Source organism: Streptococcus suis, from assembly GCF_019856455.1.
Lineage (GTDB): Bacteria > Bacillota > Bacilli > Lactobacillales > Streptococcaceae > Streptococcus > Streptococcus suis_AE.
The window spans coordinates 576,717-690,625 of sequence record NZ_CP082205.1; the positions used below are offsets into that span (position 1 = coordinate 576,717).

The 113,909-nt window shown below is 41.3% G+C and carries 116 protein-coding genes, 1 tRNA gene, 5 pseudogenes and 1 riboswitch (2 of these 123 cut by a window edge); of the genes and pseudogenes, 81 read left to right on the forward strand and 41 right to left on the reverse strand.

The genetic code is table 11. From position 1 onward, the window contains the following. Together K6969_RS02910 and K6969_RS02915 are read right to left on the reverse strand one after the other, a co-directional pair. Nucleotides 1–412, reverse strand: the 5' portion of a protein-coding gene (locus K6969_RS02910) for a low molecular weight protein-tyrosine-phosphatase (protein ID WP_029173419.1). The gene continues 23 nt to the left of window position 1, outside the view; 412 of the gene's 435 nt are visible here — the first part of the coding sequence; it begins with the start codon at nt 410–412; its stop codon lies off the left edge, out of view. Nucleotides 413–581: 169 nt separating this feature from the next. Continuing rightward, nucleotides 582–794 carry a CsbD family protein gene (locus K6969_RS02915; RefSeq protein ID WP_002942806.1) on the reverse strand — a complete coding sequence of 71 codons (213 nt, stop codon included), beginning with the start codon at nt 792–794 and terminating at the stop codon, nt 582–584. A gap of 201 nt (nt 795–995) precedes the next feature. Here K6969_RS02915 and K6969_RS02920 point away from each other — a divergent pair, with 201 nt between their 5' ends. The 15 genes from K6969_RS02920 to trpB all read left to right on the forward strand — a co-directional run bounded on the left by K6969_RS02920 (nt 996) and on the right by trpB (nt 13,253). Beyond that, nucleotides 996–1,514, forward strand: coding sequence for a Dps family protein (locus K6969_RS02920; protein ID WP_171942834.1), 519 nt, complete (start codon nt 996–998; stop codon nt 1,512–1,514). 252 nt (nt 1,515–1,766) lie between these two features. After that, entirely contained in the window at nt 1,767–2,645 is an 879-nt protein-coding gene (locus K6969_RS02925; protein WP_171942833.1) for an ABC transporter ATP-binding protein, read from the forward strand. Further along, the gene (locus K6969_RS02930; protein WP_029173422.1) at nt 2,642–3,373 is read left to right on the forward strand and encodes an ABC transporter permease; all 732 of its coding nucleotides are present in this window, start codon (nt 2,642–2,644) and stop codon (nt 3,371–3,373) included. Before K6969_RS02925 ends, K6969_RS02930 begins: the two co-directional genes overlap by 4 nt. 8 nt (nt 3,374–3,381) lie before the next feature. Continuing rightward, complete coding sequence (locus tag K6969_RS02935; protein ID WP_171942832.1) at nt 3,382–4,476, forward strand: sensor histidine kinase; 1,095 nt, start codon at nt 3,382–3,384, stop codon at nt 4,474–4,476. Then, on the forward strand, nt 4,473–5,075 hold the full coding sequence (locus K6969_RS02940; RefSeq protein ID WP_171942831.1) for a response regulator transcription factor: 603 nt from the start codon (nt 4,473–4,475) through the stop codon (nt 5,073–5,075). Before K6969_RS02935 ends, K6969_RS02940 begins: the two co-directional genes overlap by 4 nt. A gap of 104 nt (nt 5,076–5,179) precedes the next feature. After that, nucleotides 5,180–5,398 carry a YqgQ family protein gene (locus K6969_RS02945; protein ID WP_024380322.1) on the forward strand — a complete coding sequence of 73 codons (219 nt, stop codon included), beginning with the start codon at nt 5,180–5,182 and terminating at the stop codon, nt 5,396–5,398. Beyond that, nucleotides 5,398–5,784, forward strand: coding sequence for a rhodanese-like domain-containing protein (locus K6969_RS02950; RefSeq protein ID WP_029173425.1), 387 nt, complete (start codon nt 5,398–5,400; stop codon nt 5,782–5,784). The genes K6969_RS02945 and K6969_RS02950 overlap by 1 nt, the downstream gene beginning before the upstream one ends. A 56-nt stretch (nt 5,785–5,840) precedes the next feature. Further along, nucleotides 5,841–6,563 (forward strand): hypothetical protein, encoded by a 723-nt coding sequence (locus K6969_RS02955; RefSeq protein WP_024385934.1) that lies wholly within the window; start codon nt 5,841–5,843, stop codon nt 6,561–6,563. A 298-nt stretch (nt 6,564–6,861) separates the two neighbouring features. Beyond that, a complete protein-coding gene (rsmD, locus tag K6969_RS02960) occupies nt 6,862–7,401 on the forward strand; it encodes a 16S rRNA (guanine(966)-N(2))-methyltransferase RsmD (RefSeq protein WP_171942830.1) in 540 nt (179 codons plus the stop codon). Next, a complete protein-coding gene (coaD, locus tag K6969_RS02965) occupies nt 7,391–7,879 on the forward strand; it encodes a pantetheine-phosphate adenylyltransferase (RefSeq protein WP_002939048.1) in 489 nt (162 codons plus the stop codon). The genes rsmD and coaD overlap by 11 nt, the downstream gene beginning before the upstream one ends. Then, a complete protein-coding gene (locus K6969_RS02970; protein WP_044674235.1) occupies nt 7,866–8,915 on the forward strand; it encodes a SepM family pheromone-processing serine protease in 1,050 nt (349 codons plus the stop codon). Before coaD ends, K6969_RS02970 begins: the two co-directional genes overlap by 14 nt. Before the next feature lie 187 nt (nt 8,916–9,102). Continuing rightward, nucleotides 9,103–9,744, forward strand: a complete 642-nt coding sequence (locus K6969_RS02975) for a YutD family protein (RefSeq protein WP_014638483.1) — start codon at nt 9,103–9,105, stop codon at nt 9,742–9,744. 8 nt (nt 9,745–9,752) lie between these two features. Beyond that, the gene (rlmN, locus tag K6969_RS02980) at nt 9,753–10,865 is read left to right on the forward strand and encodes a 23S rRNA (adenine(2503)-C(2))-methyltransferase RlmN (protein ID WP_002942845.1); all 1,113 of its coding nucleotides are present in this window, start codon (nt 9,753–9,755) and stop codon (nt 10,863–10,865) included. Then, entirely contained in the window at nt 10,862–11,386 is a 525-nt protein-coding gene (locus K6969_RS02985; protein ID WP_029173428.1) for a VanZ family protein, read from the forward strand. The genes rlmN and K6969_RS02985 overlap by 4 nt, the downstream gene beginning before the upstream one ends. 691 nt (nt 11,387–12,077) lie before the next feature. Continuing rightward, entirely contained in the window at nt 12,078–13,253 is a 1,176-nt protein-coding gene (gene trpB / locus K6969_RS02990; RefSeq protein WP_171942829.1) for a tryptophan synthase subunit beta, read from the forward strand. A gap of 41 nt (nt 13,254–13,294) precedes the next feature. Here trpB and nadE read toward each other — a convergent pair whose 3' ends face one another. From nadE to K6969_RS03005, 3 genes are all read right to left on the reverse strand, one after another. Further along, entirely contained in the window at nt 13,295–14,119 is an 825-nt protein-coding gene (gene nadE / locus K6969_RS02995; protein ID WP_044773306.1) for an ammonia-dependent NAD(+) synthetase, read from the reverse strand. 12 nt (nt 14,120–14,131) lie between these two features. After that, a complete protein-coding gene (locus K6969_RS03000; RefSeq protein WP_171942828.1) occupies nt 14,132–15,592 on the reverse strand; it encodes a nicotinate phosphoribosyltransferase in 1,461 nt (486 codons plus the stop codon). 107 nt (nt 15,593–15,699) lie between these two features. Continuing rightward, entirely contained in the window at nt 15,700–16,344 is a 645-nt protein-coding gene (locus K6969_RS03005; RefSeq protein ID WP_029173432.1) for a prepilin peptidase, read from the reverse strand. Between the two features lie 129 nt (nt 16,345–16,473). Here K6969_RS03005 and K6969_RS03010 point away from each other — a divergent pair, with 129 nt between their 5' ends. After that, nucleotides 16,474–17,028 (forward strand): tRNA (mnm(5)s(2)U34)-methyltransferase, encoded by a 555-nt coding sequence (locus tag K6969_RS03010; RefSeq protein WP_029173433.1) that lies wholly within the window; start codon nt 16,474–16,476, stop codon nt 17,026–17,028. Nucleotides 17,029–17,086: 58 nt separating this feature from the next. Here the strand turns inward: K6969_RS03010 and K6969_RS03015 are convergent. Next, nucleotides 17,087–17,945, reverse strand: a pseudogene (locus K6969_RS03015) (IS630 family transposase); the annotation flags it as partial. 184 nt (nt 17,946–18,129) lie between these two features. Then, nucleotides 18,130–18,927: an ABC transporter ATP-binding protein gene (locus tag K6969_RS03020; protein ID WP_029172973.1), complete on the reverse strand. Its 798-nt coding sequence runs from the start codon at nt 18,925–18,927 to the stop codon at nt 18,130–18,132. A gap of 132 nt (nt 18,928–19,059) precedes the next feature. On the opposite strand from K6969_RS03020, the gene K6969_RS03025 reads away from it, so the two are divergent. Together K6969_RS03025 and pflA are read left to right on the forward strand one after the other, a co-directional pair. Continuing rightward, the gene (locus K6969_RS03025) at nt 19,060–20,397 is read left to right on the forward strand and encodes a hemolysin family protein (protein ID WP_171942670.1); all 1,338 of its coding nucleotides are present in this window, start codon (nt 19,060–19,062) and stop codon (nt 20,395–20,397) included. Between the two features lie 116 nt (nt 20,398–20,513). Then, on the forward strand, nt 20,514–21,305 hold the full coding sequence (pflA, locus tag K6969_RS03030) for a pyruvate formate-lyase-activating protein (protein ID WP_029172975.1): 792 nt from the start codon (nt 20,514–20,516) through the stop codon (nt 21,303–21,305). A gap of 53 nt (nt 21,306–21,358) precedes the next feature. Here pflA and K6969_RS03035 read toward each other — a convergent pair whose 3' ends face one another. The 5 genes from K6969_RS03035 to K6969_RS03055 all read right to left on the reverse strand — a co-directional run bounded on the left by K6969_RS03035 (nt 21,359) and on the right by K6969_RS03055 (nt 24,872). Further along, on the reverse strand, nt 21,359–22,204 hold the full coding sequence (locus K6969_RS03035; protein WP_171942669.1) for a VOC family protein: 846 nt from the start codon (nt 22,202–22,204) through the stop codon (nt 21,359–21,361). A gap of 101 nt (nt 22,205–22,305) precedes the next feature. Next, nucleotides 22,306–22,707 (reverse strand): nuclear transport factor 2 family protein, encoded by a 402-nt coding sequence (locus tag K6969_RS03040; RefSeq protein ID WP_015647222.1) that lies wholly within the window; start codon nt 22,705–22,707, stop codon nt 22,306–22,308. A gap of 3 nt (nt 22,708–22,710) precedes the next feature. Then, nucleotides 22,711–23,529 carry a hypothetical protein gene (locus tag K6969_RS03045; protein ID WP_029172976.1) on the reverse strand — a complete coding sequence of 273 codons (819 nt, stop codon included), beginning with the start codon at nt 23,527–23,529 and terminating at the stop codon, nt 22,711–22,713. A 15-nt stretch (nt 23,530–23,544) separates the two neighbouring features. Beyond that, complete coding sequence (locus K6969_RS03050; protein ID WP_171942668.1) at nt 23,545–24,165, reverse strand: thioredoxin; 621 nt, start codon at nt 24,163–24,165, stop codon at nt 23,545–23,547. Between the two features lie 167 nt (nt 24,166–24,332). Continuing rightward, a complete protein-coding gene (locus K6969_RS03055) occupies nt 24,333–24,872 on the reverse strand; it encodes an NADPH-dependent FMN reductase (protein ID WP_044667582.1) in 540 nt (179 codons plus the stop codon). Nucleotides 24,873–25,119: 247 nt separating this feature from the next. On the opposite strand from K6969_RS03055, the gene K6969_RS03060 reads away from it, so the two are divergent. Beyond that, a complete protein-coding gene (locus K6969_RS03060) occupies nt 25,120–25,464 on the forward strand; it encodes a winged helix-turn-helix transcriptional regulator (protein ID WP_029172979.1) in 345 nt (114 codons plus the stop codon). Between the two features lie 32 nt (nt 25,465–25,496). On the opposite strand, the gene K6969_RS03065 is transcribed toward K6969_RS03060, so the two are convergent. Then, on the reverse strand, nt 25,497–27,194 hold the full coding sequence (locus tag K6969_RS03065) for a M3 family oligoendopeptidase (RefSeq protein ID WP_171942667.1): 1,698 nt from the start codon (nt 27,192–27,194) through the stop codon (nt 25,497–25,499). 138 nt (nt 27,195–27,332) lie between these two features. On the opposite strand from K6969_RS03065, the gene K6969_RS03070 reads away from it, so the two are divergent. From K6969_RS03070 to nmlR, 3 genes are all read left to right on the forward strand, one after another. After that, complete coding sequence (locus tag K6969_RS03070) at nt 27,333–28,268, forward strand: manganese-dependent inorganic pyrophosphatase (RefSeq protein WP_029172981.1); 936 nt, start codon at nt 27,333–27,335, stop codon at nt 28,266–28,268. 43 nt (nt 28,269–28,311) lie between these two features. Beyond that, nucleotides 28,312–28,776, forward strand: coding sequence for a hypothetical protein (locus K6969_RS03075; RefSeq protein ID WP_029172982.1), 465 nt, complete (start codon nt 28,312–28,314; stop codon nt 28,774–28,776). Nucleotides 28,777–28,875: 99 nt separating this feature from the next. Beyond that, entirely contained in the window at nt 28,876–29,286 is a 411-nt protein-coding gene (gene nmlR, locus K6969_RS03080; protein WP_029172983.1) for a stress response transcriptional regulator NmlR, read from the forward strand. 21 nt (nt 29,287–29,307) lie between these two features. Here the strand turns inward: nmlR and K6969_RS03085 are convergent, their stop codons facing one another. Next, complete coding sequence (locus K6969_RS03085) at nt 29,308–29,622, reverse strand: DUF3270 domain-containing protein (protein WP_171942666.1); 315 nt, start codon at nt 29,620–29,622, stop codon at nt 29,308–29,310. 160 nt (nt 29,623–29,782) lie between these two features. Here K6969_RS03085 and K6969_RS03090 point away from each other — a divergent pair, with 160 nt between their 5' ends. Continuing rightward, nucleotides 29,783–30,712 carry a peptidase U32 family protein gene (locus K6969_RS03090; RefSeq protein ID WP_029172985.1) on the forward strand — a complete coding sequence of 310 codons (930 nt, stop codon included), beginning with the start codon at nt 29,783–29,785 and terminating at the stop codon, nt 30,710–30,712. Between the two features lie 297 nt (nt 30,713–31,009). Beyond that, nucleotides 31,010–32,296: a peptidase U32 family protein gene (locus K6969_RS03095; RefSeq protein WP_029172986.1), complete on the forward strand. Its 1,287-nt coding sequence runs from the start codon at nt 31,010–31,012 to the stop codon at nt 32,294–32,296. 213 nt (nt 32,297–32,509) lie between these two features. Here K6969_RS03095 and K6969_RS03100 read toward each other — a convergent pair whose 3' ends face one another. Continuing rightward, on the reverse strand, nt 32,510–32,833 hold the full coding sequence (locus K6969_RS03100) for a hypothetical protein (protein ID WP_029172987.1): 324 nt from the start codon (nt 32,831–32,833) through the stop codon (nt 32,510–32,512). Nucleotides 32,834–32,924: 91 nt separating this feature from the next. Here K6969_RS03100 and K6969_RS03105 point away from each other — a divergent pair, with 91 nt between their 5' ends. Next, nucleotides 32,925–33,140 carry a YdbC family protein gene (locus K6969_RS03105; RefSeq protein WP_004194749.1) on the forward strand — a complete coding sequence of 72 codons (216 nt, stop codon included), beginning with the start codon at nt 32,925–32,927 and terminating at the stop codon, nt 33,138–33,140. An 11-nt stretch (nt 33,141–33,151) separates the two neighbouring features. On the opposite strand, the gene K6969_RS03110 is transcribed toward K6969_RS03105, so the two are convergent. Further along, nucleotides 33,152–33,691 carry a biotin transporter BioY gene (locus tag K6969_RS03110; RefSeq protein WP_029172988.1) on the reverse strand — a complete coding sequence of 180 codons (540 nt, stop codon included), beginning with the start codon at nt 33,689–33,691 and terminating at the stop codon, nt 33,152–33,154. A gap of 205 nt (nt 33,692–33,896) precedes the next feature. Here K6969_RS03110 and K6969_RS03115 point away from each other — a divergent pair. Further along, nucleotides 33,897–34,635 (forward strand): annotated as a pseudogene (locus K6969_RS03115) (cyclase family protein). A 50-nt stretch (nt 34,636–34,685) separates the two neighbouring features. Here the strand turns inward: K6969_RS03115 and gorA are convergent. Continuing rightward, a complete protein-coding gene (gene gorA / locus K6969_RS03120) occupies nt 34,686–36,035 on the reverse strand; it encodes a glutathione-disulfide reductase (protein ID WP_029172989.1) in 1,350 nt (449 codons plus the stop codon). Between the two features lie 213 nt (nt 36,036–36,248). Between gorA and K6969_RS03125 the strand changes: the two genes are divergently transcribed. The 4 genes from K6969_RS03125 to K6969_RS03140 all read left to right on the forward strand — a co-directional run bounded on the left by K6969_RS03125 (nt 36,249) and on the right by K6969_RS03140 (nt 40,532). After that, nucleotides 36,249–37,421, forward strand: coding sequence for an efflux RND transporter periplasmic adaptor subunit (locus K6969_RS03125; protein ID WP_171942665.1), 1,173 nt, complete (start codon nt 36,249–36,251; stop codon nt 37,419–37,421). Further along, entirely contained in the window at nt 37,402–38,097 is a 696-nt protein-coding gene (locus K6969_RS03130; protein ID WP_321537464.1) for an ABC transporter ATP-binding protein, read from the forward strand. The genes K6969_RS03125 and K6969_RS03130 overlap by 20 nt, the downstream gene beginning before the upstream one ends. Next, nucleotides 38,098–39,345, forward strand: coding sequence for an ABC transporter permease (locus K6969_RS03135; protein ID WP_029172992.1), 1,248 nt, complete (start codon nt 38,098–38,100; stop codon nt 39,343–39,345). A 122-nt stretch (nt 39,346–39,467) separates the two neighbouring features. Further along, nucleotides 39,468–40,532, forward strand: coding sequence for an LLM class flavin-dependent oxidoreductase (locus K6969_RS03140; protein WP_029172993.1), 1,065 nt, complete (start codon nt 39,468–39,470; stop codon nt 40,530–40,532). 272 nt (nt 40,533–40,804) lie between these two features. Here the strand turns inward: K6969_RS03140 and lysS are convergent, their stop codons facing one another. From lysS to K6969_RS03170, 6 genes and pseudogenes are all read right to left on the reverse strand, one after another. After that, nucleotides 40,805–42,295, reverse strand: a complete 1,491-nt coding sequence (lysS, locus tag K6969_RS03145; protein ID WP_171942664.1) for a lysine--tRNA ligase — start codon at nt 42,293–42,295, stop codon at nt 40,805–40,807. 102 nt (nt 42,296–42,397) lie between these two features. After that, nucleotides 42,398–43,023, reverse strand: a pseudogene (locus tag K6969_RS03150) (histidine phosphatase family protein). 2 nt (nt 43,024–43,025) lie between these two features. Continuing rightward, nucleotides 43,026–43,507 (reverse strand): annotated as a pseudogene (locus K6969_RS03155) (aminoacyl-tRNA deacylase). Next, nucleotides 43,507–44,349 carry a DUF368 domain-containing protein gene (locus tag K6969_RS03160; protein WP_171942663.1) on the reverse strand — a complete coding sequence of 281 codons (843 nt, stop codon included), beginning with the start codon at nt 44,347–44,349 and terminating at the stop codon, nt 43,507–43,509. Before K6969_RS03160 ends, K6969_RS03155 begins: the two are co-directional and overlap by 1 nt. A 102-nt stretch (nt 44,350–44,451) precedes the next feature. After that, nucleotides 44,452–45,000 carry an energy-coupled thiamine transporter ThiT gene (thiT, locus tag K6969_RS03165; protein ID WP_171942662.1) on the reverse strand — a complete coding sequence of 183 codons (549 nt, stop codon included), beginning with the start codon at nt 44,998–45,000 and terminating at the stop codon, nt 44,452–44,454. A gap of 58 nt (nt 45,001–45,058) precedes the next feature. Further along, nucleotides 45,059–45,154: riboswitch (TPP riboswitch) on the reverse strand. A gap of 23 nt (nt 45,155–45,177) precedes the next feature. After that, on the reverse strand, nt 45,178–46,032 hold the full coding sequence (locus tag K6969_RS03170; protein ID WP_053863550.1) for a glycoside hydrolase family 25 protein: 855 nt from the start codon (nt 46,030–46,032) through the stop codon (nt 45,178–45,180). A gap of 112 nt (nt 46,033–46,144) precedes the next feature. On the opposite strand from K6969_RS03170, the gene K6969_RS03175 reads away from it, so the two are divergent. The 8 genes from K6969_RS03175 to tpiA all read left to right on the forward strand — a co-directional run bounded on the left by K6969_RS03175 (nt 46,145) and on the right by tpiA (nt 55,138). Further along, entirely contained in the window at nt 46,145–46,648 is a 504-nt protein-coding gene (locus K6969_RS03175; protein WP_029174828.1) for a hypothetical protein, read from the forward strand. After that, nucleotides 46,645–47,010 carry a DUF4430 domain-containing protein gene (locus K6969_RS03180; RefSeq protein WP_029180342.1) on the forward strand — a complete coding sequence of 122 codons (366 nt, stop codon included), beginning with the start codon at nt 46,645–46,647 and terminating at the stop codon, nt 47,008–47,010. The genes K6969_RS03175 and K6969_RS03180 overlap by 4 nt, the downstream gene beginning before the upstream one ends. A gap of 136 nt (nt 47,011–47,146) precedes the next feature. Beyond that, the gene (gene ftsW, locus K6969_RS03185; protein WP_029173001.1) at nt 47,147–48,361 is read left to right on the forward strand and encodes a cell division peptidoglycan polymerase FtsW; all 1,215 of its coding nucleotides are present in this window, start codon (nt 47,147–47,149) and stop codon (nt 48,359–48,361) included. Nucleotides 48,362–48,381: 20 nt separating this feature from the next. Next, nucleotides 48,382–51,078 (forward strand): phosphoenolpyruvate carboxylase, encoded by a 2,697-nt coding sequence (gene ppc, locus K6969_RS03190; RefSeq protein ID WP_011922076.1) that lies wholly within the window; start codon nt 48,382–48,384, stop codon nt 51,076–51,078. Between the two features lie 114 nt (nt 51,079–51,192). Then, nucleotides 51,193–51,696, forward strand: a complete 504-nt coding sequence (locus K6969_RS03195) for an RNA polymerase sigma factor (RefSeq protein ID WP_029173002.1) — start codon at nt 51,193–51,195, stop codon at nt 51,694–51,696. Beyond that, nucleotides 51,677–52,660, forward strand: coding sequence for an anti sigma factor C-terminal domain-containing protein (locus K6969_RS03200; protein ID WP_050572160.1), 984 nt, complete (start codon nt 51,677–51,679; stop codon nt 52,658–52,660). The genes K6969_RS03195 and K6969_RS03200 overlap by 20 nt, the downstream gene beginning before the upstream one ends. A gap of 354 nt (nt 52,661–53,014) precedes the next feature. Then, the gene (tuf, locus tag K6969_RS03205; protein WP_171942661.1) at nt 53,015–54,211 is read left to right on the forward strand and encodes an elongation factor Tu; all 1,197 of its coding nucleotides are present in this window, start codon (nt 53,015–53,017) and stop codon (nt 54,209–54,211) included. A 174-nt stretch (nt 54,212–54,385) separates the two neighbouring features. After that, the gene (gene tpiA, locus K6969_RS03210) at nt 54,386–55,138 is read left to right on the forward strand and encodes a triose-phosphate isomerase (RefSeq protein ID WP_004298713.1); all 753 of its coding nucleotides are present in this window, start codon (nt 54,386–54,388) and stop codon (nt 55,136–55,138) included. A gap of 53 nt (nt 55,139–55,191) precedes the next feature. On the opposite strand, the gene yidA is transcribed toward tpiA, so the two are convergent. Next, a complete protein-coding gene (yidA, locus tag K6969_RS03215) occupies nt 55,192–56,001 on the reverse strand; it encodes a sugar-phosphatase (protein ID WP_029173004.1) in 810 nt (269 codons plus the stop codon). Beyond that, nucleotides 55,991–57,304: an HD domain-containing protein gene (locus K6969_RS03220; protein WP_024380376.1), complete on the reverse strand. Its 1,314-nt coding sequence runs from the start codon at nt 57,302–57,304 to the stop codon at nt 55,991–55,993. The genes yidA and K6969_RS03220 overlap by 11 nt, the downstream gene beginning before the upstream one ends. Before the next feature lie 98 nt (nt 57,305–57,402). On the opposite strand from K6969_RS03220, the gene K6969_RS03225 reads away from it, so the two are divergent. Both K6969_RS03225 and K6969_RS03230 read left to right on the forward strand, forming a co-directional pair. After that, nucleotides 57,403–58,290: a sulfite exporter TauE/SafE family protein gene (locus tag K6969_RS03225; protein WP_099776143.1), complete on the forward strand. Its 888-nt coding sequence runs from the start codon at nt 57,403–57,405 to the stop codon at nt 58,288–58,290. A gap of 11 nt (nt 58,291–58,301) precedes the next feature. Next, nucleotides 58,302–58,688, forward strand: a complete 387-nt coding sequence (locus tag K6969_RS03230; protein WP_029173006.1) for a DUF1934 domain-containing protein — start codon at nt 58,302–58,304, stop codon at nt 58,686–58,688. A gap of 272 nt (nt 58,689–58,960) precedes the next feature. Here the strand turns inward: K6969_RS03230 and K6969_RS03235 are convergent, their stop codons facing one another. Further along, nucleotides 58,961–60,124, reverse strand: coding sequence for an IS30 family transposase (locus tag K6969_RS03235; RefSeq protein ID WP_321537465.1), 1,164 nt, complete (start codon nt 60,122–60,124; stop codon nt 58,961–58,963). Between the two features lie 590 nt (nt 60,125–60,714). Between K6969_RS03235 and K6969_RS03240 the strand changes: the two genes are divergently transcribed. After that, the gene (locus K6969_RS03240) at nt 60,715–63,399 is read left to right on the forward strand and encodes a cation-translocating P-type ATPase (protein WP_171943195.1); all 2,685 of its coding nucleotides are present in this window, start codon (nt 60,715–60,717) and stop codon (nt 63,397–63,399) included. Nucleotides 63,400–63,420: 21 nt separating this feature from the next. On the opposite strand, the gene K6969_RS03245 is transcribed toward K6969_RS03240, so the two are convergent. Beyond that, on the reverse strand, nt 63,421–63,807 hold the full coding sequence (locus K6969_RS03245; RefSeq protein ID WP_105100480.1) for a hypothetical protein: 387 nt from the start codon (nt 63,805–63,807) through the stop codon (nt 63,421–63,423). Nucleotides 63,808–63,940: 133 nt separating this feature from the next. Between K6969_RS03245 and K6969_RS03250 the strand changes: the two genes are divergently transcribed. Further along, entirely contained in the window at nt 63,941–64,579 is a 639-nt protein-coding gene (locus tag K6969_RS03250) for a TM2 domain-containing protein (protein WP_171943194.1), read from the forward strand. Between the two features lie 25 nt (nt 64,580–64,604). Continuing rightward, nucleotides 64,605–64,961 carry a TM2 domain-containing protein gene (locus tag K6969_RS03255; protein ID WP_105100478.1) on the forward strand — a complete coding sequence of 119 codons (357 nt, stop codon included), beginning with the start codon at nt 64,605–64,607 and terminating at the stop codon, nt 64,959–64,961. A 19-nt stretch (nt 64,962–64,980) separates the two neighbouring features. Here the strand turns inward: K6969_RS03255 and K6969_RS03260 are convergent, their stop codons facing one another. Next, the gene (locus K6969_RS03260; protein ID WP_171943193.1) at nt 64,981–65,370 is read right to left on the reverse strand and encodes a hypothetical protein; all 390 of its coding nucleotides are present in this window, start codon (nt 65,368–65,370) and stop codon (nt 64,981–64,983) included. A gap of 133 nt (nt 65,371–65,503) precedes the next feature. Between K6969_RS03260 and K6969_RS03265 the strand changes: the two genes are divergently transcribed. Further along, entirely contained in the window at nt 65,504–65,920 is a 417-nt protein-coding gene (locus tag K6969_RS03265; protein ID WP_004298733.1) for a TM2 domain-containing protein, read from the forward strand. 166 nt (nt 65,921–66,086) lie between these two features. Here K6969_RS03265 and K6969_RS03270 read toward each other — a convergent pair whose 3' ends face one another. Beyond that, on the reverse strand, nt 66,087–67,376 hold the full coding sequence (locus tag K6969_RS03270) for an IS4 family transposase (protein WP_104931122.1): 1,290 nt from the start codon (nt 67,374–67,376) through the stop codon (nt 66,087–66,089). A gap of 225 nt (nt 67,377–67,601) precedes the next feature. On the opposite strand from K6969_RS03270, the gene K6969_RS03275 reads away from it, so the two are divergent. The 9 genes and pseudogenes from K6969_RS03275 (at nt 67,602) to K6969_RS03315 (ending at nt 74,420) form a co-directional block, all read left to right on the forward strand. Next, complete coding sequence (locus K6969_RS03275; RefSeq protein WP_029173954.1) at nt 67,602–68,090, forward strand: VanZ family protein; 489 nt, start codon at nt 67,602–67,604, stop codon at nt 68,088–68,090. Nucleotides 68,091–68,130: 40 nt separating this feature from the next. Continuing rightward, nucleotides 68,131–69,258: a tRNA epoxyqueuosine(34) reductase QueG gene (queG, locus tag K6969_RS03280; RefSeq protein ID WP_044765712.1), complete on the forward strand. Its 1,128-nt coding sequence runs from the start codon at nt 68,131–68,133 to the stop codon at nt 69,256–69,258. A 34-nt stretch (nt 69,259–69,292) separates the two neighbouring features. Further along, nucleotides 69,293–70,388, forward strand: a protein-coding gene (gene prfB / locus K6969_RS03285; protein ID WP_171943216.1) for a peptide chain release factor 2 whose coding sequence is annotated in 2 segments (ribosomal slippage) — nt 69,293–69,364 and nt 69,366–70,388 — 1,095 coding nt in all. Because the reading frame shifts where the segments join, the coding sequence is not laid out codon by codon here. A gap of 142 nt (nt 70,389–70,530) precedes the next feature. After that, nucleotides 70,531–71,223 (forward strand): cell division ATP-binding protein FtsE, encoded by a 693-nt coding sequence (gene ftsE / locus K6969_RS03290; RefSeq protein ID WP_002936190.1) that lies wholly within the window; start codon nt 70,531–70,533, stop codon nt 71,221–71,223. Beyond that, nucleotides 71,216–72,145 (forward strand): permease-like cell division protein FtsX, encoded by a 930-nt coding sequence (gene ftsX / locus K6969_RS03295; protein ID WP_029173956.1) that lies wholly within the window; start codon nt 71,216–71,218, stop codon nt 72,143–72,145. The genes ftsE and ftsX overlap by 8 nt, the downstream gene beginning before the upstream one ends. Before the next feature lie 195 nt (nt 72,146–72,340). Then, a complete protein-coding gene (locus tag K6969_RS03300) occupies nt 72,341–72,526 on the forward strand; it encodes a hypothetical protein (RefSeq protein ID WP_029188188.1) in 186 nt (61 codons plus the stop codon). Next, nucleotides 72,507–72,857 (forward strand): IS66 family insertion sequence element accessory protein TnpB, encoded by a 351-nt coding sequence (tnpB, locus tag K6969_RS03305; protein ID WP_029188189.1) that lies wholly within the window; start codon nt 72,507–72,509, stop codon nt 72,855–72,857. The genes K6969_RS03300 and tnpB overlap by 20 nt, the downstream gene beginning before the upstream one ends. 50 nt (nt 72,858–72,907) lie before the next feature. After that, complete coding sequence (locus K6969_RS03310; protein WP_029178852.1) at nt 72,908–73,114, forward strand: transposase; 207 nt, start codon at nt 72,908–72,910, stop codon at nt 73,112–73,114. Next, nucleotides 73,068–74,420 (forward strand): annotated as a pseudogene (locus K6969_RS03315) (IS66-like element short variant transposase). Before K6969_RS03310 ends, K6969_RS03315 begins: the two are co-directional and overlap by 47 nt. A gap of 50 nt (nt 74,421–74,470) precedes the next feature. On the opposite strand, the gene K6969_RS03320 reads toward K6969_RS03315, so the two are convergent. The 3 genes from K6969_RS03320 to K6969_RS03330 are packed head-to-tail and all read right to left on the reverse strand — an operon-like array spanning nt 74,471 to nt 77,195. Beyond that, entirely contained in the window at nt 74,471–74,584 is a 114-nt protein-coding gene (locus K6969_RS03320) for a FeoB-associated Cys-rich membrane protein (RefSeq protein ID WP_171943004.1), read from the reverse strand. Then, complete coding sequence (gene feoB / locus K6969_RS03325) at nt 74,584–76,728, reverse strand: ferrous iron transport protein B (RefSeq protein ID WP_171943003.1); 2,145 nt, start codon at nt 76,726–76,728, stop codon at nt 74,584–74,586. Before feoB ends, K6969_RS03320 begins: the two co-directional genes overlap by 1 nt. Next, entirely contained in the window at nt 76,725–77,195 is a 471-nt protein-coding gene (locus tag K6969_RS03330; RefSeq protein ID WP_171943002.1) for a FeoA family protein, read from the reverse strand. The genes feoB and K6969_RS03330 overlap by 4 nt, the downstream gene beginning before the upstream one ends. 156 nt (nt 77,196–77,351) lie before the next feature. On the opposite strand from K6969_RS03330, the gene K6969_RS03335 reads away from it, so the two are divergent. The 8 genes from K6969_RS03335 to K6969_RS03370 all read left to right on the forward strand — a co-directional run bounded on the left by K6969_RS03335 (nt 77,352) and on the right by K6969_RS03370 (nt 85,911). Continuing rightward, nucleotides 77,352–77,424 (forward strand) — tRNA-Thr (locus K6969_RS03335). 691 nt (nt 77,425–78,115) lie between these two features. Then, nucleotides 78,116–78,376 (forward strand): hypothetical protein, encoded by a 261-nt coding sequence (locus K6969_RS03340; RefSeq protein ID WP_024378611.1) that lies wholly within the window; start codon nt 78,116–78,118, stop codon nt 78,374–78,376. A gap of 110 nt (nt 78,377–78,486) precedes the next feature. Continuing rightward, complete coding sequence (locus tag K6969_RS03345; protein WP_029174195.1) at nt 78,487–80,214, forward strand: ABC transporter ATP-binding protein; 1,728 nt, start codon at nt 78,487–78,489, stop codon at nt 80,212–80,214. Continuing rightward, nucleotides 80,214–81,953: an ABC transporter ATP-binding protein gene (locus K6969_RS03350; protein WP_029174196.1), complete on the forward strand. Its 1,740-nt coding sequence runs from the start codon at nt 80,214–80,216 to the stop codon at nt 81,951–81,953. The genes K6969_RS03345 and K6969_RS03350 overlap by 1 nt, the downstream gene beginning before the upstream one ends. Before the next feature lie 53 nt (nt 81,954–82,006). Continuing rightward, entirely contained in the window at nt 82,007–82,702 is a 696-nt protein-coding gene (locus tag K6969_RS03355) for an HAD family hydrolase (RefSeq protein ID WP_171943001.1), read from the forward strand. A 165-nt stretch (nt 82,703–82,867) separates the two neighbouring features. Further along, entirely contained in the window at nt 82,868–83,431 is a 564-nt protein-coding gene (locus K6969_RS03360; protein WP_153309473.1) for a carboxymuconolactone decarboxylase family protein, read from the forward strand. 242 nt (nt 83,432–83,673) lie between these two features. Then, nucleotides 83,674–84,375, forward strand: a complete 702-nt coding sequence (locus tag K6969_RS03365) for an N-acetylmannosamine-6-phosphate 2-epimerase (RefSeq protein WP_029174199.1) — start codon at nt 83,674–83,676, stop codon at nt 84,373–84,375. Nucleotides 84,376–84,402: 27 nt separating this feature from the next. Continuing rightward, nucleotides 84,403–85,911 carry a PTS transporter subunit EIIC gene (locus K6969_RS03370; RefSeq protein ID WP_029174200.1) on the forward strand — a complete coding sequence of 503 codons (1,509 nt, stop codon included), beginning with the start codon at nt 84,403–84,405 and terminating at the stop codon, nt 85,909–85,911. A gap of 103 nt (nt 85,912–86,014) precedes the next feature. On the opposite strand, the gene K6969_RS03375 is transcribed toward K6969_RS03370, so the two are convergent. Then, nucleotides 86,015–86,827 (reverse strand): MurR/RpiR family transcriptional regulator, encoded by an 813-nt coding sequence (locus K6969_RS03375; protein WP_024380556.1) that lies wholly within the window; start codon nt 86,825–86,827, stop codon nt 86,015–86,017. Nucleotides 86,828–86,926: 99 nt separating this feature from the next. Between K6969_RS03375 and ybeY the strand changes: the two genes are divergently transcribed. From ybeY to smpB, 11 genes are all read left to right on the forward strand, one after another. Beyond that, a complete protein-coding gene (gene ybeY / locus K6969_RS03380) occupies nt 86,927–87,424 on the forward strand; it encodes an rRNA maturation RNase YbeY (RefSeq protein WP_024394438.1) in 498 nt (165 codons plus the stop codon). Then, entirely contained in the window at nt 87,405–87,806 is a 402-nt protein-coding gene (locus tag K6969_RS03385; RefSeq protein ID WP_024394437.1) for a diacylglycerol kinase family protein, read from the forward strand. Before ybeY ends, K6969_RS03385 begins: the two co-directional genes overlap by 20 nt. A 16-nt stretch (nt 87,807–87,822) precedes the next feature. Continuing rightward, entirely contained in the window at nt 87,823–88,722 is a 900-nt protein-coding gene (gene era / locus K6969_RS03390) for a GTPase Era (RefSeq protein WP_002935752.1), read from the forward strand. A gap of 295 nt (nt 88,723–89,017) precedes the next feature. Continuing rightward, nucleotides 89,018–89,455 carry a GNAT family N-acetyltransferase gene (locus K6969_RS03395; RefSeq protein WP_029174201.1) on the forward strand — a complete coding sequence of 146 codons (438 nt, stop codon included), beginning with the start codon at nt 89,018–89,020 and terminating at the stop codon, nt 89,453–89,455. A 400-nt stretch (nt 89,456–89,855) separates the two neighbouring features. Beyond that, entirely contained in the window at nt 89,856–90,683 is an 828-nt protein-coding gene (mutM, locus tag K6969_RS03400; RefSeq protein ID WP_171943000.1) for a DNA-formamidopyrimidine glycosylase, read from the forward strand. After that, nucleotides 90,676–91,278, forward strand: coding sequence for a dephospho-CoA kinase (gene coaE / locus K6969_RS03405; protein ID WP_171942999.1), 603 nt, complete (start codon nt 90,676–90,678; stop codon nt 91,276–91,278). Before mutM ends, coaE begins: the two co-directional genes overlap by 8 nt. After that, on the forward strand, nt 91,265–92,470 hold the full coding sequence (locus K6969_RS03410; protein WP_099809126.1) for a multidrug efflux MFS transporter: 1,206 nt from the start codon (nt 91,265–91,267) through the stop codon (nt 92,468–92,470). The genes coaE and K6969_RS03410 overlap by 14 nt, the downstream gene beginning before the upstream one ends. Continuing rightward, nucleotides 92,470–92,619 (forward strand): 50S ribosomal protein L33, encoded by a 150-nt coding sequence (gene rpmG / locus K6969_RS03415; protein ID WP_012775228.1) that lies wholly within the window; start codon nt 92,470–92,472, stop codon nt 92,617–92,619. Before K6969_RS03410 ends, rpmG begins: the two co-directional genes overlap by 1 nt. 46 nt (nt 92,620–92,665) lie before the next feature. Further along, a complete protein-coding gene (gene secG, locus K6969_RS03420) occupies nt 92,666–92,899 on the forward strand; it encodes a preprotein translocase subunit SecG (protein ID WP_321537466.1) in 234 nt (77 codons plus the stop codon). A gap of 487 nt (nt 92,900–93,386) precedes the next feature. Then, on the forward strand, nt 93,387–95,756 hold the full coding sequence (gene rnr / locus K6969_RS03425) for a ribonuclease R (protein WP_029174205.1): 2,370 nt from the start codon (nt 93,387–93,389) through the stop codon (nt 95,754–95,756). A 2-nt stretch (nt 95,757–95,758) separates the two neighbouring features. Then, nucleotides 95,759–96,226, forward strand: a complete 468-nt coding sequence (gene smpB / locus K6969_RS03430; RefSeq protein WP_171942998.1) for an SsrA-binding protein SmpB — start codon at nt 95,759–95,761, stop codon at nt 96,224–96,226. A gap of 78 nt (nt 96,227–96,304) precedes the next feature. Here smpB and K6969_RS03435 read toward each other — a convergent pair whose 3' ends face one another. The 6 genes from K6969_RS03435 to K6969_RS03460 form a co-directional block, all read right to left on the reverse strand. Next, complete coding sequence (locus tag K6969_RS03435; RefSeq protein WP_029174206.1) at nt 96,305–96,577, reverse strand: hypothetical protein; 273 nt, start codon at nt 96,575–96,577, stop codon at nt 96,305–96,307. A gap of 475 nt (nt 96,578–97,052) precedes the next feature. Then, a complete protein-coding gene (locus K6969_RS03440) occupies nt 97,053–98,216 on the reverse strand; it encodes an IS30 family transposase (RefSeq protein ID WP_321537467.1) in 1,164 nt (387 codons plus the stop codon). A gap of 229 nt (nt 98,217–98,445) precedes the next feature. Continuing rightward, nucleotides 98,446–98,733, reverse strand: coding sequence for a hypothetical protein (locus K6969_RS03445; RefSeq protein WP_153603315.1), 288 nt, complete (start codon nt 98,731–98,733; stop codon nt 98,446–98,448). Nucleotides 98,734–98,839: 106 nt separating this feature from the next. Continuing rightward, nucleotides 98,840–100,216, reverse strand: a complete 1,377-nt coding sequence (locus tag K6969_RS03450; protein WP_414820584.1) for an IS1182 family transposase — start codon at nt 100,214–100,216, stop codon at nt 98,840–98,842. A gap of 58 nt (nt 100,217–100,274) precedes the next feature. Then, on the reverse strand, nt 100,275–100,871 hold the full coding sequence (locus K6969_RS03455) for a hypothetical protein (RefSeq protein ID WP_029173925.1): 597 nt from the start codon (nt 100,869–100,871) through the stop codon (nt 100,275–100,277). 229 nt (nt 100,872–101,100) lie between these two features. After that, nucleotides 101,101–102,144 carry a zinc-binding dehydrogenase gene (locus tag K6969_RS03460; RefSeq protein ID WP_029173926.1) on the reverse strand — a complete coding sequence of 348 codons (1,044 nt, stop codon included), beginning with the start codon at nt 102,142–102,144 and terminating at the stop codon, nt 101,101–101,103. Nucleotides 102,145–102,296: 152 nt separating this feature from the next. Here K6969_RS03460 and tehB point away from each other — a divergent pair, with 152 nt between their 5' ends. The 3 genes from tehB (at nt 102,297) to K6969_RS03475 (ending at nt 107,670) form a co-directional block, all read left to right on the forward strand. Further along, nucleotides 102,297–103,157, forward strand: a complete 861-nt coding sequence (gene tehB, locus K6969_RS03465) for an SAM-dependent methyltransferase TehB (protein WP_029173927.1) — start codon at nt 102,297–102,299, stop codon at nt 103,155–103,157. Nucleotides 103,158–103,245: 88 nt separating this feature from the next. After that, nucleotides 103,246–105,099, forward strand: a complete 1,854-nt coding sequence (locus K6969_RS03470) for a C69 family dipeptidase (RefSeq protein ID WP_029173928.1) — start codon at nt 103,246–103,248, stop codon at nt 105,097–105,099. Nucleotides 105,100–105,219: 120 nt separating this feature from the next. After that, nucleotides 105,220–107,670, forward strand: a complete 2,451-nt coding sequence (locus tag K6969_RS03475) for a heavy metal translocating P-type ATPase (protein WP_029173929.1) — start codon at nt 105,220–105,222, stop codon at nt 107,668–107,670. Nucleotides 107,671–107,726: 56 nt separating this feature from the next. Here the strand turns inward: K6969_RS03475 and K6969_RS03480 are convergent, their stop codons facing one another. Then, nucleotides 107,727–108,047, reverse strand: a complete 321-nt coding sequence (locus K6969_RS03480; protein ID WP_024398975.1) for a winged helix-turn-helix transcriptional regulator — start codon at nt 108,045–108,047, stop codon at nt 107,727–107,729. Between the two features lie 110 nt (nt 108,048–108,157). On the opposite strand from K6969_RS03480, the gene K6969_RS03485 reads away from it, so the two are divergent. From K6969_RS03485 to K6969_RS03510, 6 genes are all read left to right on the forward strand, one after another. Beyond that, nucleotides 108,158–109,336, forward strand: coding sequence for a dipeptidyl aminopeptidase (locus tag K6969_RS03485; RefSeq protein WP_171942854.1), 1,179 nt, complete (start codon nt 108,158–108,160; stop codon nt 109,334–109,336). 79 nt (nt 109,337–109,415) lie between these two features. Next, nucleotides 109,416–109,901, forward strand: coding sequence for a thiol peroxidase (tpx, locus tag K6969_RS03490; protein ID WP_024389963.1), 486 nt, complete (start codon nt 109,416–109,418; stop codon nt 109,899–109,901). 232 nt (nt 109,902–110,133) lie between these two features. Next, nucleotides 110,134–111,000, forward strand: coding sequence for a helix-turn-helix domain-containing protein (locus tag K6969_RS03495; protein ID WP_044759407.1), 867 nt, complete (start codon nt 110,134–110,136; stop codon nt 110,998–111,000). A gap of 460 nt (nt 111,001–111,460) precedes the next feature. Next, on the forward strand, nt 111,461–112,360 hold the full coding sequence (locus K6969_RS03500; protein WP_171942853.1) for an ATP-binding cassette domain-containing protein: 900 nt from the start codon (nt 111,461–111,463) through the stop codon (nt 112,358–112,360). Beyond that, complete coding sequence (locus K6969_RS03505; protein ID WP_171942852.1) at nt 112,350–113,057, forward strand: hypothetical protein; 708 nt, start codon at nt 112,350–112,352, stop codon at nt 113,055–113,057. The genes K6969_RS03500 and K6969_RS03505 overlap by 11 nt, the downstream gene beginning before the upstream one ends. Nucleotides 113,058–113,076: 19 nt before the next feature. Continuing rightward, nucleotides 113,077–113,643 (forward strand): hypothetical protein, encoded by a 567-nt coding sequence (locus K6969_RS03510; protein ID WP_171942851.1) that lies wholly within the window; start codon nt 113,077–113,079, stop codon nt 113,641–113,643. Between the two features lie 121 nt (nt 113,644–113,764). Here K6969_RS03510 and K6969_RS03515 read toward each other — a convergent pair whose 3' ends face one another. After that, nucleotides 113,765–113,909: the end of a hypothetical protein gene (locus K6969_RS03515; RefSeq protein ID WP_171942850.1), read on the reverse strand. Its footprint extends 737 nt past the window's final position; only the last 145 of its 882 coding nucleotides appear in the window; its start codon lies beyond the right edge, outside the window — the gene reads right to left on this strand; the stop codon is at nt 113,765–113,767.

The window sequence follows — 113,909 nt, forward strand, 5'->3', positions numbered from 1 at the left end:
ACCTGTCCAACCAGTCTTGGCAACCTTTCTTTACCATTTCGTAGGTTTCGTCAAAATCTCCAGTATACCAAGGGTCTGGTACGGATTTTTCTGCGAATTGAAAAATCTTATTTTGGGCATGTGCTGGTGCCATTTTCTGTAAATCTCGGACATTATTGCTGTCCATACCAATGATGACATCAAATTCCTCAAAGTCTGCTTGAGAGATTTGTTGAGAGGTTTTGGTCTTATCATAGGGAATCTTGTGCTTTTGGAAAATTTTCTGTGTTCCAGGGTAGATAGGATTACCATGTTCCCAGTTTGAAGTAGCACGGCTTTCAATGTGAAATTGACTTGTCATGTCTTTCATGACAAATTCAGCCATAGGGCTACGACAAATATTTCCAAGACAGACAAAAACGATTTTTTTCATAGATTCTCCTTTCGTGGCATAAGAAAAGAGAAGGTAGACTCGACAGGTAAATATCTGAGTTCCCCTCTCTTGCATATTTTTGTTCGGGCTATAGGTAAAAGACCAAATTAAGTGTACTGTTCATTATCAAACAGTGTACGACCAATCCTACCTATATTGAACTCTTTGTTTATTTCTCTTCTTTGTCGAAAGCATTTTTGATGCCGTTAATGGCACCTTCAAGCCCATCTTTTGCATCTTCGACTAGCTCTTTTGCTTTGCCAATTCCTTTCTCAACAAGTCCTTCAACTTCGATTTCCTTGTCGCCGGTCAGCTTACCAATTACCTCTTTTGCAGAGCCAGATAGCTGTTCTAGTTTTGCGTCAAATTTTTCTTCTGACATAAAATTCCTCCTTGATATACACATATGGGGGCGATGATTTTCTAAAAAGAAAATCACATACTATTCTTACTTACTAGTCTAACGTATATAAGTTAATATAGCAAGGAATTTGTCTGTCAATAGGTCAGAGGAGGAGGGATAATTCTTGCAATTTTTTCTTCTTTTATTTATAATAATTATAAATAAAAGAAAGGATGATATATGATGAAACAAAAATATTATCAATCTCCAGCAGAAATTGCGTCTTTCAGTCCGCGTCCATCACTGGCTAATTCTAAGGCTGTTTTGAATCAAGCGGTGGCCGATTTATCAGTAGCCCATTCAATCCTCCATCAAGTTCACTGGTATATGCGTGGTCGTGGCTTTATGATTTGGCATCCCAAAATGGATGACTATATGGAAGAAATTGATGGCTATTTGGATGATATGAGTGAGCGTTTGATCACCTTAGGTGGGGCACCGTTTTCTACTCTTCAAGAATTTAGTGAAAATAGTCAGCTTAAGGAAGTTCCTGGTGACTACAATATAACGATGGAAGAGCAATTGGCACGTGTGGTAGAGGTGTTCCGCTATTTAGCAGCTCTTTTCCAAAAGGGATTTGATGTCAGTGATGAAGAAGGTGACAGCGTAACCAACGACATTTTCAATGTGGCTAAGGCTAGTATTGAAAAACATATTTGGATGTTGCAGGCAGAACTTGGTCAAGCACCTAAGTTGTAAACAGATGAAGGGTCCATAAGGACTCTTTTTTTGATGCAGATACGATATGACATTTGTCACATGAGTCCATGACAAAGTCTTCTAGTGGGGTCTCCTTTTTCGAGATATACTGTCTATGTATCGTCATTTAGTTTTTCTTTTATTACTTCGTTAACTCGCCTTGCCTAACTCCAGTTATGCCTGCGGCTCGTTGCCTAGTACTAAAAGTAAACTAAAAGACTATAAGATGTTCAAGAAGTAGGAGGTAGAAAAATGATAGAAGTACGAGCACTAGACAAAGTTATCAAAGGACGGACAATCTTGTCCAATATTTCCTTTGAAATCCAGTCTGGAGAATGTGTAGCTTTAATCGGTCCAAACGGGGCTGGGAAAACGACGCTTATGTCTTGTTTGTTGGGAGATAGGAAGGCGACGAAAGGCCAAGTTTTGTTGGACGGTCTGGCTCCACAGGCTCAGTCTAATAAGGAAAAGGTGGCAGTCTTACCACAAGAAAATGCCATTCCGACAGACCTGAAGGTCAAGGAATTGCTCCGCTTTTTCCAAGCCATATACAAGGATAGTCTGACAGATGTGGAAATCGACAGCCTGCTCTGCTTTTCCCCAGAGCAAAAAAATCAACTGGCCGGCAAGCTATCGGGTGGTCAGAAGCGGCTCTTGGCTTTCGTCATCTGTCTGATTGGCAAGCCCAAGTTGCTCTTCTTGGACGAGCCGACGGCGGGCATGGATACGTCGACCCGTCAGCGTTTTTGGGAGATTGTCCATGAACTCAAGGATCAGGGTGTGACTATTTTTTATACCAGCCACTATATCGAGGAAGTGGAGCATACGGCGGAGCGGATTTTGGTCTTGCATCAGGGGCGGTTACTAAGAGATACCACGCCATTTGCCATGCGGAGTGAGGAGCAGGAGAAGGAAGTAACCCTGCCGATTGCCTTTGCGGCGGTGGTGGAGAGCTTGGCTGAAATCAATGAAATCAGCTACAAACAAGACACGGTTAGCTTTAAGACCCGAGCTATTGAGCAGGTTTGGGCTAGCTTGCAGGAGGCAGGTTGTCGGATTTCAGATTTAGAGGTACAGAACAAAACCCTGCTCAACAGCCTATTTGACAAGACGAGGGAGGAAGAATCATGAAAGCATTAGTTCAAGTAGAGGCGGTAAAATTATCCAGAAGTTTGGGAGTATTTCTCCTATCTATCGGCATGCCTGTCATCTTTTTCCTGATTTTCTCATCAACGATCCAGTTTGACGATGCGGCCATGCAAAAGGCCTTCATCCAGTCCTACATGCTGACCATGACAGGCTTTTCCATGTCGGGCTTTGCCCTTTTCACCTTTCCCATGATGCTGGCAGAGGACAGAAAGAATAGCTGGTTGACCTTTATCCAGCATTCGCCCTTGCCAATCTGGCAATACTATCTTTCCAAACTGGTGCGGGTCTTGCTCTGCTTTGTGTCTTCTATTGCCATTGTCTTTGCGGTGGGTGGCTTAGTTAAGGGTGTAGAGATGACAGCTCAAGAATGGGTAATTTCGGCTCTCTTACTTTTAGTAACCTCTATCGTATTTCTAGCCATTGGCTTGCTTTTGGTGCAAATTCAGTCGGAACAAACCATGTCGGTGGTGGCAAACTTGCTCTACTTTGTTCTGGCCATCATGGGTGGCTCTTGGATGCCTGTTTCCCTCTTTCCAGACTGGGTGCAGCGGATTTGCAAACTTATGCCTAGCTACCATGTCAATCAGCTGGTGACCACCTATGCCCAAGAGGGAGATTTTCTCTGGAAATCCTTGCTAATTGTCCTAGGCTATGCGATAATTTTCTTAGGAATTGCTCTAGTTCTAAATAGAAAATCGGAGCAACAGTGAGGTAAGCCATGATATTTGAAAAAAGAAAGGTACCACTCATGTTCTTCGTGGGCATGGTCTTTCTCTATTTTCCCTTTTACTATGCCCAGTATAGTCCCAATCCGACGGCAGTTGTCCTAGCGACTATTCTCTTTGCCTTGGTCTATTGCTCCCTCTTTTACACTGACCATAAGCTCTATTCCATGCTGGCTTGGTTTTACCTGATTGGCTATATCGCCGTCATGAGCTTTTGGGGCAATCTGCAATTTTCACTCTTTATCTACAACCTGTCCAATATGCTGGGCTGGTATTATAAAGAGAATCGACCAACCTATCGTACGGTGTCCTACGGGCTTTTGTTGCTGGTCATTATCCTATGGGCTTTGTTTGGTCCAGTTTCTTTTGAGATGAGAGCCTTTGCCCTCATCATTCACTTTTTCGGCTTGGCCTTGCTGATTTTCAGTTGGATTGAGACCAAGCGGGAAGCCCTTCAGCAACGCCTACAGGAACAGAATGCGTCCATCAATCTCCTGCTAGCTGAGAATGAACGTAACCGTATCGGTCAGGACTTGCATGACACACTTGGTCATGTCTTTGCCATGCTGTCTGTCAAGGCCGAGCTGGTCCAGACTTTGTTAGACCACGACCAGATTGACCAGGCCAAGAAGGAGGTGGCAGACCTTCAGACCTTGGCCAAGGACTCCATGCAGGAGGTCCGCCAGATTGTCCAGTCCCTCAAGCAGCACACCGTGGCAGAGGAACTCCAGATTTTGCAGCAGATGTTGGACTTGGCAGGAGTGGACTTAGTCGTCTTAGGCGGGGAAATAGCAGAGCAGCTCAGCTTGCCCGTTCAGAACAAGCTGGCTATGGTGCTGAGAGAGTTGGCCAACAACCTGCTCAAGCACAGTCAGGCTAGCAAGTGCCGTTTGGTTTTTGAAAAAGACCAGCAAGAATTGGTTTTGCACTACGAAGACAACGGTGTGGGCTTTGCCCAGTTGACTGGTCAGGAATTGCATACCATAAAGGACAGGTTGGTAACGGTGAAAGGGAGCTTGGAATTTATCTCTCTAGCCAAGCCCACCCTCCTGTCCATCCGAATTCCGTTTGAGGAGGTGGTAGAATGAGAATCTTAGTCGCAGAAGATCAAGCAATGCTGCGGGACGCCCTCTGTCAACTCTTGGGTTTTCAAGATGCGGTTGAGGCTGTTTTACAGGCAGAAAACGGCAGTCAGGCCATTGCTCTTTTGAAAAAAGAGCTCGTAGATGTGGTGCTCTTAGATATAGAAATGCCTGAAAAGACGGGCCTGGATGTTTTGGAATGGGTGCGGGGGCAAGCCTTGCCTGTCAAGGTTGTCATCATGACCACCTTCAAGCGACCGGGCTATTTCGAGCGGGCAGTCAAGGCTGATGTGGATGCCTATGTGCTCAAGGAACGCTCCATCGCAGACCTCATGCGGACCATTGAAACGGTCTTGGCGGGGCGGAAGGAATATTCACCAGAGTTGATGGACATTCTCCTGACCCAACGCAGTCCTTTGACCAACTTAGAAAACCAGCTACTTAAGCTGGTGGCAGATGGCTTGTCCAATAAGGAAATCGCCAGCCATCTCTACCTGTCTGACGGGACAGTCCGCAACTACATGACCTCTATCCTGTCCAAGCTAGGTGCCGAAAACCGAACCGCCGCTGTTAAGATTGCACAGGAAAAGGGTTGGTTAGTATAAACGAATGAGATTGGGGAGAACCCAATCTTTTTTGATGAATGCAGGGAAACAGCGCTTGAGTTTTTATATTGAAAAACTTTGGATATTTTGCTAAAATTTACTATATGAAACGACTATACGATGTGCAACAGTTGCTAAAACGCTTTGGGATTATCATCTATATGGGCAATCGTCTCTATGACATCGAGATGATGCAGATAGAGCTCAATCGCGTTTATCAGGCTGGTCTTCTGGATAGGTTGGACTACATGGAGGCCGAATTGGTCTTGCGACGTGAACATCGTTTGGAATTAGAGTATCAGAAATCAAGGGAGAATGAGTGATGGAAACATTTTGGGTATTTTTAGTATTTTTGGCAGTATTGGGAGCCTGGATGGGTTTTAATTACTGGAGATTGCGCCGTGCGGCGACGGTGATTGATAATGCAGAATTTGCAGAAAAGATACACGGAGGTCAGTTGATTGACCTGCGAGACCCGAGTGAGTTTAATCGTAAGCATATCTTAGGTGCTAGAAATATTCCTTACCAGCAATTGCGCCAGTCTACAGCTGCTTTGCGTAAGGACAGACCTGTCTTAATCTATGAGAATGATTGTGGTCAGTTGGTAACGCCTGCAGCCTTTCATCTGAAGAAACAGGGCTTTAACGAAATCTATATTTTAAGCTATGGTCTAAACGGATGGAATGGTAAGGTAAAAACGACTAAGTAGCATTGTCAGTAGGCTAGAGTATTTTCTTATGCAATAAGACGGATAAGGGCAAAAATATGGAAAAGAAATTTGAAAAGTTGTCATTGGCAGAAATTGGCATTATTTCTTTTATGGGACTTATTTTATTGATTAGCTTAGGCGCTAGTTGGTATAAAAATGCTCAAAGCGAAACAAGCGATACAAAGACAGTACAGCAAGTGCCCAATCAGAAAAAAACGGTTGATACATTATTTCAGGATGCTGAGAATGCTGTCATTGTATTAGAAGGAACACATACTGAAGAGAAACTTGCAGAGGCACAATCTGCAGTAAACAAGGTTACGGATGCGACTAAAAAAGCAGCATTACAGAAACGGATTGACCAAGTAAAAGAGCTAGTGGGACAGCAGACAGATGCTCAAACACAGGCTAAGCTAAAAGCGGAGTTGGTCAGGGCGGAAGCAGCCCAAAAAGTAGCTGATGAGAAAAAAGTATCTGAAACAGGGACTAGTCAGTCAACGGACCTTGCTGAAGCTAGTGAGACCTCACAAGAATCCTATGTAGTGCCTAATCAAAATATATATGGAAATCAAAGTGTGAGTTCAACAAGCCAGTATACAAGCAGCGTGGCGTCAACTAGTACAAGTACTTCAGTCCCTCCGACTAGTGAAGGAGCACCTGTGGTAGAAACTCCAACAGTTTCTGAAACCCCGGCGGAAACGACGGATTCAACAACTAGCCTGGTTGAGTCAGTGGAAACAGTTCCAACAGCTGACGAGAGTTCACCAGATAATCCGTAGGTTTTTTAGCTACTGGGTGTATTAGCATACTGGAAAAAATAGCTATTTGTATTTCAACACCAATTTTTTCTTGTAACGATCTAGTTTAAATACATACGATAAGAGTGAGGAATTTCGCGTAAAACAGAATTTTCTTGCTTTTTATTTTTAGTATTTTATTGAATAGTGCGAGAATGATTTCCTGCTATAGCGGTTGAGAGCATATTTGATAGGAGGATGAAAAAGTTGGTGCAAAAAGGAAAGTAGGAAGTGCACTTGGTTTCAGCAACGAGCTTCATTTTTTGCTATAATATACCTTATGAGAATTGTATCGGGAAGCTATGGTGGAAGACCACTGAAAACGTTAGATGGAAAAACAACCAGACCGACATCGGATAAGGTCCGTGGAGCCATGTTCAATATGATTGGTCCCTATTTTGAGGGTGGTAGAGTTCTTGACTTGTACGCCGGCAGTGGTGGTTTATCTATCGAGGCTATATCTCGTGGCATGGAGTCAGCAGTTCTGGTTGAGCGAGATCGACGAGCACAAGCCATTATCCGTGAAAATATTGCAATGACTAAGGAAGCAGATAAATTTCAGCTTCTAGCAATGGAAGCTAGACAGGCTTTGAACAGTGTGGAAGGGCCTTTCGACCTGGTATTCTTGGACCCTCCTTATGCAGAGCAGGAAATTGAAGATGTGATAACAGAACTTTGTCGCCGTGACTTACTAGCAGATGATGTTATGGTAGTCTGCGAAACGGATAAGGCGGTCTCTCTTCCGGAGGAAATAGCAGAGCTGGGGATATGGAAAGAGAAATTCTACGGAATTAGTAAGGTAACAGTATATGTCAGATAAGATTGGATTGTTTACGGGCTCATTTGACCCCATTACCAATGGACACTTGGACTTAATTGAACGAGCGAGTGGACTATTTGATAAATTATATGTGGGAGTTTTTACCAATCCTAAAAAGGCAGGACTCTTGACAGGTTTGGAGAGAAAAGCCATTTTGGAGAAGCTTTTTGTAGGAATGGAGAATATCGAGGTCGTTCTGTCTGAAAATGAATTGGTAGTCGATGTAGCTAAGCGCTATGGAGTAACACATTTGGTCCGAGGATTGCGTAATGCGACCGATTTGGAATACGAGTCAAGTTTTGATTTTTACAATCGTCAGTTGGCGCCAGATTTGGAAACTATTTATTTAATCGCCAAGCCAGAGCTTAAGTTCGTATCATCCAGCCAGGTTCGAGAATTGCTGTATTTCAAACAGGACATAGGTCCTTATGTTCCAGAAATTGTTAGTGAGGAGATTAGAAAGAATGAAGAAAAATAGGAAGTTAACCTTAATTGCATCTATTGTTTTAGGAACTCTTTTGATTTGGTTTGCCGTTTTTGTTCGTCTGCCTTATTATTTGGAAAGTCCAGGTGGAGCTGCCGATATTCGTCAGGTACTAACGGTGAACAATCAAATAGACCAAGAGGATGGCTCTTACAACTTCACCTATGTATCAGTCCAACAAGCCACAGCTTTACAACTATTCGCTGCTCAGTTTGATCCCTATACGACAATTCGTTCCTCTGAAGAGATGACAGGAGGGGCCGACAATGAAGAGTATTTTCGTATAGCACAGTTTTACATGGAGACATCGCAAAATATGGCGAAGTACCAAGGTTTGACCTTGGCAGGAAAAGAAGTCAATCTTGATTTCTTTGGTGTCTATGTACTTGCCTTGGCGGATGATTCGACCTTTAAAAAAGTTCTTAATATTGCTGACACTGTTGTGAGTATCAATGGAAAAACATTTGAGTCTTCTCCTGATTTGATAAAATATGTGAGTGGCTTGGAACTTGGAAGTGATGTGACAGTTGGTTATATTAGCGCCGGTCAGGAAAAATCTGCGGACGGTAAGATTATCAAATTGTCTAATGGCAAAAACGGAATAGGCATTACTCTCGTAGATCATACAGAGGTTCAAAGTTCGATTCCGATTGATTTCCAAACGGGAGATATTGGTGGTCCAAGTGCTGGTCTGATGTTTACACTTGCCATCTATACTCAACTCGCAGAGCCTGACTTACGTGATGGTCGAATTATTGCTGGTACGGGGACTATCGAGCAGGATGGAAAAGTAGGTGACATTGGTGGGGCTGATAAGAAGGTTATTTCGGCAGCTAAGTCAGGTGCAAGTATCTTTTTTGTACCAAATAATCCAGTTGATGTGGAAGTTTTGAAGGAAGATCCAAAGGCTAAAACCAACTATGAGGAAGCTAAAGAAGCTGCGGAGAAAGCAGGGTTGGATATTGAGGTAGTTCCTGTAAAAACTGTTCAAGAGGCTATTGATTATTTGAAGAAAACGAAGGGCGAGTAAATCGTCCTTTTTTGCTAGAGAATAATATTATAATTGTCAGAAATTTCTCCTAAATGGTAAAGTAGAAGAATTTCCAGATAAATCGTGTTATAATAATAAGGTTAAGTGTGAGAATTTAGATTCTGACCAGATAGATTATTAATCAAATGATTTTTACGTATGAAGATTTTATAAGATAGGAGGACAAATGAAAAAAGAAATTTCACCTGAAATGTATAACTATAATAAATACCCTGGTCCGAGTTTTGCTCGTGTCGGAGATAAGGTTGTATCTGAAAATATTGAATTGGACCTTTTGGAAGATTACAAGAATGCTTTTGACCAGACGATTTTTGGTCAACGTTTTTCACAACTCATGCTCAAATTTGATTATATTGTGGGAGATTGGGGCAATGAGCAGCTGAGATTAAGGGGATTCTATACAGACGATAAAAATGTTAAATCAGACTTAAAAATCAGCCGCTTGGACGACTATTTGACGGAGTATTGTAATTTTGGTTGTGCTTATTTCGTCTTAGCCAATCCGAATCCACAAGACTTGCCTGCTGAGGAGGAGGATAGACCGCGTCGGAAGCGGAGTCGTTCTCGCAATCGGAACAGAAATCAGCAACGGACGGAGCCTATTGCGCCAAAAGAAAACAAAAGTAATCGCAATGACCGTCAGAAAAAAGGGAAGCAGCAAAACAAACAGTCGGAACAGCGTCATTTTACTATGAAGAATGCTGGTGTTAAGGCGAGTCAAACAGAGCGTTCTCAAAAACGTGAGCGTAAGCAGAGCAAGCGTGAGATGAATGAAGTGAAGCGTAACTTTGTTATCCGCCAGAAATAGGGAGAAATATGAAACCATCAATTTATGCATTTAGTCAAGCCAATCTGGTTGATTGGATTTTAGAAAACGGAGAGAAGAAGTTCCGTGCCACTCAAATTTGGGAATGGCTTTACCGTTCTCGTGTCCAATCTTTTGCGGAAATGACCAACTTGCCAAAATCTTTGATTGAAAAGTTGGAAGAACATTTTGTAGTTAATCCGCTCAAACAACGGATTGTACAGGAGTCTAAGGACGGTACTATCAAATACCTTTTTGAACTGCCAGATGGCATGTTGATTGAGACAGTTCTCATGCACCAGCACTATGGCCTTTCAGTCTGTGTAACGACACAAGTTGGCTGTAATATCGGCTGTACATTCTGTGCATCTGGATTGATTCCTAAGCAACGTGACTTGACTAGCGGTGAGATTGTGGCTCAGATTATGTTGGTACAAAAGTACTTGGATGAGCGCAATCAGAATGAGCGTGTTAGCCATATCGTTGTGATGGGGATTGGTGAACCGCTTGATAACTACGATAATGTTATGACCTTCTTGCGAGTGGTTAATGACGACAAGGGCTTGGCAATTGGTGCCCGTCACATCACGGTATCCACTTCTGGTTTGGCACCAAAAATCCGTGACTTTGCACGTGAAGGTGTCCAAGTAAACTTGGCAGTATCTCTACATGCGCCAAATAATGACCTTCGTTCGAGCATTATGCGGATCAACCGCCGTTATCCAATCGAGGTCTTGTTCGAGGCAATCGAAGACTATATCAAAGTGACCAACCGCCGTGTGACCTTTGAGTATATTATGCTCAATGAGGTCAACGATGGGGTTGAACAGGCGCAAGAGTTAGCTGATTTGACCAAGAACATCCGTAAATTGTCTTATATCAACTTGATTCCTTATAACCCAGTTAGTGAACATGACCAGTACAGTCGTTCAACCAAGGAACGTACTCTTGCTTTCTTTGATGTTTTGAAGAAAAATGGTGTTAATTGTGTCGTTCGTCAGGAACATGGTACTGATATTGATGCGGCATGTGGTCAGTTGCGCTCCAATACGCTCAAAAAAGACCGTGAAAAGGCACGTGCTCGCATCGCTGCAGCAAAAGCAAAGGCAGGTATTCGAGCATGAGAAAATTCTTCCAAGCAGATGGAAACTTGACCAAGCTAGGAAGACAGATTTGTAAGACCTTAGCTGGAGCCTATGCTCTGGCTATTGTCTTACTTTGTTTCCTACCACAGACTTGGTACCCACAGTATAAGGATTTCTCGACCCCAGGAATTATTCAAATTGGCCGTCTCTATCTTTTACCAACTCCTTTCAACAGCATCGTCAACGGGGACAAGGTAGATAGTTTGGCGGACCTAGGGTGGATTTTCTTGCAAAACATCACTAATATTTTTCTACTTTTTCCTCTGATTTTTCTTCTTTTGTTTCTTAGGGAAGAATGGCGGAGCCTTCGATCGGTGATTCGTTATAGTTTTTGTATCAGTCTTTTTATTGAATGCACACAGCTTCTGTTGGACCTCCTGATCGATGCTGGTCGGGTCTTTGAAGTTGATGATCTCTGGACTAATACATTAGGCGGTGTGTTGGCTTATACAACCTATAAAGTGTGGTGTAGATTCTGTCAAGGAAGAACGAAACAGTAGTTTTCAGCGTTTTCAGAGTTTTTAGAAAATTTTAAAAAACCTATTGACAATCTTGAGCAGATACCGTATAATCTCTTTAAATCAGAAGAAGTAATAAAGCAGAAGTCTTCAGGGAGCCTGTGGTACTGGGAACAGGTGGCGGAGTTTTATGAAATGGGCTGATGTGCATTTATGTCTATTTTATGACGTCGTTAGTCGGTCTTGCCGTACCATCAGTACTGCCTTCACCCGACTGCCTAGTCCTAAAATGCCCTAAATTCACAATGATTGTTTGCTGTAGCTTCTTTTGAGTAATCAGCCAAAACAGTCACACAAATGAACTTAAAACAATGATAGTTCGGTTGGCACACCTTACAGTGCAACTCCTTGTTAGAGGAGATGAGATATGGGAGGATTCTAGACAATTCCCATAAGTGAGGTGGCACCGTGTCATTGACGCCCTCGCAGGATGTTTTTTCCTGCGTGGGCTTTTTCATTGTCTTTGTAGATTGCTTTTATATTTTGTCACGTTCAGCTTGTCTAACTTGACTTATGTCTGGTCTTGGTCTCTTATCAAAAAAGTAATCTATTTCGATGATGATAGATATTACGAGGTAAGCAATATGAAACGATGGCGTAGCAATTTTTAATAAATGATGGATGTTGTTAGTAGAAAAATTTCAGAATAAAGGAAATAGAAAGAGGGAATTATATGACAGAAAAAGGTTATTTTGGGCAATTTGGTGGTAGTTTTGTACCAGAGCAAATTCAGGTTTTGCTGGATCAGTTGGAGGAAACGTTTGAACAGTACCGCAATGATCCAGAATTTTTGGCGGAATACCAAGCTTATCTGAAAGATTATGCTGGTCGTGAAACGCCATTGTATTTTGCGGAATCATTGACCAAGGAGCTTGGTGGAGCGAAAATCTATCTCAAACGGGAAGATTTGAATCACTTAGGCTCTCATAAGTTAAACAATGTGCTGGGGCAAATTTTGTTGGCGAAAAGAATGGGGAAAACTCGAGTGATTGCAGAAACTGGTGCTGGTCAACATGGGGTTGCGACTGCTGCTGTTGCGGCACGATTTGGTTTGGGCTGTGATGTTTATATGGGGGCAGAAGATGTCAAACGTCAACGGCTAAATGTTTTCCGAATGGAGATGATGGGGGCGCGTGTTCATGCTGTAACGGATGGAACGCAAACCTTGAAAGAGGCAGTAGATGCGGCATTCGGTGCATGGATGGTAGATTTAGATGCCTTCTATGTTTTGGGATCAGCAGTCGGTCCTCATCCCTATCCGACGATTGTCCATGAGTTTCAAAAGATTATTAGTCTAGAATCTTGCCGTCAGATTTTAGAAAAAGAAGGTCGTTTGCCAGACTACGTTATTGCCTGTGTGGGTGGCGGTTCCAATGCCATCGGTGCATTTTCTCAATATTTACCAGATGAGTCAGTCAAGCTTATCGGTGTAGAAGCTGCTGGTAAAGGAGTTGATACAGAACTGCATGCGGCGACCATGACGAAAGGAACAGTCGGTGTGGTTGATGGTATGAAGACTATCTCCCTTTTTGATGAGAATGGTGGAGTAGCGCCTGTATATTCCATTTCAGCAGGTTTGGATTATCCAGGTGTTGGCCCAGAACATGCCCACTATAAGGAAACTGGTCGTGTTAATTATGTCGCAGCAACAGATGATGAGGCTGTTAATGCCCTTTTGACCTTAAGTCGTACAGAAGGAATTCTTCCAGCCATTGAATCTTCTCATGCGATTGCAGAAGCTATTCGATTAGCACCACAACTAGATAAAGATAAAATCATTATTATCAATGTTTCCGGTCGAGGAGACAAGGATGTGGCGGCTATTGCGGATTATTTGGAGAGTAGATAAAAGAAATCCCCTGACGGTTGCTTATCGTCAGGGGTTATTTGTTATTTCCAAAAGTCATCAAAAATCGTGATTGGCAGGTGGCGTTTATGAGCAGTTTTGTTCCACCATCCTTCGATAATGGTTTGGGCTTGAGGATCGATGGTTTTACCTTCGAGATAGTCGTCGATTTGGTTATAGGTAACACCGAGAGCGACTTCATCAGCCAGACCTGGCTTGTCTTCTTCCAAGTCCGCAGTAGGGACTTTGAGGTAGAGTTTTTCATCTGCCCCCAGTTCAGCTAGAAGCTGTTTTCCTTGGCGTTTGTTGAGGCGGAAGAGGGGCAGGATATCTGCACCGCCGTCGCCGTGCTTGGTAAAGAAACCAGTGATATTTTCAGCTGCATGGTCGGTTCCGATAACCGCCCCCTTGCGTTCCCCAGCGATAGCGTATTGGGCAATCATGCGCATGCGGGCTTTAGCATTTCCCTTATTAAAATCAGACATAGCAAGCCCATTTGCATTGACTGCAGCCACCATGGCATCTGTTGATTCCTTGATGTTGATGGTTAAGCTGACATCTGGTTGAATAAAGGCTAGGGCTGCTTGGGCGTCGGACTCGTCAGCTTGCACGCCGTAAGGTAGGCGGATAGCGATAAATTGATAAGAATCGTCACCCGTTTCCGCCCGCATTTCTTCCATAGTCAGCTGGGCCAAACGACCAGCCAAGGTCGAGTCTTGTCCACCCGAAATTCCCAAGACATAGGTTTTCAAAAATGGGTGTTTTTTCAGGTAATCTTTGAGAAAGTCGATGGAGCGACGGATTTCTTCTTCGGGGTCAATGCTTGGCTTGACACCTAATTCTTTGATGATTGTTTCCTGTAGGGTCATAACATACCTTTCTTAGATGGATTTGGTCTGAGTTTGTTTGCGAATACGATTGATGAGGTTCATCTTATTATCCCAAACATCTTGTGCCAAGTCGACTGGATAGAGCTGTGGGTTGAGCACACGTTTGTATTCATCCCACAGCTTATCAAATTCTTGATTGGCATAGGTTTGAATTTCCGCTAGGCTTGGAAGTTCATAGACCTGTTTTCCTTTTTCGAAAATAGGAACTAGGAGAGGACGTGCATCAAAGTTCTCGATGGTTTTATTGATGTAGGTGTAGGTTGGATGGAACATATAGATGTTATCCATCTGTGTGACGTCAGTGTCCGCAAAGGTGATGTAGTCCCCCTCTGATTTCCCTTTTTCTTTGGAGGTGATGCGCCAAACCTGTTTCTTACCAGGAGTGGAGACTTTTTCCGCATTAGAAGACAGCTTGATGGTGTCACGCATATTTCCATCTTCATCTTCGATGGATACAATTTTGTAGACAGCCCCCAAGGCAGGTTGGTCATAAGCTGTAATTAGCTTAGTGCCCACTCCCCAGACATCAATTTTTGCCTTTTGCATTTTGAGGTTGAGGATGGTATTTTCATCCAGGTCATTAGATGCGTAAATCTTCGCATCTGTAAAACCTGCATCATCTAATTGTTGACGAACTTTCTTGGAAATATAGGCCATATCGCCTGAATCAATCCGAACCCCTTTGAAGTTAATCTTATCTCCCATTTCTTTGGCAACCTTGATGGCTGCTGGAACACCAATACGAAGCGTGTCATAGGTATCAACGAGGAAGACACAGTCATGATGGGTTTCAGCGTAGGCTTTGAAAGCCTTGTAATCATCTCCGTATGTTTGAACCAAGGCGTGGGCATGGGTACCAGCGACAGGGATGCCGAAGATTTTGCCAGCTCGAACATTGGAAGTCGCAGATGCTCCACCAATAAATGCTGCCCGTGTACCCCAGATAGCAGCATCCATTTCTTGGGCACGGCGAGTGCCAAATTCCATCAAGGGCTCATCTTCAATGACAGCCTTGATACGGCGAGCTTTTGTAGCAATTAGGGTTTGGTAGTTGACGATGTTTAAGAGGGCAGTTTCGATTAGTTGGCATTGTGCCAATGGTCCTTCGATTTGAAGAATGGGTTCGTTAGCGTAGACCAGATCGCCCTCCTTAGCCGAACGGACAGTGAGAGTCATTTCCAATTGGGACAAGTAATCAAGGAAATCCTGCGGATAACCTAGTTCTGTCAGATAGTCAATGTCTGTCTGGCTAAAGCTGAGATTGTTGAGGTAGTTTACAACGCGTTCCAAACCAGCAAATACAGCGTAGCCATTTTTAAAAGGTTGTGAACGGAAATAGACTTCGAATACAGCGTGTTTATTGTGGATGTTTTGGTCAAAATAGATCTGCATCATGTTGATTTGATAAAGGTCGGTATGCAGGGTTAAACTGTCATCCTTAAATAGTGTCATAACGTTTCTCCTTTTGCCTTCCGATCAAGGAGGCACTCCAATTATTTTGATGGAGTTGAACTCTAATATGCCTTCTATTATAACAAAAAAATCGAGAAAAACTCGATTTAGAGAGTGATATTGATGACTAGACTGGCTAAAAATAGAAAAGGAACATAAGGGAGGGATTTTGGTTTAAAGATAAAAAAGATTGCCAGTCCAATGATGGAACTAAGCTGAATAATCCAGAGAATTTCTGTAAAGCCAAACAAAAGAGACAGACTTGCCAGATAGAGAAAGTCACCAGAACCGATATTGAGTTGCCATTTTTCAGTCAGATAGGCTAGGACCAAAAAGCCACAGAAAAGCCAGTTGAGCTGGGAGAGTACCAGAGCTATAAAAGTAAAAATGAGCCAAACAGCAAAAGGATATTCCTGATGTTTGATGTCGTAAATGGTCAAAACTAGTCCTGCCAAGATGAGAATGGTTTCGGTTAGGTTTAGGACTTGAAAATGGCAGAGCAGGACAACTAGACCAGCTAAGAATTCTAGTCCCAGATACCAATAAGGTATCTTCGCCTTGCAGTAACGGCATTTGGATTTTGTCGAAAGCTGGGATAGGACTGGAATTAAGTCCCAGGCCTTGAGCAGTCGCTTGCAGGCATTGCAGTGACTAGAGGGGGCGATAATGGACTGTTCAGGGAAACGGTCGATGACCAATCCCAAGAAGGAGCCGATAGAAGCTCCAAGGAAAAATAGGATAATTGTCTTCATACCTATTTATTCGTAAATGGAAGAAGAAAATGAGTAGATTTTAAAAAATTTTTTGAAGATGGAAAGTATGCTATACTAGGTGTGATAAATTTTACAAAATAGTAGAAAGTACAGTAATTAGGAGAAAGTATGCTTAGACCTTTACACATGGCCCATGCCTTTTTAGATGAAATATTAACAGACCAGGACCTAGCGGTCGATGCGACTATGGGAAATGGCCATGACACGCTATTTTTAGCCCAACGAGCAGGAAAAGTTGTGGCCTTTGATATTCAGGAACAAGCCCTGACCACAACGGCTGAAAAACTAGAAAAAGCTGGCTTGACCAATGCCCAATTGGTTTTGACAGGACACGAAAATCTAGACCAGTATGTAGAGGAATGCAAGGCAGCGATTTTCAATCTGGGCTATCTACCTTCGGCGGACAAGTCAGTCATTACCCTGCCTACAACTACCCTTCAGGCCATTGAGAAAGTCCTAGAGCGACTGGTGGTTGGAGGTCGCTTGGCTATCATGATTTACTATGGTCACGAGGGCGGAGCTCTTGAGAAGGATGCAGTCTTAGACTTTGTCAGCCAGCTAGACCAGACCGTCTTTACCGCCATGCTCTACAAACCGCTCAACCAAGTTAATACCCCACCGTTTTTGGTGATGGTGGAACGATTAAAATCCAGCTCAAACTAGGGCTGGATTTATTTTTATAATATCGGTTTATACTCAACAAAAATCAAAATCAAACCAATCAAGTGTTTTTTAACCATCGTCTACTAACAATTGGTTTTAAAATAGACCAATCTAACTCTCGTATCACTTCTTGAAGCTTGTTTATCACATCATCTAGTGTTTTAAAAGCTTTATTCTTAAACCCTCTCTTTCGAATCTCAGCCCAAACTTGTTCAATTGGATTCATTTCAGGAGTATAGGGAGGAATAAACTCAAAACCAATATTATGTGGTTTCTCTAAGGTACTTGATTTATGCCAAACGGCATTGTCCATCACTAATAAAATATAATCGTCAGGATAAGCTTCAGATAGTTGTTTGAGAAAAACATTCATCCAATCTGTATTGCAACCCCCAGCGATAATGAAGAAGGACTCTCCTGTATGGGCATCAATAGCACCATAGCAATAGCGATACTCACGAATATAGTGGCTATGTACATGCGGTCTCACCCCTTTTGGTGCCCAGGCCTTTCCAATTTTACTAATCCGACCGAAACCCGCCTCATCTTGATACATTAGTCTGACTTTATGATAGCGACGACTATTCTTGAAGCGCTTTCCTATTTTCGTGAATGAAGATTTTATTTTTAGACGCTAGAATCGTTTCGGCGTCTGCTTTTTTAGGGTGTTCTGGTCTTGGCGTCACTTTGCGCCAACCATGGCGTTTCAGAAGGGCATAGAATCCTTCCTTGGTCGTAGGGTGTCCAACCCGTTTCTGATAAGTTTCGTAGAGAGAGTTTATGGTCACAAATTCGCCATTTAGTGAAGCTGTTAACTGTTCTTTTAGAAATGCTTCCTCTTCTTGAAGGGTTAAATATTGACGGTTCCGTCCACCTCGCGTTTCTCTTACTAGAGCTGAAATCCCACCAAGCTCATACTTGCCTTGTAAGGACCAGATTGTATACTTTGAATAGCCGATAAGGTTAGTGATTTCTCTATAACTGAGACCTTCGGCTCTGAACAGGATTACTTGAAGTCGTCTATGAAATGGGGAATAGGTTTTATCTTTCAAATAAGTTTTTAATTCGTTTGTTTGTTCGATAGTAAGTTTCATAAATCTATTATACGTTAGTTTTTGTTTTTTGAACAGTATTAATGAACAATCTTCCCTCGCCCAAGTCAATCAATTCTACCTGATTGCCATAAAAATCGCTGAGGAGTTCAGGGGTCAGGATATCTTCTTTGAGTCCCTGTGCCAGGACCTTTCCATCCTTGAGCAGGAGGACATGAGTGAAATTATCAGTGATTTCCTCTGCGTGGTGGGTGACGTAGATAATTGCAGGAGCCGTTGGGAGTTGGCAAATGTAGTCAATGTGGTGGAGCAGGCGTTCGCGGGCTAGAAGGTCTAAGCCCACAGTAGCCTCGTCTAAAATCAAAATAGCCGGCTCTTCCATCAAACTTCGGGCAATCAGCAGGAGTTGGCGTTCGCCCTGTGACAAACTAGCATAGGTCCGACCGATCAAGTGCTCAGCCTTAATGGTTTTGAGCCTGTCTATGGCTTCATCCAATTCAGCTTGACCGTATTCACGATAGAGGATGGAGGATTTGTACTTTCCAGTCAAGACAATCTGCTCAGCTGTCAAATCAATGGGAAAGCGTTCGGCAAGGAAAGAACCAACGACCCCAATCTTAGTGCGTAGGCTAGGAATATCTCCCTTACCAAACTCCACTCCAAGAACCGTCAAGTCACCAGAGGTCTTCCAAAATTCAGCCATTAAAATACGAAGGAGGGTTGACTTTCCAGCTCCATTTAGCCCTAAAATAGCCCAACGCTCTCCTTGTTTAAATTCCCAGTTGATGTCTTCTAAAATAGTTTTACCTTGTCGTTTATAGTGGACATTCTTCATCGAAATAATCATAGTTGCTCTCCTATTCCTTTTGATTATTGTAACATAAACAGACATGAGGGACTAGTTATAACAAGAAATATGTTAAATTTTAGAATTTGTGGTATAATGGGAATGTTATAAATTTTATTATAGGAGAACATCATGGAAGACCCTGGTAGTCAGACCATCTATTTACAACTGTTAATTTTATTCTTATTGACTCTGTTCAATGCCTTCTTTTCAGCCTCTGAAATGGCGCTTGTTTCTCTAAATCGTTCAAGAGTAGAACAAAAGGCCGCAGACGGTGAGAAGAAATACATTCGCTTGCTTCAAGTTTTAGAGAATCCTAACAATTTTCTATCAACCATTCAGGTCGGTATTACCTTCATCTCCATCCTTTCAGGTGCCAGCTTGGCTAATGATTTGGGAGCTGTATTTTCCAAATGGATGGGGAATTCAACAACAGCGCAAACCGCAGGATACTGGCTTGCACTGGCTATGTTGACCTTTGTTTCAATCGTTCTTGGCGAATTGTACCCTAAGCGGATTGCCATGAATATGAAGGAAAATCTGGCAGTAGTCACTGCACCAGTGATTATTTTCCTTGGAAAAATTGTTAGTCCGTTCGTGTGGTTATTATCAGCTGCAACGAATCTTATCAGCCGTATTACTCCTATGAATTTTGATGATGCGGATGAGCAAATGACACGGGATGAAATTGAATATATTTTGACAAAGAGTGAGAAAACCTTAGATGCCGAAGAAATCGAAATGCTTCAAGGTGTGTTCTCTTTAGATGAGCTGATGGCACGTGAAGTAATGGTTCCTCGTACGGATGCTTTCATGGTGGATATTGAGGATGATACAGCAACCATCATGGCAGCTATCCTCAAGCAGAATTTTTCACGTATCCCTGTTTATGATGGTGATAAGGACAATATCATTGGTCTGATTCATACCAAGAAAATCTTGTCAGAAGCTTTCAGTAATGGCTTTGATAATCTCAACATCCGCCGCATTATGCAGGAGCCTCTCTTCGTTCCTGAAACGATTTTCGTGGATGATTTGTTGACATCGTTGAGAAATACCCAAAATCAAATGGCCATCTTGTTAGATGAGTATGGTGGAGTTGCAGGTCTCGTTACCTTGGAAGATTTGCTGGAAGAAATTGTCGGGGAAATCGATGATGAAACGGATAAAACAGAAATTTTTGTCCGTGAAATCGCTGAGAATGCCTATATTGTTCAAGGAAACATGACCCTAAATGACTTCAATGAGCATTTTGAGATGGAGTTGGAAAGTGATAACGTTGATACGATTGCTGGTTATTATCTGACAGGAGTCGGTACCATTCCAAGCCAAGACGAGAAAGTTTCCTTTGAAGTGGATAGTAAAGATCACCATCTGGTTCTTATTAACGATAAGGTAAAAAATGGTCGCGTAACAAAATTAAAACTCTTGATTACACCACTGGAGAAAGAAGAAACCGATAAGGACTAGGGCAACCTAGTCTTTTAGCTTTTTTCTTGCGGAAGATGATGGTTATGAAAGAAAGTAAATGATAGAAGCGTTTTCATTTTTGTGGTATACTATTCATATTAAGTGATGAGGTTGAGATGATGACAGAAATTGATTATCGTAAGGTTGCTGGATTGGTTCATTCAACAGAGAGTTTTGGTTCTGTTGATGGACCTGGTGTACGTTTTGTGATTTTTATGCAAGGCTGCCACATGCGGTGTCAGTATTGCCATAACCCAGATACTTGGGATTTGGTCAATCCTGCTGCAACAGAGAGGACTGCAGAAGATGTGCTCAATGAAGCCCTGCGTTTTCGTATGTTTTGGGGAAAAGAAGGTGGTATTACTGTTTCTGGTGGCGAGGCGACCATTCAGATAGATTTTTTGATTGCTCTCTTTACCTTGGCCAAAGAAAAAGGTATCCATACCACTTTGGATACCTGTGCGTTGACTTTCCGTAAGACAGAGCGTTACTTGGAAAAATATAGTCGGCTTATGGAAGTAACAGATTTGGTGATCCTTGATATTAAGGAAATGAATCCTGAGCAACACCGCATTGTGACAGGTCATAGTAACAAGACTATTTTAGAATGTGCTCAATATCTATCAGACATTGGTAAGCCTGTTTGGATTCGTCATGTCCTGGTACCGAATTTGACTGACCGAGATGAGGACTTGATTGAACTTGGTAAGTTTGTCAAGACTCTCAAGAATGTAGAGCGTTTTGAGGTGCTACCTTATCACAATCTTGGTGAATTTAAGTGGCGTGAATTGGGCAGACCCTATCCACTAGAGGGGACTAAGCCCCCAACGAAGGCTCGAGTGGAAAATGCAAAAAATTTAATGGAAACTGAGTCCTATCAAGACTACTTAAATAGGATTAAAGGATAGGCATAAAAAGACTTACCAAGATAGCTGAGTTGGTAAGTCTTTTTCTATGTTTTCTATTCAATAATGCAGAGTTTAGTTTTTATACCATCCACATCAACAAAGGCTGCGCTATTGTCTAGTCTTTGAAGGTTTAGGTTTGCAGCAATGGCACGATTCAAGGTTGCTTCAAAAGCTTCTTGATTGGAATAGATGACAGTATAGTAAGCAAGGCCTGGCATGCCTTCTTGTCTGGTTTCTAGATTTTTTCCTCCCCATTCGTTGACAGCTAGGTGGTGATGATAGTCGCCTGAGGCTAGCCAAGCTGCAGATGGGACAGAGAATTTATCCTCGACAGCTAGGATGTCTTGGTAGAATTGACTAGAAGCGGAGCTGTCCCGGACGGATAGGTGGATATGGCCCATGCGACTGCCAGCTGGCATCTGATAGGCTGCGTCAGCTTTTTTCCCTAAAGCATAAATTGTCTCTGCATCCATAGGATCGGTCTTGCCAATGATACGACCATCAGAACGGACATCCCAAGTGTCTTGCGGGAGGTCGCGGTAAATCTCAATGCCGTTGCCTTCGGTGTCGGCTAGGTAAATGGCTTCGCTGTAACCGTGGTCGCTGGCACCTTGTAGGGGAATTTTATTGTCAATTAGGTGACGGAAAATGGTGCCTAAGTCCTCACGGCTAGGTAGGACAATGGCCAAGTGATAGAGTCCGTAGCTGTGGCTGACATCTCCGTCTTGTGCTGTTTGGATGAGGCGAACTAAGAGGGTCTGACCGACGCCGAGGTCGATTTGGTTTTGACTTTCCGTCAAAATTTGCAGGCCTAGTACCTGTTGGTAAAATAGGCTTTGAAGTTCGAGATTGCGAACATTGAGGGCAACATAACCCAGTTCAAATTGGGAATTGTACATGGAAATACCTGACTTTCTGATACAATTTATAGGAATTTTCGAGTTACTTAGTATCTTTTGGTGAAGTAATGTGTGACGAATAGACTTTTGAAAATTGATTTTTATCTCATAGCTTTCTCAACAAGTGCGCTATCTACGATTTGGATAAAGTGTGTAATTCTATTTTCAGCATTAAAATCGTAAATATGGACAAAGTCTGCTTGAAAGGATTTCTGAGTAAGGTTGTAGGTTCCCTTGTAGTAGCCATAAACCATGACACGGTTTCCTGAAAAGGCGTAATCAACAGGTGTGGCACTATAATTGGTCCATTCAGAACCTAGTCTTGCATGGACGTTTTCAATCACTGCATCTGGACCGATATAGGTACCAGCATAGGGAAAGCCTGCAGCTTCTGTCCAAGAGATATCAGCAGCTAAATGGCTCTTGAAATCTTCTATCCGACCTTGAGCAGTAGCTAGATAAGTTTCTTCTAAAATATTTTTATATAATTGATTTTTTGACATACATTACCCCCATGGTATTTCACCTGTTAAGACTTTAGCACTCAATTCTAAGACTGCCTCGTTACGAAGATTAGGGAATTTTTCTTTCATCTTAGCGATAAAAGTAGCTGAGTCCTTGATTTCTTTTTTTAATTTGATTGCTACTTCAATATAGGCGATTGAAAAATCAAGTGCTTGAGAATCAAATGAACCTTCACTATCTGCATGACCTGGAATAATGAGAGATGCATCCAGTGCCTTCATATCTTTTAATCGATCTTGCCAGGCTTTCAATTGCTCGGTAGTTTGTGAATCTGCTAAGAAGAGATGAATTTGATTAAATGTATTGATACCGCCAATAATGGTTTTGGTTTCTGCATTCCAAAGATTGATTTGACTTGGTTCACTGCCGAAAAATTCCCATTTATCACCTTCAAATTCTAATGTAGATTCTTGAATGAGCGCTGGTAAAATAATATTTTTAGGAGCTTGGTCACCTAAAGAGTCTCCCCATACCTGTAATTTTTTTGATACTGTTTTTAAAATATGGTCGATAACATAAGACGTTGCATAGACAATGGCTTCTGGGAATGATTTTTTGATAGGCTCAAGAGCAAAATAATAGTCTGGATCCCCTTGAATGATAAAGATTTTTTCTAATGTCAGTTGCGCGTCTTGTAGATAGCGAACAATTCGCTCTCCTTCTGATTGTTTAAACCCTGAACCTACAAGGAGAGCCTTGCCATTTTTAATGATTAAGGTCGCCGTAACCATAAAACTTGATTCGTCATTTGTAAAGATGTGTAATTCTGTTCCATTTTGTAGCTTATAATGTTTTTCCATAAATAGTTGCCCTTTCTATTGCGTAATAGCTGCTTGGAAATTTTTTTCCAAATCGTCTACTGTGCGTACTTGGTTAATAAGATTAAAGAAGTTCCCGTCTTTTTCAAGTAACAAGGTTGGGAAAGAGGTTACCCCCATTTCATAAGCCTTGATAAAGTCTGGGTGTAGATTTTCTGGTTGATTCAAGATACTTGATAGTTCTTCCATAGCCTTTGTAGGTAACTGATAGGTACCGATTAGGCTGGTGTAACTGTCTGCTTGATTGAGGTCTAATCCATCTTCAAAAAATAAGGCTTGAATGTCTAATGTTAGTTGAGCATGGTTAGATGTCTCAACATAGTTTTTCAAGACTGAGTAGGCTCTAGCAGGACCAAGGGAGTCCATGGTAAAGTCCTTATCCTTAAACAATTGATTGTAGTTATCGCCAAAAGACATTTGGTAATAGCTTTCGATTTGTTTGTTGATGGTCTGTGCCTGCTGGAAATCAGCCATTTTCTTTTTATTATCCCCGACAAACAAACCTCCGTTAATGACCTCTATTTCTATGTCAGGATGGTCTTGCATGAATTTTGTGAAAATGTGGTTAAAGCCGTAGGTCCAACCACAATAAGCATCGATGATGTAATATAGTTTCATATTAAATTTCTTTCATTTTATTTTCTTGGTTTTTGATTAGAATTTACCATTGCTATTGGCAGTTTTGGAATCTTCCTCGATTGGTACAACAACATCCCAGAGTTTTGCAATTTTATCATCTTCAACTCGATAAAGGTCATAGAAGGATGTGTATTGACCTGTAGAGTCTAAGCTTCTAACAAAGCTTGAGCTTGAGCTTGCAGACCAGCGATGGCTTCCTCTGACAATACCAACTGTCCAGTTCCCCATGCTTCTGGATTGACAGTTGTACCTGTAAACTCACCAACGACTTGCATGCGAACAAATGGTAGGAGTGCATGGTAGCTAGCGAACATTGGCTCGTGTCCAGCATTGGCAACAGATGATACAGTAACAATTTTGTCTTGTAGGGCAGATGGGCCACGTGTTTCTGACAAGTCTAGGGCACGGCTGAGCCAGTCAATCAAGTTTTTCACAGTACCTGGAATGGCAAAGTTGTAAACTGGTGAGAAAATCCAGATAGCATCTGCAGCCATAATCGCATCGCGTGCAGCTTGGACAGCTGGCAAGACTGGTGTTTCAAAATCTTGGTTCATAAGTGGGATTTCTTTATAGTTAAGATAAGATACAGTTGCTTGACCTTCTAAGATGCTTTCAGCTTGCTTTGCCATTTGGTGGTTGAATGAACCTTCACGTAGTGAACCGACAATAAATAGAATGTTTTTCATATTCTTTTCTTCCTTTTTTGTAAAAATATTTTTGAAAACTGAAATTAGTGATATAGGTACTCCTTTGTATTATATAGTGCAATTGATATTCATTGTATCGCTCCTTTTGAGAAAATACTTTCCTGCTTTCGCAGTTTATGGTATTATTGTATCAGGTACTAAAAATATTACAAGTACGATTTTTTTGAATAGTCACTATCTTTTAATGAAGTAATGTGTAATATCAAGGGAAAATAAAGGAGAAATTATGGCAACTTTCACACAACATACGGTTCCGGAGTGTCCTTTTGTGACCACTCAGAGTGTCTTATCTGGGAAATGGAGTATCTTATTACTACATCATATCGAAGAAGGTCCCATTCGGTTTAATGAAATGCACCGTCGATTGACAGGGATTTCCCAAGCAACCCTTACCAAGCAGTTGCGTCAGCTAGAGGATGATGGATTAATCACTCGGAAGGTTTATGCACAGGTTCCGCCAAAAGTGGAATATGAATTGAGCGAGATTGGTCAGGAATTTAAGTTGGTTTTGGAGCAAATTGAAGTTTTTGGGGATAAGTACATCGAATTTGTCAAAGCAAAAAAAATCTGAATGAGTTCATATCTCATTCAGATTTTTGTCTTTTATAGTTCGTCATCCTTAACGGCATTTAACCAATCGGCAGCAGCCTTGGCTGTGCTTTCAAGGGCACCTTCTTTGAACGGTGATTGGAGGTTTGCAGCTTCAACCACTTGCAAGAAGGACTTGGTGCCGCCCAAATCACAGATGCGGATGTAGTCTTCCCAAGCATTTTCATCGTGATCTACCTGCGTGCGTTTCCAGAATTGGAGGGCACAAACTTGGGCCAAGGTATAGTCGATGTAGTAGAATGGACTAGCAAAAATATGCCCCTGACGATACCAGAAGATACCGCGGTTGAGGGCTTCTGACTCGGAATAGTCACGGTCTGGCAAGTAGAGGTCTTGGAGTTTTTTCCAAGTTGCCTTGCGTTCTGCTGGTGTCATCTCTGGATGTTCATAGACTTCATGCTGGAAATGATCCACCAAGACACCGTAAGGCAAGAAGAGAAGGGCACTTGCCAAGTGGGTGAATTTATACTTATCCACCTGTTCCTTGAAGAAACGGTCCATCCAAGGCCAGGTCATAAATTCCATAGACATGGAATGGATTTCACAGGTTTCGTAGGTTGGCCAAACAACTTCTGGACTTTGAATCCAACGCGAACGATAGACTTGGAAGGCGTGACCTGCTTCGTGGGTCAAGACATCAATATCACCGCTGGTTCCGTTGAAGTTAGAGAAGATGAATGGGCTCTTGAAGTCAGGAATATAGGTGCAGTAGCCACCGCTGTTTTTTCCTGGTTTTGCCACCAAGTCCAAGAGCTCATGCTCAATCATGAAGTCGAAGAACTCGCCTGTTTCTCCTGACAATTCGCGGTACATGTCTTGGGCCTGGCTGACGATAAAATCTGGGTCACCTTGTGGCACCGCATTGCCGTCCAAGAACTCAAGATTGAGGTCGTAGTGTTTCAGGCTTGGTACCTGCAAGCGTTTGGCTTGGCGTTCACGAAGATTTTGCACAATCGGTACGATATGCTTGAGGATTTCTTCACGGTAAACCTTGACCATGTCACGGTTGTAATCGAAACGGTTCATCTTGAGATAGCCGTATTCCACATAATCCTTGAAGCCGAGTTTGTGGGCGATTTCCGTGCGGACCTTGACCAACTCATCGTAAACACGGTCAAAGTCGGCTTCCTTGCTTTCAAAGAATGCAGTTGTGGCAGCAGAAGCAGCCTTGCGGACTTCACGGTCGGTTGATTGACCGAATGGCCCCATTTGTGCTAAGTTGTAAGTCTGTCCTTGGAAATCAATCTCTGCACCCGCAATCAGTTTGCTGTATTCATCGGTCAATTCATTTTCCTTTTGGAACAAGGGAATGACAGCTGATGAGAAGGTCTTGAGCTTGTTCTCAGCCTGCATGAAGAAAGTTTCTGGTAAAATGTCTGAAAGCTCAGCCTTGTAAGGTGTCTGGACAATGACACGGTAGTAGTTGGTGGTCAATTCTTCAAAAAGTGGCGAATATTCATTCCAAAACTTGGTTTCTTCATTGTAAAACTCATCGTTCATGTCGATGGTGTGACGGATCATCCAGAGATTGTACTGGGTATCAACCAAGTTGAGCAATTTTGTAATGGCAGCAACTAGTGTGCGAGTTGTTTCCAAGTCACTTGCCTGAGCCAATTGGTCGGTCAGGTCAGTAAATTGAGCCTTGATGGCTTCATAATCGGGACGGACATAGGTATAGTCTGAAAATTTCATATTGGTCTCCTTTTGTTTTTGTATGTTACTATCTTACTCTTTTTATACAGGTTTGGCAAATCCTGACCCGTCCATGTTCACAAGTCCTTTTATTTATGGTAAAATGTAGAAGATTATTAGAAAAATGAGGTTTTAGAAATGTCAAAATTCTTAGTTTTTGGTCACCAAAATCCTGACACAGATGCCATTGCATCATCATACGGCTGGGCTTACTTGGAGCGTGAAGTGTTTGGTCGTGATGCGGAAGCAGTTGCACTTGGAACGCCAAATGAAGAAACAGCGTTTGCGCTTGACTATTTTGGTGTTACTGCACCGCGCGTGGTTGAGTCTGCTAAGGCAGAAGGCGTTGGCCAAGTCATCTTGACAGACCACAATGAATTCCAACAATCAATCGCAGACATCAAGGAGGTGGAAGTGGTGGCGGTTATCGACCACCACCGTGTTGCCAACTTTGAAACTGCAAACCCACTTTATATGCGTTTGGAGCCAGTTGGTTCAGCTTCTTCTATCGTTTACCGTGCTGCTAAGGAAAATGGTATCACCCTTCCAAAAGAAGTGGCAGGTCTGCTCTTGTCTGGCTTGATTTCAGATACCCTCTTGCTCAAATCACCAACCACTCATGCTTCTGACCCACAGGTAGCCGCAGAATTGGCAGAATTAGCTGGGGTTAACTTAGAAGAATACGGTTTGGCACTCTTGAAAGCAGGAACCAACCTTGCCAGCAAGTCAGCAGAAGAATTGATTGACATCGATGCAAAAACCTTTGGTTTGAACGGAAATGACGTGCGTGTAGCCCAAGTCAACACCGTTGACATTGCAGAAGTCTTGGAACGCCAAGCAGAGATTGAAGCCACTATGACAGCCGCTTCCGCAGCAAATGGCTACTCTGACTTTGTCCTCATGATTACGGACATCGTTAACTCAAACTCTGAAATCCTTGCCCTTGGAAGCAACATGGACAAGGTGGAAGCAGCCTTCAACTTCAAGTTGGAAAACAACCACGCTTTCCTTGCGGGTGCCGTTTCACGTAAGAAACAAGTGGTACCACAATTAACTGAAGCGTTTAACGCATAAATACCTAGCACCTTCGGGTGCTTTCTTTATTGAAAGGAAAATCATGTCTTATACAGTAAATTTCAAAGAAGTCGAAACAACAGGCTTAGAAACTAGTCCAGTCGCAGAAGTCTTGGCAGGCCTGCGTGCCAATGAAGCCCGCTATTTCTGGAACAAATACAAGCAGGAGTATGTGGTTTACACACCAGAAGAGAAGCCTGAAATCCTGCCCTTCATCGAGAAAGTATTAGCAGAGCGGGACATGGTTTTTCCTTATATTCCACTCAATGTAGCTCAGCTTGAGGTAGATGGCATTCTCTGGTCTTTTGTCTTTTATGACAATGGCCTGGCTGTCAATGTCCTCTATACGCTTGAAGAAGGAGGCAAACGAGCTGTCGGATTCAAATTGTCAGACGGCATTGACATTCCCAAAGAATTTGAAGGTAAATTTAAGTTTGCTCGCCAACGCTCCAAACTAGCTGGCGAAATTCGTGGCACCTTCTTTGTTGTCAAGGGCGAGTATTTATAGGATGGCAAATCTGGGGAAACCCAGATTTTTTATATAATGACTTGACCTGGAGTGGACTTCAAGGTGTATAATAAGCGAAAACAAAGAAAGGAGCCTGGAATGAATATTAAAGAAGTTAGTGATGTAACAGGTCTATCAGCAGATACCATTCGCTACTATGAGCGGATAGGGCTTATTCCCAAAATTGCAAGAAAATCTTCTGGAGTAAGGAATTTTTCGGAAAGTGATGTAGCCATTTTGGAATTTATCCGCTGTTTTAGGAGTGCTGGTATGTCTATTGAGCGCTTGATTGAGTATATGGGCTTGGTGCAGGCAGGAGATAGCACAGTGGAAGCTCGGATTGATTTACTAAAAGAAGAGCAGGAAGAACTGCGGTCACGCTTGTCGGAAATTCAGCAAGCTCTAGATCGTTTAGATTATAAAATAGAAAATTACCAGACTATATTAAGAGGTGCAGAGAATCAATTGTTCACAGACGGCAGTAGTTCATTCAAAAAAGGCAGAGGATAACTTCTCTGCCTTTATACTTCATTATTCATTTTTTCTTATAACTTGTTTGGGTTTAAATTTCTTTTTTAGCCCAATTTGAACCAAACGTAGTCCAAGAAAGCCCGTCGCACTTGCCAATATGACGGCAACAAAAACAGGAATGCCTACGGATAGATAGACATAACTAGCGATGACTGTTATCAAACTAAAAAATGCGATATTAACAAAAAACAACAATTCCTTTAGACGTTCTTTATTGGGATTTTTTGCCTGATAGGTTTGAAAATTAGCCTTTTTCTCTTTCGGGATATACTCTTCGTACTGGTACTCATGGGACTGATAGTGTCTTAATGCCATATCGTCTCCTTTTCTGCTTCCTAAAGTATACCATAACATTGCTGAATTTTTATGTCATTTATATTACAATAATGTTACAAGAGAAAGATTAGAAAAGTCTGAACATTAAAATACAGGTAGTCACTTATCAGATATTTCTCTTTTTGATATAATTATCTTTATGGAAAAAATTATCATTACAGCAACAGCTGAAAGTATTGAGCAGGTCAAAGAACTGCTTACAGCAGGAGTTGACCGTATTTATGTTGGGGAAGAGGACCATGCCCTTCGCATCCCAACAAATTTTACCTATGATGAACTCAGGGAAATAGCAGAGCTAGTTCATAGTGCTGGGAAGGAATTGACGATCGCTGCCAATGCCCTCATGCACCAAGATATGATGGACAATATCAAACCGTTTATGGAGCTAATGATGGAAATCAAGGTTGATTATCTGGTTGTCGGAGATACTGGAATTTTCTACATCAATAAACGTGATGGCTACAATTTCAAGCTAATCTATGATACATCTGTCTTTGTGACTTCCAGCCGTCAGATTAACTTTTGGAAAGATCATGGAGCAGTAGAGGCTGTTTTGGCAAGAGAGATTCCATCAGAAGAACTCTTTGATATTGCTAAGAACTTGGAAATGCCAGCGGAAATCTTGGTCTACGGCGCCTCTGTTATTCACCATTCTAAACGAACCTTGTTACAGAATTACTACAATTTTACAAAGGCTGATGAGACAGATTTGTCACGTGGACGCGGACTTTTCTTAGCTGAGCCGAGCGACCCAGATAGCCACTATTCTATCTTTGAGGACAAGCACGGTACCCATATCTTTATCAACAATGACATTGATATGATGACCAAGCTGTCAGAAATAGATGAACATGGTTATCATAATTGGAAACTTGATGGTATCTATTGCCCTGGTCAGAACTTTGTGGAAATTGTTAAGCTTTTTGTTCAAGCAAGAGATTTGATTGAAAAAGGCGACTTCACTTATGATCAGGCCTTCCTTTTGGATGAACAGGTACGCAAGCTCCATCCAGCTGAACGTGGCTTGGATACAGGCTTCTACGAATTTGACCGCAATAAGGTTAAATAACAATAGTTTTATCACAATTTATTTACTTTAACCTGGCAGAGTTAGCTCTGTCGCGTACTATGTAAGGTCAGAGCACGAAAACGTCTTTGGGCGATTTTCTAATCTCTGCCCTAGGTTTCCGAGTGAAACAACATCGTTTACAGTATTCTATCCTGGCAGAGTTAGCTCTGTCACTTACAATGTAAGGTCAGAGCACGAAAACGCCTTTGAGCGATTTTCTAAACTCTGCACTAGGTTTCCACATGGAAAAGTATCGTTTCATGTGGAAACCGTCGCAAATAGAGGAGATTTTACATGATGTCAAAAACATTAAAGCGTCCCGAGGTCTTGTCACCTGCTGGGACTTTGGAAAAATTAAAGGTTGCCATTGATTATGGTGCTGATGCGGTCTTTGTTGGCGGCCAGGCCTACGGTCTGCGTAGCCGAGCTGGTAACTTTACCATGGACGAGATGCGGGAAGGGATTGAATATGCCCATGCCCGAGGTGCCAAGGTCTATGTAGCTGCCAACATGGTCACTCACGAAGGCAATGAAGAAGGAGCAGGAGCCTGGTTCCGTGAATTGCGTGACATGGGCTTGGATGCCGTTATCGTATCTGACCCAGCCCTCATCGTTATCTGTGCAACCGAAGCACCAGGCCTTGAAATCCACCTGTCTACCCAGGCTTCATCAACCAACTATGAGACCTTCGAGTTCTGGAAGGAATTGGGCTTGACTCGTGTCGTCCTGGCCCGCGAAGTGACCATGGAAGAAGTAGCTGAAATCCGCAAACGGACAGACGTTGAGATTGAAGCCTTTGTTCACGGAGCCATGTGTATCTCCTACTCAGGCCGCTGCGTTCTCTCCAACCACATGAGCAAACGCGATGCCAACCGCGGCGGCTGCTCCCAGTCTTGCCGTTGGAAGTACAACCTCTACGACCTACCTTTTGGCGAAGAACGCCGTTCGATTAAGGGGGAAATACCAGAGGAGTTCTCCATGTCTGCAGTGGATATGTGTATGATCGACCATATCCCAGACATGATTGAAAACGGGGTCGATAGCCTGAAAATCGAAGGCCGTATGAAATCTGTCCACTACGTATCAACAGTGACCAACTGCTACAAGGCTGCAGTAGATGCTTATCTTGAAAGCCCAGAAAAGTTTGAAGCGATCAAGCAAGACCTGATTGATGAGATGTGGAAGGTTGCCCAACGGGAATTGGCGACAGGTTTCTACTATAGCCCGCCGAGTGAAAATGAGCAACTCTTTGGAGCCCGCCGTAAGATTCCAGAATACAAATTCATCGCTGAAGTAGTGGCTTTTGACAAGGAAACCATGACCGCAACCATTCGTCAGCGTAATGTTATCAACGAAGGTGACCAAGTAGAGTTTTACGGACCAGGTTTCCGTCATTTTGAAACCACTATTCAGGAACTTTGCGATTCAAATGGAGAAAAGATTGAACGTGCCAACAAGCCGATGGAACTCTTAACTATTAAGCTGGACCGTGAAATCTATCCTGGTGACATGATTCGTGCCTGCAAATCAGGCCTCATCAACCTCTACCAAGAAGATGGGCAATCTCTAACTATTCGTGCATAAACATAAAAAGGCTGAAATTTCAGCTTCAGAACGTAGATAAACTCTTAAAAATATAAAAAATTGAAGAAGTTTGCGAAAGATAGCAAGTCATTAAACTCTTAGAAACATTGATATTTCGGTGTTTCTGAGAGTTTTTAATTTTCAACATAAAGAAAAAAGATTGAAGAAAATTGTCCAAAATGGACTTTTTCTTCAATCTGCAAGGCTGAAATTTCAGCATTTTGTTTGTTGTTGAGAAGTCTTGATGCTATCTGGAACCAAGGTGACTTTTTTGATGTCCTCGATTTTTATAATGCTGGTAACCTGACGTTTGAAATTTTTCATGATAATCCGTTGGCGATCGGTATCATATTTTACAATGTCACCTGTGAAACTACGATCACCATAGATGACATGGACTGCAGCTTTTTTATATAAAGCCAGCTCCAAGTTATTCTTGATATCTTCCTTGCTATCTGGCTCAATAGACTTAGGAGCTTTGCCGTGTTCTAAAAAGACGGTGATCTGCTCGAAAATAACTGCTAAAAACCTCTTCATGGCATAATCCTTTCAAACTTGATATAATTATATTATCTAATTTTTATAAAAATGACAAGCTTTTTCGAATAGATAAGTGAGGAGGTAACAAATGGCAGAATTTACATTTGAAATTGAAGAAAAATTATTGGTCTTATCTGAAAATGATAAAGGATGGACCAAGGAGCTTAATCGAGTATCTTTTAATGGAGCACCAGCAAAGTATGACATCCGTACCTGGAGTCCTGACCATACCAAGATGGGGAAAGGAATCACTCTTAGCAATGAGGAATTTCAAGTTCTACTCGACGCGTTTGCTAATAAATAAATGAAGGAAGCCTAAGAAAAATAGGCTTCTTTTTTGATAACAGGTTGCAATAAACGATGACAAATCATGACTAGTGTAATTTTAGCTAAATCAGGAAGAATGAAAGGCAGAACAGTCCATCCGATAGTGTCAGTCCAACTGGCACCTGAAACTAGCTTAAATACAAAACAGCCGAGAAGGAAACAGATACTTGTTCCAAGTAGGCAGGCTAGAAAAATTGTAACTGGTGAGGAGTCTGATTTAGTGAGGGCAGAAGTGACGATAGTGTAGAGTAGAAACCCCCATAGAAAGCCAGATGTCGGTCCTATGAGTGCAGCAAAGCCACCAGAAAAACCAGCAAAAACAGGTAAACCGATAGCGCCAAGAACTAGATATAAGCTGACACTTGTAATTGCCTCCTTGGGTTTGTATAGACAAGCTACTAAGCCGATAGCTAGGGTTTGTAATGTAAATGGTATAGGTCCGATAGACAGACTGATTTGTGAAAGGGTGGAAATTAAGGCTGTTCCAATAGCGATATAAACAAGTGATTTGATAGAAGTTGTTTTCATTTGTTATCCTCTTAAAATTTTATGGTTAACAACAATTATAGTGAGATTGGATAAGAAAGTCAATGCTCTTTCATCGGCTGTAACAACTCTATAGGTGATTTTTATAACAGTTAAATAAGAAATTTATATAGCAAAAAATAATAAATTATATGTAAAACAACCTATACCTATGCTAGAATAATAAAAAAAGAAAGTGAGAATTTCTATGACAGAATTACTTGATATTTACCGTACTCTTAAATCTAAAACTTGGGTAGACTTGACTCACCAAATCAATGAAAAGAGCCCGCATTTCCCTGCGCTACCAGCTCTCGAAAAGAAAGCCCTATTTTACTCATAAGGATGGCTTCTATGTCGAACAATTTACGGTTGTGGGGCAGTATGGAACCCATATTGATCCTCCGATTCATTTTGTAGAAGGAGCTCGTTATCTTGATGAGATTGATTTGAAAGATTTACTCCTGCCACTCTACGTTATTGATAAATCAGCTGCTGTTATAGAAAATAATGACTATGAGATAACTAAGCAGGATATTTTAGACTTTGAGGCTGAATATGGTCCAATAGCGCCAGAATCTTTTGTTGCCTTTCGTTCGGATTGGTCAAAGCGCTGGCCTAGTCAAGATGTCATTCGTAATCTAGACGAAGATGGAGTTCAACGTACACCAGGATGGAGTCATGAAGCTCTAGAATATTTGATTGAAGAACGTCAGGTGAAAGCAGTTGGTCATGAAACATTGGATACCGATTCAGGAGTATCTGCAGCCAAACACGGAGGAAGTTTACCAGAAGAATACTATCTCCTATCAAAAGATATTTATCAGTTGGAAGTATTGGCAAAATTGGATCAGGTACCACCAACAGGCGCATTGATTTCAATCACTTTTCCTCATTGGGAGAAGGCTTCGGGTTCACCAGTGCGAGCAATTGCTATATTACCATAAGAAAAAGTCCAGACAGTGCTGACCTTCATGTCTGGACTTTTTCAATTGAGTTAACGCATAGTAACAAATTCTTCAGAACCTGTCGGATGGATGGCGACAACGGCATCAAATTCTTCTTTTGTAGCCCCCATTTTGATAGCAACTGAGAATCCTTGAATCATTTCATCGACACCATAGCCAATGCCGTGCAGTCCAACGACTTTTTCATTTTCTCCCACAGTTACTAATTTAAACTTAGCCATTTGGCGATTGTTTGCTAGGGCTGTGTACATGGAAGTAAAGGCTGAAGTATAGACTTTTACCTGTTCTTGACCGTATTGAGCGATAGCTTCGTCCTCAGTTAGACCAACGGTTCCGATAGCGGGGTGAGAAAAGACGACAGTTGGGATGGTTGTGTAATCCATTTTTGCGGTTGGTTTATTGTTAAATAAACGTTCTGCCAAAAGGCGACCTGCCTTGATTGCAACGGGTGTTAATTCTTTTTCACCAGTTACATCACCGAGGGCATAGATGCCTGGTACAGCTGTTTCTTGGTATTCATTGACAGAAATATGTCCTGAAGAAGTAAGTTGAACACTAGTTGCTTCTAGGTTGAGTTTGTCAATATTTGGTTTACGTCCAATTGCCCAAAGGACCTTCTGAGCAATATGGTTACTACCGTCAGCAAAGTTAATCTGGATTTGTCCATCATCAGTTTTTTCAAGACTGATAGGAGTTTTCCCAGTATGGAGTGGAAGGTTGGTTCGTTGCATTTCTTCCATCAAGGAATCAACAATGTAGATATCAAAGCTACGAAGAGGGCGATTTCCACGAACAAATAGGTCAGTTTGGACACCGAGTCCATGTAGGAGACCGGCCATTTCCACAGCGATATAGCCAGCCCCGATGACTGCAACAGATGTAGGCAATTCTTCCCAAGCAAAGACATCATCAGATACAATACCAAGTTCACTTCCAGGAATAGTTGGCACAGCAGGCTGAGCACCGGTTGCAATGACAATGTGTTTTGCACGAATCAGTTCACCATTGACTTCAACTGTTTGATTATCCACAAAACGTGCGAAACCATGGATAACTTCTACTCCGTTATTGTTAAAAGTATTACCGTAGGATGCGCGTGAACGCTCAATATAGGCTTCGCGATTTTTACGCAAGGTGGCAAAATCAAATGTTACATCCTGGCTGGTAAAACCATACTCAGGTCCATAGTGGTGAATGGCTTCAGCCACTTGAGAACCGTACCACATGATTTTTTTAGGAACACAGCCAAGGTTAACACAGGTTCCTCCTAGATAGCTTCCCTCAATAACTGCTGCCTTAGCACCGTATATAGCAGCTCGGTTCATGGTAGCGCTGCCTCCGCTGCCTCCACCAATGGTAATAATATCAAATTCTTTCATGAGTTTTTCTCCTCTAAATGATAATTATCTTCATTCTATCGTTTTTTTACTTATCAATCAAAAATCCGCTACGTTCTCTTACAAAATTGTAAGTAGGAAAAATACCGAACTTTTTGTAAAATGATTAAGAAAACACTTGCAAAAAAACGTGTATTTGTGTATTATAAAGACAATACAAAATAAATATGTTTTGAATTAGAAAAGGAGTATCATATGTTAAAGACAAAGAAAGCGAAAATTGCTTTGTTCAGTGGTCTCAGTGTTGCGGCTGTCGCCTTAATTGGTGGTGCCTTGGTATTTGGAGGCGTATTAGGTGGTTCCTCACCAACTTCTACAGAGCAAGTTGCGACCAGTTTGACCTATACAGTAGCTAAAGAGGGATCGATTGCTTCATCGACCTTATTGACAGGAACGATTTCTGCAGCAGATGAACAATACGTTTACTATGATCCTTCAAAAGGAGATTTGAGCGAGGTCTTAGTTGAGCCAGGAACTCAGGTTGAAGTAGGAACACCATTGATTCGCTATGATGCAACAGAATTGCAGGCTGCTTTAGATACTGCTGTTCGTGGGCGTGATAAGATTGGACGTCAGATTTATGATTTGAGAAACAATGGTCAGACTGTTCAAACAACGGGTGATGCTGCAACAGATGAAGCGGCAACAGCTGCAGCTCAACGTTCAGTAGATATGCAGTTGGCAGACTTGAATGATTCGTACGCAGATGCACAAGCTGCTGTGGATAAAGCGTATACAGCCTTGCAAGAAGCTACAGTTACAAGTACAGTAGCTGGTACGGTTGTTGAAGTGAATAAATCAGTTTCGAAGAGTTCAACTTCTAGTCAGACCGTTGTTCATATCGTCAACCAAGGTAGCCTACAAGTGACAGGAAATTTGACAGAATATGATTTGGCAAATATTGCAGTTGATCAAGAAGTGAAATTAACCAGCAAGGTATACCCAGATAAGTCATGGACTGGTAAGATTACCTATATTTCAAATTATCCAGCAACAGATCAAACCGCAAGTGCAGTAGCAGGTGCAGGTGCAGGTGGTGGTTCAGGTGCCAAGTATCCTTTCAAGGCTGCCTTAACCAGTGAATTGGGTGAATTGAAGCAAGGTTTTACAGTTAATATTGAAGTTGTTAATACTACCAATCATATTTTAATTCCTGTAACAGCAGTTGTTCCAGAAGAAGATAAAAACTATGTGTGGACCTTGGTTGATGGGAAAGCTAAGAAAGTAGAAGTAACGTTGGGAAATGCTGATGCTCTCAACCAAGAGGTGACAGGAGGTATTGCAGCAGGAGATCAGGTCATCACCATTCCAACTCCAGACCTTGAAGAAGGAAAAGAGGTTGAAGCCAATGAAGAACCAACTTATTAGATTAACCAATATAAACAAATCCTATAAAAACGGTGACCAAGAACTTCGTGTCCTTAAAGATATCGATTTAGAGGTGGAAGAGGGAGAATTTTTGGCTATTATGGGACCGTCTGGTTCAGGGAAATCAACCTTGATGAACATTATCGGGCTTTTAGATCGTTCCAGTTCAGGGAACTATTGGTTAGAAGGTGAAGAAGTCAGTCAACTGTCTGAGAAGAAATTAGCCTCCGTCCGCAATGACCAAATCGGGTTTGTCTTTCAACAATTTTTCCTGCTATCAAAACTCAATGCCCTTCAAAATGTCGAGCTACCTTTGATTTATGCAGGAGTTCCAGCCAATCAACGGAAAAAATTAGCCAAACGTTATTTGGAAAAAGTGGAGTTGGCTGATCGGATGACTCACCTGCCATCTGAGCTATCAGGTGGACAGAAACAAAGGGTGGCCATTGCGCGTGCCTTGGTCAATACACCAGCTATTATCTTGGCGGATGAGCCAACAGGTGCCTTGGATACCAAGACAGGTGAGCAAATCATGGAACTCTTGACAGAGTTGAATAATGAAGGAAAGACCATTATCATGGTTACACACGAACCTGAAATTGCTGCCTATGCCAAACGTAAAATCGTTTTGCGTGACGGTGTCATTACAGAAGATAGTAGAAGGGAGGAGGTATAGATGGAAAATTGGAAATTTGCCCTCAAGTCTATCCTAGCCCATAAGATGCGTTCTCTTTTGACTATGTTAGGTATTATCATCGGTGTGGCCTCTGTTGTGATCATTGTAGCAATGGGAACAGGTATGTCTAAGAGTATTGAAAAGTCTCTGGCTGGTGATCAGAATAATGTTCAGGTCTACTTTACTCCCTTTGTTGGAATTGAAGAACGAACTCAGGGTGCATTTACGTACACAGTTCCTGGCGAGGCTTCTGAAGAACAGGAGCCAGATGTAACGGACACAATGTTAAAGGGGCTTTTGGAAATCGATGGGCTCAGTGGCTACTACATTAGTGCTTCAAGTACCTCTACTGTAGCAGCGGGCAATGCGCAAGCTGATAATGTCTTTATTACTGGTGTTAGTCAATCCTATTTTGACATAAAGGCATTAGAAATTTTGGCTGGCCGTCGTTTCACAGCTAACGATTACAGCCGATTTTCCCGTATTATCATGTTGGATGTTGCCTTGGCTGAGAAGCTTTTTGGTTCAACCGATGCAGCCCTCAACCAAATCGTCAGTGTCAATGCCAATTCTTACCTTGTAGTTGGTGTTTACAAAGATCCCAAAGCAGGTACTTCCCTCTATGGTTTCAACTCAGGCGGAAATGCCATTATGACCAATACGCAACTAGCTGCTGAAATGGGTACCAAGGAAAATAGTGGGCTCTATGTCCATGTAGAAGATGTGAGTAGAGCTGCTGAGGTTGGTCAGGCTGCCGCAGCATACTTGACCAACATTACAGGTCTAAAGGAAGCCCGTTATGATATCTATGATATGTCAGCTATGTTAGATGATTTTAAGAACCAAATGTCAGGTGTCACTACGTTTATCGGTGCTGTTGCAGGAATTTCACTTCTTGTAGGTGGTATCGGTGTTATGAACATCATGTTGGTATCTGTGACTGAGCGGACACGTGAAATCGGTCTTCGTAAAGCTCTGGGGGCAACCCGAGGAAATATCCTTATGCAGTTCTTGATTGAAGCCATGGTATTGACCACTTTAGGTGGAGCAATCGGCTTAGCTATCGCTCAAGCCATTGTGTTTATTCTCAACGCCACAAAGGTTATGGGAGAGATGACAGCTGAAATATCAATACCGGTTGTATTAGGAAGTTTAGCATTTTCAGCAGCAGTCGGAATTGTCTTCGGCGTTCTTCCTGCTAATAAGGCTTCTAAGCTTGATCCAATTGAGGCATTACGTTACGAATAATATGATGAAACGATTAGGTTTTCCTAGTCGTTTTATTTTGTGAGCAAAGTTCTTGACATTATCACCAGTTAGTGATAAAATGATACCATCAAATAAGTAAAATATGTAAAGGAGAACACATCATGGTAGAATTAGGTATTTCAACATTTGGCGAAACAACTCCACTAGAAAAAACAGGGGAAACTTACAGCCACGACGAGCGGATTCGTCAACTGGTCAAAGAGATCGAACTAGCAGATGCGGTGGGACTTGATGTTTATGGGATTGGGGAGCATCACCGAGAAGATTTTGCGGTTTCTGCACCTGAGATTGTGCTGGCAGCTGGTGCCGTCAATACCAAGCATATCAAGTTAACATCAGCAGTTTCAATCCTTTCCTCCATGGACCCTGTAAGGCTCTATCAGCAGTACACCACCATTGATGCTTTGTCAAATGGCAGAGCGGAAATCATGGCGGGTCGTGGTTCCTTTACGGAGTCATTTCCCTTGTTTGGCTATGATCTCCACGACTATGAAGAACTCTTCGATGAAAAGCTAGATATGCTTCTGGAAATCGATAAGGAAACCAATCTCAAGTGGGATGGGCATTTTACCCAGTCAGTCGATAATAAGCCAGTCTATCCACGTCCTGTTCAGGAAGATTTTCCCATTTGGGTCGCAACAGGTGGTCATGTAGAGTCCACCATCAAGATTGCTAAGAAAGGCCTGCCAATCGTTTATGCTGTCATTGGTGCAGGTGCCCATCGCTTTAAACCATTAGTCGATGCTTATCGCAAGGTTGCTCGCAACTCAGGTCATGATCCAAAGAAAACGAAAGTTGCGGCCCATTCTTGGGGTTGGATTGCAGACGACCATGACAAGGCTGTGGAAGAATACTATCATCCAACCAAAGTAATTACGGACAATATTGCCAAAGACCGCCCACATTGGAGCGAGATGACCAAGGCGCAATATCTCTACTCTCTGACAGACGAAGGAGCAACCATCGTCGGAGATCCAAAACGAGTCGCTGAAAAAATTATCAAGACTATTGAAACACTTGACTTGGACCGTTTCTTCCTCCATCTCCCAATCGGCTCAATGCCACATGAAGATGTCCTCCGTGCTATCGAACTCTACGGAACGGAAGTCGCACCAATTGTCCGAGATTACTTTGCAAAAAAAGAAAAGAATCAGTCCCAAGTCTGATGAGATAGTTGATAGGAATAGTTATACTATATTCAATCCTAATTATTTTTCATAATCTCCTGAAAATCCTGACCATGTGGTCGGGATTTTTTGCATGCAAAAACACTCTTGGAATTTCCAAGAGTGTTTTAAGTAACGGTGTTAAACAGTTTGTAATTTTTATTTCATCGTAGGGAGTGAAAAGGTCTAGTAGACCTTTTCAGCCAATCGCCAAGAAACTGGAGAGCGATTGGTACATTCTAGTTAAAACACTCCTAGCAAGCTACTCTTGCTTACTTCATAGTCGGAAATAGGAGTACATCCCGAATAGTAGTGGTATCTGTCAAGAGCATGCAGAGGCGGTCGATACCGATTCCAAGTCCACCTGTTGGTGGCATACCGTATTCGAGGGCTTCGATGTAGTCGTAGTCCACGCCTGTCGCTTCGTCGTCACCGAGTTCTTTAGCTTTGGCTTGGGCTTCGAAGCGTTCCAATTGGTCGATTGGGTCGTTCAATTCGGTAAAGGCATTTCCGTATTCCTTGGTCATGATGAAGAGCTCAAAGCGGTCTGTGAAGCGAGGGTCTTCATCGTTTTTCTTAGCCAGTGGAGATACGGCTACTGGGTGACCATAGACAAAGGTTGGTTGGATAAGGGTTACTTCAACGTATTCTTCAAAGAAGCTGTTGATGATTTGACCAACTTCTGTATGGTGTTTTTCCACAGGGACCTTGTGCTCAGCTGCAAGGGCTTTTGCTTCCTCGAAGCTCATCTCTTGCCAGAAGTCCACGCCAGTTTGTTCCTTAATGGCATCAACCATGTGGATCCGTTTGAATGGCTCATGGATAGCAATTTCAGTGCCCTGATAAGTCACAGGACCATCGCCGACAACCGCCTTGGCAGTATGCTGGATAATGCCTTCTGTCAAGTCCATGATGTCCAAGTAATCCGCATAAGCTTGGTAGACCTCGATTGACGTGAACTCAGGGTTGTGAGTCGCATCCATACCTTCGTTACGGAAGATACGTCCGATTTCATAAACGCGTTCCATACCGCCGACAATCAGGCGTTTGAGGTGGAGTTCGGTCGCGATACGAAGGACCATGTCAATGTTTTGGGCATTGTGGTGGGTGATGAATGGGCGAGCTGCAGCACCACCAGCTTCGTTGTGAAGGACAGGTGTCTCCACTTCCAAGAAACCAAGTCCGTCAAGGTAACGGCGGATTTCTGAGATGATTTTTGAACGAGTCACAAAGCGATCAAAGCTCTCGCGGTTGGTAATCAAGTCCAAATAACGCTTGCGGTAGCGGGTTTCGATGTCTGTCAAACCGTGGAATTTTTCTGGCAATGGGCGGAGCGCTTTAGACAGGTGGGTCAACTTGCGAGCGTGGATAGACAACTCACCAACGTTTGTCTTGAAAACATCCCCCTCGACACCGATAAAGTCACCTAGGTCTGCTTTTTTGAAGATTTCATAGTTTTCTTCGCCAACATCGTCCTTACGAACGTAGATCTGAATTTGACCCTCGCGGTCTTGAATGTGAGCAAAACCTGCCTTACCCTTACCACGCTTGGTCATAATACGACCTGCAATGATTGCTGTTTGCCCTAATTCTTCCAAGTCTTCTTTTGATTTGTCTTCGTACTGGGCTTTCAATTCAGCTGAGTTGGCAGAACGCTCAAAACGTTTCCCAAATGGGTCAATGCCCTGTTCAGTAAGAGCCGTCATTTTCTCATGACGGACAATCTGTTGGTCATTTAATTCTTCAAAATGTTCAGTTGACATAAAAATTTTATTCCTCCAAAGTCTGTTATTTCTATTTTATCATAGAAGAGAGAAAAAATCAGTATAAATTGCTAATAGGATAGGAAAAAACAGCAGAAAATTCTACTGTTTTGCTTTATAGCTGGTATCATTCCAAGCTAATTCTGTAAAGTTTTCGAAATCGCTTGTTTCTAAAATAGTAACCGATGCATTATCCAAACCACCTCGGGACGCAGTTGGGCTGGTGGAAAACCAAGTAGGCGATGGATAGAAGCGGTTAGAAAGGTACCATGGCTGACGATGAGGACTGTTTCCATGTCTTGCCCTTTCAGCGATTGGACAAAGTCCACCATTCGTTGAGTTACTTGGCGAACGCTCTCAGCTTCAAATAAGTCATTGTTAAAAAGTGCTAGATTATGTTTGAGTGCCCAGGCTTGTTTGGGGTAGATGGCACGAAAAATTGCCATCTTGCTTCCTTCTAGCGTTCCAAAATTCCATTCACGTAATTGTTGTGTGGTTAGAACGGTTTGGCAATGGTGATTGGCTTTGGCAATTTCTACGGCAGTGCTATGTGCGCGTTGCAAATCACTAGAATAAATAGCATCAAAGGGGATTTCAGCAAGGTATTTGCCTAGTTTTTCTAAATCCTGATAAGATTCAGGCAAAAGAGCTGAATTACCAGAATAGCCTTGAAAGCGCCCCTCCAAATTCCATTCGGTTTTACCGTGACGGACAAAGTAGATTTTCAAGTCTAGTCCCTCCCCTCAATCAAATCGGCAAAGTCAGCTTTTACAAAATCAGCTAATACCTGACTGTCAATTCGAATCGAGCGACCAATTTCACCAGCAGAGACAATCAAGTGACCGAGTTCAAGGGCAGATTGACCAATGTAGATTGGGAGATTATGCTTCTGACGAATACCCACGGGATTGTTGCGCCGTGGACGTAGCCAGTTGTTTTTTCCAAGTTCTTTTGTGGAATCATGCTGACTTTTTTATTGCCTGAGATCTTGGCTAATTTTTTCTCAGACAGGTGTTTTGTGATTGGAACAATGCCGATAATTGGTCCAGTTTTATCTCCAGTTAATGCCAGTGTTTTGTAAATTTCGTGTTCTTCAATTCCTGGTGGAAGTTGACCTTCGAAGGCATTTAAAACAAGGCTATCATGATTGATCTTAGCCTTGTCCAATATTTGGTCCACCAAGGTTTTCTTTATTTTAACCTTTTTTGCCATTATTTATATTTTTCCTCAAGTTTACTCATCCAAAGCCCTAACCATGCTCCTAGTATAAATAGGACAATAGCAGCAATCCATGTAACAAAGTTCGCTCCAGCATAGGAAATAGACTCTTTATTACTTGCTTGTGGAATCAGAATCAGAAGAGTGGATGATGAGACGATACCAATAATAAAGTGATAAACACGTGAATGGTATACTTTCAGAGCGTGGTCCATTGCTTTTGAAAAAGCCACCATTGCAAGAACGCCACCGATTGCGATTGGTAGGAAGGTACCGAATAAATCAAGTGATTTGAAACCATTGAGCATGGGTGTGTAGATACCCAAAATCAATAGTAAGTTTGAAGGGCTGAGTCCAGGAACAAGTACCCCTAAAGCAATCAAGGCACCTGCCAATACAAAACTAGCAAAAGTAGCTGGAAGTGTCCCGACAAGATCGCTCAAATTGTAAAGTAGGAGGCCAGAAATAATGAATGTTCCAATCAACCAAGCTAAATCAATGCTGTCTCGTTTGCTCTTTTGAGTTGATTCTTTAAGTAGGCTAGGAATAGTTCCCACGATTGCTCCCGCAAATGCCCACAAAACTGGGACTTGGAAATGTTGCAATAAAAATTCTACAGGGAAAGAGAAAAGTGCGATTCCCAAAATTCCACCAATTCCTACAGGAACAAAATAAAGAAAGTTTTCCTTGAAATCTTTTCGAATATTTGCTAAAAATCCAATTAGTCGTTCGTAAATTCCAAGGATAGCAGCGAGTACCCCCCCTGAAACACCAGGTAAGATAAAGCCGAGTGTGATAATCATACCTTTAATAATTCTTGAAATCCAAGAAGCCATAATTTCCTCCAAAATGTATTATAACGTTCCTATTATAGCATAAAGCAAGTAAAAATAATTAAAAAGACTGCCTGTTAGATAAAATCCAGCAGGCAGTTTTGGTTAAAGATTGTAAAAACCTGGTCTTGCTTTGTAGAGTAAGATGAGCAGAATAGAGGCAATTGCAGTGGAAGGAAGAATATAGCTGATATTGTAGGTAAAGGAATAGAACCAGACAGGGGTACCAGCTGGGGCATAGTCTGCGTAGAAAATAATTCCTGATAAGAAGGTGGCTACCAATCGGATGCTTCCTCCTAGAAAACTAGCCAGAGTAATGGTGAGAGTAGCATTTTTAAGATCTTTTTGTTTGGATAGGGTGGGTGCCACTAAACCTGCTAAACCAATTCCGGCGTAAGAAAGTACGTAGTCAAGAAAAACTTGAAAAACGTTTAGGAAGTAGCCACCGTAGAAAAGTTGAATGGTTCCGACAATACCACCAGTAAGAACCCCTACCCCTAGTCCGTGGCGTAGAGCAAGCAGTAAGATTGGAAGCATGACTAAAGACACAGATCCACCTTGGGGCATTGTAAAGAGCGGGATTTTGTCAAAGACGAGGGCAATTGCAGAAAAGATAGCGACTTCAGCTAGGATGGACAATTTTGATGTGGACATAAAAATACTCCTTTGTAGACAGTGAACAAAGGAGTGTTTATAGCAGAGTATAGTATCATTCTATAAAGCACACAATTCCTACGCTAGTGTTAACTAGATCAGGTTCGAGGATTTCGCAGTTGCGATCTCAGCCGAAGCACTCCTTTGTGTATATGTAATTAGTGAGATTATAACATTTTATTCAGGTGTTGTAAATAGTTTCTGATAAACTTCATTAGGATCCTTCAGGGTAGTAATAATGTTGAGGTCTAGGTGGTGCTCAAAGCCGTTTACATAACCACGTGAGGTATATTGGTGAAGATCGTAGTCCAAGTCAGTATTTGGAGCAGCATTGTAGTAGCCAGAATCATTACCGTATGTAGGAATCCAAATGGCGTCAAATTTATCCACATTGATGCTGTGGTCTTCCATGAAATAGGTTCCGACGTAAATTCCAATGTTTTTAGCACCGAGAGTTTCTAACTCTTTTCGAAAAGCCTCCACTCCAGCATTCATATCATCCATGGTATATTCTTCGACGTCTAACCAATAGAAGGTTGGCTTGTACTTATTTGCGGCCTTATAAAAGCTTCGAGCTTCCTCTCGCATGTTCTCAATACTATTTCCCGTGACATAGGCATAGACAGCAACAGGGATATTTCTTGCTTGAAATTCTTTAATATGGGTATCAAAGGATTTATCTAACCCATTTTTATCAGTCGCAGTATTTTCGTTTTTAGTGTGTGATCCACTTTGAATACGAATGATTGCGCCAGAAATGTTTTTGCTAAGGGTATCGTAGTCAATTTCAGACGGTCTCTGCCAAGCAGAAACGTCGATGATAGGTTTCATTTCGAGCGCATTTGCAATGTAATAACTTGAACTAGAATTTGTTGTTTTAGAACTTGTACTGGTGTTTGATTGTTTGACTGCGGGTTCGTTAGCTACCTCCGTCTTATTTACAGTATTTCCAGTCACCCCAGTGATGAAAATAAGAGCAAAGAAGGATAGGAAAAAAACAACAACAATCATCGGATTTAGTTTCTTTCTCATCTCCTCAATTCTACCGTAAAATCATGAAAAAATCAAAAAAATACGATTCAAGAAATAGTAAAAGATTATCTGAACTTGACATAATAAAGGGAATAGGGTAGGCTAAATTGGTATGCATGACAAAAGTGAAAAAGTAAGACGTGTTAGTCAGCTAGTTGTTCTGTCCTCTTTGACGATTGTTTTAAGGGTGGTTTTTGGGCCATTTCCCAATATAAAGCCTCTCACGGCTATTTTCCTCATTGTTCTGTCCTATTTCAGTTTGCTGGAGAGCTGGATATTGATGATACTAGTGATGGTAGGGAGTGGCTTGCTTTTTGGATTTGGCACAGTTGTTTTGTGGCAAGTTCTTAGTTTTGCTTTTATCCAATTTATATGGTGGTTGGCAATCGGTCCTTTTATCAAAAAAGAGAACATTCCCTTGTGGCTACAGAGTCTTCTGGCGGGGATTCTTGTCTTTTTGTATGGGCTAACGATAAGTTTTTTATCTGCTACACAGTTTGGGACTTCCCCTATCGTCTTTTGGCTTAATGGTCTAGTCTTTGATGGTTTACACGCTGCTTCAACAGTTTTGTTTTATCCAATTATCGATTATATTTTTAGGAGATTTTATAAATGAAAAAAATTAGTATTATGTTGATGGTTGTCTTCTCGCTCTTCTTGGCTGCTTGTACAAACACTACTGAGAAACAGAGTGACTCGGCTATCGAAGTCACTTTACAGATTACAACCAAGGACAAAGAGAATCGTCAGGAAGTTACTGCGGAAGAAGGTGATAGTGTCATGGATGTACTTAAAGAACATCATGACATTGTAGAAGACAATGGTTTGATAACAGAAATTGATGGTGTTAGCCAAGATGCGAGTACCAATACATACTGGATGTATAAAGTTAATGGCCAAATGGCTGATAAAGGGGCGAAAGACCTTACAGTTGCGAATGGGGATGAAATTGAATTTTATCTTGAAACATTTGAATAGATATGAAAGGCTTCGGCCTTTTTCTTGTCGACAAAAGTTAGTTCCGAATGTTTGCAGAGCAACTTAGAAAGTGATAAGTATTTTTATACAAAGTATGCTATAATAAGAGCTATACTCGAAGAAGGTTGGATAAGCAATGAAGATTGACAAACGTCAGTTGTTGAATTACTCCATACTGATTCCCTATCTCATCTTATCGGTGATTGGGTTGGTCATGGTCTATTCGACAACCAGTGCTACGCAAATTATTAATGGTAGAAATCCATTTAGAACAGTGATTAACCAGGCAGGATTCTGGATTGTCAGCTTGGTAGCAATCTATACGATTTATCGTATGAAATTAAGTTTTTTACGCAAGAAAGCCGTTATCTATTCGGTTATTTTGGTAGAAGTATTTCTGTTGGCTATTTCTCGGTTGTTTCCTCCGATTAAGGGGGCTCATGGCTGGATTCCTCTGCCAATCGCAGGAACCTTGCAGCCGGCAGAATATTTGAAATTAATTATCATTTGGTATCTGGCACATGAGTTTGCAAAACAACAGGCGGATATTCGAACTTATGACTATGTATCGTTGATTAAAGGAAGTTGGATTCCGAAAGAGTTTACAGATTGGCGGGTGGTCAGTCTGCTCCTCCTTGGTCTAGTTGCGACACTGCCAGACTTGGGAAATGCGACGATTATTGTGCTGATTATGGTCGTGATGATTAGTGTGAGTGGGATTGCCTATCGCTGGTTTTCAACAGCGGTTTTGGGAATTGTAGCCGCCTCAACAGTTATTTTAGGGACGATTCGTATTTTGGGTGTAGAAACGGTGGAAAAAATTCCGCTCTTTGGTTATATTGCTCGTCGATTCGCGGCCTATTTTGATCCATTTGGTAATGCCACCAACTCAGGTCTTCAATTGACTCATTCTTACTATGCGATGAGTAACGGTGGATGGCTTGGACGTGGCTTGGGAAATTCGATTGAGAAAAAGGGGTATCTACCAGAGGCCCACAACGACTTTGCGTTTTCGATTGTCATTGAAGAGCTCGGTTTTGTCGGAGCTAGTTTAATTCTAGCCATATTGTTCTTTTTGATTATTCGAATTATTATTGTAGGCGTCCGTGCTCGTAGTCCATTTAATGCGATGATGGCACTTGGAATGGCTGGTATGCTTCTGATTCAAACATTTGTCAATATCGGAGGAATTTCAGGAATTATTCCTGCAACGGGGGTAACTTTCCCCTTCTTGTCACAGGGTGGATCGAGTCTTTTGATTATTTCCATCGGGATAGGGTTTGTTTTGAATATTGATGCTAGTGAAAAACGTCGATTAATTGAAGAAGAAATAGAGCGTACGCTAATTTAGAGATAGGAAAGAGGTAGGAGATGGCTATTCAAAAATTAGAAAACTATAACAACAAGGAAGCAATCCGTGAAGAAGTAACGATTCTAACATCTATTTTGGAAGAAGTAGCAGCCCAAATGATGCCTGCAGAGACTTTTGCTAAAATTGTAGAATTATCTCAATTGTCTCGTCAGGATGATTATCAGGCATTGATTGCTATTATCAGTCAGTTGAATAATGATGAACTAGCAGTTATTTCTAGATACTTTGCTGTTTTGCCACTTTTGATTAATATATCAGAAGATGTTGACTTGGCCTATGAAATCAACCATCAAAACAATATTGATCAAGATTATCTTGGTAAGATTTCAACAACAATTGATATGGTTTCCAAACAAGAAAATGCAGCTGAAATCCTTGAAAAGTTGAATGTTGTTCCAGTCTTGACAGCCCATCCTACTCAGGTTCAACGCCAGTCTATGCTTGATTTAACCAAGCATATTCATGAGTTGCTTCGTCGTTATCGCGATGTAAAATTGGGCTTGCTCAATAAAAACAAATGGGAAGATGAGCTCCGTTGTTACATTGAAATTATCATGCAGACGGATATGATTCGTGAGAAGAAGTTGAAGGTAACCAATGAAATCACAAACGTTATGGAGTATTACAATTCTTCCTTTATTAAGGCTGTCACTAAGCTGCAGCGGGAATACAAACGTTTGGCCGCTGAGAAAGGAATCGTCTTAAATAATCCTCGTCCAATTACAATGGGTATGTGGATTGGGGGAGACCGTGATGGAAATCCATTTGTTACTGCAGAGACCTTGAAGCTGTCTGCCTTGACTCAGTGTGAAGTTATTATGAATTATTACGATGAGCAACTCTATAAACTCTATCGGAATTTTTCGCTCTCAACTTCCATTGTAAATGTATCTACAGCGGTTAAGATGCTGGCGGATTTATCTGAAGATAGTTCTGTCTACCGTGAAAATGAGCCTTATCGTCGTGCTTTTCACTATATTCAGATGAAACTTGCAAATACAAGAGATTATCTAGTTCACAATAAGCCGTCAGATGTTCGCTATAGTAATGTAGCCGAGTTTAAAGCTGATTTATTAGCCATCAAACAATCTTTGGTCGAAAATAAATCAATGGCGCTATTGAAAGGTGATTTTACAGAATTACTTGAAGCGGTCGAAGCGTTTGGTTTCTACCTAGCTAGTATCGATATGCGCCAAGACTCTTCTATTCATGAAGCAAGTGTTGCGGAGCTATTGGCCTCTGCCCGTATCGTAGAAGACTACTCCAGTTTATCTGAGGAAGCTAAATGCCATGTTCTTTTGAAACAGTTGGAAACTGATCCACGCATTCTTTCTGCAACGCACATGCCAAAGTCAGAACAATTAGAAAAAGAATTGGCCATCTTTGCTGCTGCGCGTGAATTGAAAGATAAGCTAGGTGAGGAGATCATCAAGCAACATATTATTTCACACTCGGAGAGTGTTTCTGATTTACTGGAATTAGCTGTCCTATTAAAAGAAGTTGGTCTAGTAGATGTCGATAAGGCCCGTGTTCAGATTGTTCCACTTTTTGAGACAATCGAGGACTTAGATAATGCACCTGATACCATGCGTCAATATCTGCAATTAGATTTAGCGAAACGTTGGATTGCAGGCAATAAATACTACCAAGAAATCATGCTTGGCTACTCAGATTCCAACAAGGATGGTGGCTACCTATCCTCCGGCTGGACACTCTACAAAGCACAGAATGAATTGACGCAAATTGGTCAAGACTACGGAGTAAACATCACCTTCTTCCACGGTCGTGGAGGGACTGTTGGTCGTGGTGGTGGTCCTTCCTACGATGCGATTACATCTCAGCCATTTGGTTCCATCAAGGACCGGCTTCGTTTGACAGAACAAGGCGAAGTGATAGGCAATAAATACGGTAACAAAGACGCAGCCTACTATAATTTAGAAATGCTGGTATCTGCAACGCTTGACCGTATGGTTACACAAATGATTACCGATCCAAATGAAATCGATGGCTATCGCGAAACCATGGATGAAATTGTATCAGATAGCTATCGTATATATAGAGATCTTGTGTTCAATAATCCACATTTTTATGATTATTTCTTTGCCGCTAGTCCAATTCGTGAAGTATCAAGCCTGAACATTGGCTCACGTCCAGCGGCTCGAAAAACCATCACAGAAATCGGTGGTTTGCGTGCGATTCCATGGGTATTCTCTTGGTCACAAAACCGTGTCATGTTGCCAGGTTGGTATGGAGTTGGTTCAAGTTTCAAACGCTTTATTGATAAGCACCCTGATAATTTGTCTAAGTTACAAAAAATGTACGAATCCTGGCCATTCTTCCGTTCACTTCTATCAAACGTGGATATGGTATTGTCTAAATCCAATATGAATATCGCATTTGAATATGCTAAAATGTGTGAAAGCGAAGAGGTACGAAATATCTTCCATGTCATTTTAGATGAGTGGCAGTTGACCAAAGAAATTATTTTGTCAATCGAGCAAAATGATGAGCTTTTAGCAGAACTACCGTTCCTAAAAGCCAGTCTTGATTATCGCATGCCTTATTTCAATGTGCTCAACTATATTCAGATTGAATTAATTCATCGTCTTCGTCGTGGAGAATTGAGCAAAGAACAAGAGAATCTCATTCATATTACCATCAACGGTGTGGCAACAGGTTTGCGAAATTCTGGTTAATCTTATTTAAGCAACTTCTTCGGAGGTTGCTTTTTTAATACTGTAAAGGATATAATGTTTTTAAAAAATTGTAACCAAATTGAATTTCATTCGTTTTATTAGTGAAAGGAGGAGATGGGCATCAAATTGGATGAATATGAAAAAGAAGTCATCGGCATTGCCGAGGAGATTTCCTACTACCTGCAAAAATCAGGCGCCACATTTGCAGACAGCCAGGATATAGCCCAGGATGTACTGGTGAAAATTTTAGAAGCAGAACTTGTCCTTCCTTTTGATAAATTACGAGCCTGGCTTTATCGTTCGGCAGTTAGAGCCTACATCGACAAATATAGGAGGGACAAGCACTATCATGAAATTCTACAAAGGGAATTTTTTACTAGCGAGCAAGTATTGGTTTATGACCAAGATGGTTATGAAGAACTATATCAGGCAGTAGCAGACCTGCCAGCCAAGTATCAGCATGTCATTGACCTTTACTATTTTCAGGATATGAGTGTCAAAGAGATTGCGCATATCTTAGGATATAGTCAGAGTTTGGTGAAAATCAATCTTTACCGCGGTCGAAAACTTCTAGCAAAAAACTTAAAAGAGAAAGGGTATGAATATGAAAACTTTTGAAATTGCAACAAAGAAAAGTAAGAAAAAACACTTATGGAAAACAGTTGGTCTATCTATATTAGGGCTCTTGCTGATAACGGGAGCGACCTTGAAGACCTTGCAGATTTTGACTGCCAATAATGGTGAAAAAATCTATCAAGAACACGAATTATTGTCACAAGTTGCCTATCCAAACATTGAATACTCAACCTACTATTATAAAGCGACCTCTCTATTTGCTGGAGCTGTCCATGCAGATCGCCACAAAGACTTGGCAGGGGTTCCAGTTGCCTTTGGTGACTATGAATACCACTATGATTGGTTGGGAACGTATTTGAACTTTTCTCAGGATGAACCTTCTTATAAGGGAGAAATTGCCTATGATCGTCAAACCTGGTCAAAACTCCCTCTCTTCTATAATACGGAGAAAGTTGACACAGATGACTTTGCAACTGTTCCCAGTCAAGAACTTTCTCTAGTGAAAAACATGTCCAATCAGCTAGTAGAAGTAGCCATCACTTTTGATAAAAAATATAGTTTTGGAGACTTGCAGACCATGCTTCCTCAAAATTTAAAAAAGAATTGGTACTGGATCGGAACAGCTTCTAAGAAGAACACAGCTGATTTTCGCATTGATCAGTTGTTTGGTTTTCAAGGAGAGGCTCTAAAGGTTTATGAACCAGATGCTGAATTACCAGCAGAGGCAGCGACATGGAATCCTTTAACACCGATGAGAAAAATAGCAGAACAATATAATCATTATATAGGGGAATACGCACTCGTTACAGATGTCAAAACTTTCTTGGACAAATTTGGTAAAACGGACTTCTCTAAACAAGAAGAGATTGATAAGCTAGAATTTGCAGGCATTATCCTAACAGGAAAAGCAGAAGACTTTGCTCAGTTGGAAGGCAAGGACTGGATTTATTCTTCTAGTATTGGCGCGTCCATTCCTATTCAGCCTTATTATCAACTGCATCAGTAAGTGAAAATAGTCAATATATTTTCTACACCTATAGCAAGAGGCTTGCCAGGGAGTCGTAGGATGACTGAATGGAGAAAGGTCTGTCGCAGTAGTCTCGTATTTGTGGCACCTTGTAGTTATGGTAACATCAATATCCCTATGGAAGTGAGGCGTTTTTAGTTGAGTAATAGGTTAAAATGGGATGATAAAAAAGTTATGAGCGAAGCTAATAGCCCTTGCAGAAAATGGATAAAATAAAAAACGATAGAAAATGCTTGCAATTCTGCCACAATTTGATAGAATAGTAAGGTAAAGTTAGACTGTATTGCCTACTGTCTATCTATAAAATATATTTTATTGGAGGCTTTTACCAAAATGGCAAAAGAAAAATACGATCGTAGTAAACCCCACGTTAACATTGGTACAATTGGACACGTTGACCACGGTAAAACTACTTTGACAGCAGCTATCACAACTGTATTGGCACGTCGCTTGCCTTCATCAGTTAACCAACCAAAAGACTATGCGTCTATCGATGCTGCTCCAGAAGAACGCGAACGCGGTATCACTATCAACACTGCACATGTTGAGTACGAAACTGAAAAACGTCACTATGCTCACATCGACGCTCCAGGACACGCGGACTACGTTAAAAACATGATCACTGGTGCTGCTCAGATGGACGGTGCGATTCTTGTAGTAGCTTCAACTGACGGTCCAATGCCACAAACTCGTGAGCACATCCTTCTTTCACGTCAGGTTGGTGTTAAACACCTTATCGTCTTCATGAACAAAGTTGACTTGGTTGACGATGAAGAATTGCTTGAGTTGGTTGAAATGGAAATCCGTGACCTTCTTTCAGAATACGATTTCCCAGGTGATGATCTTCCAGTTATCCAAGGTTCAGCTCTTAAAGCCCTTGAAGGTGACACTAAGTACGAAGACATCGTTATGGAATTGATGAACACTGTTGATGAGTACATTCCAGAACCAGAACGCGACACTGACAAACCATTGTTGCTTCCAGTCGAGGACGTATTCTCAATCACTGGTCGTGGTACTGTAGCTTCAGGACGTATCGACCGTGGTACTGTTCGTGTCAACGATGAAATCGAAATCGTTGGTCTTCAAGAAGAAAAATCTAAAGCAGTTGTTACTGGTGTTGAAATGTTCCGTAAACAACTTGACGAAGGTCTTGCCGGCGATAACGTTGGTGTGCTTCTTCGTGGTGTACAACGTGATGAAATCGAACGTGGTCAAGTTATCTCTAAACCAGGTTCTATCAACCCACACACTAAATTCAAAGGTGAAGTTTACATCCTTACTAAAGAAGAAGGTGGACGTCACACTCCATTCTTCGACAACTACCGTCCACAGTTCTACTTCCGTACAACTGACGTAACTGGTTCAATCAAATTGCCAGAAGGTACTGAAATGGTAATGCCTGGTGATAACGTTACTATCGCCGTTGAATTGATCCACCCAATCGCCGTTGAACAAGGTACTACTTTCTCTATCCGTGAAGGTGGACGTACTGTTGGTTCAGGTATGGTTACAGAAATCGAAGCTTAATTCGATTGAGTTCCCAGAAATAACAATTATAGTCAGACAACTTAATTGTAACTCTCTACTTTCGGGTAGAGAGTTTTTCTGTAAGTATTCATAAAATGCACAGAAATTCTTTAATCTTAGCTAAGTTTATGCTATAATGTACCTTGTACAATAAATATAGAAGAGGTAAGTGAAATGTCACGTAAACCAATCATTGCCGGTAACTGGAAAATGAACAAAAATCCTCAAGAAGCACAAGCTTTCGTTGAGGCAATTGCAGGAAAATTGCCTGCAGGAGACAAAATTGAAGCGGCTATCGCAGCTCCAGCTGTAGATTTGAACGCTCTCTTATGGTTCGCTAAAGATTCTGAATTGAAAGTTGCTGCTCAAAACTGCTACTTTGAAGATGCTGGTGCCTTCACTGGTGAAACATCTCCAAAAGTATTGGCTGAAATGGGTGTTAACTATGTTGTTATCGGTCACTCAGAGCGTCGTGATTACTTCCACGAAACTGATGAAGATATTAATAAAAAAGCTCATGCAATCTTCCGTAACGGTTTGACTCCAATCATCTGTTGTGGTGAGTCACTTGAAACTTACGAAGCTGGCAAAGCAGTAGAATTTGTAGGTGCACAAGTTTCTGCAGCTTTGAAAGACTTGACTGCTGAACAAGTAGCATCACTTGTTATTGCTTACGAGCCAATCTGGGCAATCGGTACTGGTAAATCAGCTACTAAAGACGATGCACAAAACATGTGTAAAGCTGTCCGTGACGTTGTTGCTGCTGACTTTGGTCAAGAAGTTGCAGACAAAGTTCGCGTTCAATACGGTGGTTCTGTAAACCCATCAAACGTTGCTGAATACATGGCATGTCCAGACGTTGACGGTGCGCTAGTTGGTGGTGCATCACTTGAAGCAGAAAGTTTCTTGGCTTTGTTGAACTTCTAATAACAAAAAGCATCGGATTTTGAATTCGATGCTTTTTTTGATATTTTAAGAGGCTATTTCAGTACCCATTCTCTAAGAGCGTGGGCTACACCGCTCTCATCATTTGACTTCGTAATGTATTTGGCGATTTTCTTCAATTCAGGATTTCCGTTTTCCATGACAACAGGATTACCAACAACTTCCAACATTGGACGGTCATTTTCTTGGTCACCGATGGCCATGGTTTGATCCATTGTTAGTCCAAGCTTCTCAGCTAGATGAATGATAGCTTGTCCCTTGTTAACAGTTTTAGGGGTGATTTCCAAATAAAATGGTGCTGATTTTGCTACGTTGTACTTCTCAGTCAAGCTGGTCGGTAGAAGTGGAATAGCAGCATCAAGAATTTCTGGCTCATCAACCATCATTGTTTTGATGATTTCCTTGTCAGCCATTTCTTCAGGAGTGCGATAGAAAATGGGTGCACTTACTAGTGTGGATTCGTAAATGGTGTATTTACCGATGTTACGGTTGGCAGTATAGATACCTTCCTTGGTGCTGGCATGCATTGGGAGCTTGAGTTTACGGGCAGCAGATTCGATGTCGAGATAATCCTCATAAGTCAAGGTATCTTTGACAATATCCTCACCAGTTGCTGCATCTTGGACTAAGCCACCGTTAAAAGTGATGACGTAGTCACCTGCTTCTGTAAGATTGAGTTCTTCTAAAATTGCTTGAACACCGGAAATGGGGCGACCAGTAGCAATAACAATTTTAACGCCTGCTTTTTTTGCTTCTTGGATTGCTAAGTGTACTTCAGCTGTAATTTGGTGTTGACTATTTAGTAGTGTACCATCAATATCGATGGCGACAAGTTTAATGCTCATTTGATTCTCCAATTATAAAATGATCGTTATGTATGTGGCTGTTAAAATCAGCTATTTGAGGTGCGAAAATCCCTGTTTCTTCTAACATTTCTTTTGGGAAATAGAAGCGGCTATCGCCATGGATTGTGCCTGATAAGGAATGGACAATTGGTGATAGAGAGGATAGTTCTACCAAGGTTTCATCTTTGCGATAAATCTCAATTTGAGTCCGTTTCTTTTCTGCATTCGGTCGGTAAATGTCATACGGCAAATCAAAGTTGTGGTGAATAGCAGTATAGTATTCTGGGTCGAACCCGACATCTGCGACCAGGCTACGCAGGCGGTCCAAAGCTTCCTCTTCTTCGGCCTTGAAAGTGATGGATTTGAGCACTTTCCTATTGATATAGCGCTGGGCTAAGTCAGATAAAATACGATCTGGTCCATCTATCCATGATTGAAAGTAAGTATTCATAACTCCATCATCAAGACTGAGGTAGTCGGTTAGACGGATACGATGCTCAAAAAAAGGTAATAGCCGAGGTGAAGTTCGTGCAAAAAACTCCTGTTCACTAGTATATAGTAGTTTGGCACGATTGAGTAAATTCTGCAATAGGACTTCCATAGAGCGGCTTGCTGGATGAAAATAGACTTGCATATACATCTGGTAGCGGCTGAGAACGTAGTCTTCTACTGCATGCATACCAGATTCTTTGAAGGCAATTCCATTTTCTGTCGGGCGAATGACACGTAATATCCTAGTTAGGTCAAATTCACCATAGTTCGCACCTGTGAAGTAGGAATCTCGTAATAGATAATCCATCCGGTCAACATCAATCTGGCTTGAAATGAGTTGAACGACCTGTTTATTTGGATAGGTGTGTTTGATAACACTAGCAACCTTGTCTGGAAACTCAGGTGAAACTTGTTTCAACAGAGCATTGATTTCCGTTTCTGGACTAGTAATAATAGCACAGGTCATTTCCTCATGGTCTGTATCAAATAGACGCTCGAAGGTATGAGAATAGGCTCCGTGTCCGACATCATGGAGTAGCGCAGCAACCATGGTCAGTAGGGACTCATTTGTATCCCAGATTTGTGGATACTTGTCTTCAAATTTTTGAGTAATCCGTCTGGCGATTTCGTAGGTGCCAAGGCAGTGCGAAAAGCGGCTATGCTCGCCACCATGGAAGGTATAGGAGGTAGTCCCTAGTTGCTTGATGCGGCGTAGTCGCTGAAATTCTTTTGTATTGATAAGTTTATAAATCAGCTCATGATCAACATGTACATAGTTATGAACTGGATCGCGAAATACTTTTTCTATCATAGTTTCATTATAACAAAAAAGGGAGATAAATTCCTGATTTTTCTAAAACACAAGGATATTGCTATGTACCAAATGGAATCTTTTGGTATAATGAAGAGATGAATAATCAAATTATCTTATTAACTATTCAGGTCTTTATTGTAGCCCTTATTCTTTGGATGCTTTACACAATTCTATCCTATGCTAAAAAGCACGATATTTCTCTAAAAGAGAAATTTTGGACAGGATTTGGTATAGGTTATGTTACTGATTTGCTAGACACCTTGGGGATTGGAACCTTTGCAACGACAACCACTATGTTTAAACTGACAAAGTTGGTGGAAGACGATCGTAAAATTCCTGCGACCATGACAACGGCGCACATCATACCAGTCTTAGTAGAGGCGCTATTGTTTATTACGATAGTTGAGGTTGATATGGTCACTCTGATTGCTATGGCAGCAGCGGCATTTACGGGTGCCTTTGTTGGTGCCAAGGTAACTCAAAAATGGGATACAAAGAAAGTTCAACGAATTCTTGGGATTTTACTAATTATTGCAGCCTGTTTCATGGTCTATCGCATGATTACTAACCCTGGCGCAGATCTTACCAATGAAGTAAAGGGCTTAACTGGTTGGAAACTGGCTGTTGGTATCGCCTTTGATTTTATGGTGGGAATGCTGATGAGTATGGGACTGGGTAACTATGCTCCTGAGTTAATTTTCTTCTCATTGATGGGAATTAGTCCAGCGGTTGCTCTTCCAGTTATGATGTTGAATGCTGCTATGATTATGACAGCTGGTGCCAAGCAGTTTATCCAATCAGGACGAGTAAACTGGCCAGGAGTTCCAGGAATCATTGTCGGTGGGGTGCTAGGTGTTTTGACAGCCGCTTTCTTCCTATCAAATTTGGATATTAATAATTTGAAAATTTTAATTGTCTTCGTTGCAGCGTATACAGGCTTTACTCTGCTTCGTTCATCCTTTGTTACTAGGATTAAAAAATAGTAGGAGGAACTATGGATATTCATTTACGAAATGAAATTGATCTGGACGGGCAGATTGAGGTAGTGGATCAGAAATTTCAAGCGGAAGTTAAGGAAAAAGATGGGAATCTTTATCTCATTTATAGTAACGATGAAGCTGAAAAAGTTGTCATAAAATGTGACGAAGAAGAGTTAGTGATGACACGTTTTTCCACTCCAAAGTCTATTATGCGATTCATTTCTGGTAAAGAAGCTATTGTGACCATTCCTACGCCGTTAGGAATCCAGCATTTTGTGACCGATACAAAACGTTACCAATTAAACCGTTCGGATCAAAGTGTCCAGTTGCAATATGAATTAAAGGGATTGGAGAACCAGCAGCTTTTTACTTCCTATAATTTGGAAATCTCGTGGAAATAATGGTAAATTCTCAAAGTAAGTTCTAGTTCCCGTCCTTCCAGAAGTTACTTTGAGAAAACTGCATAACATCAACAGAATTTAGTCTCAGACTAAGTTCTGTTTTTGACTAAAAATGTTGATAATAGTGAGTTTTAGGGTTGAAAATGTTGAAAAAAAGAGTACACTAAAGTTACTGGCTCTGAGACGTCTCAAAGTAAGTTCTAGCTATCTGGAATTTTGGATGGGACAAGTTCCTTTCTATTTTGAAATTATTTTTTGATAAAAACTAACGATTATTTATCCAATAATCGAGGTGATTGGATGACGTTCTCAGGGTCAATTTTAGAGATTCCCAAAAGTGTTGCCAATTCCTCACCGTAGGTAAATGTAAAGAGTTCATAGGCGGATTTTCCGTTGAAAGAAGCTCGTCTGACGCTGTTGACATGCGAACAAACCAGGTTGATGTCCTCCTGTGTCAAGTTATCAAACGAACTTCCTTTAGGAAGAATATCTCTGATAAGTGTGTGATTCTTCTCAATTCTCCCTTTCTGGTCAGAACGATTTGGGTCACAGAAGAATAGCTTAGATTCTCCACGAACATCCATTTCGATGTCGTCCACTCTAGCGAATTCACCGCCATTATCGGTCAGAATGACAGGGAATAGTTCGCAGAAGTCCATCTCTTTCTGATGTAGGTCATTCTTGATAGCGTAGAGATGTTTAGCGACCTCATTAGCTGTTTTATTATCAAGTAATCGAGCGAAGATAAAGTTACAGAAGGAGAGGTTAAAGGTGAGAAGTACCTTTCCGCCGATCCGTCCAGTAACGGTGTCCATTTCCAGCCAATAGCTGCTTCCTTTCTCTGTGAGAAAGCGTTGGAAGTCCTCGTAAGACCGCCCTTCTTTGGCAGTTTTAGGAATGGGTTGTAGGTTTCTGGTTCTCCGCTTTCTGAATTTCACGACACGGGGGAAATCAATGGGCTTTGTGGACAGATAGCCTTTTTCAAGGTATCGGTAGATAGAAGCTCTGGATGCCGAAAGTTCGTTTGAGGCGATGATGTGGTTGAGGTGTTGTCCCTTTTGGATGGCAGCAGAAACAATCTCATCCATGCGATAGAATTCTTCCTTGTTTAGTGCAACACCCGTTCTCGAGTCTGAGAGCTTAGCTTCATAATCAAGCTGAGCTCTTTTTGCGTAGTAGAACTGTTTCTGGTATCCGCAGTTGCTTCTCTTTTTCGGACAGGCATTACAAACGTAGGGAGCCTTTTTGAGTAAAGGGCAAGAATCACAATTGGATGTCACAGAATTTTCTTTAACCACTCGATTTCTCCGAACTTCTTTTGAGATTGTGGACGGATCTTTTCCTAGCTTAACAGCGATAGCTGAGAAGGGCTTAAGTTGTTCAATTCCTATTTGAATATCATTGCGATCAGAGAGGGTTAAGTGTTTGTTTTTCATTGTCAGTTACCAACTTGTCCCATAGTAAGTTCTACCTTATTTCTTTGTCTCAGTCTAATTTCCAGTTTTTAAGACAGACTAGAACTTACTTTGGGAATTTAGCCCGTGGAAATAATCTCTTATTTCCAGAAAAATATTCTTGAATTTCTCGGGATTTTTGATATAATAGTTAACAAATCGAGGGAGTAGCTAGCGGAAAATTCCGTGATATTGTCGTCAATCCGACTTGTTTCCGGCAATATATTAAATAGCGAGACTTGTTTTAGAACCTGTCTTCGCAAGTAAGGTATTTTTAGATAAGAGATAGTTTTTTGTCTATCAAGGCAGTTTTTTGAAGGAATACTGACTGTATTTCTAAAAAAACTAATACTCAATGAAAATCAAAGTCAGGCTAGGCGATGCCGATGCGGATTGAACTAAGGTTCATCAATTCAAGTCAACAACGGCTGAGTTGGATTTTCGAAGAGTATAAAGATGAGTGATAGAAAACTAGCCCTAGATAGAAGTGCCGAGCTGTGAAGAGAGGTTCTCATTAAACAGGTCTCTTTTTTATTTGTTAGGTAAAAAAGGGACCGAGAAGGAGAAGGAAATTGTCAAAAGAACAAAAACGCGATTTGTTTTATACACAGAGCGAAGAGCAAGTATTGTCAAGCATGGGGTCTTCTTTGGACGGTTTGTCTAGTGATGAGGCAAGCAAACGTCTAGCAGACTACGGTCGTAACGAATTGGATGAGGGTGAAAAACGCACACTCTTAGCTAAATTCTTGGATCAGTTCAAAGACTTGATGATTATCATTTTGATTGCAGCAGCAATCTTGACGGTGATTACAGAAGGTTCACACGGTTTGACAGATGCCATTATCATCTTAGCCGTGGTTATCTTGAACGCTGCCTTTGGTGTTTATCAAGAGGGTCAAGCTGAGGCAGCCATTGAGGCGCTAAAAAACATGTCAAGCCCAGTTGCGCGTGCGCTTCGTGACAATCATGTAGTCGAAGTTGATTCTAAAGACTTGGTACCAGGTGACATCGTCTTGCTTGAAGCAGGTGATGTTGTCCCTGCCGATATGCGTTTGTTGGAAGCTAACTCCCTCAAAATCGAAGAGGCAGCTCTTACAGGTGAGTCTGTACCAGTTGATAAAGATTTGTCAGCAGTTTTGGCTGAAGATGCACCGATTGGTGACCGTGTCAACATGGCCTACCAGAACTCAAACGTTACTTACGGCCGTGGTCTTGGTGTGGTTACAAATACAGGTATGTACACAGAGGTTGGGCACATCGCTGGCATGCTTGCTAATGCTGATGAGACTGATACACCATTGAAGCAAAACTTGCACCAATTATCTAAGGTCTTGACATACGCAGTTCTTGTCATTGCTGCGGTAACGATGGCTGTTTCAGTCTTCGTACGTGGAGAAGGTATCTTGCCTGCTCTTATGACTTCTGTAGCTCTTGCGGTTGCTGCCATTCCAGAAGGTTTGCCAGCTATTGTTACAGTTGTTCTTTCGCTTGGTACACAGGTCTTGGCTAAGCGTAACTCGATCATCCGTAAGTTGCCTGCTGTTGAAACACTTGGTTCAACTGAAATCATCGCATCAGATAAGACTGGTACTTTGACTATGAACCAGATGACTGTTGAAAAAGTTTATACAAACGGTCAATTGGTGGATGCTAAAGAAGCTTTGGATGCAAGCAATACAACGCTTCGTGTTATGAACTTTGCCAACGATACAAAGGTTGACCCAACTGGTAAATTGATTGGTGACCCAACTGAAACGGCTCTTGTTCAGTTTGGTTTGGATCAAAACTTTGACGTTCGTGAAGTCTTGGTATCTGAGCCTCGTGTGGCTGAATTGCCATTCGACTCAACACGTAAATTAATGTCAACTGTTCACCAACAAGCTGCTGGAAACTACTTTGTAGCTGTTAAAGGTGCTCCAGACCAATTGCTCAAACGTGTAACGCAAATTGAAGAAAACGGTACAATCCGTCCGATTACCGATGCGGATAAAGAAGCAATCTTGACAACCAACAAGTCCTTGGCTAAACAAGCCCTTCGTGTCTTGATGATGGCTTACAAGTATGTAGATGCTATTCCTGAGTTGGAATCTGACGTTGTTGAAAACGACCTTGTCTTCTCAGGTTTGGTTGGTATGATTGACCCTGAGCGTCCTGAAGCGGCAGAAGCTGTTCGTGTCGCTAAGGAAGCGGGTATCCGTCCAATCATGATTACAGGGGACCACCAAGATACAGCTGAGGCGATTGCCAAGCGTCTTGGTATCATTGATCCGAATGACACAGAAGACCATGTATTTACAGGTGCAGAACTCAACGAATTGACGGATGAAGAGTTCCAAAAAGTCTTCAAACAATACTCGGTATACGCTCGTGTATCTCCAGAACATAAGGTTCGTATCGTTAAGGCTTGGCAAAATGATGGCAAGGTTGTTGCCATGACTGGTGACGGTGTTAACGATGCGCCATCACTTAAGACAGCCGACATCGGTATCGGTATGGGTATCACTGGTACGGAAGTTTCGAAAGGTGCCTCTGATATGGTCCTTGCAGATGACAACTTTGCAACTATCATTGTGGCGGTTGAAGAAGGACGTAAGGTCTTTTCAAACATCCAAAAAACCATCCAGTACCTCTTGTCTGCTAACACGGCAGAAGTATTGTGTATCTTCCTTGCAACCCTCTTTGGTTGGGACGTATTGGAGCCAGTTCATCTCCTTTGGATTAACTTGGTAACAGACACTCTTCCAGCTATCGCTCTTGGTGTTGAGCCTGCTGAACCAGGTATTATGACACACAAACCTCGTGGACGCAATTCAAGCTTCTTCTCAGGTGGTGTCCTTAGCTCTATCATCTATCAAGGTATTCTACAGACCGCTTTGGTATTGGGTGTCTATGGATTTGCCCTGCTTTACCCAGAACACAGCATTTATGAAGAAATCCATGCAGATGCTTTGACAATGGCTTACGTGACATTAGGTTTGATCCAACTGGTTCATGCATACAATGTTAAGTCTGTTTATCAGTCCATTTTCACAGTTGGTTTGTTCAAAAATAAACTCTTCAACTGGTCAATTCCATTTGCTTTCCTTTTGTTAATGGCGACAATCGTTGTTCCAGGATTTAGCAATTTCTTCCATGTATCCGTTCTCTCTCCAACCCAGTGGTTGGTAACCATTATTGGTTCAGGTCTCATGGTTGTCGTTGTAGAAATTGTTAAATTTGTTCAACGTAAAATGGGATTGGATGAAAAAGCAATTTAATCTATCAAAAAACACTCGGGCTTAGCCTGAGTGTTTTGCTTGTTTTAGTAATTGGAAGCGGGGGAGAAGGAAGTTACTTGCTAGGAAGACCATTAGAGCCACTCTTGCAATGACCATTTCTACAAAAGGTGTAAAGTTTAGAAAGGCTAAGGCGATAATAGCTAGTAAGCTGATAATATAAATGCTGAAGTACAGTTTATTAGACGTGATGGTAATCTGGTCGCCATTTTCTACTTCAATAGTCGATTTTTTATCTCCTTTGACAGCAAATTGGGCAGTCTTGCCTGTCAGCTTGAGAGTAATCGTTTTCTTATTCCCGACACTTCCAGCCGTTTGACCGTTTACTAAAAGGTGAAGTTTTCCAGAGGCTCCAATTGCTCCGGTTTCGCGTGTAATGGTAATAGACATAGCAGACCTCCTTTTTCTTTATTGCAACATAAAACCAGTTGAAAGCGAACGCTTTCCTACTCGTTATTTACAAAGAAATTATTGAGATTCTAGTTGAAAAATGCTATACTAGAGAACAATATAAGGAGGTTTTATGAATTACGCACAAACTTATTTGATGGCAAACATGAGTTCGTTCCCAGCTGAACTACTGCCAGTTATTCAACGTGAGTTGGAAAACTTGGATGAGCAAGGGGTGAATGCCCTAATGATGACCGAGATTAAAAATCCAACCACTGCCTTGATTTTGGCAATTCTCACAGGTCCACTTGGAATCGACCGCTTTTATATCGGCAATAAAGAACTGGGGATTGCTAAATTAGCCTTGACAGTAGTTGGCTTCCTTACCTTAATTTTTTTCATTGGTATCTTCTTGTTGATTGCCTCAGGTATTTGGGCACTTGTTGATATTTTCTTGATTATGGGAGCATGTAAGCAAGCCAACTTTGACCGCTTTATGCAGCAAATCAATCAAGTAAAGATGTTCAAACAAGCTACGCAGACAAAAGCTGAACCAAGCCAAGCAACAGTAGAAACTGCTCCTGTTTCTGAAACAGTGGTAATGGTTTCTGAAGTGGCTGCAGTAACTGATGTTGCAGAAGAAGTAGTTGTTGAAACAGAAGAAATCGTTGCCACAGAAGAAGTAGTTGCTGTTGAAGCAGAAGAAACTGTAGTTACTGAAGAAGTGGTTGAAACAGAAGACGCTCCTGTTTCTGGCTCAGAAGCTGAATAAACGTGTTTATAAAAGGAGAAAAATAATGTCACAATTTACAGATTCGTATCTTGCAGCTAATGCTAGCAACCTTCCAGCAGAAGCCCTACCAATGCTTCGGCAACGCTTAAATGAATTGAATGAGTCGCAGATTACTTTTGTCTTGGCAGCGGAATTGAAAAGCCCATTGACTGCCTTGATTTTGGGGATCTTTTTTGGCGGATTAGGCGTTGACCGCTTTTACATTGGTCATGTTGGTCTTGGGGTTGCAAAACTCTTATTTGGCTGGTTGACTTTTTACATCTGGCCTTTGGTGGATTTGTTCTTGATTATGGGAGCAACTAAAAAAGCAAACCTTGAAAAACTACATCAAGCAATCATGTCTGCGACATGGATGCGTTAAAAAGAGAAAAAGCTCAGATTTAGTGGTCTGAGCTTTTTTCTGTACTGATAATGTATTTTGGGAAGATTGCTTGTCCCGACAAAGTGATGGCTAGTGCTAGTATGAGGAGGATGGTTTTGACAAGAGTTGGTAAGTTAAACAGTAAGGCGATTGGTATGATAGCCAAGCTGAAATAGTAGAGAGTGAAGTATTTGCTGTTTTCCACTATTTGAACTCTATCGCCGTCTTTAACTTGAATGCTTGATTTTTTATCCCCCCGAATGCTTAGTGTAACAGATGGTTGTGTAATTGGTAAGCTTAGAATTTTACCTTGAGTAACTGTCCCAGCAATTTTTCCATCTACCAGAAGCGGAAGTTTTTGGGAGGATAGTTGTTTGATAGTTTTTGGATAATGAATAGTAACTCTCATAAGAACCTCCTTGTAATCTAGTTTCATTATAGCAAAAAAGAAAAAAATGTAAACGGTTTCTGACACTGTTTTCCCCTACAGGCTTGCTTGAAGAATAAGAAACTGCTATAATTTTGAAGAGGTAGGAGTTTATATGAATTATCTTCAGAATTATATTTTAAGTAAAAGCAGTTATTTGCCATCTGATAAGTTATTCATTCTGCAAAAAGAACTAGAAGATTTAGATGATGAGGCTTTAAACGTTCTTATGATGGTTGAGATGCGTCAACCTCTTGTCGCTCTTATTTTGGCTATTTTCTTCGGTGAATTTGGTGTCGACCGTTTTTATGTCGGGAATAAAGAATTGGGATTTGCCAAGCTGATTGCTTTTGCAGTATCTTTTGTTACGCTATTTATCTTGATTGGGTTCTTGTTATTTTTGGGGCTTTATTTGTGGAAATTTATTGATTGCTTCTTAATCATGCGAGCATGTAAGGAAGCGAACTTTGAGCGTTTGATGCTACAAATCCATCAATATAAGGCTTTTCAGCATAGCAATCAGACATTTTAATAAGATATTTTTGGGAATAAGGGGAGGCTTGGTAGCAATGTCATTAAGTTAAGCATTTAAACAATTAAAGGAACTATTCCCGTCCGAGCAATTGATGACCAAACGGGAATAGTTTTTGTATTTAGGGCGCACAAAAAGGATGTTTTTTAACCCAATTTTTCAACTATTATGTTACTCTATAAGTGAAGCTTACAGGTGCCTTGCTTTTTATCTTTCTTTGGAACGTTCGATTGGGTCGGATGATGGATAAATGTTTGGCAATGTAGGTTTCTAATTGGAAGGAAGTGAGTTTGTTTCTAAGAAATTTTCGACAGGCATAAACAGCGTCTGAAAAACAAATTTTATAAGCCTGTTTTAACTTTGATGTTTTAATAGCAACGTGTGAGGTTAGCCATTTACAAACATTAAAATTGATAAAGCGAGCGTAGATTTCTTGGAGAATCCCTTCCTTCTTTTTTGCATGAAAATGAGTCAGACCGATACTGTATTTTAGGTCACGAAAACTGGTCTCTATGCCCCATCTGTAGGCATAGAGATCTTTTAATTTTTCTGGAGAATAATCGGTGTTTGTCACCAAAGTTTCAAAGAAACCTGGCTTGATTTCGAGACGCACCATTCGAAAATGAAGTTCGTAAAACTGAACTGGGTCGCTTTTTCGGCTAGAGCTTGGTAGAAAGTCAAAGGATGTGTGATTAGGTAAACAGCGATAGTGATTAGGAAAATTTTGATACTGTTGCTTCATCTCATTGGTCTGTTTCCGACAGATGTTTAGGTCAAATTTTTCATCAAAACAAGGGGTGTCAGGGAGGTTAAATCCTGATTTCATAGAATGATTCCCGTCACGAATACGAATAATATAGGACCAATTTCTTTCTTGGCAGTGAGCCATGACATTGTAGGATTCATACCCCCTATCCATTATTACCAGAGCTTGTTTGAAAGAAGAGTTCTTCATCATGTCAATAAAAGCTGCACGTTCATCAACCTCTCGATTATCTTGGATCCGTAAATCATGATATATCTCTTGTTCAAGATTGTAGAGAGCATTGATATGAATAAGATTGTAAGGAGTGTGATGTGGTCCAGTTTGAAAAGAGGTCGTTTTATCAAAACGATTTCTTGGTAGAATCACATCACTGCCATCAACAGCCAGGATAGGGAGATTATCAGAGATTGGAATTTTAGAAGTAATATCCCTAAAAAGTGTTTTAAAAGCTTGGTGTTTAATCTGATACCGCCGTTGGACAAAGGCAGATTGAGAGACAGGCAAATCTAAATCAAGTAGCTCTTTGGCTAAGGTATTACCACCCATGGTCAGTATAGCTTGAATCATGGTTTTCATCGTTAGCTGACTTTGCCGACTAAAATCTTTTTCAGGATGAAGCACAAACTGATTGGCACTAGAAACGATGTCGTTAATACTATCAAGTAAATGAGCTTTAATCTGATCTAGCATGACTTTTCCCCTTTTATTTTTAGTGTAACATAAAAACTAACCCACCACAAAATGTGATAGGTTAGTTAACTTAATGACATTGGGCTTGGTAGTGTCTTCCTTTTCTGTTTTTAGTAGGCTGTAAAGTACTTGTAATATGGAACGAGCTTTGTCACAGAAGTGACATTTTATAGAACAGCATTTATGATATAATGATAAAATATGCTAGTTGAGAGGAGAATTTCTATGCAGACAAAGAAAATGAGTATGTTTTTATTTTTTGCCTATCTCCTTTTACTTACTTGGATGATTGTCTTTAAGATGGACTTGAGCATCGTATATGGACGCTATGGTTATGCTAGTATAAACTTAATTCCGTTTGCAGGAACAGCGGTCTATGATGGAGTGCTGGATTTTCCAGAAATTCTATTTAATATTGTAAGTTTTATTCCCTTTGGTATTTATATGGAAATGCTATTTCGCAAGGCATCGTGGGTGGCTAATCTATGTTTGATTATGTTAGTAAGTCTCTGCTTTGAGGTTCTGCAATATCTTCTTTTACTTGGGGTTGCAGATATAACTGATTTACTGGCTAACGGCTTAGGGGGAGCAATCGGCATTAATATCATGTATGTCTTGACCAGTATTTGGCGGGAGAAGGCATATGTTCGTATGAATATTTTTTGTTTTGCGCTAACGTTTTTTGTTATATTAATAACTTATTTAGCTTTGTAGGTCTTGCTAAATATATCCAAAGTTTGCTAAAATGAATATAATGAATATTAAGGAAGAGATTATTAAATTATCTCAGGAAATCGGAATCTCGAAGATTGGTTTTACAACGGCTGATGATTTTGCTTATTTGGAGAAATCACTTCGTGCTAGTCAGGAAGAGGGGCGTTCGTCAGGATTTGAACACAAGAATATCGAAGAACGTATCCGTCCCAAACTGTCGTTAGAATCTGCCAAAACCATCATTTCTATCGCGGTAGCTTATCCTCGACATTTGCCTGTCAAACCGCAGAAGACCCAATACAAACGAGGGAAGATTACCCCTAGTTCATGGGGGCTTGATTACCACTATATCTTGCAAGATAAGATGGAGCGTTTGGCACGGGGAATTGAGAAACTGACGGATGGTTTGGAATACAAGGCTATGGTAGATACAGGAGCTTTGGTGGATACAGCGGTCGCTCGTCGTGCAGGAATTGGCTTTATCGGGAAGAATGGGCTAGTCATTTCTAAGGAATTTGGTTCCTATATGTTTCTAGGAGAATTAGTGACCAATCTAGAAATCGAACCAGATCAGCCAGTCGACTACGACTGTGGGGACTGTAATCGTTGTGTTGCAGCCTGTCCGACGTCTTGTCTATTAGGTGATACGACCATGAATGCCCGTCGTTGCTTGTCCTTTCAGACCCAGGATAAGGGTATGATGGACTTGGAGTTTCGTAAGAAAATCAAGACGGTCATCTATGGTTGTGATATTTGCCAGATTTGTTGTCCTTACAATAAAGGAATTTCCAGTCCGCCTGTGGTGGAGATTGACCCTGAATTGGCTGAGCCTGAGCTGATTCCATTCTTGGACTTATCAAATGGACAATTCAAGGAGAAATTTGGCCTGATTGCTGGTTCTTGGCGGGGAAAAAATATTCTCCAGCGCAATGCTATCATAGCCTTGGCTAATAGTAATGATCGCTCTGCCATTCCCAAACTCTTAGAAATCATCGATAAGAAACAAAATCCTGTCCACATGGCAACGGCTATCTGGGCCTTGGGGCAATTGGTCAAACAGCCCAATGATGAGATGGTTTCCTTTATCGCAGGTATTTCATCAGACAATGATGATGTCATAGCAGAGCAAACGGCCTTTCTCAACATGGTCAAGGACTTGCAAATGTGATATAATAAATATTATGAATAAAAATGAGGTGTATATGGATACAGCAGAAATTCGCCAAAAGACTGAAGAACTTGGCAAAAAATTAACTTCTTTTAGGGGGTCTCTTTGACTTAGAAGGTCTGGAAGAAGAGATTGCCATTCTTGAGAATAAGATGACTGAGCCAGATTTCTGGAATGATAATTTGGTAGCACAGAAGACGTCTCAGGAGTTGAATGAATTAAAAAACACCTACGGAAATTTCCATCAGATGTTGGATTTATATGATGAATCCGAAATTTTGCTAGATTTTCTAGCAGAAGATGAGTCTGTTCGGGATGAGTTGGTTGAAAAGTTGGCAGATTTGGACAAAACCATGACTGCTTACGAAATGACCTTGCTCTTGTCAGAACCCTATGATCACAATAACGCTATCTTGGAAATCCATCCAGGTTCGGGTGGTACCGAGGCACAAGACTGGGGAGAAATGCTCCTGCGGATGTATCAGCGTTATGGAAATGCCAAAGGTTTTACAGTAGAAACCTTGGATTATCAAGCTGGTGATGAGGCAGGTATTAAGTCCGTGACTCTAAGCTTTACTGGTCCAAACGCCTATGGCTTGCTTAAGTCAGAAATGGGTGTTCATCGTTTGGTGCGCATCTCACCTTTTGACTCAGCAAAACGTCGCCATACTTCCTTTACATCTGTAGAGGTAATGCCTGAGTTGGACGATACCATTGAAATTGAAATCCGAGATGATGAAGTCAAGATGGATACCTTTCGTTCAGGTGGTGCTGGTGGACAGAACGTCAACAAGGTCTCAACGGGTGTTCGATTGACGCACATTCCGACAGGGATTGTGACTCAGTCCACAGTTGACCGTACTCAGTATGGAAACCGAGACCGTGCAATGAAACTCTTGCAGGCTAAATTGTATCAATTGGAGCAGGAGAAGAAAGCAGCAGAAGTAGACTCACTCAAGGGTGACAAGAAAGAGATCACTTGGGGAAGTCAGATTCGTTCCTATGTCTTTACACCTTATACAATGGTAAAAGACCACCGTACTGGTTATGAGGTGGCTCAAGTCGATAAGGTTATGGACGGAGACTTGGACGGCTTTATAGATGCTTATTTAAAATGGCGAATTAGCTAAGAACCTGTATTTACAAGTGAAGTGCTTATAAATAAGAGATAGTTTTTTGCTCATCAAGGAAGTTTTTTTAGAGAATACGGACTGTATTTTGAAAAAAACGTTCTCAAATCTAAAGAAAGGACTGTCTAAGACAGGAAATCCTATGGGAATAATAGAAATGAAAGACGTTTCCAAGAAATATGGAAACGGAACGACTGCCCTTCGCGGAGTATCAGTCAATGTTGAAGCGGGAGAATTTGCCTACATTGTAGGTCCTTCTGGTGCAGGTAAGTCAACTTTTATCAAACTCTTGTATCGGGAGGAAAAGCTCGATAAGGGGAGTCTAAAGGTTGGTAAGTTTGACCTTGCAAAAATTAAAAAGAGAGATGTTCCTCTTCTACGTCGTAGTGTAGGAGTGGTTTTCCAAGACTACAAACTCTTACCTAAAAAGACTGTCTTTGAAAATATTGCCTATGCCATGGAAGTTATCGGTGAAAAACCACGGAATATCAAAAAACGTGTTATGGAAGTCTTGGACTTGGTTGGTTTGAAACACAAGATTCGCTCTTTCCCAAATGAACTTTCAGGTGGTGAGCAACAGCGGATTGCTATTGCCCGTGCCATTGTAAATAATCCTAAAGTATTGATTGCTGATGAACCAACTGGTAACTTGGACCCTGAAAACTCTTGGGAAATCATGAATCTATTGGAGCGAATTAACTTACAGGGGACAACGATTTTGATGGCGACACATAATAGTCAGATTGTAAATACACTTCGTCACCGTGTTATTGCGATTGAAGATGGTCGTGTAGTACGTGATGAAGCGGAAGGAGAATATGGATACGATGAGTAATCGATTTTTTAGACACTTTATTGAATCATTGAAGAGTTTGAAGCGAAATGGTTGGATGACAATTGCAGCCATTTCATCTGTAGCCATTACCCTTACCTTGGTTGGTCTATTTGCTTCAGTTATTTTGAACACAGCAAAGCTCGCTTCGGATTTGGAACAGAATGTACGTATCAATGTATACTTGAGAGCGAACTCAACCGATCAAGCTGAGACGATTGTGAACGAAGCAGGAGAGACGGTAGCTAATCCAGATTATCAAAAGGTGTACAATCAGATTACAGCCTTAGAAAATGTACAATCTGTCACTTATTCAAGTAAGGATGAACAGTTGCAGAAATTAACAGCTACCTTGGGAGATACTTGGAACCTATTCCAAGGAGATGCCAATCCACTTTACGATGCTTATATCATTGATACGACTGAACCGCAGTATGTAAAAACTGTTGCAGCAGAGATTGCTAAAATTGATGGTGTTACAGAGGTACGTGATGGGGAAGTTGAAACGGAACGTATTTTTAAATTAGCTAATCTAGTTCGTACATGGGGATTGGCAGCAACTGGCTTATTGCTGTTTACTGCTGTTTTCTTGATTTCCAATACTATTCGGATTACCATTATTTCTCGTAGCCGTGAAATTCAGATTATGCGTCTGGTTGGTGCTAAAAACAGTTATATCCGTGGACCATTCCTCTGGGAAGGTGCCTGGGTAGGTCTCCTCGGAGCTATTTTGCCTTCTGCTTTAGTCTACTCTCTTTATAAGATGATCTATACTTCAGTAAATGCTAGTCTTGCTAGTCAAGATTTGTCTCTGATTAATATGAATGTCTTTGTTCCAGGAATGATTGGCGCACTTTTTGTAATTGGTATTATTATTGGTTCCTTGGGATCAGTCATTTCCATGAACCGCTACTTAAAAATTTAATAGACAAGCTACATGTAAAAAGGTCTGCACATAATGAGGCAGACCTTTTTGTTATGGATGTCTATGGTGAGAAGATTCGTTCATCTCTTGTTTAATAGTACAGTCGCAGGAACGTAACCGCCCAATAACAAGGTATCTATCCACCCACTCCCTCCTCCAGTATACTGTTAGAAAAACAAAACTGGAGGATTTATTATGTCACACCCCATCATTCCATTGACTGTTCCCCAATCTCGCCGCTTTGAGAAGCGAGGCAGAAACGATATTATGATGAAAATTCGTCTCGGAAAAGTGGAGCTCACAGTCTTTCACACTATCAATCAAGAAACACTAGAAACAATCTTAGATAAGGTACTGTTCTATGACCATCCAACTCAGTGATTTAGGTCAAGTTTACTTGGTCTGTGGAAAAACAGATATGCGTCAGGGAATTGATTCCCTGGCCTATCTTATCAAAAGTCAGTTCAACCTGGATCCCTTCTCCGGTCAGGTCTATCTCTTCTGCGGAGGTCGAAAAGACCGGTTCAAAGCTCTTTATTGGGATGGACAGGGATTTTGGTTATTGTATAAACGTTTTGAAAATGGGAAATTGACCTGGCCAAACAATGAAGAAGAGGTCAAGGCTCTAACTTCCGAGCAAGTCGACTGGCTCATGAAAGGATTTTCTATCATTCCAAAAATAAATGTTTCAAAAAGTCGTGATTTCTATTGAAATCATGGCTTTTCTTTGTGTATAATGAGATAAAAAGAAGGAGATTGGTTATGTCATCACTAGAAAAAATTATTGAAACACAGTCAAAAACGATAGAGATGATGGCTAATGAACTCACTCTCCTTCGAGAACAGGTTGACTATCTGAGACAGAAACTCTACGGAAAATCATCAGAGAAGGTCGTATATCAACCAGGTCAGCTGAGCTTGTTTGGGGAGGAAAGTCTCCCTGAAGAAGAAGCTGACTTACCCAGTTGAAACGGAGACCATCACCTATAAACGCAAGAAAGCTAAGGGAGTTCGTCAGGCTATTTTCAGCCAGTTCACTCCAGAGATTGTGCATCACGAATTGCAGGGCGAAGACTGCACTTGTCCAGACTGTCATGGTCAGCTGAAAGAGATTGGCTCAACTGTTCAACGACAAGAGTTGGTCTTCATTCCTGCACAATTAAAGCGGATTGACCATGTTCAACACGCATACAAGTGTCAGGCATGTAGTCAGAAGAATCTAAGCGATAAGATTATCAAGGCTCCTGTTCCTAAGGCACCTTTGGCACACAGCTTGGGTTCAGCCTCTATCATCGCTCACACCATTCACCAGAAATTCAATCTGAAGGTACCCAATTACCGTCAGGAAGAGGACTGGCATAAACTTGGCCTGCCCATCAGTCGGAAGGAAATAGCCAACTGGCACATCAAGTCTAGTCAGTATTATTTCGAGCCGATTTATAACCTGTTGCACGAGAAATTGTTGGAGCAGCCTATTCTTCATGCGGATGAGACTTCCTACAAGGTCTTAGAAAATGATAGCCAGTTGACCTACTACTGGACTTTCTTGTCTGGGAAACATGAGAAAAATGGAATTACCCTCTATCATCATGACAAACGACGGAGCGGCTTAGTTGTGGAGGAGTTTCTTGGGGACTATGCGGGCTACGTTCATTGTGACATGTGGAGTGCTTATCGTCAATTAGACAAGGCTCAGCTCGTTGGCTGTTGGGCTCATGTTAGACGAAAATTTTTTGAGGCGACTCCTAAGAAGACAGATAATACTTCTTTAGGAGCCAAGGGATTAGCCTATTGCGACCGCCTGTTTGCCTTGGAGAGTGACTGGGCTGACCTGTCTACTGAGGAACGGCTACATAAACGGCAGACAGAGTTAACTCCCTTGATGGACGAGTTCTTTGATTGGTGCCGTGAATAGGCTGTCTTGCCAGCTTCCAAATTGGGTACTGCAATAGAGTATAGCCTCAAATACGAAACCACCTTCCGAGCCGTTCTCTCGGACGGTGACCTAGTCCTGTCCAACAATATGGCTGAGAGGGCTATGAAGACCTTGGTGATGGGCAGAAAAAATTGGCTTTTTTCTCAGAGCTTTGAGGGAGCCAAGTCGACAGCTGTCATTTTGAGTCTTTTAGAAACAGCTAAGCGACACGGACTTGATGCAGAAAAATATATGACCTATCTTCTAGAACACTTACCTAATGAGGAGTCGCTCGCAAAAAAGGAGGTTTTAGAAGCCTATTTGCCATGGGATAAAAATATTAAGAGAGCTTGTAAATAGAAAAAGGTTCCAGAGTCGACAGGACTTTGGAGCCTTTTCAATATACCTTGTTATTGGGCGCTTACGCAGGAACAATCTCCGCAGGATCCTTTTTCTTTGATGAGACTGCGAATAGCAAGAGAAAATAAGATGACGATGATGAGAAAGAGGATAAGTGTGGGCATTAATATTCTCCTTTTTCTAATGTTTTTAGTGTGACGATTGGAAGAGAGTTGGTTGGTTTTTTCACTAGGCTGTAGATGGCTGTGATAATTAGAAAGATAGCGATAAATGTCCAGACGGTCGGTAATTGTCCGTAGATAAGTACAAGACAAATCTGATAGATAACCAAACTACTTGCATAGGCTAAACCTGTTTGGAAACCGATAGCAATCCATGTCCACTTGGCTTCTCCCATTTCACGGTGAATGGCACCAATAGCCGCAAAACAAGGGGCACAGAGGAGATTGAAGACTAGGAAGGAGTAGGCTGATAACGCTGTATAGTCTTGTTGTAAAATTCCCCATAGTTCGGGATTTTCTTCGGTTGTTTCTCCTAATTTATAGAGGATACCAAAGGTGGCAATGACGGTTTCCTTGGCTAAGAGACCTGTAATGGCTGCAACAGTTGCTCGCCAATTTCCGAAACCAAGTGGGGCAAAGAGGAGAGAAACACTGCGTCCAATGGAGGCTAAGATACTCTCATCTGTTTCTACCATTTGTAAAGACCAATTATAGGAACTGCTGAACCAAATAATGATGTTGGTCACAAATATAATGGTACCAGCTCGCTTGATAAAACTAAGTGCCTTATCGAATGCATATCGGAGAACCGTACTGAGTTTTGGTAAGTGATAAGATGGTAATTCCATGATAAAGGGGCTTGCGACTCCACCAAGTTGCTTGGTCTTTTTTAGTGCCATTCCGGATAGGACGATGGCAGCCATACCGACAAAATAGGCGCTTGGAGCAATCCAAGGATTGTCAGGAAAGAAAGCACCGGCTACCAGTGAAATGATAGGAAGTTTGGCAGAACAGGGCATGAAGGTTGCTGTCATAATGGTGATTTTTCGGTCCTGTTCATTTTCAATAGTCCGGCTTGCCATGACTCCAGGAACGCCACAGCCTGTGGAAATCAACATGGGAATAAAGGATTTGCCTGATAGACCAAAACGTCTAAAAATCCTATCCATGACAAAGGCGACTCGGCTCATATAGCCGATGTCTTCCAAGATTCCCAAGCAGACGAAGAGGACGAAAATTTGTGGTACAAAACCTAGAATGGCTCCGCATCCTGCAATAATGCCATCAAGGACCAGAGATTGTAGCCAGCCAGCGATTTCAAATCGATCTAGATTTTCCTGAATAAGGCTTGGAACAAGCTCTCCGAAGAGGACATCATTTACCCAGTCAGTACCCATTGTACCAACCGTTTGAATAGACAGGAAGTAGGTCAGCCACATGACTGCCGCAAAGATAGGGAGGGCAAGAAAACGATTGGTAACAAGTCGGTCGATGTTATCAGACAGGTTAAAAGTCTTATCGCTGTCTTTTGTGACCAGTTCTGTGATTTTCTCGATAAATTGGTAGCGTTGATTGACGATAATGGCTTCCATATCGTCTGCGTAAATTTTTTCCAAAATGGCAATGATTTCGGTCAAATCAAGCATGTCTTGCGCATTGAGTTGCAATTGGTCTAGAATGACTTGGTCTTGTTCGAGTAGCTTAATGGCGTAGAAGCGTTTTTGATGATTTGGGATGGAATCCGATAATAGGTCAATAACTTGGGCGAGGCCAGCTTCAAATTGTTTGTCATACTGAGGATAGATTGGCTCAGCTTGTTGATTGGTAATTTTTTCTACTTCATGGAGGAGCTGGGATATACCTAGCTTTTTTAGTGCACTGATAGGCTGTACAGGAACTCCCAGTTGATAGGAGAGCTGGTCGCTGTTTATTGAGCGACCTTGACTTTTCAGGGCGTCTGTCATATTGAGGGCGATAACAATAGGAAGGCCCATTTCTAATAACTGCAAGGTCAGATAGAGATTCCGCTCCAAGTTTGTTGCATCAAGGACGTTGAGGATAGCAGCTGGTTGGTCCGCTATCAAATAATCTCTGGCAACCCGTTCTTCTGGTGTGTAGGGAGACAGCGAGTAGATACCTGGTAAATCTTGAATTAGTAAATGTTTTCGCTTTTTGATGGTTCCAGATTTTCTTTCAACGGTGACTCCAGGCCAGTTACCGACACGTTGGTTGGTCCCTGTTAGGAGGTTGAAAAGAGTTGTTTTTCCGCTATTTGGATTACCTGCAAGGGCGATTTGTTTTGTCATTTCCTCACCTCGCTTGTGATTTGAACACCAATCATTTGCGCTTCGGATTTGCGTAGTGTCAGCTCGTAGCCTCTCAAGGTAATTTCGATTGGATCGCCCAGGGGAGCGACTTTTTTGAGAAATAGCTGTGTGTTCTTTGTAAGTCCCATATCCATGAGGCGACGACGGAGTGCACCTGTTGTATAGATGTCCATGACCTTAGCTGAGCTACCAATAGGTGCCTCAGATAGATTGATTATTTCCGTAGCTGACTTTTCTATTAAAACCAGAGATTCAATAATTTCTCTGTCTAGGGCTAGACGGCTTGCCTTGACTTGGAAAATTGCATTGGTCTTGGTTTTTGAAATGATGCGAATCTCTTCTCCGACTTTTAAACCCAAGTGCGCTAAGTGTTTACGAATATCATCTTGCGTTAGACAATCTTTGACTAAATAAGATTGTCCAACTTGAAGGTTTTGCAGTTTCATATCGTTTCCTTTGTGATTTTTATAACAATAGTATAGCACAATTCCTTAAAAGTGTCAGATAATTTTTAGGAATAGCTTATTTTCTCTTTATTTTTCTCAATATTTCCAAAAAATCCATTGACTTTTTTTAGAGATATGATATACTAGTCAAGCACTGCTGGTTTAGCTCAGTCGGTAGAGCGCATCCATGGTAAGGATGAGGTCGCCGGTTCAATCCCGGCAACTAGCATCGAATACTATCGAAAGGCCTTGTTTGACAAGGTTTTTTCTTATTTTTGTCCTAAATTCGCCCTTATTGTCAAAAAATCCCTTGACATGAATGTTTATTATGGTAGAATAGGGCTTAGAAAAAAGAAAGGAGTAAAACAAATGAACACACAACTTGTCCTTCAGCAAGCTATTTTTTATCATACACTCCTTTCTAAGCAGGAAAACAGGGCTCATTGATGAACTATTCTAGTTCTTTGTGGGCTGTACTCTGAAAGTTGGGCCAATCAAGCATGTGTGGTCATGCCTTGATAGGATTTAACCTTGCTATTCTAGAGTTGGTCTATTTTTGTGGACTTACGCAAGCCTAGGTGGAGTGAAATGCTTCCCTGGGCTTTTTTGTGCGCTTAGAAAGGTAATACTCTTCGAAAATCAAAATTATCCGTTGTCAACTTGCCTTGATGAACTCCAGTTCTATCTTCGACATCGTTTTCTAGGCTACTTTTGATTTTCATTGAGTATAAGGTCTATCAATTGTTGCTTATTGAATAAAGTGGCAAATGGTAGGTTATAGATTTGTAAAGGAGATACCCGTTGTGCTAGTTAATCAAGCGTAAGCAAGGGAATATTTTAAACTGATACTAAATTCAGTATGACTGCTTTTAAGCAAAAGAGAATAGATAAGTAATGGTAAATATAGGAAGTAGGTTTGTATGACAGAAGCACAAAACAATTTTTTGACAGAGCTAAAAATAATACAGGAACAAGCTGTAATAATGAATAGTGGACAATCCAATTTATCTGAGAATGAAAAATTATTCAATGTGAGCTATGATACGCTATATTTAGTCATGGAACTTCTAGATGGTTATAGGGGGATAAATATTAGTTTATTAGATAATGATCACCAAGAATTTTTAAACGATAGAATTCAGTTACATGACAAGATTGCCAACTTTTTGCAATCATATTAGTTTAGTATTCTGTCTTATTGAAACAAAATCATTCACTCAAATAACGTGTGGTATCGTTTTTTGTGATTGATTTGGCTAGAATTAACTAGCACAACGGGTAAAGGAGATATATGTTTCGATTAATTTTTGATTATATCAAGCGTCATAAGTGGCTCTATCTATTGGTTGCTGTGACCTTGATTATTTATGACGCCACACTTTTGCTACCAACGCAAATCATTCAGCGGATGGTCGATATACTGACCGAGAATGAATTAACACAGGCCATATTGGTTCAGGAGATAACCTTATTGTTATTGGTAACAGTGCTGAACTATGCAACAGCCTTCATTTGGCATCTGAAATTATTTCAGGCCTCTGTCAATTTCAAGTTTGATATGCAGCAACGTGCCTTTAAAAAATTAGTGACCATGCGGACTCCATTTTATGAAAAATTCCGCTCAGGAGATGTCATGACTCGTTTTTCAACGGATGTGGATGGCCTGATGGAGATGGTGGGTTATGGTCTTATGATTGTCGCCTATGCAGGCGGTATGTTGGCTTTTATCATTCCCACGATGTTCTTTATTGATTGGAAAATTTCGCTAGTAGCTTTACTACCGATGCTGTTCATGACACTAGGTATATTTTTTATCGGGAGAAAACAAGATAAGGCGATTGATGCCAATAGAGAAGCTGTAGCCCAGCTCAATAATGAAGTTTTGGAGGTCATCGAAGGCATTCGAGTGACTCGGGCTTATAGTAAAAAAGCAAATCAAAAGGCTCAATTTCAAGCTCGTACCAAACAATTGGCTCAAGGTGGGGATCGCATCACTTCCTTGCAATCATTGTATAATCCATTAGCCACAGTCTGTTTGGGATTGTCTACTATTTTCGTACTTCTCATGGGGGCACAAGCCGTGAAAGCAGGGCAACTGACCTTGGGACAAGTAATTGCCCTTCAATTGTATGTCGGTTCGCTTTTAGAGCCGTTTTGGACACTAGCAGATTTCATCCTTGTTTATCAGACTGGTAAGACATCTTTCGAAAAACTGCAAGAGCTGATTGAGACGGGAGATGATTTGGAGGCTGATGGTTCTAAGGAAATTGCAGAGCTGTCTAGTATTTCCTTCAAAAATTATAGCTTTAGTTATCCACAGGCGGAAAGAGCCAGCCTACAGGACATCAATTGGACACTGAAAGCAGGGCAAACTGTAGGTATCGTTGGGAAAACTGGTTCGGGAAAAACGACCTTGGTTCGTCAATTCTTACGCCAGTATCCGATTGGTCAGGGAAATTTTTTCATCAATCATCAATCTGTTTTAGACTTTAAACGTTCTAGTATAGAGGAAAAAATTGGCTATGTTCCACAAGAACACATTTTGTTTTCAAGGTCTGTTGGAGAAAATATTGCCCTAGGGAAAGTAGCTAGTAGCTCTGAGGAGATTGAACAAGCCATTGCCACAGCAGCTTTTAGTCAAGATTTAAAACGGATGACTGATGGTCTTGATACCATGATTGGTGAGCGTGGTGTGTCTATTTCTGGTGGTCAGAAACAACGGATTTCCATTGCCCGTGCTTTCCTGCGAGAGCCAGATTTGCTAATTCTAGATGATTCTTTGTCGGCAGTGGATGCTAGGACAGAACGCCAGATTATCCAAAATATTCAAAAAGAACGTGCAGGCAAAACCAATGTCATCGTGACCCATCGTCTATCTGCTGTCAACCATGCAGACTGGGTACTAGTCTTGGATGAGGGGCGTATCGTTGAGGAAGGGCGTCCAGCTGATTTGCTTGCCCAAAGAGGTTGGTACTATGAACAATACCAACGACAACAAAGCCGGGAAGGAGGAGAATAATGAAGGTTTTAGGATTTTTATTGAAACAAATTCGTCGTGTCAAGTGGCTATTTATAGTAGCTGTCGGCTTCTATCTATTGGCTTCGACCATGGTTCGATTGGCTCCTCTGCTGATTCAGCAGGCGATTGATGGGCCGATTACGGATTTGAGCAAGGGTTTGCCCTTTGATGAAGCTGTTTTCTTAAACCAGTCAGCTCAATACATGGGAATGATTATTCTGGGAGCTATTGGCTTCTACTTATCTATGCGTTTACTCATGCATTGCGCCAATCGTATTGCTGAAAATCTACGTAATCAAGCTTATGATGTTATGCAACGGTTGCCTATTTCTTATTTTGATGATAAGCCCGCTGGAAAAATTGCAACTAGAATTGTCAATGATACAGAAACCCTGCGGACACAATTTTATGGGACCTTAGTTAATGCCTTTAACAATATTGTTCGTTTGCTCTTTACATACGGTGTCCTATTTTACATGAATGGGAGCCTTGGTTGGCTGATGTTACTCTTGATACCACTCTATATCGGTATTCAATTTGCTTACAAGAAAATGACAGACAAGCCGATGAAGGATTTTTATGATGCAAGGAGTGACGTCAATACGCAGGTGAATGAGACCATGAATGGTGCAAGTTTGATTCAACTTTTTGGACAAGAAGAGCGCATCATGAAAGAATTTGAAGTGACTGCTGACAAGATGCGTCGGGCAGATAATAAGATTATCTGGGCCCAGTCTCTTGCCACGTGGAATCTGAGTGGTTTACTGCAAAATTTGGTCATTGCTGCGATTTTAACGGTAGTCGGCTATCAGTTTCTTGCGGGACAGGATGGAGTTACAGCTGGGAAACTCTTTGTTTATGTCAACTATATCGAAGGAGTCTTCATTGCTTTGGGAGCGCTGGTTCAACAGTTCCCAAATATGCTTCGCTCGTTTGAAACAGGTAAGCGTCTAATGACCCTTCTAGAAGAAGAGGTGGAAGACGACTGTGATCGTATTTTGGAAGTTGAACAAGGGCAAGTCGTGTTTGAACACGTGAACTTTAGCTATGAAGAAAACAGACCAGTTTTGAAAGATATTACCATTCTGGCAGAAAAAGGAGAAACAGTTGCTCTGGTTGGGCATACTGGGTCTGGTAAGTCTTCTATTATGAACCTCCTCTATCGTTTCTATGATCCCCAGGAGGGAAGGGTTTTACTGGATGGGAAAAATATCCGTGATTATTCTCGTGAAAGCCTGCGCAGTCACATGGGGATTGTTTTGCAAGATCCCTATCTCTTTACAGGGACGATTGCCAGCAATGTTTCCATGAATGAAGAGGAAGCAGATAGAACAAGAATCATGCAGGCGCTAGAAAAAGTTGGTGCAGGGCCTATGCTATCTCGCTTAGAGAAAGGGATTGATGAACCGGTTGTTGAGAAGGGAGCGGCCTTTTCAAGTGGGGAACGTCAGTTGATTGCCTTTGCGCGGACACTCTACTCTGATCCTAAAATTCTGATATTGGATGAAGCAACTTCTCATATTGATACGGAGACGGAAGAAATTATCCAACATGCCATGGAAGTTGTGAAAGAAGGTCGGACAACCTTTATTATTGCCCACCGACTTTCTACCATTCAAAATGCAGACCAGATTCTTGTCTTAGATCAAGGTCGAATTATTGAACATGGGAAGCATGAAGAATTGGTTGCACGTGGTGGAGTATATGCTCAAATGCATGAGATTCAAGCAAAGGTGTAATAAGCAGTTAAAAATTCCAAGCTTTGGCTGGAATTTTTTGCTATAATTGACTCATGAAAGCCTTAATTTTTGATGTAGATGATACGCTTTATGATCAGATTCAACCGTTTGAACGTGCTTTGGAAAGACACATTGAAGTAGCAAGGGAGCAAATTGAACCACTCTACCTTTCCTTTCGCAGATATGCGGATGAAGTATTTGAAGCGACAGCAATTGGAAAGATGAGTCTGAAAGATAGTCATATTTATCGGATGAAACATGCTTTGGCAGATTTTGGGTATCAGGTGTCTGATGCAACAGCCTTAGCTATTCAAATAGATTATGATTATTTTCAAGGGCAGATAGAGCTCAGTCCAGTGTTTCCAGAAATATTTTCATGGTGTCAGGCGCAAGGAATTGCAATGGGGATTATTACGAATGGACCTTATAGACATCAGTTGAGAAAGATACGCACGATGGGGTTAGTTAATTGGTTTGAGCTAGAACATGTCCTAATTTCTGGACAAGTTGGTATCACAAAGCCAAATCCTGCTATTTTTCAACTAATGGAAGAACGTTTGGAGATGTCAGGCGAAGATATCTGTTATCTAGGGGATTCGTTTGAAAATGATGTGGTAGGAGCGAAAGCTGCGAATTGGAAGGCAATTTGGTTTAATCATAGAAAGAGAATAGAGCCAATAGCTCCGTATCAGGCAGATAAAGTGGTGACAGATTGGGATGAACTGGTCGAAGTTATCCAGTCTTTCTAGTGGTTTCTACAAGGGATTATCAATTTTTTATAGGTGTGATAGATAAAATATATTAGTAGGATACCTGTCTTTATGATAGTATAAAATGTAAGCATAGAAGTATAGGTGTGAATCCAAGCAGATTTTTATTCCTACTCTATGAAATTTTTTGAAATGGAGTTACCTATGACACAAGCTTTCTTTCCTATCCATACTCTAGAGACTGTTAGTCCAGAATTACGAGAAAACCTTGCGACTGTCAAGAAAAATAATGGCGGTTATATTCCTAATCTCATCGGTCTTTTAGCCAATTCCCCGACAGCCCTAGAAACCTACCAAACTGTTAGTGGTATCAATCGCCGTAGTAGTCTGAATCCGACTGAGCGTGAAGTGGTACAAATTACAGCTGCTGTTGCCAATGGCTGTGGATTTTGCGTGGCAGGTCATACGGCTATTTCTATCAAGCAGGTTAAGATGCCAGATGTAATTCTACAGGCTCTACGCCAGGGAACTCCCATCGAAACGGATGCCAAATTAGGTGCTCTCGCTCGATTTACTTTGGCAGTTATCCATGAAAAAGGCAAGGTTGAACAGCCCTTGCTAGAGGAATTTTTCCAAGAGGGCTACACGGATGAAAATGCCTTGGATGTGGTGTTAGGAGTCAGTCTTGCAACTCTTTGTAATTATGCCAACAATCTCATCAACACTCCTATCAATCCAGAATTACAGGCCTATGCTTTGGAGAATTGAGTAAATAGAATAGAGTAAAAACCAGTCGGAAAAATCGGCTGGTTTTTCAGTTCTAACAAGTGAAACTATTTTTATAAAAAAGTTAGAAAATAGAAAGTAGTTTCAAAAAATCCCCTTTTCTTTCTTCAGACAGAAATTAAAATTTAAATGTAAAAGTCTATTGAAAAAACATCAGTATATTATATAATTGTATTGTAAGCGCTATCTTGGATCCAATAGTAGAACGGTGCAAGGAGAACTAAATGGCGATCATAAGCAAAGAAATCTTAAAAGAGCAGATTAAAGATGGCATTATTGTTTCCTGTCAGGCCTTACCTGGTGAACCCTTGTATAGGGAAGAAGGGGGGATTATGCCTTTACTCGTAAAGGCGGCAGAAGAAGCAGGTGCCGTAGGTATTCGAGCCAATAGTGTCCGAGATATTAAAGAAATCAAGGAAGTAACCGATTTACCGATTATCGGAATTATCAAGAGAGATTACCCTCCTCAAGAACCCTTCATTACGGCAACGATGAAAGAGGTTGACGAGCTAGCTGAGCTAGACATTGCAGTTATTGCCCTGGATTGTACTAAACGTGAGCGGTTTGATGGTCTGGACATCGTTGATTTCATCAAGCAAATCAAGGAAAAATATCCACACCAACTCTTCATGGCAGATATTTCTACCTATGAAGAAGGTGTGACAGCCTACGAGGCAGGTATTGATTTTGTTGGAACGACCTTATCAGGATACACATCCTATAGCCGACAAGAAGATGGACCAGATATTGAGCTGGTTGACCGACTTTGCCGTGCTGGGATTGATGTCATCGCAGAAGGAAAAATACACTATCCTGACCAAGTAAAAATTATTCATGATTTAGGTGTGGCAGGAATTGTTGTAGGCGGTGCAATCACACGTCCAAAGGAAATCGCAGAGCGGTTTATTAGTGCTTTACATAAATAATAAATAGGTTATAGAAAGGAATGGAGTATGAATTTTAAGAAGTTTTCTCAGCTAGGGCAGGCCTTTATGCTGCCAATCTCAATTTTGCCTGTTGCTGGTCTCTTACTGGGAATTGGAGGCGCCTTATCAAATAGTAATGCTGTAGCACAATTTCCTGTATTGGATCAAGCGTGGTTGCAAGCTGTATTCACTATCATGAGTACGGCAGGTAGTGCTGTATTTGCGAATTTAGCATTGATTTTTGCAATTGGTGTTGCTGTAGGTTTGGCAGATGCTGATAAGGGGACTGCTGGCCTATCTGCTGGAGTTGCATACTTGGTTTATACGGCTACTATTAGTGGATTTTTAACTCTTTTTGCAGATAAGGAAGCAAGCATTGATACTGGAGTTTTGGGCGCTTTAGCGATTGGTATCGCTGTTGCAACTTTACACAATAAATATCGAAAAATTGAATTACCAACCTTTCTTGGTTTCTTTGGAGGCTCTCGCTTTATTCCAATTATTTCATCATTTGCAGCAATTGCGATTGGCTCCATTTTTTATATAATTTGGCCACCGATTCAGAATTTATTAGTTGATTTTGGTAAGGCAATCGCAGAGATGGGAAGTTTTGGAACCTTCTTATATGGTTTTGGATTACGTTTGACAGGTGCATTTGGCTTGCACCATACCATCTATCCAATGTTTTGGTATACCTCATTAGGTGGAAGTGAAGTGGTAGCAGGTGAGACAATCCAAGGTGCGCAAAATATTTTCTTTGCTCAATTAGCAGATGCGAATCACACAGGCTTATTTACTCATGGAACTCGATTTTTTGCTGGTCGATTTGCAACGATGATTTTTGGTCTACCAGCATCTTGTTTGGCTATGTATCACGCAATTCCTAAGGAAAATCGTAAGAAGGTTGGCAGTTTTTATTCAAGTAGTGCATTAACTTCCCTCTTGACAGGAATTACTGAACCAATTGAATTTTCTTTCTTGTTTGTTGCTCCATGGCTATATGTTGTTCACGCATTTTTAGATGGACTATCATTCTTAGTCGCAGATCTCCTGCAAATTCGTATTGGGAACTCATTTTCTGGTGGGCTTATTGATTACTTGATTTTTGGTGTTTTCCAAGGAAATGACAAAACCAATTGGATTTACGTGATTCCTATTGGCTTGCTTTGGGCAGCAGTTTATTATCTAGTTTTCAAATTTTTAGTAACCAAATTTCACGTGCTAGTTCCTGGTATGGAAAGTAGTGATCAAGCATCACATTCTGAAAAAGTTTTATCAAACGGTTCTAGTCTTCGTGATAATGCAATTGCTATCATCGATGCTCTTGGTGGTGCAGATAATATTGAGAATGTAACTGCCTGTGCGACTCGATTAAGAGTATCGCTCAGAAATAGTGGTCTTGTGGATAAGGGAGTTATTCAGTCTATAGGTGCGACGGCTGTTTTGGATGTAAAAGGAGGAATACAGGCTATTTTCGGAGGTAAGGCTATTCTGTATAGCCAAGAAATCAATCAAATTCTTGGTCTGGAAGAATAAAGTTATATTTAAGCGAATTAAAAGCATTCAAACTGTACCTGTCGGGTATTTTTGAATGCTTTTTGTTTTATTAAGATTGTTGTGAAATAGAAAGACGGATGAATTATTCTCTAATAGTTTGCTTGAAAATATTCTCTTTTTTCTCCTTGTCAATAGCCAAAAAATAGGCGTAGATAATATCTAGCATGATGAGCAGGGGAATTTGGGGTGAGATACGATTGCCGTAATTGAGGTGGCGGACAGAGGCGACTGGAATGATTTGGTCAAAAGTCGGATGGGGAAAACTCTTAGTTGTTAACAGGGCGGTAGGAATCCCCTTTTGAGCAGCCAGCTGGAGATGCTCCATGACCTCTTCTGTCTGACCAGACAAAGAAAGGCCGATAACCAAGCAGGTCTGATCTAGGATATTGGTTGTCCAAATAAGATTGTTTTTATCAGTAATTGCATCACAGACAACACCCAGTCGCATAAAGCGGGATTTGATTTCCATTGCAACCAAACCAGAACTGCCGATTCCATAAAAATAGACACGCTTGCTACTGTCGATGAGTTTGGCAATTTCTTCCAATTTTTCTTCATCAACGAGTTTATTGGTAGCAGTTAGGATTTCTTCATAGTCTACCAAGACTTTTTTTGTTAGGCTCCGCTGTAATTTTTCAAAATGTTTATCCAAGTATTCTTGGTTATTTTGAAAAGCGAAAACAAATTCCCTGTAACCAGAAAATCCACATTTTTTGGCAAAACGGGTAAGAGCAGATGGAGAAATGTGGAGTTGCTGTATAGTGTTTTCTTGGCTAAGATCGGTGCTAGATGGGTCTAACTGAGTAAAATAACTGGCAATCTGCTTTTCAAGTCTAGTCATCTGATCCAGATGAGACTCAATGATGGCAGTGATGTGTTTCGGTGTTTGTAACATTTTCCACTCCTCTGATAGCTTCTGAGGATATTATACCACTTAAAACTCCTCATTGATAGGTTTTGTGTTATAATGGAACTGTAAAAGGAACGTAATATTATGTATATTGAAATGATAGATGAGACAGGGCAGGTTTCTGCTCAAATGCAGGAGCAGATTACGGAATTGCTCCAGTTTGCTGCCGAAAAAATTGGCAAGCAGAATAAGGAAATGGCTGTGACCTTTGTGGACAATAAGCGTGTCCATGAGGTTAACTTGGAGTACCGAGGAATTGACCGTCCGACAGATGTTGTCAGTTTAGAATATAAGCCAGAGTCGGAGATTGTCTTTGATGAGAAGGACTTACTGGACAATCCTGAATTGGCTGAGATGATGGAAGATTTCGATGCCTATATTGGTGAATTGTATATTTCTATCGATAAGGCGCGTGAGCAAGCTGAAGATTATGGTCATAGCTACGAGCGTGAAATGGGCTTTTTAGCTGTACACGGTTTTCTGCATATCAATGGCTATGATCATTATACGCCAGAAGAAGAAACAGAAATGTTTGGTTTACAAGAAGAAATTTTGACGGCCTATGGACTTACAAGAGAATAATTCAAAAAATCGCTGGAAAAACCGAGAATTGATTGCTAGTCTAGAATTTGCAGTAACAGGTTTGTTTACGGCTTTCAAGGAAGAACGCAATATGAAGAAGCACCTGGCTTCAGCTGTCCTTGTTATGCTTGCGGGACTTATTTTCCAAGTATCTGTGACAGAATGGCTCTTCCTCTTGCTCAGTATTAGTCTAGTTATCGCTTTTGAAATTGTGAATTCGGCTATTGAGAATGTGGTGGATTTGGCGTCAGACTATCATTTTTCTATGTTGGCAAAGAATGCAAAAGATATGGCAGCAGGGGCAGTCTTGTTTGTGTCAGGATTTGCCTTGTTGACAGGATTGATTATCTTTGTGCCGAAAATTTGGGACTTTATTTTTTAGAATATAAGGAGAATACATGACATTTAAGTCAGGTTTTGTGGCGATTTTAGGTCGTCCAAACGTTGGGAAATCAACCTTTCTCAACTATGTAATGGGGCAAAAAATTGCCATCATGAGTGACAAGGCTCAAACAACCCGTAACAAGATTATGGGCATTTATACGACAGAAGAAGAGCAGATTGTCTTCATTGACACACCAGGAATCCACAAGCCTAAGACAGCCTTGGGTGACTTTATGGTGGAATCTGCCTATAGCACCCTTCGTGAAGTGGATACGGTCCTTTTTATGGTGCCAGCCGATGAAAAACGAGGCAAGGGAGACGACATGATTATGGAACGCCTTAAACAGGCCAAGGTTCCAGTCATTTTAGTGGTTAACAAGATTGACAAGGTTCATCCAGACCAGCTTTTGGAACAGATTGATGATTTCCGGCAACAGATGGACTTCAAGGAAATTGTGCCAATTTCTGCTACCCAAGGGAACAATGTCAACCGACTCATGGAAATTCTCAAGGAAAACCTAGACGAAGGTTTCCAATATTTTCCAGCGGACCAAATCACTGACCACCCAGAACGTTTCTTGGTATCTGAGATGATTCGGGAGAAGGTTCTACACCTGACTCGTGAGGAAATTCCGCACTCTGTTGCCGTTGTCATTGAATCTATGAAACGCGATGAATTTACCGACAAGGTCCATATCCGAGCGACGATTATGGTGGAGCGTGATAGCCAGAAAGGCATCATCATAGGCAAGCAAGGAGCCATGCTAAAAAAAATCGGCTCCATGGCCCGTCGTGATATTGAACTGATGCTAGGCGACAAAGTCTTCCTCGAAACCTGGGTCAAAGTCAAGAAAAACTGGCGTGACAAAAAACTAGACCTCGCCGATTTTGGTTATAATGAGAAAGAGTATTAAAAACAATAGAGCGAAGCGGTCCAGAGGACGTGTTCGACGTTTCTCACATCATTCGACCATAATGATGTGAGAAACTAGTAAGTCGCCTAAGCAATTCTGGGGGAGTGAAACAGTCTAGGAATAGACTGTTTCAGCTGGTCACTTAGAAATGTTAAAGTGACCATTTGAAAAACCGAGCTTGAAAACCAGAGGGCGAGGTAGCCTGGTGTGACTTGTCTCGCCAGAATAGAAATGAATTAATTTCAAGCGTGAAGCACCACTTTTGTGGTGTTTTCCGTCGTTACGGTGAGATATTATGACGATTAGAGCAGTTAATGAACAGACTCTTCCTACTTGGACTCTCTTTGCAAGTCAGGTTTGGCAGACAAGTGAGCAAGTTTTGATAGAGAAATTTTCAAATAATGAGTTTCCTTTTGAGTTTTTGTACTATTCTCAAAGTGAGGAGCCGATAGCGTGGATTAGTTTGTCGCTCCGTCATGACTATGTAGAAGGCTGTCAGACGAGTCCAGTGGCCTATTTAGAAGGAATTTTTATTAGTCCGAATTACCGTAGTCAAGGGATTGCGGAAGAACTGTTGCATTTTGCAGAAGGTTGGGCTAAAAGCCGTGGTATAGGCCAACTGGGGTCTGATGCGGAATTAGATAACCTACTTAGTCAGAAGTTTCATATCAAGCATGGCTTCCGAGAAGTTAGCCGAACAGTTCACTATGTTCGAAATTTGAATAGTGAATAAAATTATGTCTAACACACATTTAGTTAAGAAAGGAAAGCCGATTAGGCGTTGTCTTGAACTCGCCTACGACTCCGTGAAAAAAGATAACCGTGACTAGGTGCCGATGCACCGTCGGTCAGGTTCCTATTTTTCTTTGACATTGTAATTTCATTAGAAAGGACGAGTGTTTGCGTACTTGAACCCGAGCTAAAAGCTCGGAAAATAGATAGAGCTCCTTATGTGCAAGTCACATAGCGTCGCTCTCCTAATTTTACTATATTTAGAAAGGAAAGCCGATTAGGTGTTGTAATTGAACACGCCTACGACTCTTTGAAAAAAGACAACCGTGACCTAGGTGTCGAAGCACCGTCGGTCAGGTTTCTATTTTTCTTTGAGTCGCTTAACGGCTTAGTATCTTAGTATGCCCGAATTGCCTGAAGTTGAGACGGTTCGTCGTGGTTTAAATCGGTTGGTCAAGGGAAAGGTCATCGAAAAGGTCAAGGTGACCTATGCTCCCATGATTAAGACTGGTGTGGATGCCTTCTGTCAGGACTTGCTTGGTCAGGAGATTTTAGATGTGGACCGTCGTGGCAAGTATCTCTTGATTTACCTGACGGACCATGTCCTCATTTCCCACTTGCGGATGGAAGGTAAGTATAATTTCTTTCCTGACCAGGTGCCTGCCAACAAGCATTTCCATGCCTTTTTTACTTTTTCAGATGGCTCGACCTTGGTTTATCAGGATGTCCGCAAGTTTGGCACAATGGAACTGCTGGGCAAGGCAGATGTGGATGCCTATTTTATCAGTCGAAAAGTTGGTCCTGAGCCGACGGAGGAAGATTTTGACTTAGAAGAATTTGCACTCAAGTTAGCTAAGTCGAGAAAGCCCATTAAGTCGCATCTTTTGGACCAGTCTTTGGTGGCTGGTTTGGGCAATATCTATGTAGATGAGGTTCTGTTTAGAGCACAAGTTCATCCTGCTCAAGCAAGTAATCAGCTGTCGGCAGAGCAGGTAACTAGCCTTCGCCAAGCTACCATAGAAGTTCTGCAACTGGGTATCGAAAAAGGTGGTTCAACCATTCGGACCTATAAAAATGCCTTGGGCATGGATGGGACCATGCAGGATTATTTACAAGTTTACGGAAAGACAGGGCAGGCCTGTCTCCGTTGCCAGACGGAGATTGTCAAAATCCAGCTGGGCGGTCGAGGGACGCATTTCTGTCCCACGTGTCAGGTGAAACATGGTTAAAATTATCGGTTTAACAGGCGGAATCGCCTCTGGAAAATCAACGGTCACAGCTTTTTTACGAGAACAGGGCTATTCAGTCATCGATGCGGATGCGGTCGTGCATGAATTGCAGGCCAAAGGTGGCAAGCTCTATCAGATTTTGCTGAAAGAATTTGGTCAAGACATCCTATCAGATGATGGAAATTTAGATAGGTTCAAACTGGGTCAGGCTGTTTTTGCGGATAGCAATCTGCGGGCTCGCCTGTCTGACCTGCAGGACCAAATTATCAGACATGAATTGCTGGCAAGAAGGGATGCTCTCAAGCAGACTGAGGATGTAATTTTTATGGATATTCCTTTGCTTTACGAGGCAGATTATAGCGGGGAAGTAGATGAAGTCTGGCTGGTTTATGTCGATAGAGCGCAGCAGTTGGAACGGCTTATGAAACGTAATGGCTTAGCTGTTCAAGATGCGGAAAATCGTCTGGCTGCTCAGCTTTCTTTAGAGGAAAAACGGTCGCAAGCCCAGGTGGTGATTGACAATAGCGGAGCGGTTGAGGCGACCTTAGCACAGGTTGCGCAACTTTTGGAGGAATTAAAGGATGGACGACGGTAGTAGTTATTGGAAGCAGAATTTGAAGGTGGCTTGGTTGGGAAATTTCCTAACAGGGACGAGTTTTACCTTGGTTATGCCCTTTATCTCGGTCTTTGTAGAAGAGTTGGGAGTGGGACCTGGACAGGTGGAATACTATGCAGGGCTGGCAGTGTCGGCCAATGCCTTTGCAGCGGCAGTTATGGCTCCTATCTGGGGGAGTTTGGCGGACCGTTACGGTCGCAAGCCTATGATGGTGCGGGCAGCTTTTGCGATGATTTTTACTATGGGTGGTATGGCCTTTGTACCAAATGTTTTTTGGTTGCTTGCCTTACGTGTCCTAAACGGGGTATTTACAGGGTACATTCCCAATGCGACTGCCTTGATTGCCAGTCAGGTTCCAAAGGATAAGACGGGGTATGCTCTGGGTACCTTATCAACAGGTGCGGTAGCGGGTAATTTGATTGGTCCGACCCTGGGTGGTATCTTAGCAGAGATGTTTGGCGTACATATGGTATTTTTGCTGGTGGGACTTCTTTATGCTATCGTTGTGTTACTGACCGTATTCTATATTCGTGAAGATTTTATTCCTGTCAAGAGAGGCGAAGCCATGTCGGTCAAGGAGGTCTTTGCTCAGGTCAAAGATCGGCAGATGCTGGTTGGGCTTTTTGTGACTTCTATGATTATTATTGCAGCTGCTCAGGCTGTCGTTCCTATATTGACCCTCTATGTGCGGCATTTGGGACAGACAGATAATCTGTTATTTGTTGCTGGTTTTATCATTTCCTTGCCTGGTATGGCATCGCTAGTGACATCAGGTTATTTAGGGAAAATTGGTGACCGTATTGGCAATCATCGCCTCCTATTAATTGCTTTGACTTACAGTCTGTTGATTAATGTTTTCTGTGTTTTTGCAGAAAATCCTTTCCAGCTTGGTTTGTTGCGATTCATGTATGGTTTTGGGACAGGAGCACTGTTGCCTTCGGTCAATTCTCTTTTGACCAAGTTGACCCCCAAAGAAGGGATTTCAAGGATATTTTCCTACAACCAACTCTTTAATAATCTAGGTTCTGTTGTTGGTCCCATGATGGGGTCTGCGGTAGCTGCTCACATGGGTTATGACTGGGTTTTCTATCTGTCGAGCGGACTTGTCCTCTTTAACCTTATCTGGTCTTTGACCAATTTTAGAAACTATTTGAAAGTAAGGGATGTTTAGTGAGAGTTAAAATCAATTTACAATGTTCAGAATGTGGTAGTAAGAACTACTTGACTAGCAAAAACGCCAAGACTCATCCAGATAAGATTGAAGTCCTTAAATATTGCCCAAAAGAGAGAAAAGTAACCCTCCACCTTGAAACTAAGTAGGTTTTATGGTATAATGTCATAAGTTATTGTAGAAAGTGAAAAAAATATGTATCAAGCATTATTAGCAATTCTGTTGATTTTATCTGTTATTTTGATTGTAGTGATTTTTATTCAACCGGCTAAAAACCAGTCTGGCAACGTCTTTGACTCTTCTAGTGGAGCCTTATTTGAACGTACAAAGGCCCGTGGTTTTGAAGCGGTGATGCAACGTATTACGGCTATTCTGATTTTCCTATGGATGTTGGATGCGCTAGCACTTGTTATCATTTCAAGTAAATAGATAAATCAGACTGGGACTTGTTCTTGGTCTATTTTTTTGGGAGTGGGCCAGAACTCGACAAATGTAAAGGAGTTCGTCTGCCTATCCCTGCACAAGTTGAATAGGTATGGTTCGGAGCGTTATTCGCGAACTATTGAGATTTGCTTTGCAAATCCTATCTCCCACCTCTTTTTCCTCGCTTCTTTATATCTAGGCTCGGGCTGAAACAGTTCCCCGAACTGTTTCACTCCCCCAGATTGTTGGAGCAATCAACCACTGCGTCTGGATATTAACGCAAAATACAGTCTTTTAGTTTGCTTTTAGTACTAGGCAACGAGCTGCAGACTGTACTGAAGTGCGACAAAGCGAGTTCAAATAATGATGAAATTATTTGAAGTTGGAAATAGGGAAACGGAGTTTTCTCGTACGTCGCAGTAATAAAAGATAAACTAAAGGACTGAAAGAGAAATAGTGCTAGATTCTTAACTAGCACTCTGGTAAATACAACATGAAAAACGATATTATAAATTATATTAAAGAAGTTGGTCCTGTGACCATGGACCAGCTGGCAGACCAACTTGGAGTTAGCTCTGCTAAGAGTTTTACAGACTTGGTCAAGCTGGTTTCTAGCATGGAAGGTAGCCGTCAACTTGTCTTTGACAATGCTGGGCGGATTACTCTTCCTGCTCCAAAAATCTCCAAGAACAAAGTGACCTTACAGGGTATTTTTCGTGCCCACAAGTCAGGTTTTGGCTTTGTGACCATTGACGAGGAGGAAGATGACCTCTTTGTCAGCCGTGACGATGTCAACTTTGCTATTGAGGGCGACCGAGTGGAAGTGGCTATCAAGAAAGTGGCGGACAGGCTCAAGGGGACGGCTGCGGAAGCGGAAGTCATTGATATTTTGGAACATAGCCTGAAAACAGCGGTGGGCTTGATTGTTTTTGACGAAGATAAGCCTGAGTATGCAGGCTATATCAAGTCTAAAAACCAGAAAATCGCTCAGAAGATTTACATCAAGAAGTCACCTTTGGTATTGACCGGAACGGAAATCCTAAAAGTTGATATCGAGGCTTATCCAAACAAGAAACGGGACCACTTTGTTGCGACCATTCGGGATGTGGTGGGCCATAAGGACGATGTGGGCATCGATGTCTTGGAAGTCTTGGAATCCATGGATATCGTGTCGGAGTTCCCTGATGAAGTCTTGGCGGAGGCCAATCGGGTACCAGAAAGTCCGTCTGAACAGGACTTTGCAGGACGTTTGGACCTGCGGGATGAAATCATCTTCACCATAGATGGTGCGGATGCCAAGGACTTGGACGATGCGGTCCATATCAAGCAACTCAAGAACGGCAATCTGGAGCTGGGTGTCCATATCGCCGATGTCAGCTACTATGTGACGGAAGGATCTGCCTTGGACCAGGAAGCTGTCAAGCGTGGGACCTCTGTCTATGTGACCGACCGAGTGGTGCCAATGTTGCCAGAACGCCTGTCAAACGGCATTTGTTCCCTCAATCCAAATGTGGACCGTCTAACCCAGTCAGCCATTATGGAAATTGATCGCAAGGGCAAGGTAGTCAAGCACTGGATTGGCCAGACAGTTATTAAAACGACCTTCCGTATGACCTATTCCGATGTCAATGATATGATTGCGGGCAACAAAGAAAAGCTGGACAAATACAAGGCTATCGTGCCAAGTGTTGAGCTCATGGTCAAACTCCATGAAACCCTTGAAGCTATGCGGTACAAGCGTGGGGCTCTCAACTTTGACACGACAGAAGCCAAAATCATCGTCAACAAGGATGGTCTGCCAGTCGATATTCAGCTGCGTCAGCGGGGCATTGCCGAGCGGTTGATTGAGTCCTTCATGCTGGCTGCCAATGAGTGCGTTGCCGAGCATTTTGCCAAGATGGACCTACCTTTCATCTATCGGATCCACGAGGAGCCCAAGTCAGACAAGCTGCAGAAGTTCATCGACTATGCGACCAGCTTTGGCCTGACCGTCTATGGAACGGCCAGCTCTATCAGCCAGGACGCCCTGCAGGACCTCATGGAGCGGGTCAAGGATGAACCCTATGCGGATGTCCTCAACATGATGTTACTCCGTTCCATGCAGCAGGCACGCTACTCGGAGCACAACCACGGCCACTACGGTCTGGGTGCCGAGTTCTACACCCACTTCACCAGCCCTATCCGCCGTTATCCCGACTTGCTGGTTCACCGCATGGTGCGGGACTATGGTCATAATCCTGCGGAAAAAGCAGAGCATTTTGAGCAGGTTATTCCTGAGCTTGCCAAGTCTTCGTCCAGTTTAGAACGCCGTGCCATTGAGGCAGAGCGGGAAGTCGAAGCCATGAAGAAGGCAGAGTTTATGCAAGAATTTGTCGGGCAAGAGCTTGACGGCGTGGTGTCTAGCGTAGTCAAGTTTGGTCTTTTTGTCGAGTTGCCAAACACTGTTGAAGGTCTGATCCATATCACCAACCTCAACGAATACTACCAGTTCCACGAGCGGACTCTGACCTTGCAGGGTGAGAAATCCGGTCGGGTCTTCCGTGTCGGTCAGCCAATTCGTATCAAGCTAACGCGGGCGGACAAGATGACAGGGGAGATTGATTTTGCCCACGTTCCGTCCGAGCTGGATATTGTCGAAAAAGCTTTGAAAGCCAAGCGGAGAACGGCTAGTCACTCCAACCGTGACCGTGATGATCGGTCAGGGCGAGGACGGGGCAAGCACCACAAACAAGAAGCTGCTGGTCGCGACAGCAAACGTCACAAGTCTGGAAAAGACCACAAGTCAAAAAGTGGGAAAAAAGACAAGAAAAAGAAACCATTTTACAAAGAAGTGGCTAAAAAGAACAAGAAGAAAAGGAGATAGGCATGGCCAAGGGTGAAGGCAATGTGATTGCACAGAATAAAAAAGCCCGCCACGACTATACCATTGTCGATACAGTGGAGGCGGGGATGGTCCTGACGGGGACGGAGATTAAGTCTATTCGTGCGGGGCGGATTAACCTCAAGGACGGCTTTGCCCAGATCAAGCAGGGCGAGGCTTGGCTGGTCAATGTCCATATCGCTCCCTACGATGAGGGCAATATCTGGAACCAGGAGCCAACGCGGACCCGCAAGCTGCTCTTGCGGAAGAAGCAGATTGAATCTCTGGGCAATGAGGTCAAGGGAACAGGGATGACTTTGGTGCCCCTCAAGGTCTATATCAAGGACGGCTTTGCCAAGGTCTTGATTGGGCTTGCCAAAGGGAAGCACGACTACGACAAGCGAGAGTCAATTAAACGCCGTGAGCAAGACCGTGACATCAAACGGGCCATGAAGGCGATCAATAGTCGCTAGGACTGGGAGAAATCCTGGTCTTTTTTGTTATTTTTTGAATAAGTCCTGTACTTTACTTCTGATTTTATTAATTAATCGTTATGCAGGATGGATATTTTTATTGGGTTTGATTGTTACATTACTTGTAATACTTATTTTATCTGAAGAAGCTTCATTTTTTTTAGGTTGTAAAATGCCACTAAAATAAAAATTGAACTTTACAAAGTATTTTTGTTGAGAATTTTGATAGATTGTATATGATTCTTTTTCAATCTTTTTCTGCAATAATTTTGCAAATTCTTCAGTAGAAAAAACGAGAGTTTGAAAATTTTGAGATACTTTAGTTATAAATGCATAGCTTAGATTTGTCAATTTTATATCATTTAAATCTATAGAATTTAGATTTTTGCAATCTTCATTTAATTTGAAATCTACGGAATGCCAACTTCTCCAACTTTTACTCGATTTGTCATAATTTCCGCTGTATCTAACAGTAAGATTTTGCTTATTTTTATACTCACTTAATCGTTCTTTTATTTCTTTTTCTATTATATCTTTATTTACTTTTGAATTTTTGGTAAATTCTCAAAGTAAGTTCTAGTTCCCGTCCTTCCAGAAGTTACTCTGAGAAAACTGCATAACATCAACAGAATTTAGTCTCAGACTAAGTTCTGTTTTTGACTAAAAATGTTGATAGTAGTGAGTTTTAGGGTTGAAAATGTTGAAAAAAAGAGTACACTAAAGTTACTGGCTCTGAGACGTCTCAAAGTAAGTTCTAGCTATCTGGAATTTTGGATGGGACAAGTTCCTTTCTATTTTGAAATTATTTTTTAATAAAAACTAGCAATTACTTATCTAGTAATCGAGGTGATTGGATGACGTTCTCAGGGTCAATTTTAGAGATTCCCAAAAGTGTTGCCAATTCATCACCGTAGGTAAATGTAAAGAGTTCATAGGCGGATTTTCCGTTGAAAGAAGCTCGTTTGACGCTGTTAACATGCGAACAAACCAGGTTGATGTCCTCCTGTGTCAAGTTATCAAACGAACTTCCTTTAGGAAGAATATCTCTGATAAGTGTGTGATTCTTCTCAATTCTCCCTTTCTGGTCAGAACGATTGGGGTCACAGAAGAATAGCTTAGATTCTCCACGAACATCCATTTCGATGTCGTCCACTCTAGCGAATTCACCGCCATTATCGGTCAGAATGACAGGGAATAGTTCGCAGAAGTCCATCTCTTTCTGATGCAGGTCATTCTTGATAGCGTAGAGATGTTTAGCGACCTCATTAGCTGTTTTATTATCAAGCAATCGAGCGAAGATAAAGTTACAGAAGGAGAGGTTAAAGGTGAGAAGTACCTTTCCGCCGATCCGTCCAGTAACGGTGTCCATTTCCAGCCAATAGCTGTTTCCTTTCTCTGTGAGAAAGCGTTGGAAGTCCTCGTAAGACCGTCCTTCTTTGGCAGTTTTAGGAATGGGTTGTAGGTTTCTGGTTCTTCGCTTTCTGAATTTCACGACACGGGGGAAATCAATGGGCTTTGTGGAAAGATAGCCTTTTTCAAGGTATCGGTAGATAGAAGCTCTGGATGCCGAAAGTTCGTTTGAGGCGATGATGTGGTTGAGGTGTTGGCCCTTTTGGATGGCTGAAGAGACAATCTCATCCATGCGATAGAATTCTTCCTTGTTTAGTGCAACCCCTGTTCTCGAGTCTGAGAGCTTAGCTTCATAATCAAGCTGAGCTCTTTTTGCGTAGTAGAACTGTTTCTGGTATCCGCAGTTGCTTCTCTTTTTCGGACAGGCATTACAAACGTAGGGAGCCTTTTTGAGTAAAGGGCAAGAATCACAATTGGATGTCACAGAATTTTCTTTAACCACTCGATTTCTCCGAACTTCTTTTGAGATTGTGGACGGATCTTTTCCTAGCTTAACAGCGATAGCTGAGAAGGGCTTAAGTTGTTCAATTCCTATTTGAATATCATTGCGATCAGAGAGGGTTAAGTGTTTGTTTTTCATTGTCAGTTACCAACTTGTCCCATAGTAAGTTCTACCTTATTTCTTTGTCTCAGTCTAATTTCCAGTTTTTAAGACAGACTAGAACTTACTTTGGGAATTTAGCCTTTTGAATTTTTAAAATTGGAATTTGTAACTTCAATTTGAATATATGTAACATCTTTGGATTCGACTAGCTCTATACTTTCTTTAGGTCTTCTGTCATAAAAGATTTTCGTCATTTGCATACCTCTTAGTTTTTAATATCTATATTATATCTTTCTTTAAACTCTTTTTCAGTTAGTCTAATTTCTTTTGTAAGTAAAGAACCACTATAGAATTCACAATTTTCACATGTTACTGTAATCTCATTTTGATTAAATACTCCAAAATTATCAACATCAATAGAACATTCTATGAATGTAAAAGTTGGGTTACCATTCAGTCTTACATTATTTAAGTTTGGTATTTTATGGAAAGATATATTTCTAAATGTTTCTACTTCAGTTAAGAAATTTAAACGTAGGCTAAGTTCTTCCATTTCTTCTATAGGGTAGGTTTGAAAAAAGTAAAGTAGAATACAGATTGCAGACAAACATCGTTTTGGTGTTTGTCTTTTTTACTGTTTTTAGAGAAAAATGGCTGTTTTAATGCTGAAACCACCCCATCTGGACAAAATAAAAAGGCCTTCTTGCCATCCTTTTAACTAGTTTTTTGAGATTTAAGCACGCCAAAGTCAGTCCAATCTTATCCTCCATTTTGGACTTGCCTTTTTCCCTCGTGTAGCGCAGATTATGGTATTCCTTGGCTGTGCCAAATAGCCGTTCAATCGTCTCTTTCCGATGTTGGTAGAGCTCCTTCATCCCTCTTTGATGACGAATATCCTCGCACTGTTCCAAATACTCCTTCCAAATATGCCGCGTGACAACTTTTTGATGGTTCTTACTGGTCGTACATACTGATAATAGGGGACAGTTGGCACAAATTGCTGGGTCACTTTTGTATTCTCGGTAGCCTTCTCGGGTAGTCGTGCGATAGGTCAAGGCCTGATGTTCAGGACACAGGACACAATCGAAGTGTTCGTCATAGACCAAATCTTTAGGACGAAGTTGTCCCTTCTTCCCACGGGGACGGGTGTAGGGAAGGACAGGAGTGATTTCCTTATCAATTAGAAACTTGGCAATACTGGGAGTTTTATAGCCCGAATCCGCAATGATAGACTTGGGTTTCAAGGGTTCAAGCTTGGCAAAAAGTGCAGGAAAAGCCTGGCTGTCATGGATATTGCCAGCCTCAACACTATAAGCAAGTGCCCATCCATACTTATCACAGGCAACTTGGGCTGAATAAGCAAATACCTCCTTATGGTCTCCTTTGTGGAACCAGCCACTCTCAGGGTCGGTAGTGGATAGTTTCTGGTTTTTAACCTCTCTTTTTTCGACGGGCTTTAGTGGCTTTTTTCCGTGCTTTACCCGATCTTGATTAATTTCGATTTCCAGCTGTTCACTCATGAATTTAGCCTGCTTTTCCACCTCTTGGTTGATAAACTTACGATTATTGGCCGCAGCTTTAATATGAGTTCCGTCTATGAAAATCTCCGTCGGGTCAATCAGGCCTGCATTGATACATAGCCCAAGAATATGCGTGAAAATGGACTCAATCAACCCTTTCTCTTGAAAGCGACGCGAATAATTTTTGCCGTATGTCATGAAGTGAGGCACCTTGTCATCTAGGGTTAAACCAAGAAACCAGCGATAGGCAGTATTCACTTCAATATCCTTGATGGTCTGACGCATGGAACGAATACCATAAAAGCACTGAATCAGAGGAATTTTAACTAACATGACAGGGTCAAGACTAGGACGACCATTATCAGGCGAATAGGTATCTTCTACTAGGTCATAAATGAAGTCGAAGTCAATCACAGCTTCCACTTGGCGCAGGAAATTATCCTCAGGCACAAGCTGGTCAAGGGTATAGAAACCGTACTGATTGCGGTTATAGTCAGGTTTTTCTTTGTGTAACATAGGAGAACCTCACAAGTCCTTTTTCTTATATTATACTCCTAAATACGAAGAAAAGCCCTTAGAAAATCAATTCTAAGGACTTTGTCTTCAGTCTGTTCTCTTTTATTTTAGAAATCAAATGATTTCTAGTAATATCTGTCGTGTTCTTGTTATTGCTGTAGAATTTATCAAGCGTTTTAAAAATAAAACCTAAATCAAAGTCGTAATATTTCTTTTCGTCAGAAAAAGTCTTAGCAACTTGTAGTAAATAAAGTGTAAAATTATAGATCCCGTTTAATATTTCATCTATGTAATAAGTTTGGTCGTTTAAATTATTCTGATTTTTGTTTTTAGTATTGGCTACAGATTCACTATTTAATTGTGTTTTTAGTTCTTTCACTAATTTTTCGTATTTTGGTTCAATATAATTTTTAATGTTGATAAATGTTTCTACTTTTGTAGCATCTTCACTGATGTTTTTATTTTTTATATCTACATTCCAAAGGTACATAGTTGGTATTGCTACAATACAAACTGCTAAAACCTCTGGATTATTTATAATATTTGGAGGAGTTTTTCCTGTAATCCAACTTAATATAAAGATTCCAAAAATTCCACAGACAATTAGTGGAATAATTGACTTTAAGAAATGACTAACTTTTTTTATTAATTGCATATCGTACTTTCGTATCTTATTTTTTTATTTCTATTATAGCATAAATTTTTAGGTGATAAGGTTTTTATAAGGATTTTTTTGTACTTTATTTTGAATTTATAATTCAAAAGGTAATAAAGAGATTTGGAAATAAAAAGGGCATAAAATCATATTGCTAAAAATATTGATTTTATGCTTTTTATGATATGTATCAAAAATATTTGTGTTTGTTCTTATACATTATCTGACCTTAATCCACCATAATCATTGCTTTAATCGTTTTACGGTTGGCCATGTCTTTGTAGGCTTGGTCGATATTGTCTAGGCTGTAAGTTTGGGTGAAAACTCGACCTGGGTTGATGTCGCCTTTGAGAACTGCATCGAGCAAAATTTCCTTATCATAGGTTGTGACAGAAGCAGAGCCACCACCGATAATGATATTTTGAGCAAAGGTTGAGCCAAGGGCATGGTTGTTGTAGTGTGGCACACCGACAAAGCCGATTCGACCACCATTGTGAAGCACGCCGAGGGCTTGGTCAATTGAGGCTTCTGTTCCGACACATTCAAGGGCGGCATCAGCTCCACCACCTAGAATTTCACGGACTTTGGCAATACCTTCCTCACCTCGTTCTGCTACGATGGCAGTAGCCCCTGATTCCAAAGCCATTTGCTGGCGGTCTGCATGGCGGCTCATCATGATAATCTGAGAAGCTCCGCGCATTTTTGCAGCAATGACGGCACATTGCCCCACTGCACCATCACCGATGACAACCACCTTATCACCAGGTTTGACATCTGCAACACGCGCAGCATGGTAGCCTGTTGGCATAACATCTGCCAGAGTTAAGAGAGATTTGATCATGCCTTCTGAGTAGTCGCTTGGCTGACCAGGAATTTTGACCAAGGCCCAGTTGCCGTAGTGGAAACGAATGTATTGAGACTGGTAGTTGTTGCCCCAGTTGGTGTAGCCTGGATGGTTGTCACAAGTACCGTCAAAGCCAGCACGACAGGCATCACAGTGTCCGCAACCATGTGTAAATGGAACGATAACGAAGTCACCAGGAACAAGTGTTGTAATGTCTTCGCCTACCTCTTCAACGATACCGATGGCTTCATGACCAGAGTTTGTGTCACCGTGGTCATGGTGAATGTCTTCTCCGTAGCCCCAAAGGTCCGACCCACAGACACAGGCACGAACGACCTTGATAATGACATCATCTTTGGCTTGAAGGCTAGGTTTTTCGATTTCTGCAACGGTCATCTTACCGGCTTTTTCATAAATAGCTGCTTTCATATTCATCACACATTTACTTGTCAGTAAATATCCTTTCTAATTGATATGAATATTATATACCTTGGAGTTCACTCCAAGTCAAGAAAAAAATGGGTTTGAATTCATATTTCCTTTGTGATAGACTAAGTGTATCGGAAAGAAAAGGAGAGATAATGACGGTTTTAGTTCCTTACAAACGCATGCCTATTTGGAATCAGGAGACGGTTCCGCAGCATTTTTTGACCAAGCACAATACCAAGGTGGGAACTTGGGCCAAAATCAAAGTCTTGAAGGGCCAGCTCAAATTTGAGCCGATTTCAGATGACAATGAGATTTTGGGAGAATTTGTCTATGGGCCGACAGATGATGTTCCCTTTGTAGAGCCGCAGGCTTGGCATCGAGTAACCTTGTTGACAGAGGATACGGAGTTTTTCTTGGAATTTTTCTGTCAGCCAGAGGATTATTTTGCTAAAAAGTACGACTATACTCGGACACATTCGGAAGTCTTGGAGGCCTTGAAAATCATCGAGCCTTGTAAGGTCTTGGACTTGGGCTGTGGTCATGGCAGGAACAGTCTCTACTTGGCTCAGCAGGGATTTGAGGTGACGGCAGTTGATAAGGATGTGCCAAGTATTCGGACACTCTTGCAGGTCAAGGAAGCAGAGGACTTGGACTTGCAGGCTGGGACCTATGACATCAACTCGGCCAGTCTGGAGCAGGACTACGACTGGATAATCTCAACTGTGGTCTTCATGTTTTTGGAGCGTGACCGTGTACCTGCCATTATCCAAAATATGCAGGAGCAGACACGGCCGGGTGGTTACAACTTGATTGTAGCAGCCATGGATACGGAAGATGCCCCTTGTCCTATGAATTTCTCCTTTACCTTTGGAGCAGGTGAGTTGAAGGAATACTATCGTGACTGGGAACTGGTCAAATACAATGAAGATTTTGGTCAACTCCATAAGCGGGATGAAAATGGCAATTTCCTTAAGATGCGGTTTGCGACCATGTTGGCTAGAAAAAATGTGTAAAATATATCTAGAAGCACTTGCAAGGCAGGTGCTTTTGCGATACAATATATGTGCAAATGGGTATTTTATTATATGAAAGGAGAAGTCTATGAAAAAGACTTTTGTTCGTATAGCCACATTTCTAATGTTGGTTTGCCTATTCCCTGCTCAACTTGTTCAGGCCTGCTCAGGCTTTATCATTGGGAAAGGGTTGACAACGGATGGTTCTATCCTTTATGGTAGGACGGAAGATTATCCCTATCCACCAGATAATGGAGCGCACAATAAAAATTATATTGTGGTTCCAGCAGCAAGCTATGCTGAGGGAGATATGTTGGTGGATGAGACTTTTGGTTTTACAGCACCACACTTGGCAAATGAGTTCAAGTACACCTCTACGCCTGACGCGGCATGTGGCGATGGTTCAAATGGTAATTATGGGGCGCATGGTTTTAATGAAAAAGGCGTATCTATGACTGCTACTGTAACAGCTATTCCAAATGCTAAAGTCTTGGCAGTTGATCCTCTAGTTGAAGCTGGAGGGCTGGGAGAACCAATTTTGATTGATTATGTTCTTCCTAGGGTCACTAGTGCGCGTGAAGGTGTTGAGCTGATTGCAAAGACAATCGATGAAAAAGGCTCAGCAGAAGGGAATATTGTTATTATTGCCGACAAAAATGAAGTTTGGTACATGGAAATTTTGTCAGGTCATCAATATGTAGCCATCAAGTTCCCTGAAGACAAGTATGCAATTTTTGCAAATACTTATTATCTAGGTCATGTTGATTTTACCGATACAGAAAATGTGATTGCTTCTGCAAAGGTTGAAGAAGTAGCCAAGCAAGCGGATAATTATGTGACAGTCGATGGACAGTTCCATATCGCTAAATCATACGGTCCTGCAACTTATGCTGAAGCAGACCGTTCCCGTGTGTATGCAGGTATTAAATTGATGGATCCAGCATCGCCTGTAACCTATGAAGATGCTGTGTATGATTTGCTACGTCAGCCAACAGATCCAAGTCGTCGCTTTAGTTTACAAGATACTTTTGCCTTACAACGTAACCGTTTTGAACATCTTCCAGAATTTCGTCCAGACGATGAAGCAGGCAAGGTAAAACAAGGGGATAATGGTGCGAATGACCAAGCGGCAGATGCGACTTATAAATACGCTCTTGGTAATGAAAACGTCATCGATGCCCATGTTTATCAGATCAATAGTAGCTTACCATCAGCCTTCGGTGGCACAGTGTGGTTGGGCTTGGCTCAGACAAGGAATACACCGTATGTTCCATTTTATGGTATTGTGACTGATACTTATGAAGCCTTTAAAAATCGCTCAGCTTCTTATGACACGAATTCATGGTACTGGACGGTACAAAATATTGATAAGATGGCCATCTCACACCCAGAGTTATTTGGCACATCGATTCAAGAAAAATGGATTGCTCTTGAAAGTGAATGGATTGCTGCACAGGCAGCTCTTGATGCTCAATATGCTGGACTTTCAGAAGATGCAGCCGTAGCTCTGGCTCCAACTGTAACCGAGGAAACCTTGGCTCGTTCAGCAGAGATTTTTGCCCAACTAAAAGCTGTTGAAGCTGAAATGATGGCAAAAATTGAAGCAGCAACAACTCCGTCATCCAGCAGCACCGACTCATCAAGTAGTACCGAACCATCGACCAGCACTGAGCCATCATCAAGTGGTACCGAAACCTCAACCAGTACTTCAAGCAGTACAAGTCAGTCTACAAGTGCTTCTGATACAGGAGGAGCTACGGATACTTCCTCCTCAAGCGGAACAGTAGTGTCTTCTGATAATAAAGTAACACCTACCAATAAAAAAGGTAAATCAAGTCTTCCTAGTACAGGTGAGCAAGTCAGCCTCTTGTTGGTGGCGCTAGGTGTTGCAGGAATTTTAACAGCAATTTTTCTTCATCGGAAAAAATCCAGTAAAGAATAAATGAATATGTAAAAGTAGGTTGGATTGAATTCAATCTACTTTTTTGAAACAATTTTGTTTACAAATGTAGTCGTATATTGTATAATTTGTTTACAGATGTAGTCAGAAAAGGAGTAACCTATGAAACAAGCAAGCTATCCCATTCAAGGTATGACCTGCGCTTCCTGTGCTATGACGGTTGAGAAAGCGGTTGGCAAATTAGCAGGAATGGAAGAAGCTAGTGTCAACCTAGCGACTGAAAAATTGAGTGTTAGCTATGATGAAAAGCTTTTGGGACTAGAGGATATTCGTCAGGCAGTTGAAAAGGCGGGGTACCAGCTAGTCGATAATTTGGTAACCGAGTCTTATGATATTGCAGGCATGACCTGCGCTTCCTGTGCTATGACAGTTGAAAAAGCTCTGGGCAAACTAGAGGGTGTAGAAGAAGTCTCTGTCAATCTAGCAACAGAAAAGGCGACTATCCGTTATAGCCGTGATAGGCAAAATCCAGCTAGTCTTGAAAGAGCAGTTGAGCAAGCAGGTTATCAGCTGATTCGACCAGAAGAAGTAGAAGAGGCTGCGGACGAGGGACCGAGCAAGGAAGAAAAGCTGTGGCATCGATTTGTCTGGTCAGCAGCATTTACTCTTCCATTGCTCTATATTGCTATGGGGCCTATGTTGCCTTGGGGTGGTTTTCCATTACCAGCTTTGCTCCACCAACCGCTAGTCTATGCGGTCAGTCAAGTCATCTTGCTCATCCCTATCCTCTATATCGGACGCAGTTTTTTCCAAAAAGGCTTTAAAACTCTCTTGCAAGGCCATCCAAATATGGATTCCTTGATTGCTGTTGGGACAGGGGCAGCCTTGGTTCAAGGTCTTTTGATGATTGCGTTTCTTCTGATGGGGAAAGAAGTGGCCATGCACGGTCACCATCCAGAACTGTATTTTGAATCAGCCGCCGTTATCTTGACCTTGATTACCCTAGGAAAATATTTTGAAGCTAGAGCCAAAGGTCAGACTTCTGAGGCCATTAAGAAATTGATGGATCTGGCTCCTAAGACGGCTCAGGTCTTGCGAAATGGTCAGGAAATACAAGTGCCGATTGAAGAAGTGGTGGTCGGTGACCAGGTCATTGTTCGTCCTGGGCAACAGATTCCTGTTGATGGTCAGGTTCTCGAAGGTCAAACACGTGTGGATGAGTCTATGCTGACGGGTGAGAGCCTACCAGTGAAGAAAGCTCTAGGCGATAATGTTTTTGGTGGTACCCTAAACCAGCAAGGCGCCATTACCATGCAGGCTATCAAGGTTGGTCGTGATACGACTCTAGCTCAGATTATTCGCTTGGTAGAAGAGGCTCAAGGGTCTAAGGCTCCCATTGCCAAATTGGCTGATCAAGTTTCTGCCGTCTTTGTTCCAGTTGTCATGGGCTTGGCTCTCTTGTCGGGTCTGGCCTGGTACTTCTTGGGTCAAGAATCATGGATTTTTTCACTAAGTATTATCATCGCCGTCTTGGTCATCGCCTGCCCTTGTGCTCTGGGATTAGCAACCCCTACGGCTATCATGGTTGGAACTGGAAAAGGTGCAGAAAACGGTCTTTTGTTCAAGTCAGGTCAAGCTATTGAAACCCTACAAGGTGTGAACACCATTGTCTTCGACAAGACTGGGACCATTACTGAGGGCAAGCCACAAGTGACAGACATCCACCTTTTGTCTACTAAAAATCGTGAGCAGGTCCTCCAGCTGGCAGCAAGTAGCGAGCAATTTTCCGAGCATCCCTTGGCTCAGGCTCTCCTGCAAGCAGCTCGGACAGAAAAGATTGTTCTCTTGCCCGCCACCGATTTTCAGGCACTTTCTGGTCGTGGTCTTTCGGTGACAATAGCAGAGCAGACCATCTATCTGGGAAATGAACGGTTGATGCGGGAACAGGGAATTGATGTTTCCAAAGGACGTGCAGTTGCGGAAACATTTGCCCATCAAGCCAAGACGCCTGTTTTCCTAGCCAGCCAGCAAGAAGTACTAGCAGTCATTGCCATTGCTGATAAAGTAAAAGAGACCAGCCGTCAGGCTGTTCAGGCTCTGCAAACCATGGGACTAGAAGTTGTCATGCTGACAGGAGATAATGAAAAAACTGCCAAAGCCATTGCCAAGGAAGTCGGCATTGAGCAGGTGGTCAGTCAGGTCATGCCAGACGACAAGGCCAACCAAGTCAAGTTCTTACAAGAACAAGGCAAGACAGTCGCTATGGTGGGGGATGGCATCAACGATGCCCCAGCTCTAGCTCAAGCCCATGTGGGCCTAGCCATTGGTTCAGGGACTGATATTGCCATTGAGTCTGCCGATATTGTTCTCATGCATAGTGATATTTTGGATGTGGTCAAGGCTGTCAAACTCAGCCAGGTAACCATGCGGACCATCAAACAAAATCTCTTCTGGGCCTTTGCTTACAATGTGATCGGCATTCCAATCGCCATGGGTCTGTTACATGTATTTGGTGGACCTCTGCTCAATCCTATGTTTGCAGGTGCAGCCATGGCCCTCAGCTCAGTGTCAGTCGTTTTGAACGCACTGCGATTGAAAAGGGTGAAACTGTAGAAAAAAGATTTAAGAGAGAAGTATCTGTCCAAATGATACTTCCATCTTAAATCTTTTTATTTTTTAGGCTTCAGTTCCTCTTCATGGTCTCTTATCCACTGCTTAATCTGAAGGAGCAGGGGGAGAAATTCTTTACCTAGAGGGGTTAAGCGGTAGAAGACCTTGTATCCCTGGGAGGATTGTCCGATTTTTTCAACCAAGTTTATCTCGATGAGCGCCTTGAGATTTTGATCGAGAACTTTTCGGGATACCTGTCCAATTTCTCTCTCCAAAAGGGCAAAATGTTTTTCTCCTTCTGCTAAAGAAAGGATAATGGCGACTGCCCATTTGCCAAGAAGTGGTTGAGCCAGTTCTCGTAAGGGATGCTTTTCTGTCATAGGTACCTCAAAGTAACTTCTTTTTTTCTGTTTAGGACTATTATATACTAATTTTGTATTTTACAGAAATTATTTTGTAATTTTCAATTTATAAATAAAGGAGTTAGTCAATGAAACACCATTTCTTTTCCTATTTTCCGTTTGAGTTTGAAGCGACAAGGGTCCTTTGGTACGCACCTTATGGAGGGGCAGATTATGCAGAGATTGCGCGAATCTGTGAGAAAATCAAGGCTAGAGATGCAGAATCTTGGTACAGAGAATGGTCCGAATTTGGAAATAATTTAATAGAGGAAATAAATAAGAATCAATCTGTTATTTCCAAAGGGAAGGCCTATCTAAGAGCTAGTCGCTATTTTCAAGCAGCAGAATTTTTCTTACATCCGACTGACAAGCGGAAACTGGAAGCTTATGAAAAATCCGTTGCCTATTTTTATCAAGGCTTGGATTTGTTGTCTATTCCCTACGAACAATACCCTGTCCAATATCAAGGCAAAAACCTGCGGACGCTACTGTTTAAACCTCAAAATGGTAGCCCTAAAGGAACCTTCTTTGTCTGCGGAGGTTTCGATGCCCTACTGGAGGAATTATATTTTACCTCCGTTGTTCCTGCCCTAGAACAAGGCTATCAAGTTATTCTTTTTGAAGGGCCTGGTCAGTCCCATCTTATTCGCTATGAAAATTGTCCCTTCACAGCAGACTGGGGGAGTGTTTGTCAAGCGGTGGTGGATGCTTATGGTCAAAGAGGGCAAGTCATCTCGCCGACTGTTGGTCTTGGACTTTCCTTAGGTGGATTATTGATGGCACGTGCTGTGTCTGCTAGGCCGAAACTATTTGATAAGGTCGTTCTGTTTAACTATTTTCCAAGTCTGGTTGAATCGTTTAAGATTTCAATTCCGAAGTTTTTACATCCTTATGTAGAGAAGGGGGTTCCAGTCTTGTTGGAAAAGGGAATAGAGAAATACATTTCAAGGCAATTTTTCCTAAACTGGCAAATTGAACATGCTAAATGGGTCTTCGGCGCGGATAACTTGAATGACTTGCTTAGAAAGGCGAGTGAATTTACAGAAGTGACTTTTACAACAGATGGCCTCATCTTTTTGTCGGAAGGTGACAATTACTATGATTATCATATGGGGCTAGATTTTTTTAATCAATTACCGAGTAAAAACAAGCAACTGGTTGTGTTTCATCTCGATAGCGTTTCCTCATGGCATTGTCAAAACGGTGCATCCTACGTGACGAATGATCACTTGTTTGATTGGTTATTGGAGGAGAGATTGAATGAATAGGAACAAAAAAGAAACAAAATACTGGAAATTCAATTTATAAACGCTTACAATAGTTTTATTAAGTGCAAGGGAGATGTTTATGACAACCTTTATTGGAAAACCAGTGACCTTGGTAGGTCCGCAGTTACGAGTGGGAGATACGGCTCCTGACTTTGTCCTTATGGCCAATGACTTGAGTTTGAAAAGTCTGAAAGACTTTGGCAAGCAGACCAAGGTCATCAGTGTTGTGCCTTCTATTGACACAGGGATTTGCGATACCCAGACCCGTCGCTTTAATCAGGAACTGGCTGACCGTGACAATACGGTTGTCATCACCATTTCAGCTGACCTCCCCTTTGCCCAAAAACGATGGTGCGGCGCTGCAGGTTTGGAAGATGCCATCACCCTGTCTGATTACTACGATCATGCCTTTGGTAAATCCTACGGTGTGCTCATGCGGGAGTGGAATTTGCTGGCACGTGCGGTCTTTGTCCTCAATGCAGACAACCAAATCACCTACGTAGAATATTTGGATAATGTCAACGAACATCCAGACTATGAGGCGGCTTTGGAGGCTGTCAAATAAAAGAATATAACGATGTCTGAATGGGCATCGTTTTTCAACGCTTTATCCTGCTAGAAATTTATTGTGATGATACGTTGTGATAAGAGGGGATGTTCATGATTTAGTATGAAACGAAGAGGCAACATACATATTCTGATACAGATTTCATAAATAATATGCAAATGGATATTTTTGTTGTCTTTAAAATTCATAAGTGCTAGAATAGTTGTATAATACGAGTGAGGTAACAACAATGAGTATACAACTAGGTTCTAGGTTAAAACAAAAAAGAAAAGAGATGAAATTATCTCAGAAAGAATTGGCAGAAGGTGTATGTAAACAAGGTCAAATTAGTAGAATTGAGAGTGGCGCTTATACTCCAGGCTCTGAATTGCTTTTTGAATTATCAAAAAAACTAAATGTTTCGATGAATTACTTTTTTGAAGACACTGTTTCTGAGCAGGAGGAGGAGTTAGTAGAATTTAAAACTGTTGTCCGAAATTTCTTAGTCCATAGAGACTACCAAGGACTACGATATGTTTATGAATTGGAGTCTAATAATAAACATCGTTTATCGGTAGCAAATCAATTATACATAGAGTGGATAGGTGGATTAGTTGATTTTTATTTTTATGATAAAAAGAAGGAAGCTATATCCAAAATGGAATATTTACTTGAAAAATTGGAGAGTTCTAATTTATTTTTTTTACAAGTATCAAATACACTCCTAAATTTTTATTTTGATATTAATGATGAAGAATTATTTGATGTACAATTTGAAAGACTGATAGAAAAAACGGATAATTTCCAACCTATCACGATTGAAGAATTGGAATTAAAAATTAAGCTTCAATATAACATTTCACGTTATCTATGGCTAAAGAAGGATTACATCCAAGCTATAGCTAGCATCACAAAGGCTATCGAATTTTGTAGGTCACACAGAAGCTATTATTCATTACCCGATTTATTTTGTTTACTAGGTAATGTCCATGAAGAACTTGGAAATACAGAGAGTGCGAAACAACATTTTCGTCAGGCATATTTTTTATATAAATTGGATGCTAACCGACAAATGGAATTGAATTTGGAGCGATATATAGAAGAAGACAAAATCTAAGAACCCCAATGACCTGAAGATTGGCAAGAGTTGATCGTAGATAAAAATATTGGGGTGTATATATTTAAACGCAGGGAATTAGCCAATTTGCTAACATGATTTCTGCGTTTTTAATTTGCAAAATTCTTTTAATTAGATTACTCGGAGAATGCATATCTGTATATAATTGTAAAATATATAAATATTTTATATTATTTTTGACAAGATAAAAGGGTTATGATAAACTATAAATGAAAGGGATTACAAAAATCTGACATGAGAAAATTGAAAATGAGAGAAAAAACAAAAACAAAAACAAAAACAAAAATAATAGCTGGTCAAATTTGTCTATACTATTGGTATGGAATCGGTTTCCTTTGCTGGGATTAGTTTACATGGTTCCGTTCACCAAATAATTTAATAACTTGACTGGTCGATAGTTTGTCACTTTTCTATCGACTTTTCTTTTTAGGAGGTTGCTATGGCAAATACATTATTAAATGTTACAGCAGTATCCAAAACTTACGGAAAGCAAAAAGTTTTAGATAATATTAGTTTTGATATTAACTGTGGAGAGATTTGTGGTCTAGTGGGAGAAAATGGTGCTGGCAAGACTACTTTAATTCGAATTCTTGCAGGATTGATTTCGAGTAATTCTGGAGAAATAAGCGGTTTAGAGAGTCAAGCTGTTTCTTGTATTGTAGAGTCACCTGCTTTGTATCCTCATTTATCTGCAGGTGACAATCTTCGTGTTCAAATGATAGGTTTAGGAATCGGAGCGGATAAAGACAAAGTCAAAAATCTATTACGTATGGTTGGACTTGAGGGTGTAGATTCTAAGAAAAAAGTGAAAGATTTTTCTCTTGGAATGAAGCAACGTTTGGCAATAGCCTTGGCTATCTGTGATTGGCCCAAACTACTTATATTAGATGAGCCAATAAATGGTCTGGACCCTGTAGGAATTAAGGAAATTCGTGAGATTCTTCTGCTTTTGAAAAATGAGTATCGTATGACTATTCTGGTTTCAAGTCATATCTTGTCTGAATTAGACTTGGTAGTTGATAAGTATATTATCATGAGCAAAGGAAAAGTGTTGCAAATAATCCAAAAAGATGCCTTGCAAAACCTACTCCAAACCAAACGGGTCCTTAGAGTGGATAAGGAGTGTGAAGCACTTGATGTGTTGCTTTTCGAGGGAATTGAGGCGGTAGTGACCGATGAAGGAATAGAGCTTTCAGAAATTGGGAAATCAACCAGCTGGATTATTGATTGCTTACGGAAAAAAGGTATTCAAATTGAGGAAATCATTAAATTTCAACCGAGTTTTGAATCCTATTATCTATCTTTGATTACAAGAGAGGAGGTTCCTCATGTTCCATAAAGTGAAATCAGACTTTTATAGGGTATGGAAAGAAAGAAGTTTAATTTTTCCAGTCTCTCTGGTGATTCTTTTAGGAGTACTCTTCGCTTATCTGATGAGAGAAACTGATGGACAAGGAGGTATTACGATTATTTTATCTTCAGTGGCAGGGTTTATTCCTCTATTCTTCTCAAGTGCTTGTAATCTAGTCTGGGGAGAAGAATTTACCAATCGCACCATTAACCATGCAATCATAAAAAGCTCCTCTCGTTTTTCAGTTTACTTTTATAAATTGTTTGAAACCTTGTCCTTGTGTTTTGCATATACGCTTTTACTATTTTTTACAGTAATTGTATGTAGAATTTTTTTGAATGGACAAGTAGATGTGAGTGAATCATTTGACCTGCTCATTAAACAGTTGCCATTTCATCTTTGTTTTTCTCTACTATGTCTGTTTATTTTTCAGTATGTAGATAAGATTTATCAAGCCTACCTTATTTATACCATGATTGTCTTGATGTTTGATAATTTAGTTTCGTATGTAACAACAAGTCTCTTGGCAAATGATGTCTTTTCTCATTTCTTTCTTTTTAATCAGGTCAAGTTAATCACTAATCAAACAGAATTTTTTACTCCGTCTAGTCTGATTGCATTGATATTTAGTGTTGTCTATTTACTGAGTTCGTACTTACTTTTTTCTAGTAGGGAGTTTAAATAGTTTAAGGAGGGCACTTGTAATGAAAAAAATAATTCCATTTTTCATTTTAATCATTACTTTTTTAGGAGTTGCGATTTACCTAAGTTTAGAGAGTGACAAAACAGATATAGAGGTTGCTAAGTCTTGGACAGTAACAGGCAAAGAGATTAATACAATTGAAATCTATGGTAGTGAGCAACCTTTTGAACTTGAAATTGTAGAAACAGACCAAGAAGTGACGACGATTAGTTTGACAGGGAAAATTTCTGAAGCAGCAATGTCAACACTTGAGAAGGCAGATATTAGTGAAAACGATGCTTATATACCATTGGGTAAAAAGGGTTTTAAGTTAGTAACCGTAGCAAGTGGGAAGAGTAGTTTAAAAGCAAAAATTGCATTGGCAAAGGGTGCTACTTTTAAAGAAATTTATGTTGATACATGGAATGGTACTGTAGATATTACTCTGCCTCGAAGTTACGATGGAAGTTATGATGTCAAGTTGAATAGCGGGGCGAAGTTACTAGAAGTTCCAGAAGAAGGAGCTAATAAGGCAAGTATCCTCAAAATAGATGCCTATGCCGATGTTAGCATCAGAAAGGGTGATTAGGATGATTACTCATCATAAACAGGTATCCATGTTGGATTGTGGCTTGGCTTGTATCAAGATATAACGGTGTCTGAATAGGCATCGTTTTTTGCATTCAAAAAGCCACCATTTTCGAGGTGGCCTATTTTCGCTTATATCTTTGTAGGGCTTTAGCAGTTGCTAATCGGATAAAGGTCAGATAGAAACCTGTCACACCAGCCATTTCCAGCAGGAGTTTCTGTAATTGTTCCCTGACAGATATGGTTGAGAGAGTATTTGTGCCAATC

Excerpts from the sequence above, each read along its gene's own strand:
- K6969_RS03130 (WP_321537464.1), top strand. The coding sequence starts at position 37,402 with ATGAAGAACCAACTTATTAGATTAACCAATATAAACAAATCCTATAAA.
- K6969_RS03125 (WP_171942665.1), top strand. The coding sequence starts at position 36,249 with ATGTTAAAGACAAAGAAAGCGAAAATTGCTTTGTTCAGTGGTCTCAGT.
- K6969_RS03055 (WP_044667582.1), bottom strand. The coding sequence starts at position 24,872 with ATGAAAAACATTCTATTTATTGTCGGTTCACTACGTGAAGGTTCATTC.
- K6969_RS02920 (WP_171942834.1), top strand. The coding sequence starts at position 996 with ATGATGAAACAAAAATATTATCAATCTCCAGCAGAAATTGCGTCTTTC.
- K6969_RS03050 (WP_171942668.1), bottom strand. The coding sequence starts at position 24,165 with ATGAAACTATATTACATCATCGATGCTTATTGTGGTTGGACCTACGGC.
- K6969_RS03110 (WP_029172988.1), bottom strand. The coding sequence starts at position 33,691 with ATGAAAACAACTTCTATCAAATCACTTGTTTATATCGCTATTGGAACA.
- K6969_RS03160 (WP_171942663.1), bottom strand. The coding sequence starts at position 44,349 with ATGGCTTCTTGGATTTCAAGAATTATTAAAGGTATGATTATCACACTC.
- K6969_RS03450 (WP_414820584.1), bottom strand. The coding sequence starts at position 100,216 with ATGTTACACAAAGAAAAACCTGACTATAACCGCAATCAGTACGGTTTC.
- K6969_RS03075 (WP_029172982.1), top strand. The coding sequence starts at position 28,312 with ATGTCTTATACAGTAAATTTCAAAGAAGTCGAAACAACAGGCTTAGAA.
- tuf (WP_171942661.1), top strand. The coding sequence starts at position 53,015 with ATGGCAAAAGAAAAATACGATCGTAGTAAACCCCACGTTAACATTGGT.
- ybeY (WP_024394438.1), top strand. The coding sequence starts at position 86,927 with ATGTATATTGAAATGATAGATGAGACAGGGCAGGTTTCTGCTCAAATG.
- lysS (WP_171942664.1), bottom strand. The coding sequence starts at position 42,295 with ATGTCAACTGAACATTTTGAAGAATTAAATGACCAACAGATTGTCCGT.
- K6969_RS03225 (WP_099776143.1), top strand. The coding sequence starts at position 57,403 with ATGAATAATCAAATTATCTTATTAACTATTCAGGTCTTTATTGTAGCC.
- K6969_RS03095 (WP_029172986.1), top strand. The coding sequence starts at position 31,010 with ATGTCAAAAACATTAAAGCGTCCCGAGGTCTTGTCACCTGCTGGGACT.
- K6969_RS03365 (WP_029174199.1), top strand. The coding sequence starts at position 83,674 with ATGGCGATCATAAGCAAAGAAATCTTAAAAGAGCAGATTAAAGATGGC.
- K6969_RS03220 (WP_024380376.1), bottom strand. The coding sequence starts at position 57,304 with ATGATAGAAAAAGTATTTCGCGATCCAGTTCATAACTATGTACATGTT.
- K6969_RS03070 (WP_029172981.1), top strand. The coding sequence starts at position 27,333 with ATGTCAAAATTCTTAGTTTTTGGTCACCAAAATCCTGACACAGATGCC.
- tnpB (WP_029188189.1), top strand. The coding sequence starts at position 72,507 with ATGACCATCCAACTCAGTGATTTAGGTCAAGTTTACTTGGTCTGTGGA.
- K6969_RS03270 (WP_104931122.1), bottom strand. The coding sequence starts at position 67,376 with ATGCTAGATCAGATTAAAGCTCATTTACTTGATAGTATTAACGACATC.
- K6969_RS03355 (WP_171943001.1), top strand. The coding sequence starts at position 82,007 with ATGAAAGCCTTAATTTTTGATGTAGATGATACGCTTTATGATCAGATT.
- K6969_RS03455 (WP_029173925.1), bottom strand. The coding sequence starts at position 100,871 with ATGCAATTAATAAAAAAAGTTAGTCATTTCTTAAAGTCAATTATTCCA.
- K6969_RS03395 (WP_029174201.1), top strand. The coding sequence starts at position 89,018 with ATGACGATTAGAGCAGTTAATGAACAGACTCTTCCTACTTGGACTCTC.
- K6969_RS03375 (WP_024380556.1), bottom strand. The coding sequence starts at position 86,827 with ATGTTACAAACACCGAAACACATCACTGCCATCATTGAGTCTCATCTG.
- K6969_RS03350 (WP_029174196.1), top strand. The coding sequence starts at position 80,214 with ATGAAGGTTTTAGGATTTTTATTGAAACAAATTCGTCGTGTCAAGTGG.
- tpiA (WP_004298713.1), top strand. The coding sequence starts at position 54,386 with ATGTCACGTAAACCAATCATTGCCGGTAACTGGAAAATGAACAAAAAT.
- K6969_RS03250 (WP_171943194.1), top strand. The coding sequence starts at position 63,941 with ATGAATTACGCACAAACTTATTTGATGGCAAACATGAGTTCGTTCCCA.
- mutM (WP_171943000.1), top strand. The coding sequence starts at position 89,856 with ATGCCCGAATTGCCTGAAGTTGAGACGGTTCGTCGTGGTTTAAATCGG.
- smpB (WP_171942998.1), top strand. The coding sequence starts at position 95,759 with ATGGCCAAGGGTGAAGGCAATGTGATTGCACAGAATAAAAAAGCCCGC.
- coaE (WP_171942999.1), top strand. The coding sequence starts at position 90,676 with ATGGTTAAAATTATCGGTTTAACAGGCGGAATCGCCTCTGGAAAATCA.
- K6969_RS03460 (WP_029173926.1), bottom strand. The coding sequence starts at position 102,144 with ATGAAAGCAGCTATTTATGAAAAAGCCGGTAAGATGACCGTTGCAGAA.
- K6969_RS02970 (WP_044674235.1), top strand. The coding sequence starts at position 7,866 with ATGAAGAAAAATAGGAAGTTAACCTTAATTGCATCTATTGTTTTAGGA.
- K6969_RS03410 (WP_099809126.1), top strand. The coding sequence starts at position 91,265 with ATGGACGACGGTAGTAGTTATTGGAAGCAGAATTTGAAGGTGGCTTGG.
- K6969_RS03020 (WP_029172973.1), bottom strand. The coding sequence starts at position 18,927 with ATGATTATTTCGATGAAGAATGTCCACTATAAACGACAAGGTAAAACT.
- feoB (WP_171943003.1), bottom strand. The coding sequence starts at position 76,728 with ATGACAAAACAAATCGCCCTTGCAGGTAATCCAAATAGCGGAAAAACA.
- K6969_RS03260 (WP_171943193.1), bottom strand. The coding sequence starts at position 65,370 with ATGAGAGTTACTATTCATTATCCAAAAACTATCAAACAACTATCCTCC.
- queG (WP_044765712.1), top strand. The coding sequence starts at position 68,131 with ATGAATATTAAGGAAGAGATTATTAAATTATCTCAGGAAATCGGAATC.
- K6969_RS03485 (WP_171942854.1), top strand. The coding sequence starts at position 108,158 with ATGAAACACCATTTCTTTTCCTATTTTCCGTTTGAGTTTGAAGCGACA.
- K6969_RS03470 (WP_029173928.1), top strand. The coding sequence starts at position 103,246 with ATGAAAAAGACTTTTGTTCGTATAGCCACATTTCTAATGTTGGTTTGC.
- K6969_RS03000 (WP_171942828.1), bottom strand. The coding sequence starts at position 15,592 with ATGACACTATTTAAGGATGACAGTTTAACCCTGCATACCGACCTTTAT.
- K6969_RS03040 (WP_015647222.1), bottom strand. The coding sequence starts at position 22,707 with ATGTCAAAAAATCAATTATATAAAAATATTTTAGAAGAAACTTATCTA.
- K6969_RS03440 (WP_321537467.1), bottom strand. The coding sequence starts at position 98,216 with ATGAAAAACAAACACTTAACCCTCTCTGATCGCAATGATATTCAAATA.
- K6969_RS03100 (WP_029172987.1), bottom strand. The coding sequence starts at position 32,833 with ATGAAGAGGTTTTTAGCAGTTATTTTCGAGCAGATCACCGTCTTTTTA.
- K6969_RS03445 (WP_153603315.1), bottom strand. The coding sequence starts at position 98,733 with ATGGAAGAACTTAGCCTACGTTTAAATTTCTTAACTGAAGTAGAAACA.
- K6969_RS03505 (WP_171942852.1), top strand. The coding sequence starts at position 112,350 with ATGTTCCATAAAGTGAAATCAGACTTTTATAGGGTATGGAAAGAAAGA.
- K6969_RS03175 (WP_029174828.1), top strand. The coding sequence starts at position 46,145 with ATGCATGACAAAAGTGAAAAAGTAAGACGTGTTAGTCAGCTAGTTGTT.
- K6969_RS02935 (WP_171942832.1), top strand. The coding sequence starts at position 3,382 with ATGATATTTGAAAAAAGAAAGGTACCACTCATGTTCTTCGTGGGCATG.
- nadE (WP_044773306.1), bottom strand. The coding sequence starts at position 14,119 with ATGACCCTACAGGAAACAATCATCAAAGAATTAGGTGTCAAGCCAAGC.
- K6969_RS03385 (WP_024394437.1), top strand. The coding sequence starts at position 87,405 with ATGGACTTACAAGAGAATAATTCAAAAAATCGCTGGAAAAACCGAGAA.
- ftsX (WP_029173956.1), top strand. The coding sequence starts at position 71,216 with ATGAGTAATCGATTTTTTAGACACTTTATTGAATCATTGAAGAGTTTG.
- K6969_RS03060 (WP_029172979.1), top strand. The coding sequence starts at position 25,120 with ATGGCAACTTTCACACAACATACGGTTCCGGAGTGTCCTTTTGTGACC.
- rsmD (WP_171942830.1), top strand. The coding sequence starts at position 6,862 with ATGAGAATTGTATCGGGAAGCTATGGTGGAAGACCACTGAAAACGTTA.
- K6969_RS03105 (WP_004194749.1), top strand. The coding sequence starts at position 32,925 with ATGGCAGAATTTACATTTGAAATTGAAGAAAAATTATTGGTCTTATCT.
- secG (WP_321537466.1), top strand. The coding sequence starts at position 92,666 with ATGTATCAAGCATTATTAGCAATTCTGTTGATTTTATCTGTTATTTTG.
- K6969_RS03180 (WP_029180342.1), top strand. The coding sequence starts at position 46,645 with ATGAAAAAAATTAGTATTATGTTGATGGTTGTCTTCTCGCTCTTCTTG.
- K6969_RS02975 (WP_014638483.1), top strand. The coding sequence starts at position 9,103 with ATGAAAAAAGAAATTTCACCTGAAATGTATAACTATAATAAATACCCT.
- K6969_RS03085 (WP_171942666.1), bottom strand. The coding sequence starts at position 29,622 with ATGGCATTAAGACACTATCAGTCCCATGAGTACCAGTACGAAGAGTAT.
- era (WP_002935752.1), top strand. The coding sequence starts at position 87,823 with ATGACATTTAAGTCAGGTTTTGTGGCGATTTTAGGTCGTCCAAACGTT.
- K6969_RS03195 (WP_029173002.1), top strand. The coding sequence starts at position 51,193 with ATGGGCATCAAATTGGATGAATATGAAAAAGAAGTCATCGGCATTGCC.
- K6969_RS03510 (WP_171942851.1), top strand. The coding sequence starts at position 113,077 with ATGAAAAAAATAATTCCATTTTTCATTTTAATCATTACTTTTTTAGGA.
- K6969_RS03045 (WP_029172976.1), bottom strand. The coding sequence starts at position 23,529 with ATGGAAAAACATTATAAGCTACAAAATGGAACAGAATTACACATCTTT.
- K6969_RS03310 (WP_029178852.1), top strand. The coding sequence starts at position 72,908 with ATGTCATCACTAGAAAAAATTATTGAAACACAGTCAAAAACGATAGAG.
- K6969_RS03065 (WP_171942667.1), bottom strand. The coding sequence starts at position 27,194 with ATGAAATTTTCAGACTATACCTATGTCCGTCCCGATTATGAAGCCATC.
- K6969_RS03480 (WP_024398975.1), bottom strand. The coding sequence starts at position 108,047 with ATGACAGAAAAGCATCCCTTACGAGAACTGGCTCAACCACTTCTTGGC.
- K6969_RS03300 (WP_029188188.1), top strand. The coding sequence starts at position 72,341 with ATGTCACACCCCATCATTCCATTGACTGTTCCCCAATCTCGCCGCTTT.
- tpx (WP_024389963.1), top strand. The coding sequence starts at position 109,416 with ATGACAACCTTTATTGGAAAACCAGTGACCTTGGTAGGTCCGCAGTTA.
- thiT (WP_171942662.1), bottom strand. The coding sequence starts at position 45,000 with ATGTCCACATCAAAATTGTCCATCCTAGCTGAAGTCGCTATCTTTTCT.
- K6969_RS03135 (WP_029172992.1), top strand. The coding sequence starts at position 38,098 with ATGGAAAATTGGAAATTTGCCCTCAAGTCTATCCTAGCCCATAAGATG.
- K6969_RS03475 (WP_029173929.1), top strand. The coding sequence starts at position 105,220 with ATGAAACAAGCAAGCTATCCCATTCAAGGTATGACCTGCGCTTCCTGT.
- gorA (WP_029172989.1), bottom strand. The coding sequence starts at position 36,035 with ATGAAAGAATTTGATATTATTACCATTGGTGGAGGCAGCGGAGGCAGC.
- K6969_RS02930 (WP_029173422.1), top strand. The coding sequence starts at position 2,642 with ATGAAAGCATTAGTTCAAGTAGAGGCGGTAAAATTATCCAGAAGTTTG.
- pflA (WP_029172975.1), top strand. The coding sequence starts at position 20,514 with ATGATGACAGAAATTGATTATCGTAAGGTTGCTGGATTGGTTCATTCA.
- K6969_RS02915 (WP_002942806.1), bottom strand. The coding sequence starts at position 794 with ATGTCAGAAGAAAAATTTGACGCAAAACTAGAACAGCTATCTGGCTCT.
- K6969_RS02950 (WP_029173425.1), top strand. The coding sequence starts at position 5,398 with ATGGAAACATTTTGGGTATTTTTAGTATTTTTGGCAGTATTGGGAGCC.
- K6969_RS03025 (WP_171942670.1), top strand. The coding sequence starts at position 19,060 with ATGGAAGACCCTGGTAGTCAGACCATCTATTTACAACTGTTAATTTTA.
- K6969_RS03140 (WP_029172993.1), top strand. The coding sequence starts at position 39,468 with ATGGTAGAATTAGGTATTTCAACATTTGGCGAAACAACTCCACTAGAA.
- K6969_RS03265 (WP_004298733.1), top strand. The coding sequence starts at position 65,504 with ATGAATTATCTTCAGAATTATATTTTAAGTAAAAGCAGTTATTTGCCA.
- K6969_RS03010 (WP_029173433.1), top strand. The coding sequence starts at position 16,474 with ATGCTTAGACCTTTACACATGGCCCATGCCTTTTTAGATGAAATATTA.
- K6969_RS03005 (WP_029173432.1), bottom strand. The coding sequence starts at position 16,344 with ATGAAGACAATTATCCTATTTTTCCTTGGAGCTTCTATCGGCTCCTTC.
- tehB (WP_029173927.1), top strand. The coding sequence starts at position 102,297 with ATGACGGTTTTAGTTCCTTACAAACGCATGCCTATTTGGAATCAGGAG.
- rnr (WP_029174205.1), top strand. The coding sequence starts at position 93,387 with ATGAAAAACGATATTATAAATTATATTAAAGAAGTTGGTCCTGTGACC.
- K6969_RS03230 (WP_029173006.1), top strand. The coding sequence starts at position 58,302 with ATGGATATTCATTTACGAAATGAAATTGATCTGGACGGGCAGATTGAG.
- K6969_RS02955 (WP_024385934.1), top strand. The coding sequence starts at position 5,841 with ATGGAAAAGAAATTTGAAAAGTTGTCATTGGCAGAAATTGGCATTATT.
- trpB (WP_171942829.1), top strand. The coding sequence starts at position 12,078 with ATGACAGAAAAAGGTTATTTTGGGCAATTTGGTGGTAGTTTTGTACCA.
- K6969_RS03340 (WP_024378611.1), top strand. The coding sequence starts at position 78,116 with ATGACAGAAGCACAAAACAATTTTTTGACAGAGCTAAAAATAATACAG.
- K6969_RS03320 (WP_171943004.1), bottom strand. The coding sequence starts at position 74,584 with ATGCCCACACTTATCCTCTTTCTCATCATCGTCATCTTATTTTCTCTT.
- K6969_RS03235 (WP_321537465.1), bottom strand. The coding sequence starts at position 60,124 with ATGAAAAACAAACACTTAACCCTCTCTGATCGCAATGATATTCAAATA.
- K6969_RS03360 (WP_153309473.1), top strand. The coding sequence starts at position 82,868 with ATGACACAAGCTTTCTTTCCTATCCATACTCTAGAGACTGTTAGTCCA.
- coaD (WP_002939048.1), top strand. The coding sequence starts at position 7,391 with ATGTCAGATAAGATTGGATTGTTTACGGGCTCATTTGACCCCATTACC.
- K6969_RS03370 (WP_029174200.1), top strand. The coding sequence starts at position 84,403 with ATGAATTTTAAGAAGTTTTCTCAGCTAGGGCAGGCCTTTATGCTGCCA.
- K6969_RS03200 (WP_050572160.1), top strand. The coding sequence starts at position 51,677 with ATGAATATGAAAACTTTTGAAATTGCAACAAAGAAAAGTAAGAAAAAA.
- yidA (WP_029173004.1), bottom strand. The coding sequence starts at position 56,001 with ATGAGCATTAAACTTGTCGCCATCGATATTGATGGTACACTACTAAAT.
- K6969_RS02985 (WP_029173428.1), top strand. The coding sequence starts at position 10,862 with ATGAGAAAATTCTTCCAAGCAGATGGAAACTTGACCAAGCTAGGAAGA.
- K6969_RS02925 (WP_171942833.1), top strand. The coding sequence starts at position 1,767 with ATGATAGAAGTACGAGCACTAGACAAAGTTATCAAAGGACGGACAATC.
- K6969_RS03495 (WP_044759407.1), top strand. The coding sequence starts at position 110,134 with ATGAGTATACAACTAGGTTCTAGGTTAAAACAAAAAAGAAAAGAGATG.
- K6969_RS03500 (WP_171942853.1), top strand. The coding sequence starts at position 111,461 with ATGGCAAATACATTATTAAATGTTACAGCAGTATCCAAAACTTACGGA.
- ftsE (WP_002936190.1), top strand. The coding sequence starts at position 70,531 with ATGGGAATAATAGAAATGAAAGACGTTTCCAAGAAATATGGAAACGGA.
- ftsW (WP_029173001.1), top strand. The coding sequence starts at position 47,147 with ATGAAGATTGACAAACGTCAGTTGTTGAATTACTCCATACTGATTCCC.
- K6969_RS03255 (WP_105100478.1), top strand. The coding sequence starts at position 64,605 with ATGTCACAATTTACAGATTCGTATCTTGCAGCTAATGCTAGCAACCTT.
- K6969_RS03345 (WP_029174195.1), top strand. The coding sequence starts at position 78,487 with ATGTTTCGATTAATTTTTGATTATATCAAGCGTCATAAGTGGCTCTAT.
- K6969_RS03090 (WP_029172985.1), top strand. The coding sequence starts at position 29,783 with ATGGAAAAAATTATCATTACAGCAACAGCTGAAAGTATTGAGCAGGTC.
- nmlR (WP_029172983.1), top strand. The coding sequence starts at position 28,876 with ATGAATATTAAAGAAGTTAGTGATGTAACAGGTCTATCAGCAGATACC.
- K6969_RS03275 (WP_029173954.1), top strand. The coding sequence starts at position 67,602 with ATGCAGACAAAGAAAATGAGTATGTTTTTATTTTTTGCCTATCTCCTT.
- K6969_RS03330 (WP_171943002.1), bottom strand. The coding sequence starts at position 77,195 with ATGAAACTGCAAAACCTTCAAGTTGGACAATCTTATTTAGTCAAAGAT.
- K6969_RS03170 (WP_053863550.1), bottom strand. The coding sequence starts at position 46,032 with ATGAGAAAGAAACTAAATCCGATGATTGTTGTTGTTTTTTTCCTATCC.
- rlmN (WP_002942845.1), top strand. The coding sequence starts at position 9,753 with ATGAAACCATCAATTTATGCATTTAGTCAAGCCAATCTGGTTGATTGG.
- K6969_RS03035 (WP_171942669.1), bottom strand. The coding sequence starts at position 22,204 with ATGTACAATTCCCAATTTGAACTGGGTTATGTTGCCCTCAATGTTCGC.
- K6969_RS03245 (WP_105100480.1), bottom strand. The coding sequence starts at position 63,807 with ATGTCTATTACCATTACACGCGAAACCGGAGCAATTGGAGCCTCTGGA.
- K6969_RS02945 (WP_024380322.1), top strand. The coding sequence starts at position 5,180 with ATGAAACGACTATACGATGTGCAACAGTTGCTAAAACGCTTTGGGATT.
- K6969_RS02940 (WP_171942831.1), top strand. The coding sequence starts at position 4,473 with ATGAGAATCTTAGTCGCAGAAGATCAAGCAATGCTGCGGGACGCCCTC.
- ppc (WP_011922076.1), top strand. The coding sequence starts at position 48,382 with ATGGCTATTCAAAAATTAGAAAACTATAACAACAAGGAAGCAATCCGT.